Here is a 115,343-nt window from a genome sequence, read left to right on the forward strand (position 1 = left end):
GTGATCTCTTAACGGTGATTGTTGGCCAGAGTGGTAAGTTGGGCCTCGGGGGCGATGGTAACGGTGGCGGTGGCGGTGGCGGTGGCGGTTCAGCGATCGTGTTGACCCATAGCGGTGTCCAAACGCTGCTGGTGGCTGCTGGCGGTGGTGGCGGTGGCGGGCAAAGATACTATAGGCCGGGTGGTGGTGGCCAGGGCCTTGGTCCCAGTACCGGTGGAGTGGGGGCCCAAAATTATATTAACGCTGACGGTAATTTCAGTGGTGGCGGTGGCGGTGGCGGCCTGGATGGGCCAGGGGGCAATGGGATCAGCGGCTACTTTCCGGGAGGCACGGGCGGTGGAGCCGCCAGCTTAACGGCCCTAAGTGTCGGCGGGACATATAGAGACGGTATTTTTGATGGGGCTGGCGGTAGTGGTTTTGGGGGTGGTGGGGCCCTAGGCGGACGTGACAAATTCCCGGGGGAACCAGTCGGTGGTGGGGGCGGAGGTTACGGTGGTGGTGATGGCGGAAGTGGTAATGCTCTGATTTATACAGGAGCCACGGGCGGCTATTCGTATGTGAGTCCCGCTGGCAGTAACACCAGCGTAACGCCGGGTATCAGCGGAATCAGTCGGAACCGGGATGGTATAGCCACCATTGACTTTAGCCAAAACACAGCTACCGCAGCCATCACAACTACCAACCTGGTTGTCTGCGACGGCTCGTTCGTGAACATAGAGGGCACCGTTAACGCCAAAGGCAACTGGACGATCGTGCTCAGCAACGGTATAGTGGGCACAGGCAGCGGGTCAACCTTCTCGATCCCTGTCAGCTCGATAGAAATTGTCTCCAGTTACCCTTACTTGACCATTGAATCGCTGCTTGATGACCAGGGCTTTGCCCCGGTCAGTAATCTGATTGGTCAGGCTAGTATTACAGTCAATAAGGGCCCCAGGCCAAGTTTAACCAACAATGGCCCTATTACCTGCGCCCAGTCCAGTGTCACCCTCACGGCATCGGGAGCGACCTCCTACACCTTTACGATTGGGAGCCTACCTCTGGCTGGTGATCCGGCCAGCAACACTCGGGTCGTGACCAGTCCGGGCACCTATTTGGTAGTGGGCTCCCTGAACGGTTGCACGAACTCGGCCACCACGACAGTGACCAGTCTCGGGATCGTCGTTGTTAATCCGGCCACGGCGCTTTTTGTGGTGGGTCAGGCGGTGAGTCAAGCCTTCACGGCCTCGGGGGGCGTTTCCGGATCGCCGGACCGTCCCTACAGCTTTAGCGTGGCCAGCGGGAGTCTGCCGCCGGGCCTGAGTCTGTCGGCTGATGGCCAGTTGTCGGGAAGCCCCACCCAGACCGGTAGTTTTCCGGTCGTCATTCAGGCCACCGATGCCAATAGTTGCACAGGCTTTGGGACTTCCTATGTAATCAATGTGACTTCATTTAGCCTCTCCAGCCAGCCCCCAGCTAGCCTGTTAGTTTGTGCCGACAATCCCGTCAGTGTGAGCGTGGGCGTTTCGGGCACACCCACCGCCTACCAGTGGTACAAGGACAATACCCTGGTGTCGGGCCAGACCTCGGCTACCCTCTCGCTGGCGTCGGTGAGCACTGCCGATGCAGGTAGCTACGTGGTGGTAATCACGGGAGAAGGACAGAGTCTGACCAGTACCGCCGTTAATCTGACGGTTGGGCCCAGTGTACCCGCTCGTCTTTACGTCAACGCCAGCGCCACGGGGGCCAATACGGGTCTGGACTGGGCCAATGCCTTTACCGATCTGCAATCAGCCCTGAGTGTGGGCAACGCCTGCTCGAATAATCTCAAGGAAATTTGGGTGGCCGGGGGCGTTTACAAACCCACCCCCACGGGCAATCGCAATGTTTTCTTTCCACTGCTCTCCGGGGTGGCCCTCTACGGGGGGTTTGTGGGCAACGAAACGGCTCTCTCGCAGCGCCCTTCGGTCAACCCCAACCTCGGCGGTGCATCGAAGCCCAGCAGTAGCACCCTGAGTGGGGATATTGGCCAGCCGGGTAACGACCTGGACAACAGCCTGGTGGTCGTCGCTGGGGCCGATCTGGTTCCCACCACCGTGCTGGATGGCTTTGTCATCACTGGTGGCCGGGCCGAGGCTCCTAATGTGCCTATCGGGGGAGGGCTGACGAACGTGACCAATACGGGCAGCAGTAGCCCTACGCTGACCAACCTGTTTTTTATCAACAACTATGGGGCTAACATAGGCGGAGCCATCCTAAATTATGGGGCTGGCAGTGCGGCCAGTCCGACCATCAGTAACTGTCGCTTCGAGCAGAACACGGCGGGTGTTGGGGGAGCCATCGCCAACTATACGACTAGTGGCAACAGCGTTCCAGTGATCACCAACTGTTTCTTTGGGGGCAATAGCGCAACCCAATGGGGTGGAGCCATCGCTAACGTCTCGTTTGGAGGCACCCTCAGCCCAGCCATCACCAACTGCGCCTTTCAGAGCAATAGCGCGACCCAGGGTGGCGCCCTTTGGCAGGCCACGATACAAGCCGGTGTCCTCAATGCCCTCATCACCAACTGCTCGTTTGGGGGCAACCGGGCAGGAGAAGGTGGCGCCCTCTACAATTCGACCTCGTTCCCGGGGAGTCCGGCCGGGGGGAGCATCGGGCTCACGCTGGCCAACAGCGTGCTGTTTGACAATGGCGGAGCCAGCACCCTTTCTAACACGGGTGAGGTGACCCTGGCCACCCGTTACAATCTCTTTGATAGCGCCGTGACAGGCTACACCAGCGGAGAAGGTAACCGAGCCACGGCTACCTCGCCCTTTGCCAGTCCTACTAGCCTGCTTCTAGGATCGGGCTCGCCGGCCATCAACATGGGCGATAATGGGGTCTACCAGACTGCCGGGGGGCCACCTACCGATCTAGGGGGGGGCGTCCGGATTCAGCAGACGACCATCGATATGGGCGCCTACGAGACGGGGGACCAGACCCCTTGCCCACCTCTAGCCTTCACCGCCCCCCTGGCGTCAGGCTCGGCCGTCTGCGTGGGCGGTAGCGTGCAGGTAACAGGTACCCTCAGTGGTACGCCTACCACTTATCAGTGGTACAAAGACGGCGCTCCCCTGGCTACCCAGACCGGCGCTACGTTGAGTTTAACGGGTCTCCAAACCACTGATGCGGGTGCTTACGCGCTGGTGGTGACCGACGGCTGCAACCCCGCAGCGCCCACTAGCCTGACCTCGACGGCCTTCAGCCTGACGGTGAGTGCGGCTCCGGCAGCGACGATTCTGGTGCCCAGCGGGGGCGCCCTGAGCTGCGCCCAGCCGGTTCTGAGCCTGACGGCCATTGGTGGCGATACCTACCGCTGGGAGGACAACTCCACGTCGGCCGTTCGCAGCGTGAGTGTAGCGGGTACCTATTCGGTGACTGCTACGACCAGCCCCGGCTGCTCGGCCACGGCTACTACCACCATCACCAGCAGCACCGCCCTGATCACGGTGACTAATCCGGGCCAGACCACGGCCACCCTGGGTGCCCCCTTCAGTCAGCCCTTCACCGCTACGGGTGGCACGGGTGGGCCTTACAGTTTCAGTCTGGCCAGTGGCAGTTTGCCTCCGGGGCTAAGTTTATCTGCGGCTGGTGTTTTATCGGGCAGCGCGACCCAGGCGGGTAGCTTTACGGTCGTGGTTCAGGCGCAGGATTCCGGGGGCTGCGTGGGCGTTTCCACCTACATCCTGCTGGTGAGTGATACGTCGCCTACCCTGTCGCTGGCTAACGTCTCGGTCAGCCCGGCGTCGGTCTGCGTGGGTACTTGGGTAACCTTTACGGCCACGGTCGCCAATGTAACGGGCAGCTATGGCTATACCCTGACCAATGGTACTTCGACCAGTACAGGCACTAGCAGCAATCCTGCGTTTAGTCAGACGCTGGTGGCCAGTGGATCGGGGGTGCAAAGCTTCACCCTGACGGTGAGCAGTGCGGGTCAGTCGGCCACGGCAACCACGACGCTCACCGTCAATGCGCCCCCCAGCCCCACGCTCTCGGCCAGTAACGGCGGCCTACTCACCTGTACACAGACGAGTCTGACCCTAACGGCGGGCGGTGGCGCCACATATACGTTCGGGGGACCAGGTGTGGTCAATCAGACGGGTAACACCGCCATCGTTAACGCATCCGGCACGTATTCGGTTACGGTGACCAGCACCGAAACGGGCTGTTCTAGTACCACGACCACCACCGTCACTAGTACCACCGATGCCCCTGCGGTCAGCATTAGCGCCAGTGCCACCGCCCTGAGCTGCGCCAGTCCAACTGTCAGCCTGACGGCCCTGGGTACCGGCTCGGTGCGCTGGAGCACAGGCGAGACCAGCCCCAGCATCTCGGTCAGTGCGGCTGGCGCCTACTCAGTAACCCTAACTAGTGGGGGTAGCTGTACGGCCACCGCCAGCGTCACCATTGATAGCCAACCCAGCGAATCCCTCAGCTTTAGCCAGCAGCCAGCCTCGGCGTCGAGCGTGGCCCCAGGCACCACCGTCACTACCACCGTCTCAGTGAGTAGTAGCGGTCCACTGACCTACCAGTGGTATAAAGACAACCTCGCCACGCCGGTGAACGGACAGACTACGGCCACCCTATCCTTGACCAACGTGCAGCTGACCGATGTGGGCAGCTACTCGGTGGTAGTGACGGGGTCCTGCAATATCGGAACGCCGACCAGTCTGACCTCGACGGCCTTCGCCCTGTCGGTAACCGCGCCTAACACGGCGCCCACCCTGGCCAATGCCATCAGCAGTCAAACGGCTACGGTGGGTCAGAGCTACAGTATCAGCTTAGCCAACACCTTTACCGATCAAGAAACGCCTAACAGCCTGAGCCTGTCAGTGAGTGGTCTACCCACAGGACTAACGCTAGTCGGTACAACCCTTTCGGGCACCCCGTCCGTCAGCGGAGTAAACACAGTGATGCTGACGGCCACCGATCCGGGTAGCCTGACAGCTAGCACTAGCTTTGTACTGACGGTGAGTCCGGCCTCGGTGGTTAACACCGCCCCTACGGTAGTCAATGCAATCAGCAGTCAGACCGCGACGGTGGGACAACCCTTCGTGCTGAACCTGGCGAGCACCTTTGCCGATCAGGAGACGCCCAACAGCCTGAGCCTGTCAGTGAGTGGTCTGCCCGCGGGACTAAGCTTAGTGGGCACAACCCTCAGCGGCACGCCCTCTGTCAGTGGGATAAGCACAGTGATGCTAACAGCTACTGACCCAGGTAGCCTCTCGGTGAGCACCAGCTTTGTGCTCACGGTGAGCCCAGCCTCGGTGGTCAACACCGCCCCTACGGTAGTCAATGCCATCAGCAGTCAAACGGCGACGGTAGGCCAGAGCTATAGTATCAGCCTGGCCGGTAGCTTCACCGACCAGGAGACGCCCAACAGCCTGACGCTCTTAGCGAGTGGTCTACCTACGGGACTAACGCTAGTCGGTACAACCCTTTCGGGCACCCCGTCTGTCAGCGGGATAAGCACGGTGGTGCTGACGGCCACTGACCCAGGCAGCCTCTCGGTGAGCACGAGCTTTGTGCTCACTGTGAGTCCGGCTCCGCTGGTCAACACGGCCCCCACCCTGGTCAATGCCATCAGCAGCCAGACGGCCACGGTGGGTGTGGTCTACAGTCTGAACCTGGCAAACACCTTCACTGATCAAGAGACGCCTAACAGCCTGAGTCTGTCGGCCAGTGGTTTACCAGCGGGCCTAAGCTTAGTGGGCACAACCCTTTCGGGCACCCCGTCTGTCAGCGGAGTGAGCACATTGACGCTGACGGCCACTGATCCGGGCAGCCTCTCGGCCAGTACCAGCTTCGTGCTCACGGTGAGTCCGGCCTCGTCCGGGACCACCACCGCGCCCTTCGCCATCACCAGCGTGAGCACCATCAGCTGTACCCCGGTGGGCGACCGCATCAATGTCAGCTTTGCCCCCCAGTACACCGGTACCACCGGCCAGCCCATCAGCTTCTCGGTGGTCAATGAGCTGCTGCCCACCCCCGAACCGGGGCCTTACACGCTGAGTCTGTACACCGACAATCCCACCCTCACCCTGAGTGCTCAGCAGGCCGGCGTGACCACCAGCTACGTTTACAACTGGCTGGCGGCCTGTCAGACCTCCCAAGCCACCAACACGCCCCCTCGGGTGGTCACACTCCCGAGTCCGCAGACGGCGACCCTGGGCCAGGGCTTTGCCTATGTGGTGCCGGCTAACACCTTCACCGACAGCGAGACGCCTTTGAACGTAGTGCTTTCAGCGCAGGGTGTCCCCGCTGGACTTCGCTTTACGGGCACTACCCTCACAGGTACCCCCTCGACGACCGTCGGCTCGCCCTACTCAATCAGCCTGACGGCCACTGATCCGGGTGGGCTCTCGGTCACCACCCTCTTAGCTCTGGTGGTGCTGCCCGGCTCGAGCCCGGTGGAGCCAGGTAGTCCTTTTTCGATCACGGGCGTGACGACGCTCAGCTGTACCCCGGTGGGTGACCGCATCAACCTCAGCTTTGCCCCCCAGTACGCGGGACTCAACGGGCAGGCGATTGCCTTCGAGGTGATCAATGAGCAGCTGCCAACGAGCAGTCCCGCGCCTTACTCGTTGAGCTTGTATCGGGATAATCCGGTGCTGCAACTGCGGGCGACTCAGAGCGGTACTGCCAGTCCGGCTAGCTTTAGCTACAACTGGCTGGCGGCCTGTGCCAGTCTGGGCCAGGACAACACCCCACCGGTGGTCAACCGTGCGATCGCCAATCAGACGGCCACGGTGGGTCAGCCCTTCGAGCTGAACTTCATCAACACCTTTATCGACCAGGAGACGCCGGGAGGGCTAACCTACGCGGTGAGTGGCTTGCCGAGCGGCTTGCGGCTGGAGAACACCAGTATCCTGGGTGTACCCCAAAGTATGGGGGTATCGAGTATCACCCTGACGGCGACTGATCTAGGCGGGCTGAGCACGAGTGTGAGCTTCTTCTTGAGTGTGGAACCGGCTGAGGTGAGCGCTCTGGCGCTGGTGGTGCAGGCCACGCCGACGCAGGTGACGGTGGGGGGCAGCACGACCTTAACGGCGCAGGCCAGTGGAGGCACGGTTCCCTACAGCTTTAGTTTTACGGGGCCGGGCGCAGTACGCGTAGCGGGCAACGTAGCGGTGTTTTCGAACTTACCCCTGGGTGAACAGACCTTTACGGTAGTAGTCGGTGACGCGAGTGGGCCCAGTGCTCAGCAGCTAAGCGTGCCGGTGAGTGTGACGGTGGTGGCCCCCAGTTCGCAGACCCAGCCTGGCGGGGAGTCGTTTGCTCTGACGGGCGCGCAGACGGTAAGTTGCGAGGTGGTGCGGGCCGATCTTCGGAGAGTGACCTTCACGCCCCAGTATACGGGCCTCAGTGGCGAGCCGGTGAGCTTCTCGGTGGTTAATGAGCAACTGCCCACCACCGCACCGGGACCTTACACCTTGAACCTGTACACCGACAATCCCCTCATCACCCTCTCAGCCCAGCAAGGCAGTACCACCACTACGTATGTCTACAGCTGGTTGACGGCTTGTCCTGCGCAGCCGGGTGGGCGGCTGGGAACGGGGGCTGACTATGGGTCGGGCTTGCAGGTACGGGTGCTGGGTAACCCGATCGAAGGGCAAATGCTGGACGTGGAAATCAGAGGGGTAGCCGGTCAGCGGGTAAGGGTTGAGTTGGTGGATATGAAAGGATACCCGTTGCATAGTCGCCAGATCGAGCAGGCTGCGATTGTCGAGCCAGTGCGGCTGGGGGCGGATGCCCTACCAGCGGTGTTCCTGGTGCAGGTCAGTACGGCCACCCAACGGCAAACGGTGAAAGTCATCAAAGCGCACTAGCCGGTCAGAATATCAACCAAGCCTATACTTTCTAAACATCATAAAAAAACATGCAACAGCAACGGTATAACGTGTTTAACCAAATTCATAAAGGGCTGAGGGGCATGCTGTATGATACGGCGCTTCGCTTACAACAAACCGATTTTTCTCAGCCACAGGCCAGCCAGGCCCTTGAGCCATTACATCAGGTGCTCGTGTATTTCGATGACCACGCCGAACATGAGGATCGCTGTATTCTACCTCATATTCATAAACACAGCGCGCAACTCGTTGATGAGTTTGAAAAAGACCACGAGGTCGATCACCGCCTGACCCAGACCCTCTTTGGGCACATTCAGGAGTGGGAAACAGCCAACTCAGCCAGCCAGCGGGAAGCTATCGGCCAACAGATCTTGTTTGCCTTCAACGATTTTATTGCCTTTAATCTCTACCATATGAATAAGGAAGAGACCGTGCTGATCGATCTGCTTTGGCAGCATTATACCGACGCAGATATTCAGCAGATGCAACAGGCGATTCTTCAGTCAATTCCACCCCAGACGCTGATGGCCGAGAGTCGATGGATGATGCGCTCCATCAATGACAAGGAAGTGATTGGCTGGCTGTCGGGCGTAAAACAGGAAGCTCCGGCATTCGTATACGATACCTTTTTGCAAATGGCTCAGGAGGAGCTGCCGGCCGAGCGATTAGCAAACGTGCAGGCCGCTCTGGCGCTTGCTTAACACAAATCACCAGTTTATCATTTTCTTCTTATTAACTTATATTATGCAGTACAAACGGCTTATTTTGAGTTCATTACTGATGGGTAGCCTACTCTCCGGATGCCAGGATCACCGGGCTACCGCCCCGCCGGTTCAGCTCACGACGACCACGTTAGCGACCGGCTTAGTAGGACTCATTGGCGTCGAGACCGATGCCAGCGGACGCGTCTTCGTCACCGAACAGGGCACGGGCAAAAACGATGGCCGCCTATCCGAAATCACTCCGGATGGCAAGGTGCATCCCGTCATTACAGGCTTGTATTCCTTCCTTCGTCCGGATAATGAACTAGATGCGACCGATCATCTGCTGATCGTAAACGGGATTCTGTATTTTCTGAGTCCCCAGGGACTTTACTCGTTTAATCTGGCCACCTACAAAACCGGTAATGCGCCAATTCCTGCTTCGAGTCTGACGGCCGAACCTATTCAGCCATCCGTGATCGCCTATAATTTCACCGACGACACAGGCGAATCGCATCCCTACAACATGATCCTAGGTCCTGATGGTGTGCTTTATTTCACTGATGCAGCCGCCAATGCTATCCTTCGCCGGTCTAAACCCGGGCAGTTTGATGTGGTCACGGCCGTGCCGGGCATACCGAATCCCAATCCGGCCGGTCCTCCTCCAGGACCACCCGTTATTCAGTCGGTGCCCACTGGCATTACTTACGATGGCAAGCAGTTCGCTATCAGTACGTTGCTGGGTTTTCCGTTCCCGGCGGGTAAAGCCCTCATTTATCGGATGGACCTGTCGGGCAAGCTGACGGTATTTCAGCAGGCCTTCAACAGCCTGGTCGATATCGAGAACGATGGGAATGGCAACTACCTGGTTCTCGAGTTTGCTGCGTTTGGGCCCATGGGCTGGACACCTAATACGGGGCGGTTGCTACGGGCCAAAGGGACCGGCAGCGACGTCTTGCTCGACAAGCTGAACATGCCAACGGACCTGAAAATAGTAGATGCTCACACCGCCTACCTAACCAGCATGGGCAACGGAACGGTATCGAAAATTACGTTCTAGAGATTTCTCCAGTTGGGATTAGCCAGGGTAGCTAGTTAATCCCAACTGGTTTATGCGGGACTCACCCTTTACCTTAATTTCTTCAAGGCTATGACCCTTTATTTTTCCCTGGGGGCTTCTGATGGCTCCCCAGCCAGCCCATGTGTTTGCTGTGCGGAGCTTGAGATACAACTCGACGTACTAAACAGCTTTGTGGCCCTGGGCAACGTACTCGTATCGGCTTACTTAGTGGATGACGAGGGCAATCGCATCGACTTGCCCATAGAAGCGTTTGACGGTTCACCAATAGTTGGTCAGCTGCTAAATCTGACACAAGAGTATCAGCAACTACTCGGCGTTTGTCATGGCTCCAGATGAAATAGTAATCGGCTGAAAGTTAACTGTTATGTCAGTATGCTTTCCTGAGTTAGATTGACTAGCTACTTAGGACTACAGTCTTACTGCTATTGGTACCCGGTTATCTGGTTGCCAAATCGATTATCAACGTACCAGAATAATACGTAAAACAGCACGAGGCAGCCTGCAAAAACGCATACATACGTCAGCCCCCGATTCCGGATTATGAATACCTGCACGGCAACCAGAAGAATAAGCAGCATGCTAAGTACAGATCCGACAAAAGGGTTTTGTCGGGATATGAAATAAGATTGAGCAGCGACTAAGCCAAGACCCCAAAGCAATGCAAGAAAGGCGGGACGTAATACCGACATCGTAAAGGCTTGTTTACCAACGTACCTGGCCATCGCCAACCACGATCCATTTTTCCGTCACTAGTTTCTCCAGGGCAAAGGGGCCACGGGCGTGTAGCTTTTGCGTTGAAATGCCAATCTCGGCACCCAGCCCGAACACACCGCCATCCGTGAAACGAGTCGAAGCATTGGCGTACACCGCAGCTGCATCGACTTCGCGCAGGAATTGATCAATGAGCGACTGATTTTGTGAGACAATGGCTTCGGAGTGCCGGGACGAATACGTTTGGATATGCGACAAAGCTTCGTCTAGACCGTTTACGATTTTCACGGCGCATTTATAATCAACGAACTCACGGCCAAAGTCGGCAGGCTGGGCAGGCTGAAGGTTAGTGTACTCCGCGTTTTGAAAGATGCCATGCGCTGTTTCGTCGGCAAATACCTCAACGTTCCATTTCGCAAAATCAGCCGTTAGCATAGGCAGAAACTGAGCCGCAATTGTTTCATCAACGAGCACACAATCCAGCGAATTGCAGACGGATGGCCGTGATACTTTGGCATTCACAACAATAGCAGCAGCTTTCTCTAAATCAGCCGATGTTTCGACGTAGGTATGGCAGACGCCCGCCCCCGTTTCGATAGTCGGCACGAGTGAGTTCTTGCGAACAAACTGGATAAGCGACTCTGAACCGCGTGGAATAATGATGTCTACGTAACGGGTCGCCGTCAGTAATTCGTTTACTACGCTCCGATCGGGCGGTAATAGCGTAACGGCGGCTTTAGGGACATCAAATTCAATCAAGACCCCCTGAATGAGGCTTACCAGATAACGGTTCGAGAAATCGGCTTCTTTACCCCCTTTGAGCACGCAGGCGTTACCCGACCGCAAACAAAGCGACGCTACGTCTACCGTTACGTTCGGGCGGGCTTCGTAGATTACGCCAACCACACCCAAAGGCACTGCAATTTTTTTGAGTTGAAGCCCTTGCTCAATTGTCTTGTTAATGATGACTTCACCGGCTGGGTCGGGCAGAACGGCCACCTCACGAAGACTTTTAGCAAGATCGGCCACCCGGCTTTCCGTCAGTTTTAACCGATCATATTTAGGATCTTCGGCGGGCATTTGGTCGAGATCTTTCTGATTCTCGACCAGGATTTGAGCGCTGTTAGCTGCCAGCACATCGGCGAGCCGGTTCAGCAATTCAGTTTTAACAGAAGGACTAAGCCGCCGAACAGCCGTTGCCGCTTGTTGAGTTGCCTGGAGTAGAGGAGTAATGGGTGTCATGGTTGTGGGTTGGTTAGCTGGTTCTGAATATAGTTCAGAACCTCCGCTAACGTTATATCGTGGCTAGCTGTAACAAGTTCTGAGCCACTCCTGTAGTCATGTTTATGATGTGGAAATGACGCAAGTTTAGGGAAATGTGGTGCGTTATCCCAGCGTATGAGCCATGTGCTGTCTATGCGCTGCCATTGGAAAGCATATTTTCGTTTTGCAGGGCTCAAATAATCATTGGTAAATAAAACAGATTGATCAGTAAACGTAACCCGGAGTTTTACCTGAAACTTAGCAGGAGTATGTTCATAATGTAAGACTTCATATTGACTGACTAGCGGATCATTGGCTAATAGATCTAACACTTTGCTAACATCAAAATACCCGCTGCTCATTCTACAATTTCGATGGCCCCCTGTTTTATTTCCTCTATGGTTTTCAAAACATCTTCGAGCATGTCAACAGCAGCCCCCCAGTCAATACTATCGTCCCATTCTTCATAAACTTCTTTGTCAGCCGTTTCTATACGCTTTTCAAAATCAGCGTATGACATACCGTACTTGCGCTCAAACATGTTGATTGTGTCCTGGAAGCGATGCTTCTTTCCAAGATATTCAAACATCATCCACTGTTTTACCGACTGCTTGCTTACTTGTATCATACTGAATACATTAAAAAACAAAGTTGGCGAAAATTGACGGGTTACAAAAGTACAATATCGTTGGCATTGGCAACCTCAACGTTTTGCTGATTAAGTTGTTGAGACAAAGTTTGTGACGATATCCGGGACCGCGCAACCGCTACGGCCTGTTGGGTTTCGTCAACGATCTCGACCATCTCGCCTATTTCAAACTCGCCCAGAATGGCGCGAATACCCACCGCCAGCAGACTGCGCCGTTGCTGCAAAGCGCGCACCGCTCCCGAATCGACCTGGACTCGGCCAACAACCAGACTACCACTCGCCAACCAGCGGTTCCGGGCCGACAAAGACGTTTCGGATGGCGTAAAATTCGTTCCGGCTTCGCCCCGTAGTGCCCGGCCGAGGTTATCAGCCTCATTCAGTCCGAAAATAACGACCCGAATGCCCATGCGCGTCGCTAACTTGGCAAAAGTTAATTTAGAGGCCATTCCGCCAAGGCCTAACGACGATTTATCGGTGCGGACTACACCAAATACCCCTTCGTCAAAATCGGTCACCTGCCGAATGATTTGCCCATTAGCGTCAAGCAATCCTCCGACTGATGTGCATAGCATCAGGGCCTGAGCGCCAAACCCTACGGCGATCAGCGTAGCTAACTCGTCGTTATCCGAGAACTTCAATTCGCGGTTGCTGACAACATCATTTTCGTTGGCAATCGGGATGATGTTGTTATGCCAAAGCTCTTCATACGTCTGCTTCAGTTGCAGAAACTGATCGCGGTTAGCAAAATGATGCCGTTCGCACAGGCTTTGCGCAATTGATATTCCGTAAATCGCGAAGAATCTTGAGTATTGATTGAGCAGCAACAGATTACCGACGGCTGCAGCGGCTTTACGTTGCGTAATGTCGCCCCGATAATCCTGGATTAACGCTTTGCCCGCGCCCACTGCTCCTGACGATACCAAGACAATGCGGTAGTGGGGATGAAGAGCGGCTACCTGTCGGGCAATGTCCACCATGACAGGCTCGTTGGGTTCGCCGTTGGGCTTGGTAATAGAGGCTGTGCCGAATTTTAAAACAAGAACGGGCTTATTCATGCGGCAAAGATACAGCAACTCGTAAACCGTAGCACCGACTGTTGTGGTCAACGTTAACTAGTCGCCAGCGTGATTCTTGAAGAGATGTTCAAGAACCTGCTCGGTAAAACGAGCTTTTCTGCGAAGAGCAGATTTGAGCTGTTTGAGGTAGTCTGCTTTGGGAATCTCGATGGCACCATACCGGCGAACGTTGTCATTGATGAACTGCGTATCCAGTAAATCGAATTGTTGTTCGCGCAGAATCAGGATAAGGTAATGAAACGCAACTTTTGAGGCATTACTAACATGGTGAAACATGGATTCGCCGAAAAAAGCAGCTCCGAGTGCCACGCCATACAGGCCGCCCACTAAACGATCATCTATATACGTTTCGACGCTATGTGCCAGACCCAGGCGGTGTAACTCCGTGTAAGCTTGAATAATCTCTTCCGAAATCCAGACGCTGTCGTCTTGCGAACGGGGCATGGAGCAATAGCGCATGACCTGTTCAAAATCACAGTTAACTCGAATCTCAAACTCGTTGCGGTTCAGGGTTGGGCGCAGTGATTTTGAGGGTTTATACGTATCAATCGGAATAATAGCACGAGGGTCTGGCGCGTACCAATAGAGCGTACCGTCTGCATCGGCCATCGGAAAGATGCCGTTGATGTACCCGTATATCAGGTCGTCGGCGGTCAGCTTGTTCATGAAAACAGAGGATTTGCCCTACGACAAAGATAGAAAAATAGTTGACAGTTGGCAGACAATCAGCAGCAGTTTACAAGCAACTGGTAATAGTGCCTGTAAACTGCTGGTCAAAAATGATTTATTAATAGCCTGGGTTTTGCTGCAACTTTGAATTCGCCTGTGTCTCTTTAAGCAGAATCGGTAAGAAATAATTACGGTCAGCAAACCGCCGTTCCTGCACGGTAACATAATCATAACGGACACGGCCAGACGCATCTTTAGTAACTTTAACGCCCCGCACCGGCTGATTTTCGGTTTGGGGAGCAATTTTCCAACGGCGGACGTCATAATAGCGGTGTTCTTCGTAAGCAAGTTCGACCTGCCGCTCGCGTTGGATGCGTTCGCGCATTTGAGCCTGAGTAAAACCCGCTGGAATCGGTGGCATTAGGGCGCGGGCGCGCAGGCGGTTAATGGCTTCGTAGACATTGGCGTCCGGACCTACGGCTTCGTTTTGAGCTTCGGCATAGTTCAGTAACATCTCGCCCAGACGGAAGTAAATCCACGGCGCCTGGCTGCCCGTAGCACTGCTGAAATCACGGCTTTCGTTAATGAATTTACGCAGATAATAACCCGTCAGTGTTGTGTTGAATGACTCCGGGCCATCGGGGCCATCCTGCCCGTTTGGCGTGAATACCTCAATGGTACGTCCGCGGTAAGGGGCTCCGTTGTATAGTACCGTAGCGTAAAAACGTGGATCGCGATTTACGTAAGGATTCTGCGCATCGTAACCCGAGCTGGGGTCCGTTATCGGTTTACCACCCTCCATATCATAGGCGTCCACTAAGGCTTGCGTAGGAATATTGCCCGCCCAGCCGCCGTAACCATTCGGTCCGTTCCAGCGCTCCAGATTCAAAAAACCATCCCCTGTTTGGGCCTGAGCCCGGTCAAAAATGATTTCGGCGTTGCGGGGCGTCAGAAACAACTGCTGATAATCGGGGTAAAGCTGGTACAGTCCCAGGTCAATAACCGCTTTGGCGGCTGTAGCGGCTTGCTGCCAGCGCGCAACATCATTGGCTCCCGCATACAATGGGCTAGCGGCATACAGCAGCATACGAGCTTTTAGGGCTAAGGCAGCTCCTTTTGTGGCCCGTCCAACGTCGGCTCCTGAGTAGGATAAAGGAAGAAGTGCTGCTGCCTCATCCGCTTCTTTGACGATAAAAGCAATGCTTTCGGCGAGTGATGCGCGTGTTACCTGCGTGAAGTCTTGGTCGAGGGTAAATGACTGCGTAATAAGCGGCACCCCACCGTAATTGCGCACCAGATCGAAGTAACGAAAGGCCCGTAAAAACTTCATCTCACCCGTCAGTCGCCGACGCTGACTCGAATCCATGGGCACCTCGCCGATGCGCTCAAAAAACATGTTAGCGTCTTTGATGTAACGGTAGTTTTTGCTCCAGGGGTTCATGTTGGCGTTGGATTCCGTGGGGCTGCTACCCAAAATAGCAAGGTTCGCCGGCGTAATTTCTCCCCGGTTGATGCTCCACATGCCGTAGTCGTGGCTAAATATGGATTCGTCAGACGCCGACGCCCACATCAGTTCATCGCCGTTCCAGTTGAAGCCAAAGCCGAGGTCACGGTACTTCGACGTTACGTAAGATGTTACCAGATTAGCGTCTGTCCAGACCGCGTTCTCGCTGAGCCGGTCAATAGGCGTTTTGTCCAGCAGGTCGTGACTGCAACTGGCTGTGCCAAGTAAGGCAATAGTTAGAATTGTGTATATGAGGAGTTTCATAGATTGAAGAATGAAAGGGCGAAATCGGACCGCCGAAGGAGAGCGAATGAGTGATTTGGCCTTTCCGCAGTTTCACTCATTCGCTCTTTATCAGAACCGGGCGCTCAAGCCCACATTGTACAATTTTTGTTGCGGGTAGAACCAGCCAAGGGCCGAGCCGCCTTCGGGATCGACTGTTTTGAGTTTATCAATCGTGATTAAGTTGAAACCGCTGACATAGACGCGTAATGATTGAATCTTAATCTTGTCCAGCAGTGCCTTGGGAAGGTTGTAGCCTAGCTGCACATTCTTCAACCGAACGAAACTGGCATCTTTCAGCCAATAGGTGTTCTGATACGTGCCGTTAATGCTATTGAGCATTTCGCTGGCTACACGCGGAAACGTGCCATCGGGGTTATCAGGTCGCCACCGATTGGCCGCGTCCTGCGCGAAGAAATTACCCGTCGATCCTGATTCCAGCAACAGATACTGCGATACCCGAGCCTGCCCCTGAAACAGGACGTTTAAGTCAATGCCTTTCCAGCCTAGGTTGATCGGAACGCCGTACACAATTTCAGGAATGTTGCTGAACTTGGGACGAATGCGGTCATCAGCCGTAATTTGCCCATCACCATTCACATCTTCAAGCTTCAGATCGCCTGGTCCCGCTCCGAGCACATGCGGATACGCATCAACCTGTGCCTGATCGCGAAAAACGCCCAAACTCTGGTAAAGCAATCCGCTATACTGTGGGTCACTAATGGCCCGACCTTCTTGCCGCTGGTAGTCGGGAATGCCGGGGGCTTCGTCGAGGTATTGCACGCGGTTACGGGCAAAAGTGAAGTTTGTACCGACCGAAAGATTAATGGGGCCGTATGTATTGTTGTGCGTAATCTGAAAATCGAAACCCCGGTTCGTTAATCGACCGATATTTTCATTCGGTAGTACCAAACCGGTATAATCGGGTACCGACACATTCCGGCGAATCAGGATGTCGCTCCGCAGGGTAGAGAAATAATCGAACGTAATGTTAAGTTTACCACTAAACAGATTAGCGTCCAGCGCTAGGTTCGTCGTGCGGGCTACTTCCCAGGTTACATTGGGGTTGGGCTCGCCCGACGCACTCAGGCCCGGCTGCCGAACGGGAGTTTGCCCCAGAATATACCCTGGGTCAAAATTATAAGCGGCCAGGTACTGATACTGCGGTATGCGGTCGTTGCCGAGCAGCCCATACGACGCCCGAAACTTCAGACTATTTATGAAGCTAAGCGCTGATGCATTCTTAAACCAGGACTCCTCCGACATCCGCCAACCAACCAAAAAGGCCGGGAAAAAACCAAATCGACGGCCTCGTGCGAAGTTCTGCGACCCATCGTAGCGCGCCTGAAACTCGGCCAGGTAGCGATCATTGTAGTTGTACTGCAAACGGCCAAAGTAGTTCTGCCGCGCCGACTCGAAGGCTGAGCCGTTGGCCCGCGCACCGGCTTCACTCCCGGCGAATAACTGGTCGATCTGACTGCTGACGAACCCATTGCGGAACCCGTTGAGGTTGTCGCTTCGTAAGGTACTTTGTTCATACGCAATGAAACCTGCCAGGCGGTGCGGGCCGAAAGCGCGGTCGTAATTCAGCCGGGCATTCAGCGTGATTTGAGTAACGTTGACTTGTAGTTCGTTCAGCTCAGCCGTGGCGGGCCCATTACGTTGGGGGTTATACGTTTTGGTTGAGTCGTTGTAATTGTACGTCGTCCAGGGGAGCGACCACTGCTTTAAAAACTGAAACGATTTGTCGAGGGCTGCAAATCCGTCCACGAAGAACCCATTCAGAAACGGTAGGTTCTCACGCAGTCGAACCGTGGCGTTGAGATACGTCCGGCGGTCGCGTTGGTTACCCAGGGCGTCGGTAACTTGCAACACGGGGTTACGGCCCTGGTCGGTACCCGAGCCGGGTAAGCCGTTTGGATATGTTGCCACGAGGGTAGGGTAGGCCCGAAGCGCGTACCGAAAAATTCGGGCTGCGCTATCGAGCGGAAAGTCACGGTCTTCCTGCCGACCGTTCATGTCGACGCCAACCATCAGGTTCTTACCGATAGTGGCGTCAACGTTAGCGCGCAGGCTGTATTGGTTGTATTTGGCTGTACCATTACGGTAGTAACCGTCCTGAAATAGATTTCCAAACGACACCAGATACCGGACATCGTCGCTTCCTCCGCTGACGCCCAGCGTATGCCGATGCTGGGGCGAGCTGGGCTTCAATATCGTTTGAAGCCAGTTGGTGTTTGGATAGTTGATTGGATCGGAGCCATCGCGGAATTTTTGAATTTCAGCGTTGGAATAAACCGCGTTTAAGCCCTGTGTTGGGTCCTGATAATACCGAATTTCGTTCAGAATCTGTGCATATGTAGCGGCATCCGCCATTTTCGGAATGCGGGTTGGGGCCGAAAAGCCTTGATTGAAATCGTACGAAATCTGCGGCTTACCTTTCTTTCCCCGGCGTGTTGTTACTAAAATAACGCCGTTAGCCGCCTGTGAGCCATAAATAGAGGCTGAGGCATCCTTCAAAATGGAAACACTTTCTACCTCATTCGGATCAAGCCGGTCGAGGCCACCAAGCCGGTTGGCCACACCGTCGATAACGATAAGCGGGTTTGGATCGCCAAGCGTACTCCGGCCCCGAATGAAAAATTGAGAACCGTCGCGACCCGGTTCACCAGAGCGATTCAGGGCGATCAGGCCGGGGGTGCGCCCTACCAGCGAATTGGAGAGATTGGGCTGTGGACTCTGCACCAGATCGCGACCGGAGACTTCGGCTACCGAGCCCGTAAGGGTCGAGCGTTTCTGGGTACCGTAACCGACCACGACCACTTCGCTCAGCGCCTGAGCATCTTCTTTGAGTGTTATGGTGAGCGTTGTTTGTGAGCCAATGGCAACATCCTGCGAAACATAGCCAACAAAACTGACGGTTAACGTAGTGTTCGGGTTCGCAAGGGTGAAGGTGAAATTACCATCCGCATCGGTTGTTGTGCCTCGCTGTGAGCCCTTTTGAACGATTGTGACACCGGGTAGCGCTTCGCCGGTGGCAGTAATAACTTTACCTGTAATGCGGGTATCAGTTGGCGATTGGGCGAAGAGACCGGGACTGAGGCCAATGAAAAATAACAGAAAACGAAGGATTGGGTCAACGTGTTTCATTATGAATAATATGGGGTGATATTTGAGCAAACCCGTTAACCCAATGTCGAAGGTATTGTTGTAAAAATATTTGTAAGTGGTTCTAGAGAGTTTGTGTATTATACAAAATGGCTTGATTTGGGCGCAGTAACACTCGGCACGCCATTTGATGTAAACAAGAAAACAGCATGAACAAACAATGTGAACTGTAGCTGGTGCCAACCAAGATATAGTCACCAACAACTATATTGCTGTGCATGACCCACCCGTATGATTTTCCTGTTCATGAATCGTATCCTTTGCCTGAAACAGCAATCCTCTATTCTGTTTGTTCTGCTTTTGCTAAGTAGCGTAGCTACAGTTGCGCAGAACAACCACATTCGGCCCAACGTAACGCTAGGGTTGATTACGCCCGATGGTTTTACTAGTTCGTCTACTGATTCAACCGCCGAAGCCGTGGTGTTGTATGAGTCGGGAGAGGTGTCGTTTGAAGTGAATACTGACCAAAGCTGGGTAATCTTTACGCATCACGTTCGAACGCTTATCCGAAAAAAATCAGCGTATCACCGGGCCACCGTTCAACTGACCGTCCGGCGCGGGTACGGCACCTTACACGAGAAAATGAGCGATCTGGAGGGGTACACGTACAATCTTGTCAATGGTGTTCTATATACTGACCCTTTAGACTTGAAAAACGCTCGGTTTACGGAAAAGGCCGCTGACGATTATTGGATTGAAAAGTTTACCATGCCGAATGTACGTGAAGGCTCAGTTATTGATTATAAGTATACCGTTAAGACGCCCTTCATCGTCAATCGAACTCCGGAGCCCTGGTATTTTCAGCGGGATATTCCAGTCGACTGGAGTCAGTACCAAATCACCATTCCTAGTCTATATCCTCATAAAATAATCTTAAACGGATATCATGATTTAGATGTAAATGAAGTTAAACCCATCAAAATTAGTCTGGTCGCAGGCGAGCGTAAAAGCGAAGCTCAATTGTGCTTTTACGCCATAAAACATGTCCCAGCCTTCCGAAAAGAAGCCTATATCACAACCGAAGAAGATTATTTGTCGAGGTTGGATATCGAGCCACCTAACTACAAAGACTACAGAAAAGAGCAGGAAGAAAACTTCACCTGGGAAGCCATTGACAGACGGTTGAAAGGGAACGAGAACTTTGGATACCAGTTAGAGCCCAAAGATTGGCTACGCAAACTGGTTGAATCAAGAATCTTGACGGAATCGGATACGCTTAGCCGCATCAAAGCGGCCTGTGATTTTGTGGCAAAAACAATGACCTGGGACAGAAAATTGTCGATTTGGGCGGGTGATCTTAAGCAAGTGCTAGCCGATAAAAAAGGTGACTCCGGTGACATAAACATCTTACTGATTGCCGTATTGCGAGCAATGGGTATTCGGACCTACCCAGTCATTCTCAGTACAAGTACACACGGTCGTATCAGAGAAGAGTTGGCCCTTCTGCGACGATTCAACTACGTAGTGGCGATGGTCAGCGTGAATGGAAAGCCGTTGTTTCTGGATGCTACCGATGCATACCTCTCGCCCGGTATGCTGCCCATTCACTGCCTTAACGGAATAGGTCGACTGATCGATCCACCCCACAGTCGGTTTGTGCCACTACCCCCAACGGAACGGCTAATAGGAGCAACCATCAGCCGCCTGACACTCAATGAAGCCGGCGAGTTAAAAGGTACTCACACGCAATCATACGGAGGTTATGGAGCCTGGCTAAATCGCCGGCTCTTAAATATCGTAGGTGAGCCAAAATATCTGGAGACAATACGGGAAAATGAACCAGACTGGCAAATTGAAAAAGCGAGCTTTACGGGTATAAGTGGAACTGAGGGTACGTTTAACATCGATTATGCGCTGACTGTACTGGACGCCTGCACACAAGCCGGCGAACGAGTATACCTACGTCCGCTGATTACGGAGGCTTATACAGAGAACCCATTTCGAGAGCCTAAACGTCAGAACCCAGTACATTTTGGCGTTCCTATCGACGAAACATTCACGGCAACCTATACACTGCCTAGTGGTTTTTTGGTGGAGCAGGTTCCTAAACCAATAGCCATGAGTATGCCTCATAATGGTGGCCGATTCATCTATAAAGTATCGGTTGAGGATGGTCAGATACGGGTTGATAGCCGGGTTATATTACGAAAAGCGGTGTATGAGCCATCGGAGTACGGTGCTTTACGGGAGTTGTACACCCAAATCGTTGCCAAGCACACCGAACCTATCGTGTTGAAACGAGGAACAACCGCTACTAGATAAATGAAATTGTTTGCCTAAAGAGTAAACAGAGAAAGCATTTGTAGGAAGGCCTACCGTTTACATAATCTCTTTTGAAATATGTTATCAGGATAATATCTTGGCATGTTTCTGGAAAACATTTACCCACCACTCATGTTCTCTTCTCGTTATTTACCACGGCTATTGACGTTGATAGTCGTATGCGTTTACGTTAGCCTGAGCAGTATTTATGCTCAGAAAAAGGCTGAGCCGGTGCCCACTCCTGATATTAAGTTCGGTAAAGTCACCTCTGATCATTTTAACAACCAAACTACCGATTCAACCGCCGAAGCCGTTGTGCTCTACGATTTTGGACAGGTGCAGTTTAGTGATGGCAATAATGACTTCTGGATGGAGTTTACGCACCATGTCAGGATTCAGATTCGTAAGAAATCAGCCTACGATCGGGCAACCGTCGAATTAGGCGTCCGACGGGGTAAGGCAGGGCAAAACGAGTTCGTATCTAACTTTGAGGGATGCACTTATAATATCAATGGTGGGAGCGTAGCATTCGATAAGCTTGATAAGTCTGGACACTTTACCGAGCGTGTATCAGAGGATTATTCGCTTGAAAAATACACCTTGCCGAATGTCCGTGAAGGGTCAATTATTGAGTATCAATATACAGTCAGAACGCCATTCAACGTCAGTCATAACCCCAGAACGTGGTGGTTTCAACAAAATATACCGGTTAACTGGAGCGAATACCGCATTACGGTGCCTGATTACTTTTTTTACAAGATAATGCAGGGTGGATATCTACCGCTGACCATCAATCAGCATGAGCGGTCGAGTTATCCACTTCTCTCAGCTCACCCCGAGATCGGTTCAACTGCCTATCGATTTGCGGTAAAAGATGCGCCTGCCTTTCGCGACGAGTCGTACATCACCACCGATGATGACTACTTGTCGAAAATTGAGTTCGAGCTGGCCAGTTACCAAATGCCAGGGCGTGCTACTACCGATTTCTCGGTCACCTGGGAAGCATTAGACAGAACCTTGCTGATGAATGCCAGCTTCGGCGGACAGTATAAACGCGCCGGTTTTCTGCGCGAGACGGCTCAGTCCTTACTGAGTCGGCATAAGGATACCTTGGGCCGGGTTAAGGGTGCGTATGAGTTTGTGAAAAAGCACATAAAGTGGAGTAGTGAATCGGCATTGTGGTCGAACAACGTTAAGAAAGTATTCGACGACAAAAAAGGGGATGCCGCCGACATCAACCTCTTACTGATTGCCCTGCTGCGCGAGATGGATATTGAGGCTAATCCGGTCATTCTGAGCACCCGATCGCACGGACGAATCGTTGAAGCGTATGCCCTGCTACGGAAGTTCAACTACGTAGTTGCTCATGTATCATTGGGTGGCAAAGATGTTCTGCTGGATGCTACTGATCCTTATCTCCAGCTTGGTATGTTGCCCACACACTGCCTGAATGGTTCAGGGCGGCTTGTTCACGCCAATAAGGCTCGGTTTATATCGCTGGCTCCGAGAGAGCGTAATGTCGAAGCGCGTAACGCTACGTTTACGCTTGATGAAGAAGGGGAGGTAACGGGTACCCTTGTCCATTCGCATGGTGGCTATAGCGCCTGGAGCGCCCGTAAACAGTTTGCGACCGATGGGCACACAACGTATCTGGATGGTGTTCGTAAAAAGCGACCCAGTTGGCAGATCGAGCAGGCAAAATTTGAGGAAGTTGACTCTATAGGAACATTCAACGCTACGTACGCGCTTACAATTCCGGAAGCCTGTGGCCGGGCTGGCGACCGACTTTATCTGCGCCCTATGCTGAGCGAAGCGCATGGGAGTAATCCGTTTAAAGAGAAGGAGCGGCTGTATCCTGTCGATTTTGGCGTTTCAATCGACGAAAACTTTTTGGCTACGTACACGCTGCCTGCCGGGTTTACGGTTGAGGAATTGCCCAAACCTGTATCGATGATTCTGCCGAACAACACCGGACGGTTCAATTATCAGGTATCGGTTATTAATAGAAATCAACTACAGGTTGTCAGCCGGATACTGCTGCGCAAAACCCAGTATTTTGCCGAGGAGTATTCAGCTTTGCAGGAATTCTTCAGCCAGATCGTTGCTAAACATGCTGAACAAGTCGTACTAAAGCGCGGAACTGTTGCCGAGAAGAAATAACGACATCGGTATGAAGAAACTTTTAACAATCAGCTTGTTTCTGTGTCAACCGGTTTGGGCGCAGGTGGAATATCAGGCGGCTGCAATTCCGGCTGCTTTGAAAGAGAACGCACATGGCGTTGTTCGTCGGCACGAAACAACGTTTACCGTTAAGTCGGCAGGAGAAGCTACGCAACGCATTCGTAGTGTTGTAACGGTGTTGGATAAGCAGGGCGACGACCAGGCCACGAAGGTTGTCTACTACAATAAACTATCTAAAATCATCGACTTCGAAGGAGCGCTTTACGACGCCGATGGAAAGCTGATCAAGAAGCTCAAGAAGGCAGATATTGACGATTATAGCACCTACACTGACTATAACCTGTTTGATGATCAACGGTTCAAATCGGCCAAGTTTCCCAAGCAGCCGACGTATCCTTACACGGTTGAGTTTGTTGTTGAGACGGCCGAACGAAATTTGATGTTCTATCCTACCTGGATGCCTCAAGACGAGCAGCATCTGGCAGTTGAACAGGCTACGTTTGTGGCTAACATACCGTCTGAGTTAGCTATACGCTACAAGGAAATGAATATCCAAACGCCAGTGGCCGTAACATCGCTTTCTAACGGTGGAAAAAAATATACCTGGACGTTAGCAAACTGTCCGGCCGTTGAATTTGAGCCACTATCGCCCCCGGCTCAGGAACAGCTTCCTATTGTGTATACGGCTCCAACGGACTTTGAGGTACAGGAGTATACAGGGAAAATCAATACCTGGAGTGACATAGGGCGGTTTTACCATATGCTTAACGAGGGTCGCGATCAGATCCCGGACCATGTCCGTCAGCAAGTAATCAACCTGACGAAGGGCGAAACGACCACGGCCGGTAAGATTCGAAAGGTGTATCAATATTTGCAGAATGAGACTCGGTACGTGAGTATTCAGCTGGGTATTGGCGGCTGGCAAACTATTGAAGCGGAAAAAGTAGCCCTGAATAAATATGGTGATTGCAAGGCGCTGACAAACTACACTAAAGCACTGCTGAAAGCCGCTGGTATAACGGCCTACCCGGCCCTCGTGCGGGCGGGTAACGACCAGCCAGATATTCTGACTGATTTTCCGTGCTTTCAATTTAACCACGTTATTCTTTGCGTACCAGACGGTCGAGACACGACGTATCTGGAATGCACAAGTGGTCATGATCTGGCTGGCTACGTCGGCGATTTTACCGGTAACCGTCATGCGTTGCTTATTATGCCGAATGGGAGCCGATTAGTGAAAACACCCGCTTACCGCCCCATCGATAACCTTCAACAACGCCGTATAACCGTAAAATTAACCGATCAGGGAGACGCTACCGCCGATGTGCTGACTCGGTACACCGGGCTTCAGCAAGATGACCATGCCAACGTCTTTCACCGCTTAAACCAAGATGATCAACGAAGCTGGTTGCTCAAACATATTCGAATTCCAACCTTTGAACTCAACACATTTACCTTCAGCGAAGAAGCCGGGCAACTGCCCACCTTCGTAGAGACCTTGAAAATAGATGTACGTCGGTGGGCCACGGCGAGCGGCACTCGCCTGTTCTTACCCCTCAACTTAATGTCGGCTCTTTCGCCCGCTACGCCGTTGAGCCAGCCCCGGAGAGCGGCCGTGGAATTGAATGCAAATTATGATTTTGAGGATAGCGACACCATTACGTATCAATTGCCAAAAGGATACGCTCCTGAGTACGAGCTCACTCCATTAACAGTAGAGTCTAAATTTGGTCGATATACAGCCCAGGTAACGGTTGAAGGCGAGCGGGTTACCTACATTCGGCGCGTGACCATGCACCGCGGCCGTTTTCCAGCATCGGCTTATTCGGATTGGGTCGATTTCCGGAAAAAGGTTGCCAAGGCCGACCGGGCGCAGATGGTGTTTGTTAAAAGCAATTAAACCAAACCCTTTCGGGCCTGTCGAACGTTTATCAGACAAACGATTTGAATTCAACCATGAAGAAAGGACTTGTTTTGTTCGTATTAGCGGCCCTGCCGTTATTATTTAGCCAGTGCAGTGTTAACAAACAGATCGCGCAAGCTAAAGCGCTTGGTGACTGCCGGTACACGATTGCATCGGCCGATAGTGTATACTTAGCCGGTACCGACGTCCGGCAATTTCAGAAGCTGGAAGACCTCAACCCGGCCCGTTTTCCGCGGCTGGCAGCTGGTCTGCTAACCCGGAATGTACCGCTGGACGCTCGTATAAATCTCGAGATTACCAACCCTACCAACAAACTAGCCGGTATCAACCAGCTGGAATACCGGATTCTGCTGGCGGGGCAGGAGTTGTTCAACGGGTTTTTAAACCAGCGCATTGAAGTACAGCCCGGTGGCGGGCGCACCCGCGTTCCGGTCCGGCTGAATGCTAATGCGTATCAGTTACTGACTGATCCGAAAACCCGCGATGCGTTTGCGCAATTGATGCAGAACTTTTCGGGTTCCGCCAATAGTAAACCATCGAAGCTGACGATTAAGATCAAGCCAACATTGGCGCTGGGTAACAAAGCCATTAATTATCCCGGCTACATCACGATCGATCAGGACGTAACCAACAAAATTCTGCTGGGCAATTAGCCTTAGGCTTCTTTTATGGCCTTTGGGTCAGTAGCATTTAAACCGCTCCGGCTTTTTGACGTCGGGGCGGTTTTATTGTTTACAGCCTTTTCTATTACGTTTAACATCTTTGATCAAACAACCCGATGCGCCAACTATTGATAGTCTTGTTCGTTTCCGCTTCAGCAACCTACACGATAGCTCAGTCGAATCGTATTCAGCTTACGCACGACGAAGCTAAGAAACAGGTGAGTGTTACAGTGGACGGTAAGCCCTTTACCGCTTATATCTATCCCGGTCCAACGGTTTTAAAAAAGCCTGTGCTTTATCCGATCCGGTCGGCGGGTGGTAACTTCATCACCCGTGGCTGGCCCCTCGACCCGCGGCCCGACGAACGGATTGACCACCCGCACCACGTAGGGATGTGGTTCAATTATGGAGACGTGAATGGTCATGATTTCTGGAATAATTCCACCGAAGTTGGACCGGAGCACAAAGGACCGTTCGGCACCATTGTTCATACAGGCGTTAAGTCAATGAAAAGCGGTAAGGACGTGGCCGAATTGACTGTCACGGCGGACTGGCTTGACAAAGACAATAAAGTGATGATTCAGGAGACTACCACATATGAGTTCCGGGGTACGGCTACCGATCGCACTATTGACCGTATCACAACCCTGAAGGCTGTCGATAAAGACGTTCTGTTTAAGGATAACAAAGAAGGCATGATTGCGCTACGGATGGCTCGCCAACTTGAACAGCCTTCTACTAAACCAGAAGTGTTTACGGACGCACAAGGCGTAGCAACAAAGGTACCTGTACTCAATAATGCGGGCGTAACTGGACTGTATCATAGCAGTGAAGGCGTTGAGGGTGATGCTGTTTGGGGCACCCGGGCCCAGTGGATGAAGCTAACAGGGACGGTTGGTGGCGAAGCCGTATCCATTGTGTTAATGGATCACCCAAAGAACGTGGGTTACCCTACATACTGGCACGCCCGGGGCTATGGTCTGTTTGCCGCAAATCCGTTGGGAGCATCCGTGATGAGCAGCGGTAAAGCGCCAGCAATGAACTACACGCTCCCCGCAGGTAAGTCGGTTACGTTTCGTCATAAGCTGTTAATTCGTTCGGGTAACTTACCAGATTCAGCCCTGAACGAAATAACCAAGCAATAAGAAGGAGGGGTAGGAAACGGATTTTTTATTTGGCATACTATTTGTAACCTTGCCTGGCTGGTATAGGTGAAACGTACTAGTCTATTATGTCCTACCCCCAATTTCATTTTTTTGTCAGGAGTAGTTGTGCTGCAATCGTTACCTGCGTAATTGTTGTTGGGACGCTTCTGGCTCAACCTCGAATAGCAGCTCCTGTTAAGAAATCCCGTGTTCTGTCCAACGCCCGTCAGGCAGCAGTTCAGTCAGGATTACAAACAATTGAGAACAATCAGATTCGGGTCGGTATCAATACCAATTATGGTGGTGCCATCACCTATCTTGCTTTCAAAGACACGCGTAACGGAAACGTCCGCACCGAGAACATTGTAAACAACTATGACTTGGGCCGACAAGTACAGATTGGTATTTACAGTGGTCCGGAAGATTACTCAAGAAGGGGGGCCGAAGCCTGGGTAGGACTCGGTTGGAACCCAATTCAGGCCGGTGACGTATACGGAAACCCAGCAAAAGTGCTTACGGTCGAAAAACAGCAGAACCTGTTGTACGTAAAGTCGATCCCGACGCAGTTTGCTATAAATAATGAGCCGGGCGAAGTTACGATTGAGCACTGGATACGGCTGGAAAACAACGTAGTAAAGGTCCATGCCAAGATTGTGATGTTCCGTTCAGACAAAAGGCAGTTTACGGCTCGGCAGCAGGAATTTCCCTGTATTTACGCGAACGGCGAATATCATAACATTTGGTATTACAGGAGAGGGAAACCCTACTCCAACGACGATCTGGACCTGGCTCGACCCCCAATGGATTATGGTGAAGTACTGCCAACGGAGCCCTGGATGGCTTCGGTGAACGATAAAGGATATGGAGTAGGCTTGTACGTTCCTGGGGTATACGAATGGAAAAAAGGATATTTTGGGACTGAATATGCCGGAGATGAATTTAGTGCAGAATCGGCGTACATTGGCGCGACAAACTCGGTTCTGTTAGATCATAACATGACGTATGAATGGGACTATGAACTTGTTTTAGGACACATCACCGAAATCCGGTCTCATGTTTACTCAAAACCTCATCCGTTGACTGGTCCTAATTACCGGTTCGATACATCGCGTAAAGGCTGGTTCTACTATAATGCGCAGGATACCGGCTGGCCTATTAGCGGTAAGCTGCACGTTAAGCTAGATAATGCCAGAGAAAACCAAATTAAGTCACCATACGCGTTCTGGAAGGGACGCGACAACCCAAAACTGTATGTACGAGCGGCCTTTAACACCCAGAACAATCAGTTTAGACTAGGGTGGCGAAGAGCTGAAGACAAAACGCTTTATGGCACGGGGGATCGTCTCGTAAACTTTCCCATTATAAACGACGGGCAGTTTCATACATATGAAATAGATTTAAGCAGAAACGAAAACTGGTTAAACTACAACATCGGGCAGCTTGTATTCAGGCCTATTGAAGATGGACCACCCATTAACGGTTGGGCCGAGTTTGAATGGATTTCAACCCAGAAGGATGGCCCCGTTGCTGAAGCTGTTGACCCCGAAGATCCGATTGAAGTTGCTTGTGAACCGGGTTGCTCACCTGTAACTGCACAACGAATCCGGTACATACCTGGAAATCGTAAACAATAAAATCGTCTTACATCAACGTAATGGCTGAACCCCAAACCTGGGTGAACCGTCTAACCAATCAAAAAGCGGGACCAATATAAGTTGGTCCCGCTTTTTGATTGGTTACATTATTTGGTACTTAGCTTGATACCTGCACCTGTAGTGGCTGAAGGTATCTTTATCTACCTATAAATGGCCTTATGTCGTTAGTTTAAATGCACAAGAGCCGACCGGTATACCCGGCCGCCGAGGGAATCTATCCACGAACGAAACGTACCGTTTTCGTCGGTAGCTCGGTTCAGTTCGGTGTCAATTTGGCGAAGCAAAAAAAAGAGTTGGTGAACATGTAACCATTGCTGATGTAGCCGGTCAGCATGCTCGACCGTTTGTGCATTTTTGCGAGCTTCCTGCGTTAACTGACGCAAGCTCATCTTTAAATGGTACCGCAACATCATTAAGCGGCTGGCCATTGGCAGCTCGGTTGGATTACGCTCCATATACGCAATACCTTTAGCCAGCATGTTGTTACGCTGCTGTAGTTGATCGGACACAATCATCCAGGCGTGCTCTGCCCGAAGCGAATCATAAGTGATGGTTTTCATGACGATTAGTACGGTACGGTTTATGAACAAATATAACAAAACGACGAATCTTTAAAATGGCGTAATCCCAATATTGGAAAATTTTAATCTGCATAATGCATATATAACCAATTATTAGATAAGAATAGTGCAAAGAGGGTTTAATGGCTAACTGTTTAAATTCTTGTAATTATTGAACAGGAGAAGTATGTTGGATTGGCGTATCTTTCCCGTTGAAATTTATTGACCTATGATTCGGCTACAACGCTTTGGATTGGCACTTTTTCTGATTGGCTTTTCCTGCTGGCTTTTTACACTAACCTTGAGTCAATTTCAACTCAATGAAGCCAGTGTCGATAAAGTAGTGAAGGCTGAGCATCGTGATGCGGTTCGTGCACGAACCGCGTTCATGATTGGAAAAATATACCCCGATAATCTATCTTTTATTAAGGACTTCCGCGGAGCCGTTAATGCATATAATGACGAAATGAGGCTTAAAAAAGCGTGGGATAAAGTCATTAATGATAATTACGTACTAGAAATCACAAAAGAATCGTCTTTGGGCGTACTCAATGGTAAGCCAACTGGTGGTAATCAAAACGGGTTATGGTTTTGGCTAAGCATTGGACTAGCCTCCATTGGTGGGCTGATCTACGCACTCGCTGGACTAAAACGTTTGCCAGGAATCGATAACAACCGTTTATATCGCCACCCGGCTACCGACCGTGGTTGGATTGGCATTAGCCTTGGTATATTCCTGATCGGGTTCTACATCATCCTCTATTTTTATCCGGAATACCTTACAAACTGGATGTTACTGGTTGATCCGATCAGTCAGGCATTGGTTGGTCAATCGGCCAGTCAGTGGTTCATGTATGGGTTTCTGTATACGCTGGCTATTATGGTAATGGGCGTTCGGATGCTGATCAATTATCGACACAGTCGCTATCAGCAACTCCGGACGCTGTCGGTGATGTTTTTTCAAGTCAGTTTCGCCTTTCTGATTCCGAACATCATGCAACGGTTGAATCAGCCTTATCAGGACTTGAAAAATATATGGCCGTTAGACTATAACTTCTTCTTTGATTATGAGATTAAGGAGAAGATTCAAGCTGGCTCGTTCGGAATCTTCATGCTGGTTTGGGGTATCGTGCTGGCGTTGGTAGCCGTGCCGGTACTGACTTATTTCTTTGGTAAACGCTGGTATTGTTCCTGGGTGTGCGGCTGTGGCGGACTGGCCGAAACCTTAGGTGATCCGTACCGCCATTTGTCGGATAAAAGCTTAAAAGCCTGGAAAGTTGAACGTGTTGTTGTGCATAGCGTTTTGGTATTTGCGGTTGTCATGACTGTTCTTGTGCTGTATACGTATTTTACGGGCCAAAGTACGGTACTCGGCTTTCTCGATAGCTACAGTGTTCGGTCAACCTATGGCTTTGCTATCGGTTCCATCTTTGCGGGGGTCGTCGGAACCGGATTCTATCCCCTGTTGGGTAATCGGGTTTGGTGCCGGTTTGGCTGTCCGTTGGCGGCTTATTTGGGGTTAGTTCAACGGTTTCGGTCAAGATTCCGAATTACTACGAATGGTGGGCAATGTATTTCATGCGGTAATTGCTCGGCTTATTGCGAAATGGGTATTGACGTACGTGCCTATGCACAGCGTGGGCAAGACATTGTGCGGTCGTCGTGCGTGGGTTGCGGTATCTGCTCCGCTGTGTGTCCTCGCGGGGTGCTAAATTTGGAAGTTGGTCCGGTGTCGAGCCGCAGAATCTAAGCTATCTTGGACACTCTTCGGTAGGTAGTGTATTGTAGGCAGTTTAACCGAAACCCTTTATCTTCGTGGGAAACCGTCGGCAACTAATTTAAAGTTGTCTACTTAATTATGGACCCTACCTACCGCGCCCTAATCGTCTGCACGAATCATACGGATTATCCAACCAAGCCCCACAAAACTGGCTTGTGGCTGAGTGAGGCCACTCATTTCTACGATGAGCTAGCCGATCGGAATCTTCCTTACGACATCGCCAGTCCGAACGGAGGAGCGGTTCCAATTGATGAAAAGAGCCTTGACCGCCGTGATACAGTAAATGAAAAATGGTATAACGATCCAACGTTCCGTTCCAAACTTGAGCATTCGCTTCGGATCGACGAGGTAAATCCGGCTAGTTATCAGATTATTTACCTTACAGGAGGCCACGGTACCATGTGGGATTTTCCTGATAATTTAGCCCTACAGAACATTACCCGGCACATCTACGAAAACGGTGGCATGATTGCGGCCGTTTGTCACGGGGTTAGTGGACTACTCAACGTTAAATTATCTGATGGATCTCCATTGATTGACAACCGGCAAATAACGGGTTTCTCGAATATGGAAGAGAAGCTCGTCCGTCTTGATGAAGAAGTGCCTTTTTTGCTTGAAGATGCGCTAAAGCAGAAGAATGCGCTCTACAGCAAAAGCTTTATTCCGTTTCTGCCTTACATTGAAGTGGACGAGCGGATGGTAACTGGCCAAAATCCACTGTCTGCCCGTAAAGTAGGCCGTAAAGTGATGGAGGAAATGTACGAGAAGTAAAGAACTTTTATAGAAAACGCGAGGGGCCGTGTTATTTTCCACAGGATAGTAACACGGCCCCTTTCACTTAATGTATAAGTTTATACAACTGCGTGGGGGAACAGATCACGCAAAAATTTAAGCTCCTGGTCTTTATCGGAGACAATTGGATTGGTAACTCCCCAGTTAATATTCAAATCTGGATCGTCCCAACGGATGCCCGACTCAGCCGCCTTATTATAAACGTTCGTGCATTTATAGCTAAAAATACTGTCTTCTAGCGCAACAAAGCCGTGGCCAAATCCCTCCGGAATGTAAGCCATATTAGCCAGTTTAGCATCTAGTAGAAATGTTTCGTATTGGCCGAACGTAGGAGAATTGGGGCGTAGGTCGACGGCTATGTCTAAGACTTGCCCACTGACAACGCGTACTAGTTTGCCTTGGGCAAATGGTTCGTTTTGCATGTGCAAGCCGCGCAATACACCTTTCACCGAAAACGATTGATTATCCTGCACAAACTCTATCGGTAAGCCTAATGATGCGAAAAGGGGTTTGTTGTATGACTCGAAGAAGTAGCCACGCTCGTCTTCAAACACACGTGGAATTAGCTCAATCAGGCCCTCAATGGCCGTTTGCCGAATTTGCATAGGGAGGTTTGTTACGTAAATACGATTTGTCTCACTTACAAATTTATGAAACCGGAATCGTAGTTCGTACTTTTGAGCCCAACCAATTTAGCGTTTGGTTAATGGCAGGCAATGACTTACTCAGAATTAAGCGAATTAATCGTTCGGAAGCAATCCTATTTATGCGTTGGTTTGGACACCGATCTCCAAAAGTTACCCCATCATTTATTGACCGAGCCCGATCCGGTTTTTACCTTCAACAAAGCCATTATTGACGCTACCGCAGATCTTGCCGTAGCCTATAAGCCCAACATTGCTTTCTATGAAGCGCAAGGCCCTCGTGGTTGGGAAAGCCTTCAGAAAACGTTGGATTATATTCCCGTTGACTGCTTTACCATCGCCGACGCCAAACGGGGGGATATCGGTAACACATCCGGACTTTACGCGCGGACCTTCTTCAACCCTACCGCTGCCGGATTGAACTTTGACTCTGTTACCGTTGCTCCGTACATGGGGGCTGATTCGGTAACCCCATTTCTGGAATACGCTGGTAAATGGGTAATTCTATTGGCGTTGACATCAAATTCGGGTAGTGCCGATTTTCAGCGGCAGGCAGTAGGCGAGCAAGAACTGTATCAGGTAGTTATTGAAACGGCAAAACGCTGGGCTGGCCCTGACCGGCTTATGTTTGTCGTGGGAGCAACCCAGGCCGACGAGTTAAGCCGAATTAGAGAAATAGCGCCCGACCACTTTTTGCTTGTGCCTGGGGTGGGGGCGCAGGGCGGGAGTTTGGCCGATGTATCGCGCCATGGGCTAACAGCTCATGGAGGGTTGTTGGTGAACGCTTCACGAAGTATCCTATACGCATCCAATGGTCTGGATTTTGCTGAGCAGGCCCGGGCAGAAGCCAAAGCATTACAAACAGAGATGGCTAAGTATTTAAACTCATAACGATTTCAGTTTTACCGTTTTTGCTTTACATTGTGAGTTTATTCTCCTGATTCGTCAGCTGAGAGAAACTACCTACCGTAAATCAGAACCGATAAACTTGTAATTCCCACCGTGCCTGAAGCCTTCTTGTACTTCCTTTGGCAGTATCAGTATTATGATAAAGTCAATTTAACCACAACCGACGGCGAAGCCGTTCTGGTCTTACATCCCGGCTTTCGAAACCACGACTCCGGCCCTGATTTTACAAATGCTCGGCTATTAATAAATGATGTCGAATGGGTGGGCACGGTCGAAATGCACACAAAGACATCGGACTGGTTAGCGCATCGCCACCAACATGATCGTGCTTACGACAATGTTATTCTGCACGTAGTATGGCAGGATGATCGCACGACAAACGGTCGTAGAGTCGACCGTTCTAACGGAACACCCTTACCTACTCTTGAGCTGTGTCCGCTTACTGCCCCAGCGCTTATTGACCGCTATCAGGCATTGAGTGATTCCGCCGACGCCATTCCTTGTGCGGGCCAGTTTCGTTCCGTACAGCCGTTGCGGTTGACGTCAATGCTCGACAAAGCCATGTTACAGCGGTTAGAGCGAAAAGCAACGGCTGTTCGTCAATTATTCGAGCAAACCGGGGGCGATTGGGAGGAAACAACGTATCGGCTGTTGGCTATGAACATGGGCTTTAAAATCAACGCTGAACCAATGGCGCAGCTCAGCCGGACGGTGCCGTTGAAGGCTATTCTTAAACACCGTGATAACCTCTTGCAAGTAGAAGCTATGCTGTTCGGTACAGCAGGGTTGTTGGATACCGACGAATCAGATGAGTACATAGCAACGCTGCAGCGCGAATACCGTTTTCTGGCCGCTAAATATACTCTCTCGGACAAACAAGTGGCAGCTCATGCCTGGAAGTGGGGGAGGTTACGACCGGCTAATTTCCCAACGTTGCGGTTGGCCCAGTTTGCCTGTTTGGTTAGCTACCACGCCAGCCTATTCTCGCTTTTTGCCGGAGCTACCGATGCCGAACGGCTGCTTGAATCCTTACAAGTTACTCCTTCAGATTACTGGCATTCGCATTATCGCTTCGGTAAACAGTCCGAAAAAACAGTTCCGGCATTGGGACAGAATGCGGCTGAGAACATAATTATCAATACCGTAGCGCCTTTGTTGGCTGCTTACGCCCACCATCGCGGACAACCGGCTTATATTGATCGTGCCATCGCCTTGTTAGAGGATCTTCCGGCCGAAAAAAATCGTATAACTGAGGGATGGGACGCTCTTGGTTTAGGTATTCGTACAGCCTTCGATTCGCAGGCGAGTATTGAACTCTACAACGAATTCTGTTCGGTTAAGAAGTGCCTAAGCTGTCAAATCGGCGCTGGACTGCTGAAAAGCAATTAGGAAATTGCGAAGACTGGGGCAGTAAGTAAAATGAAACGTAGTCAGTAAAAAGGTGCAGTAGTATCACCACTGCACCTTTTTACTGACTACGTTTATCGGGCACTGGATTAACTCACTACAACGTCTTGTTTCGTAGAGTCCCAGGTGACGCGTTTACCTGTTTGATAAGCCATGGTAGCCATAATGTTGGCCACTGAGTGGTTAAAGCCAACCCGAGCTGGCGCATTTGGTTCCTTGCGGCTACGGACGCATTCCATCCAGTTCAGCATGTGTAACGAAGTCATTGGATCGGCGCCCGTGTTGGCTCCTGTTTCCTGTTTTGGTCCGCTAGCTAACGACATATCTGGTAGCAGGTTGGCCTGCATACCCATTTCCTTAGCTGCGTTGGCTTGTAAGCCACCCTCAGACGTAATTTTATTGGTGTCGAGGTTAATCATACCACCATTTGAGTAATAATATTCTTTAGTACCACCGGCTTCGTTATGCATCCGGGACGAATACAAAACCTGAAAACCTTTAGCCTTATCGTTATCTGGGCCGTAATCGAAGACGGCAGTGAAGGTATCCGGATTAACCCGGCCGTCTTTCCAAACATATATACCGCCATTTGCTACTACACTACGTGGATGATCGAGGCCGCTGAACCAGTGCACCGTATCAATCTGGTGAGACATCCACTGGCCAGGAATGCCTGATGAGAAGGGATAAAACAAACGGAACTCGAGATACTTACGTGGGTCCCAGTCAACCTTAGGACGATTCAGCAGGTAGCGGTTCCAGTCAGTATCTTCTTTCTTAATTTCAGCCACTAATTTGGGCCGGCGCCAACGGCCAGGCTGGTTAACATTCCAGGTCATTTCAACCATAGAAATGTCGCCGAACTTACCCGAGCGGATGAATTCATTCGCTGCGTGGTAGTTGGGTGCCGAACGACGTTGCGAACCGACCTGCACAATCTTCTTTGATTTTTCAACGGCCTTGACCGCCTTCCGGGCATCGTCAAGCGATTCGGCGAAGGGCTTTTCTACGTAAACATCACGACCTGACTCAACCGCATCTACGCAGTGCAGCGCGTGCTGAAAATCGGCGGTGCTGATGATAACGGCATCAACATCTTTACGCTCTAGGAGTTCGTCGTTGTTACGGGCTTTAAAAAAAGAAGAGTCGTTCCAGCTTTTACCTTTCAGGAACGCTTCGGCTTCATCGCGACGGCGGCTCCATATATCCGACACACCCACAAAGGCGAAGTTCTGATCTTTCATGTGGCCGGCAAACGCGGGAGCCAATGACTGCCGGAAGCGGTCCGAGAAGCCAATAATGCCGACCCGAACCCGCTCGTTCGAGCCGATGATGCGGGCGTAACTGCTCGCGGAGAAGCTCATGCCGAGACCGGCAAGTGCAGATTTTTTTATAAACTCACGACGGTTTTCCATGATTTTGATGCTGTTATCTAATAAGTAGTAAACATAGCAATAAGGACGTAGACAGGAGAGTCTAACGTATTTATAGCGTTTTAATCTTAATATTTCGGTACGATACGCGGTCGCCATGATCCTGAAGTAAGATATGCCCTTTGGCTGCTTCGCCAAAGCGGCCATTAGCGTTGTATTCAGGAGCCTTGTATTTACTCATGGCAACGGCCTCGCGGAAGGCTTCGCTGCCCCGTTCGTACTCAACAACTTTCTTCCCATTGAGCCAGTGCTCAACGTGCTTTCCTTTTGATACCACACGGCCCGTGTTCCACTCACCGATTGGATTGGCTTTTTTGCCGCTTGCAGGAATAAGATCATACAGTGAGCCAACCGTCCGGTTGCCGTTACGTCCGAGTTTTGCATCCGGGTGTTTATCATCATCCAATACCTGAAATTCAAGCCCAAACGCCGAACCTTTAGGCTTTGGGTAATTCTCAACCACAAAGTATTTAACTCCGCTATTGGCGCCTTCGGTTAACTTAAATTCGAACATCAGGTCGAAATCGCTGTATTCATCGTTGGTAACGATGTCGCCAAAACTTTCTGACTCTGAACCGTTCGATTTCTGAATGGTGAGCGTACCATCTTCTACGTTCCAGCCCTTCTCCGGAAACTTATCCTTGTAAGCACCCCGCCATCCACTCGTGCTTTTACCGTCGAAGAGGAGTTTCCAGCCGTCTTTCTTTTCTTTGTCAGTAAGCGTATTTGGCGTTTGCGGCTTTTCAGCCGCCAGCAGTGTAGTTAGTAGTAGCCCGGTAAGCAGTAATTGTTTCATGCTTGCTTTATAAAGAATAATTAAGCGTTTTGGTAATATAATCTTTGCTGATCTGGGCGCACTGAGCGGCCGTTTTGTCTTTTTCGGGGACACCGTCTAATTCAACAATGCCCCAGCCATCAAACTTAATGTCGTTTAAGGCTTTGAATACTGCCGGGACGTCTACGTTCCCTCGGCCCAGCTCTACAAATTTGTAGGCTTTCGGATTATCGGGCTTGTCGGGTAGGGGAGACATCGTGTCTTTCAAATGCAGAGCGTAAAGAATATCTTTATACTGTTTTACAGCCTTCTCGGGTTGCCCTCCGCCTTGTCGGTAGTGAGCAATGTCCAGCAGGAGTTTGCAGTATTTTGGATTCATGGCTTGCACAATCACATCCACTTCTTCGGGTGTTTCGCCGAGCTGGTTCATGTGGTTATGGTAAGCTGCCTGAACACCCAGGTCGGCGGTTTGCTTGCCGATCTCGTTCATGACGGTGGCCAAGCGTTTTAGCTCTTCGGTGGTTGGTTGCCGGTCTTTGGGCCGCGCCGAGTTGGTCAGTTGAATCGACGAACCGCCGAGGGCTTTTACAAAACTGGCATGGGCTACGTGCATGTCAATTGTGCTTTGTTCTTTGGCCGGGTCAATCTCAACATTGCCGCTGGAAAACATGGCCAGCGTTAGCTTATGCTGGTCGAGTAAGGCTTTCAACTCAGAGGGTTTTGCTTTGTAAGGGCCAAACGTATTGGCCCGAAGCTGGATACCCCGGTAGCCCAAGGCAGCAATATCGGCAATGGCCTGGGCATCGTTTCCGCCCCAGGTGATCGCCGAGTAAGCGATCTGCATACTGGCTTTTTTTGTCGAATTCACTAGGGCTGATTGAGCGAAGAGCTTATGAGCCCCAGCTACGGCCACCACCGATAAACCGGCTGTAGTAAGAAACTGTCGTCGGCTAACAGAATTTTGCATAGTGAATTCAGGATAGGTCAGCAAAGTCGACTATTGCGACTATGGTAACTGACGGTGAAAGAGAAGCGTTTAGGCGCTAAAAGCTGATGTATAAAAGCTTACCTGGTCCATTTCTACTTATAACCTGCTGTAAAAAAGGCGTAAGCGGGATGGCACCCTCTTACGCCTTTTTGATCATTATAATCAGTCGATTATTAATATCCCGGATTCTGAGGGAAACCTGAGCCTCCATCGGCCCCTTTTTCGGTGCGGTCGATCTGTGTTTGTGGAATCGGCCGAAGGTTATTGGTTTCTTTTACATTTGCAGCGGCATCTGGGTTATATAGCTTAACCCGTTCTACTAGATTCCCCCAACGTTTTAGGTCAAACCACCGTACTTGTTCGCCAGCCAGTTCGCGCGCCCGCTCTTCATAGATCATATTCATATCCATCTGGGCGGCTGTAATTTCCATGGCCGCTGCTTTTCCTGGAAAAGCAGCTCGGCGACGTACTACGTTTATTGCATCAGTAGCTTCCTGTATTTTGCCTTGTTTGAACTGAGCTTCAGCCAGAATCAGATACGTTTCTGCCAGGCGAAACGCCAGATAGTCGCGGCTACCCTGTTCATAGGTTAGATCAGGACGTAATGGGTCAAGGAATTTTTGTAAGGTTGGAAACAGCGCAGCATTGTAAAGACTAGGCGTCAGAACCTGATAAGGTTTAGCGGCTCGCTGCGCCAGTGTCCATTCAACTCCGGGAATGTAGATAGCTGTATCACCCGCTTTCAGCGTTATTTTAGGTTTGCTGTTGTCGAAAGAGGTATTCAGATTTGTGCCGGGATTGTTACTATACCACGTGTCCTTGAAGGTTTTCTTATAACGCGAGTCGTTTACCCGGTCTTTAAAAACGGTTTCGAGCAGATAGGTCGTTGGGCGGAGCCGCTTGAAGGGGCGGTCATTGGCAACGTCGCGCTTCATACCGGGTTGCACGTCGTACTGCATCCCGAAATATAAATGCAGTTTGTTACCGTCGCCATTGTTTGTATTCGCTGAGTTGATGTTGGTCAACGGGTCGGACGTATACTGAACAGCAAAGATGACCTCGTCGTTGATTTCACCGGCACCCTGGGCAAATACGCTTGCAAAATCGGGTAAAAGCTTGAAGCCATAATTATTAATTACGCTTTGAGCCAGAGTAGCCGCTTTCGCGTAGTCGTCGGCCGCTTTTGCCGACGATGTAGCTTTAGTCAGATACACACGAGCCAGTAAATGTTCGGCAGCGCCCTTGGTAGCCCGCCCGTAGTCATTTGAGCGAATCTTAGGGTCTAAGTCCGGAATAGCTGCTTCTAGGTCTGCAACGATAGCCTTATACATGTCAGTCTCCGTGGCCCGGGTAATTTTTTTCGTAGGCCCAAGCGTTTCGGTCAGCCGCAGGTCAATCCCCCCAAACTGCTGAGTTAGAATGAAGTAATAATGTGCCCGCAGAAACTTCACTTCAGCTACCCGCAGTTTTTTGGTCGCATCGCTGACGCCCGCCGTCGATGGGGCGCGTTCGATAACAGCGTTGCAAGTGTTGATACCCCGGTACAGCTCTTCCCAAACTTGCTGGATGATGTCGTAAGAGCTGTTTAGCTGACTATCGTAGAAGTGAAATCCTTTGTAGCTGCCGTCGGCTCCAGCCTGGTAAATGTCGGTGCCGTATTCAGTCATTGTCAGGCCCCGTTCGCTGGCGTAGAAGTTCCGCAACGATGAGTAAGCAGCTCGGGTCGCATCTTCAAAACCTTTGGGCGTATTAATGTAGTCATTCCCAATGCTGGAGATGACCTGCTCATCCAGGATATCTTTACAAGACTGGCCACTAAGCAGTAAAGCTGTCAGCGCCACTACCCGGAAGCTATTAGTTATGAATTTCTTTTTCATTGAAAAATGAGTCGTTAGTTTTTAAGGTATCCGTTACCAATTAAAATTTAACATTCAGGCCAAAGGTGGTGATACGAGTAGCTGGCACAATGCCATTATCGACCGTTCCATTCGACGATTCAGGGTCAACTCCGTTGTATTTCGAGCGGTAAGTCGAGAAAATAAACGGCTGTTGGATGCTGGTAAACAGTCGTAGTGACTGCAGGCGGAGTTTTGAGGTAATGCTGGCCGGGAATGTGTATCCGAAGTTGATGTTCCGTACTTTCACAAACGAGCCATCGAAGTAAATGAGCGCTGTATTATACAGTGGGAACTCTTGATTGGCGTTGGGGCGCGGGAATTCGTTGGTCGGGTTATTGGGTGTCCAGTAATCGACCTTGATTTGCTGGTAGCGGCCGGCCAGGGCGTTGTTGTTCTGATGGAAACCGCTCAGAATGGTCTGACCGATGCGGGCATAGATAAAAAAGTTCAGGTCGAACCCTTTGTAACTAAAGCGGTTAGTGATCCCGGCGCTAAAATTTGGAATGTCAGATCCTAAGAATGTCCGATCGTTGGTAACCGAAAATTTTCCATCGCCATCGATATCGGCTAACTTAACCTGGCCCGGTATGAAATTACCAAAAGCTTTTGCCGCGTCGGCTTCCGAGGTTTGCCAGATACCAATCTTTTTAAAATCGTAGTAGGCCGTAAGCGGCTTGCCAATAAACCATCTGTTGCCTATGTCGTCAACTGCCCCGTTGTAGAGCGATATGATGGCTTCACTGTTCTTCGTAAACTGTAAGTCAGTGGTCCACTTAAATCCGCCTTTGGTGTTCACGTTCACTGTCGATACCGTAATTTCGACGCCCCGGTTGCGCGTCTCGCCGATGTTACGCGTCACGGCGTTGAAGCCAGTGGAAGTGGGTAACTGATCTGATAAAAGTAAGTCTGTGGTATTCGTTTGGTACACTTCGAGCGAACCCGATACCCGCCCGCGCCATAAGCTGAAGTCTACGCCAACATTGGAAGAAGTTGAGGTTTCCCATCGCAGGTCTGCGTTACCAATGGTGTTGGGACGATAGCCGAAGGCGGGGTTGTTTCCCCAGGCATAAACCGTACGTCCTAATAACCCCTGTGTCTGATAAGGAGCTACCCCCTGGTTGCCAACCGAGCCCCGGCTAACCCGTAACTTCAGCAGATCGATCCAGGAAACATTTTTCAGGAAGTCTTCATTACTGATGTTCCAACCAAGGGCGATACCCGGAAAGTTACCATATTTAGTGTTTTCACCAAATCGGCTTGATCCATCCCGACGCAACGTAGCCGTCACTAAGTATTTATCTTTATAGTCGTAGTTAATCCGGCCCATGTACGAATTGATTGTCCATTGAATCAGATTACTCCCCACGCCTAACACTGAACTTGCATTCCCCTCATTGTAGAACGACTGCGACTCGGCTGGAACACCCTGGACCTGAATGTTATTGTACTCGAAGTTGTCGCGCTGAATCGACTGGAGTGCCGTAATGCCTAAGTTATGATTGCCGAACGTCTTGTTATACGTCAGGATGTTTTCGAGTGTATAGTTAAATCCAAACTGGCTGTTAGAAGCCGCCTGTGGGTCGCCCCCTTTGCGAGCGTTGGTTTGCGCACCAATGAACCGCCCGTCGCGCCGGAGGGAAAAGTCGGGGCCGAAATTGACTCGGTACTTGAGGCCATCCATGATGTTTGCTTCGGCGTAAACACTGTTAAAAATTCGGTACTTTTTCCGCTCGTCGACCTGGGCACCCGGTACAATCTCAGCCAGCGGGTTGGTAAGCAGCGCGTCGTTAGTAGGAAAGAAGATCAGATTGCCGTTGTCGTCATAAGGCCGCCCCAGCGGGTTTTGCTGAAGCGTAGAGCTATAGGGATTCAGGTTCGCTCCGTTCTGCAAACTGTACATGAAGTACGACGAGAGGCCTACCCGGAAGATTTTGTTAATTTGGTGGTCAACGTTCGCCCGTAGCGAATAACGGGTGTAATCTAAGCCTGGCAAAATACCTTTATCCTTGAAATAGCCGGCAGAAATATAAAACTGCGTTTTTTCATTACCGCCCTGAATGCCCAGTGAGTGGTTCTGTTGAAAACCCTGCCGTAAGATTAGGGACTGATAGTCGGAGCTTCGTCCAGCAGCAATCCCGGCGGCAACGTTGGGGTCGCCCCCTAAGACCGGAATTTTGGCATCGGCAACAGGATCGGATACACCCGTCGGCACCAATTTTCCGGTCGCGTCTGTGTACTGTCCCGTTGTTCGATAAGCCTCCCGCACAAACTCGGTAAACTCGGCTCCGTTGAACAAGTGAATTTTGTCCAGCGCGTCGGTAACCCCCACGTAATTGTCGTAGCTGATCGTGGTTTTGTTATTTGTATTTCCCCGTTTGGTCGTAATCAGCACGACCCCGTTGGCGCCCCGTGCGCCGTAAATGGCTGTGGCGGTGGCGTCCTTCAGAATCTCCATCGAGGCTACGTCGTTCGGGTTAAAGTCTTCATAACCAGCCGACACAAAATCCATTGTCGATCCTAAAATAGATGGACGACTTGACAGCAGTTCATTACGGTCGCCCGTGAGGGGAATTCCATCGACTACATACAGCGGATTGTTCCCGGCGTTGAACGACCGGCGGCCCCGCACCCGAATGGTGGGGACAGCACCAGGGCGGCTACCCGACTGCGCCACATCGACACCTGCCACCCGGCCCTGGATGGCTTGGCCCAGGTTCGTGATGGGCATTTCGGTGATCTGTTTGGAGGTAACCGACGAGATAGCCCCGGTGGTCTGACTCTTTTTTTGCGTACCGTAGCCCACGACGACAACCTCGTTAAGCGCCCGAGTGTCGGCAATGATTTTCACATCAATCGTTGAGCGGTTGCTCACTGCAACTTCTTGAGAAACAAAACCTACGGATGAGAATACCAACACAGCCTGGTCATTAGGAATGCTGATCCGGTAATTACCACTGGCATCGGTTGTCGTGCCCCGGGTAGTTCCTTTGACGGCGACGTTAACACCGGGGAGCGGGTTGTTGTCGTCACTAGAAATTACTTTTCCGGTGACCGTACGCTCTTGGGCTGGGTTGTCCGTCTTAGGCGGATCAATTGAAGGCGTACTAAAGGCCGGTTGGCCAATCAAGGCGAGCGCCGTTAAGCCAAGAATAGGAAGCCACGATCGCCGTGGCGGTTGCGTAATTGTTGTAAGCATCACATGTATAGGTTTAGAAAAAACAGGTATATGAAAACTAAGGTAATGGCTGTACGTTGCCTGCTTCTACCTCGACGGAGTCGCCGGGATTAAGCCGGATAGGATTCTGTTTGTTGAGCAGTAAGTTAACCTGGCCCGTTTTGAGGGCTACATGCGTGCATTCGTGGCGCTGACGCACCCGAAACGTGGTGCCAACTGCTTCAACCGTCAGGTTGTTGGTATGCACCCGAAACATACGGGCCGAAGACGTGTCATTCCGGTGGGTAACGGCAAAGTCGGCTTCACCTTGTAGCCATATAGCTCGCGGAGTTTCATCTGTCCACCGACTGGCATAACGCACCTTACTGCTAGCGTATAACGTAACCGTTGAGTTGTCGGGGAGTCGAATTAAACGGGTTTGGTTAGTGCCTGTACTAACGGTCCGTATAGATTGATCAGGGCCATATTGCATCCATAAGGCCCAGCCCAGCAGTAACACCACACTCAAGACAGCAGCCAGGGTTCGTATAAAATACCACCATCCTACCACAGTTCGAACATCCGGTTGAAGCGGACGAACATCTTCCATGGTTTGGAGTGATTCGCGGATGCGCCACCACACTGACGAAATCTCATCGTTAGACAAGGCAGGAAGCGCTGGCCGACCACCCTCTCGAACGATTTCACGGGCTACCTCAATCGTATCCTGGCAATTCGGGTTCTGAGCAAGCCAATTCTGCCAATACGCCACAACCTCTTCGTCGTTGGGGTGTTGTACCCAACGGACAAAGAGGTCGTCGAGGGCGAACTCCTCGGCTGTATAAGTAGAATAGGGTTTATAGGACACAGTTTAAGGCGACTATGTCCCTAAAAGAGTAGGGTTTAAGCACTTCTACTTATGTCACTTAAGGTTAAAATGGAGGGGAATTCAGCATGAGTATAATTCGACAATACCCTTCTTTTTAAGAATTTTTGATGTATTATATTGTAAATAATTTTATAAATGTTGTGACTAAAGACAGTAAAAAGTTAAGATGAACCTGTCAACAACTTGCTCAAATGTCAGAGTTTATTTCTGAAAATAGCGGCTATAGGTAATCTACGGTAGCTGATGGTGGGCAATAAAAGCAATCGTTACTTACTCGCTTCTTTTCGAGCTTCTTTTGCTTTTACGGTATTATCTACAAACTGTTTCCCAGCCCGCGAGCCTGCTTTCTTTTTTGCGTTCGTTGCTTTTTTCTCGGCTGGCGAAAGTTTATCCCAGGCCTCTTTAGGTAAGTAGCGTGTTGTACCCCCTTCGCGGTCGGCCGGTTTACCATCCGAAGTTTGCCATTCTTCGTCTGTCCAGCTAGACAAGTGCTGCTGCGACTCAGTACGCTCGTTGCTAAGGTAGCCTCCTCCGGCTTTTTCGTATTCGTGCGTTAGCAGCTGAGCCTTACGGGCACTCCATTGGCCGGGCTTGCCGCCTTTATCGCCGGCCTTTATTTCTTCCTTGAGCTTTTCGCGCAGATCAGGCTTGTCGTAATTGCCTTTGGGGTTTGCCCCATCCTTCGATTTAGTGGCCATAGCGTTTTTTTAGTTAGTGATAGCCCTTCATAAACCAGGTGTTTAGCCAAAAGTTACCTGATTTATGAAGGGCTGCCCTGGCCAGAATAAGATGAATTCCTGATTGTTCCAAAGAAGCTGGTAATAACCATTACTGCCATAAGACGTTATGTCTTCATCAACGGTATGAAAATTATGAGTTTTTTTTGTCTGTGGCGTTTACTGATACTCTGTACCATTTGGGTCAGCACTGAGGTATCGGTATGTGCACAAGCAAAGGCGTCTGTAGAAAAACCAACCCGAATAACTGTTACGCCCGAAGAACCGGTTCGTTCTCCTGACTCCGTACGCGTTGCCCAACCTACTTCGCTGACATTCACGGCTTCTACCGACCAGCGTTTTTTCTTTTTCAAGGATACACGTAACGAAGAGAATCGGCGCATACCCATTAGTGTATACGGAATAAGAGCTGGCTTTTTGTTTCCCGCTCGGCATGAGCGTAAGGCACTTCAAGGAGGGCGGTTAGCCAGTTTTAAGGCGGGTGCGGGCTTTTATTTCGTCAATCAGCATCTTGATCGACCGGGGCTACTGCCCAATACGTCGGCATCTGTTACCCGGCATTTGCGCATTGTGACGCTTTATTACGAACGTTATTTGTTACGTAAAAAATCATTTGAAATTAGCTTGCCCCTTGAGTTGGGGTACGGTCACTCGCGCTACGAGCGGAATGATGATCCGTCCAACGAACATGAAGTGGCTCGGGGCGTGTTTATTCCAGCGGGCGTGGGTGTAGCAGCTGCCTATCAGTTTCCCAATCTACGGTGGTTGCGGCCATTTCATTGGTTTGGGTTCAACGTCTTAACGGGTTACCGCTTCATTCTCAAGCGGGATGTACCCAGAAGTCAAATCAATTACACGGGCTTCTATATATCGGTGGGACCGTCTTTTTTCCTGGAAAACCTAACGGCGGATATCAAAACCTGGCGTCACCGACGCCAGAGAAAATAACTGTTTCGCTGCAACACGGCGGGTGAGGTGCCTTACAAAGGGGGTGCATATGAATACCGCATGTGGAGCAGCGGATAGGGTTTTCCCAGGCTATCTAAAGCGGATCGCCCCGTAATAGTAAAGCCAAATTTCTGATAGAAGCCAAGCGCTTGCTCATTCTGCTCGTTTACATCCAACTCGGTAGCGCCCAACGTCTCAACGGCATAGGTAAGCAATTGACGCCCAACACTTCTTCCACGCCAGAGCGGGTCAATAAATAGCATCTCAATTTTGCTATCATGGACTCCCAAAAAACCTACAATAGTATTGGTAGAATCGCGCATGCAGAACAGGTTTACTGCATGAAACGCCTGATCGAGAATTAAAGGCTTAAACACCTGAATGTCGCTTTCTGTAATGAAATAGTGCGTTGCTCTGACAGAGGCTTCCCAAATACGTAACAAATTCGGGTGGTCCTCAGGATAAACAGGAAAAATGCCTTCTTGTATTGATGGGTTCATTGTAGACAAACCAGATAGATGAACGCTCAAAATAGCATTGGAGAAGTAAAACGGCAAATCCTTGTAAACATGCCACAATAACTGCCGCGTCAGGCGCTTCTCAAAGGTTTTAAATGACTTATATCAACTGATTTTAGCCAACAATACGGTACCGTATTACTGGCTAAAATATAAATTGTTTTTATTGGTAATAAACTGTAGAACAGTGACTTAGTTATACGGAATTGATTGGTGGAATTGCACTTTATGTACTCAAATGATGTTTTTTAGATAACCAACCAATCAACGTTATGTACTGTGTAAAGTGTGGTAATCTGATTCCCGAAGCCCGATTGAAAGCGTTGCCAACGGCTAAGACGTGTGTTCACTGCTCGTCGGCGCAGCGGGTGGCCGGTTTTCCGCTTATTACGGGCAAAACGGAGTATTCTGCCCTTCAAATTGTTTCGCAGCAAGATGCGGCCCGGTTGCAGAAGATGCAGGCTCGCCGTGGCACAGGTGCGTCGCTCTCGATGACGCGCGAGAAGCGAAACTAACCCAATATATACCTCGACCTTGGCACAGCCGTCCTCATTGAGGACGGCTTTTTAATGGTAGGCCTGGGCTACATTTAGCCTGAGCAGCCTGGTAAACTTTGCTTTACAATCACGTATTTTGGCTCGGTAAAGCATCATCATACTTTTCATCAACGTAAGGTGAGTAGCTTTGCCTCCGTTCACTACTGAACTTATGCGTCATATCGTCATTCTTGGCAACGGCATTGCAGGCATTACGGCAGCTCGGGAGATTCGTAAACGTACCAATGATCGCATTACGGTTATTTCGGCCGAAACCGACCATTTTTATTCCCGTACAGCACTTATGTACGTGTACATGGGCCACCTTGAGTTCCAGCATACTAAACCGTATGAGGATTGGTTCTGGCCGAAAAACCGGATTGATTTAGTGCGTCAATACGTTAAGGAAGTAGACTTCTTGGCCAAGACGGTGCGTTGGGAAGGCGGAGCCATTACGTATGATAGTCTTGTTCTGGCTGTGGGTTCGCAGCCTAATTTTGCGGGTTGGCCAGGGCAACATCTGCGGGGTGTCCAGGGACTATATGGGAAACCTGACCTCGACCAAATGGAGGCTGATACGAAAGACATTCGGCAAGCCGTGGTTATTGGAGGTGGGCTAATTGGCATTGAGTTGTGCGAAATGTTGTTATCCCGGGGTATTCACGTTACGTTTCTGGTGCGCGAAAAAAGCTTCTGGAGTAGCGTATTACCGGCTCAAGAATCAGCGCTGGTGACGCGCCACATTCGTGAACACCAGGTAGACGTACGAGTCGAAACTGAACTAGTGGAGGTTTGCGATGATGGTACCGGGCGGGTTAAGTCAATTAAAAGCAGAACTGGAAAGTCTGAACGTTTAGAAGAAATTCCGGCGCAATTTGTTGGCGTTGCAGTGGGGGTGAGTCCAGCAATTGGTTTTATAAGGAACACCAGTCTGGAGACCGATCGTGGTATTCTGGTAAATGAGTATCTGGAAACAAATCTGCCCGACGTATACGCTATCGGCGACTGTGTGCAGCATCGGATACCTCCCAAAGGCCGAAAGTCTGTGGAGCAGATTTGGTACTCTGGTCGTATTATGGGCGAAACTGTGGCCCAAACTATTGCCGGCCAACGAACACCGTATCGACCCGGTGTTTTCTTTAACTCTGCAAAATTTTTTGATATTGAATATCAAACCTACGGTGATGTAGCCAATTTCTTACCCGACGACGGTCCAGAACGAACGTTTTATTGGGAGCACAGCTCTGGTAAGATCGCTTTAAGGATCAACTACCGCACCGATTCGGGGGCAGTGACCGGTATGAATGCCTTGGGCATGAGGCAGCGGCAGGAGGTATGGGCCCAATGGATTACTGAGGCTACCCCCATTCGTTCTGTGCTGGAACGGTTACCTTTAGCCAACTTTGACCCCGAGTTTTTTCGGCAATACGAGAAAGAGATTGTTGCTCAATATAATGCCGAGCATCCTGACCAGCCGGTGGTCGGCATGAAAGCGAAAAAAGGGCTGTTTAGCTTGTTTGACCGTTAGCTCTAGATCGGTCAGTTTATTGCTAAAGTGCATCTCCGAAAGCTGATTAAACAAGCGGCTTCGGATGATCGAAAGGAAACTCCTCTTGAATTTCCCACCGTTGTCCGGTATGTATCAACAGCGTTATTGCGGTAGCCGTAAACAGACGTTCATACGTTTTTTCGGAAAAGTAGGCCCAGGCTTGTGGGAATACGGCTTTCTTCAAATCTTTGAAAGCAACAGTCATGTGCGGGTGGAAAGGGCGCGGGTCGGAAGGGATGGCAAATTGTTCAGCGCAAAACGTGCTTAACCGCTGCTGGCAGTCGGTTAACGATTGTTCAGCCAACACGTTTACAAAAATTACGCGGGTGCCGAATCGATCGAAGTTGCTTAGTGCTACTTCGATTAATTGTTGTGTACTGGCAAAGGCTTGTAAAGCTGAGAAATCCGTTTGATTGCTCCGAAACGGAGGTAGTAGCGTAATATGCGGTGGCGACCTGAGCGCATGCCCCGACCCGAATTTTTCTAAAGCTTCCTGCTTGAAGGTTGTCACCTCATCCTGAATTATGGAGTGAGGTAACAGTGCCATGAAATACAATTTTTCGTTGCCAGACTTCATCGTCGGATTGAATCTTCTCAGGTAATAAGAGCTGGAAAGATGTCCGATTGTTTAGCTAAATTCTATGAAGTATTGGCAAAGCTGTTCCATAAGTATGATATCAAAACTAACTGTTATACAACCCGTTATGGGCCAGCTAGTAGCTAATTAGTAGCTTCTATGTTGGCGAATTCTATAATGTAATACCGCAATTATGTACTTATTGTTATAATAGTTTATAATCATTCAATATATTTATTATATAAGTAAATAATTTATCATTTAGTTAATCTATAGGAGTTACAAGTTTACTATTTTTAAACAAAATAAACACTTTTGATTCGTATGAGTGTTTATAGCCAGTTTAAAAAAAGAATCGCACTTGTAGCTACCTAAAATGAAAAAACTACTTAAAAGCTCTTCGGTGCTAATTCGTCATGGCATACTTGGCTTGTTGTTCACAAACGGGGCATTACTATCTTACGGGCAAACCACTTATTACGTAGCTAACTCGGGTAATGATGCTAATACCGGAACTTCGGCGGGTGTGCCATTCCAGACGTTAGCAAAAGTGAACAGCCTGGCTCTACAACCGGGTGACCGTGTGTTATTTCAACGAGGTGATACCTTTCGGGGCAGCCTACAAATTCGTCAATCGGGTTCGGTGAACCAACCAATTAGTATCGATGCCTATGGCTCAGGAAACAAACCTGTGCTGAGTGGAGCCGTCATTATCAGCAACTGGACTAACATCGGCAATAATGTGTGGCAGGCAGACTGTCCGGCTTGTGGCAGTCAGGTAACGGGTGTATACCGGAACAACTCTAGCTTGCCGTTAGGACGTTATCCAAATCTTAACGCATCGAACAAAGGCTACCTAACCGTGCAATCGCACGCTGGTAATGCACAGATCACGAGCCAGCAATCACTGCCGATGAATTTTACGGGTGGCGAGGCTGTCATTCGACCCGTGCAGTGGATCATCAATCGAGCTACCATTACGCAACAGCAGGGTAACTCGTTGTCAATCAATTACAATTCTGGTTACCAGCCTACCGATAATTGGGGATTCTTTATTCAAAAGCACCCCGCTACGCTTGACCAAACCGGCGAATGGTATTACGACGCTGCCACTAAAACCATCCGGCTCTACGACGACCAAAGCAACCCCAATACGCAGCAGATAACGGCAACGGCGTTTGCCGAAGCCGTCAAATTGTTGGGGGTAAATTTTGTCACCCTTCGGAATCTGCAACTTACGCAAACCCTGAATACGGGTTTGCTGGCGGACAATAGCGCCAACTTAACCGTCTCTGATGCTGAGATTACAAATGCGGGCGAAGATGGGATGACTATCGCCGGCTCGGGGACTAATGTGCTTGTTGAGAACTGCCGGATTGAGGACGTAAACAATAATGGCTTCACAATTGGTCAGTACCAAAATTTTACGTTTCGGGGGAATACCATCCAGCGGATTGGCCTGCTGCCCGGACGGGGTAAAAACGACGATGGGACGTACATTGCCTTTCAATCGTTCAGCACCGCCAATGCGCTTATTGAAAATAACGTAGTTGAGAATGTTGGTTATAATGGAATCAATTTTTCAACTAACTCTACGGTGGAGCGCAATCGAATTGCTAATTATTGCCTCACTAAAAGCGATGGAGGAGGCCTGTATATATGGAATGGCAACAAGCAGGCCATGAATGGTATTCGTATCCTATCCAACGTAGTATATAACGGCATTGGAGCGCCCGAAGGAACGCCGGGCGGGGCCTACTCGGGAGCCAACGGTATCTATCTGGACGATTGCACAACTAACATTGAGGTGGCGAACAACGCGGTGTTTAACTGCCGGGGCCTGGGTATCTATCTACACGGTTCTTCTAACGTGTCCGTCACTAAGAACACGGTGTATAACAACGGCGAAGGCCAACTGGCTATCACCGACATTCCTGGCGCGTGTTCACCGCGGAATAATGTGGTGCAGAGCAACATTTTTGTGAGTCGATTATCGAACCAGTTTAACGTCAAGTATGAGTCGAATCAGGACGACCTAAGCAGCTTTGGCCAGTTTGCCGACAATGTATATGCCCGCCCGCTCGAAGATGTGTATAAAATCAGGGCTGTATATAAGAGCGGGGACAAACTAGTGGGAGCCGATCTCTCACTGGCACAATGGCAAAGTAAGTATGGAAAAGACATGAACTCGAAAAATAGTCCGGTCACTTCTAAAAATAACTCAGCCAACCCCGATGATTACATCAAATTCCTTTACAATGAAACCGGAAATGCCAATCAGGTTTCGTTGGATGGTACGTATCGGGATGCGCGAAATAATGTTTACAGTGGTCAGATCGAAGTTCCAGCGTTTTCGGCTCTGGTATTATTGAAGCCAACAGCCGATGCACCGGCTGCTCCGCTACGTGAACCAGAAAACCCAACTAACGTAGTGGCCGGATTGAATTACAGTTATTACGAAGGCAGTTGGAATGCACTACCTAACTTCAACGCTATGACGCCCATGAAGACGGGAACTGTTGCCAATGCCGACGTATCAATACGTAATCGGGATAGTCAGTACAGTATCAACTACACCGGATTCATAAACGTACCTGCCGATGGTCAGTATACTTTTTACACGAGTTCTGATGATGGCAGTAAGCTTTATATTGGCACAACTGAGGTTGTCAACAATGATGGACTGCATGGTGAGCAGGAGCGTTCGGGCACGATAGGTTTGAAAGCTGGTAAACATGCGTTGACAATCGGCTTTCTGCAAGGGGGGGGAGGACAGGTATTGATCCTCAGATACAGTGGCCCTGGTTTTGATAAGCAGGACATCCCCAGTAGTGCCTTTTATCGAATCGCGAGCGAGCAACCGCCGGCCGGTACCGGTACGGGCACGGGGTTGCGAGCCGAATATTACAACAACATATCCTTAGGTGGAACTCCCGTGCTAACCCGAACCGATGCAACCGTAAACTTCGATTGGGGCACGGGCTCACCGGCGTCGGGTGTTATTAACACCGATAATTTCTCGGTTCGGTGGACGGGACAGGTTCAGGCACCAGTAACGGGCAATTATGTATTCAGCACCACTACCGACGATGGGGTACGGCTTTGGGTAAACGGTGTTCAAGTTATTAATGACTGGAATGGCCATGCTCCTACAACGAACAATAGCGTATCGATTGCACTGACGGCTAACCAGAAATACACGATCCAACTGGAATATTTCGAAGGTAGTATAGGCGCAGTGGCCAAACTACTGTGGTCTTACTCAGGCCAGGCTCAACAAATTGTGCCTCAGGGGCGGCTATTTCCGGCCGTAACACCCGAACGCGCAGCAGTAAGTAACAACGTTACCTATTTATCCGACTTATCGTGGGTTAGTATGAACAACGGATACGGACCTGCCGAAAAAGACCGAAGTAACGGCGAATCGGGAAGCAGTGATGGTCGTTCTATAATTCTGAACGGGGTGGCTTATGCTAAAGGTTTGGGCGTACACGCAGCATCCGATATAACCTATAATCTGGATGGTAGGTACACGACCTTTGTTACAGACATAGGCATTGATGACGAAATCGGCAGCGGGTGCGGCTCGGTCGAATTTCAAGTGTACGTTGACAACGTGCTCGTCTACAACAGTGGTCGTATGGACCCAACTACCGCGACTAAGTCGGTTAGCCTGGATGTATCGGGCAAACGAACGCTTCGATTAGTAGTTACAGACGGAGGTGACAACAGCATGTGCGATCATGCCGACTGGGCCGGGGCTCGACTAATAGGGTCTGGTAGTGGACGGGTAGCCGCTGCAGAAGAACTGAGCCCAGAATCTACTCTGCAGGTCTATCCAATACCGGCTCGCGATGAGCTTAAAATACGGTATCATACTCATGTTGCCAGTAATGTTATGGTGCAATTAGTGAATGGTGCTGCTCAATCCGTCATTTGGCTGTCGCAGCCCGCAATGCAGGGCGAAAACCTAATCAAACTGCCAGTGAGTAATCTACAACGGGGTGTTTATGTACTGAACTTAATCCAGGGAAATCGACGAACGACTCGAAAAATAATTCTTGCTGAATAAGCGCTCCAACAGGAGAAACCTAAGCTTAGGTAAGCAAAACCTTCTGGCGTAGTCATAAGCCACCCAAACGGCGAACGACTAACCAGAAGGTTTTATTGGTAGAGGCTTGGATCAGTTGACAATACAGTAAACTTGCTGTACTAATGCTATACTGGTATTTTTTTACGCAGTTACTGACTCTTCCCAACGTAGACTTACGGCTTGTTCGATATCGGGGTGGATGCTGATAGCCACGGGGCACGTATGAACGATCTCTTCCAAACGAGCGCGAGTCTTGTCGTCAGGCATGGGAGTGGCTCGTAGCGTCAAATTAATTTCGATACGAGCGATACGCCGGGGTGGTTGGCTCGTCATAACTTTGGTAACATCCAGGGCGCTACCTTTTAGCTCAATACCGTCTCGTCGGGCAAAGATGGCCATAGTTGTAATGATGCAGCTACCCAAAGCGTTTGCCACCAGATCAGTTGGCGAAAAAGCTTCGCCCCGGCCTTGATTGTCCGTAGGGGCGTCGGTATTAATATGGGTGCCCGATTGCACGTGAATACAGTCTGTGCGTAAATCACCCAGGTAATCAATGTGAATTGTAGCCATGAAAAAAGTAGTTAGGTTCGTAAGTAGTAAGTAAGCTGAGCGTCATTATCAGCTGGCTACCTAACTTACAAACTGTCTCTTCAAACATATAAATAATGAATTGGTTACGCTAATAGTGATACGTGATTTTGTGAAGATTAGTAAAAAAGACTAGCTTTATTTCAGAATTTTACGAATATGCGAACGATATACGTGTTAGTCGGGCTGGTGTTAAGCGGCTTGCTTATGGCTGGGCAAAGTGTTCAGGCACAAAATACTGAGAGTGAAGACGATAATTACCAAACTATAACCACGTTTGGTATTACAACCAATACAAACTCCGGCATCATTGGAGGCTTTTCCTTTCGCCAGTCAAAAATGCTGTCGGGCTCGTTGTTTGGCTTGCCGCAGTACCGGTACCTGAGCGTTGAACTGGTCAATGTAAAACACCCCAAGGAGATTCAATCGTCGCTTAACTCGGTTGGCTCCCGTTTCATTGAGGGTAAAGAAAATTACTTATTTGTGCTACGGCCTCAGTATGGTCGGGAGGTAAAACTGTTTCAACGCAGTGCCGACGAAGGAATCGCCGTAAGTGGCATTCTGGCTGCCGGGCCATCCATCGGTATTATAAAGCCGTATTACCTGGAAGTGACGTATGCCAATTCAACCCGTTCTGTTCCGGCTTCGGAGGTGAACGGATTGACGACATCTTCTGGCGAATCTGTTACAGGAGCAGGTGGTTTCTTTCAGGGCTTAGGTCAGTCAAAGCTGACCGTGGGATTAAACGTAAAGGCAGCTCTTAGCTTTGAATTGAGCGCTTTCCGAAATAATACAACCGGTGTTGAAATTGGCTTCTTGGCAGAGGCTTTCCCCAATAAAGTGCTAATCATTCCTAACACCGATCCCACAAGAAGTCGCGAAGATGGCAATCGGAATTTCTTTACATCAGCTTACCTTACGCTATTCTTCGGCAGCAAAAAATAATTACACTCAACAGTAATCAGCCAACAGCGAACAGAGTAGTCTATCACGACACTGTTCGCTGTTGGCTGATTACTGTTGGCTGACTCTGAACTTTACATCCCAAAAACGAATTTTGTTGGAAAGGATTGAGGAGCCATGATCGAACTACCTGTAATACCCTCCGAACAACAACGTAAGAAACGTCCCGATTGGCTGCGTGTTAAATTGCCTATCGGCCCCGAGTATGCCAAAGTTCGTAAGTTAGTAGACGAGCACAAGCTCCATACAATTTGCGAGAGTGGCAATTGCCCTAACATGGGAGAGTGCTGGGGCGCTGGCACGGCCACATTTATGATTTTGGGAAATGTTTGTACCCGAAGCTGTACATTCTGCGCTGTTGCAACCGGCCGCCCTAACGAATACGATACCGACGAGCCTCGTCGCGTAGCCGAGGCCATTGTGCTGATGAAGGTTAAGCATGCTGTCATTACGTCGGTCAATCGCGATGAACTGAAAGACCGGGGAGCTGAGATCTGGTATCAGACAGTGCGACTCATTAAAGAAGCGTCGCCCACAACGACTATCGAAACGCTCATTCCCGATACGAAAGGAAACTGGGAGGCACTCGAACGGATGATTTCAGCTGGCCAGGAAGTAGTATCTCACAATATGGAAACTGTTGAGCGGCTTTATCGCCGTGTACGGCCTCAGGCAAAATATGATCGTAGCTTAGAGCAGATTCGGCGTACAAAGCAATACGGTCAGCGGACTAAATCAGGTATTATGCTTGGTCTAGGCGAAACCCATGACGAGGTGTTCAAAGCAATGGATGATTTAGCGGAAAATGGACTAGATGTTCTAACATTAGGGCAGTACCTCCAGCCAACCAAAATGCACCATGAAGTGATTGAGTGGATTCATCCCGATACGTTTGCTATGTATAAAGAAGAAGGACTTAATCGCGGACTTAAATACGTTGAATCGGGGCCGTTGGTTCGGTCAAGTTACCATGCTGAAAAGCACGTTAACGTTTAAGATTGCAACTGAATTGCAAACATTTAAGCCTCACGATTATTTTAGTATGAAAGTCTGGACAGCCGCCCAGACTTTTTGTTTGCTGAATGAAAAAATATGACTTCATCATTGCAGGGGGGGGCATGGCCGGTTTAAGCCTGGCTTACTACTTCACTCAATCTTCGTTACGTGACCGTTCGATTCTGATTCTGGACCGCGAGCAAAAGAATCGTAACGACCGGACGTGGTGCTTCTGGGAACGGGAAGCGGCACAGGCTGGTTCGGGTTCACCTGCTCCTAATCCATTTGAGGCTATCCTGTTTCGAAAATGGAACACTGTCAGCTTTCATGGTACTACCCACGCCGGACCGCTCGACATGGGAGAGTATCGCTATAAGATGTTGCGGGGTATTGACTTTTACGAGTTTGTGCAGAATGAGTTGGTAAAATGGCCTAACATTGAACAGAAGCAAGTCACGATCAACCGAATTAAAGACACCCCACAAGGTGGCTTTGTGATTGCTGATGATGAGCCGTATATAGCTGATTATGTATTTGACAGTACGTTTGCTTTAAAGCTCGACCAACCTGAAAATCATAATCTGTTACAGCATTTTAAGGGCTGGGTTATCAAAGCCGAAAAGCAATGTTTTGACCCCACCCGCCCCGAAATTATGGACTTTAGGGTTGATCAGCAGGGAGATTGTCGGTTTGTGTATGTCATGCCATTTGACGCACAAACAGCTTTAGTCGAATACACAATATTCAATGATAAGCTCTTAGCTGACGATGAATACGACACTAGTCTGCGTCAGTATATTGGCCGGTTTTTTGATACTGGCACGTACCAGATTTGTGAAACTGAAATGGGGGTAATCCCAATGAGCGACGAAACCACGCACGAATATCCGTCGGAGCACATTGTCCGGATCGGCACGGCAGGTGGCTACACTAAACCCTCAACGGGCTACACGTTTCAGCGAACACAACGGTATTTGCGGTCAATTGTAGAAAATCTGACCGAAACGGGTAAACCCAATCGCCATCTGCCCTGGTTCTTAGGTCGGTTTAAACTGTATGACAGTGTGTTACTGAACGTTCTAGAAAAACACCGACACCCCGCCGATGATGTTTTTACGCGTATGTTTTCAAGGAACCGTCCAGCTACGGCATTTCGATTTTTAGACGAGGATACGCGTTTCATTGACGAATTGCGCTTATTTACCACTATGCCCTGGTGGGCGTTTACCTCCGCGTTTTTTGACGTGCTGCGAAGAAAAATAGTTGGATAGCCGTCTGTCTTAAGCTAAGGGTTAACGGTTACACTAACCTGCAACCGCAAGCTAAGACCCCACTACCTCTTCGAAAACACGGTTCCACGCATTAATGAAGCGGGCTAGGCTAAAGCGTTCTTCCGCTAATTTACGAGCATTGTTACCCATACGCCGGGCTTCGTCAGGGTTATCAAGTAAAAACTGCATGTTTTGGCGTAACTTCTCCGGATCGTTGGATATGAATCCATGAACGCCGTTTTCAATCACAGTTGGTACCTCAGTAGTAGCCAGGGCAACAACTGGCATGCCAATGGTCAGGGCTTCGATAACAGCGAGCGGTAAACTACTGTAGCGCATCAGGCTGTACAGAAACCGGTACTCAGCCACGCGTTGATGAAGCTTGGTGTAATGAATCTCGCCAATGCCGCCAATCTCGGCCGATCCCATTCCGACCGTTGTAAGTGGTAAACCTTTGTCACGAAGCGAGTTGTAAAGGTCGAAGCCCGCCATGCGTCCACGGCGTTTCATTTCATTCACCACAAAAATACCCTCGGCGCGGCTGCCGTCGTAGCGCAGGTTTGGATCAATGGCCACGCTATGCTCCACAACGGTGGTAGGGGTAGTTCCGTTATCCCACATCAGGCGGTTGTAATGCGTTACATGAACAAGGAGCAGATTTGGATCGTCGGCGGCCCAATGTCGCGAATCCGTCGGATGAGGCTCCGGACTGTTGTGTTGTAAGTAGATCTTAGGCAGGTTTCGCTGCTCGGCGGATAAAATGTCGAACTGATCCTGTTGATAGTTCTGAGGAGTTTGAAAAATAATCAGATCCAGCTTTAAATTCTTCACATCGCTGGCGGGTACTTCGCGAACGTAGTCGGGCATTGATGAACCGACTCCTCGGCCTATATACCCCTCTGGATTGTCTTCTTTTTTAGGTAAATACCAGTTGTGCTGGGTTTGTGTAATGGCAGTTAAGTAGGCTCCGTGAATGTGCCAGATAAGGATGTTAAGTTTACGCATACAAGTCTTACGAACGCAGCTAAAGCATTGTTAGAGTAATTTAGCCTACGGGCATAAGCGTGTTTGAGAAAGAAAAAATAAGAGCTTTGTCTGACTATTACTGTTTAATTGCTTTTCTCGATGACTTCCAAATTTGCCTCCAATCAATAAACGCGTAGCTTTGCAGTTTCAAACCAAGTCATACGGAGCAGCAATGCCTTATCTCTTCACTTCCGAATCCGTCTCTGAAGGACACCCTGACAAAGTCGCAGATCAAATCTCCGACGCTCTGATTGATAACTTTCTGGCGTTTGACCCATCTAGTAAGGTAGCTTGCGAAACGCTGGTTACAACCGGCCAGGTTGTACTGGCTGGTGAAATCAAGACTGACACGTATCTGGACGTTCAGAAGATCACCCGCGAAGTAATCCGTAAGATTGGATATACTAAGAGCGAGTACATGTTCGAAGCAAACTCGTGTGGCATTTTCTCGGCGCTGCATGATCAGTCAGCGGATATCAACCAGGGAGTTGATCGGGAGGTCGCCAACGACGACTTTGAAACCCGTGCAAATGCCCAGGGCGCTGGTGACCAGGGCATGATGTTCGGTTACGCTACGAACGAAACCGACAACTACATGCCGTTGCCACTGGATTTAGCGCACGCCATTCTGCGCGAGATGTCTAACATCCGGAACAACGAAAGCCAGCTAATGCCGTATCTCCGGCCCGATGCTAAGTCGCAGGTCACCATCGAGTACTCGGACGATCATCAGCCCATTCGCATTGACACCATCGTTGTATCCACTCAGCATGATGACTTTGCTGATGACGAAACGATGCTGAAGAAAATCAAGGAAGACATCATCAACATCGTTATCCCGCGTGTGAAAGCCGCGCAGAAAGCGGAGTTACACGGTCTGTTCACGGACAACATCACGTATTACATCAATCCAACCGGTAAGTTCGTCATCGGCGGCCCGCATGGTGACACCGGTCTGACCGGTCGTAAGATCATTGTGGATACCTACGGCGGAAAAGGAGCCCACGGTGGTGGTGCTTTCTCGGGTAAAGATCCCTCGAAGGTTGACCGTTCGGCAGCTTATGCTACACGCCACATTGCCAAAAACATGGTAGCTGCTGGTCTTTGTGACCAAGTACTTGTGCAGGTGTCGTATGCCATCGGGGTTGCCCAGCCTTGTGGTTTATACGTAAATACGTATGGTACTGCGAAAGTTGACATAAACGATGGTGAAATCGCCCGCAAGATTGAGAGCATCTTCGACATGCGTCCTTACGCTATTGAGCAACGGCTAAAACTGCGTAACCCGATCTACTCGGAAACAGCAGCCTATGGACACATGGGACGTAAGAACGAAGTCGTAAAGAAAACATTCGGTTCCAACGGTCACTCGAAAGAAGTAGAGGTTGAGTTATTCACCTGGGAGAAACTTGATTTCGTTGATAAGATTAAAGAAGCCTTTGGTTTATAAGCTGTAAAGCCGCCCACAGTCTCAATATGCTTAGGTGGCTTTCCAGCCGCTTTACAAAAGCAAAAGCCACTCCATTTGGAGTGGCTTTTGCTTTTGTAACTTACGTTTTATAACTCATCGGGTTCGAAAACCTCGTCTTCTTTCATTCGGGATTTGGCTTCAACGATAGCCGGGCTAGAGAAATCGTTTCGCTTCTGTTTGCAGCGAACGAGTTTGTCTTTAAGAACATCAAGGACACGATCCGTTGCGCTCTCGAAACTTTTGTCGTGCTCTTTGACGAATAGCTCTTTACCTGGAATGTTGAGCCTGACCTCTACGATCTTCTCTTTCACTTTGTTGGTATCGGCTCCGTCTAGCCGGAGAAACACCTCTCCGCTGACGATGCGGTCGTGGAAGGTGTCTAACTTGTTCAGTTTAGCCTGGATGAAATCTAACAGGCTCTGATCGGCCGTGAAATGAACGGCGTTAATTTGTAGTCTCATTGTGTCGCTTTTTAAGTGAATTGAAACAGAACATCAATGGACTGTCTAAGTTTGGCTATTTGAATCACAAAGTCAAGGCGTACTACGAAAGATACAAGTGTGTTTCACGCCTAACTATGGCATTAAGGACTAGTCGATTGAAATATTGATGTTTATAAGCGAGCGTGAAACAGTTGTAAAAGAAAGTTCTTGAGAAAGTGTAATTTCACTTTATTAAATAAAGCATTATAGGCCGTTTAGGACGTAACGTTATTAAGGGTTGAGGAGTTATCCGTTGGTTAGGCACTGGCCGGCAATCGAACTCACGTACTACCATAGCCAGCAAAATCTGCATCTCCATCAAGGCGAATTGATTGCCAATGCATAGCCGTGGTCCACCCCCAAAAGGTAGATAAGCATACGGATGGCGGTCTTTTTCCCGGCCCGGTGCAAAGCGATCCGGGTCAAATCGTTCCGGATCGGGCCACGTAGTCGGATCGCGGTGTAGTAGATACGGACACACCAAAGCCGTATCACCCGCCGGAATGGTGTAAGGGCCTATATGATCCTCCTGGTGCGCCAAACGGCTCATGATCCAGGCGGGTGGATAAAGTCGCAACGACTCCTGTACAACCTGCATGGTGTAAGGTAAGGCACGAAACACATCGGCCGATGGGGTAGGGGCATCCCCCACAACCGACGTCACTTCGGCACGTAGTCGAGTTAATACATCCGGGTGGTTAGCCAGCAAATGAAGTGTCCAGGCCATAGATACAGCGGTTGTCTCGTGACCTGCGGCAAACAGCGTTACGCACTCATCACGCAATTGCTGGTCCGACATGCGCTCGCCCGTTTCTTCATCCTCGGCATTCAGAAACATATCGAGCAGGTCATCGTGCTGACTGGTGCTGTTCTGCCGTCGTTGGTTGATAACGCCGTAAATAAATGAATCGACTAAGGCGCTGGCCCGGCGAAAACGCTGGTGAGCGGGCGTAGGCCATTTCATCGGAAATCGTATTGGTGATAACATGCGTTGATTCGCATAGTATTGCAATGTATCTAAAGCCGAGGACAACCCATCGAGTTTTCCCACCACGTCAGAGCCAAACAACGTCTTGCAGACAATACGCATGGTTACGTCCATGAAGGCCTGTGATACGTTAACTGGCTGCTGATTGTGCTGCTTTACTTCATCGACCCAGTCGGCTGTTTCCTGCACCATGGTTTGGGCTAATACAGCCAGTTTTTGCCGATGAAACGCCGGTTGTGCCAATCTACGTTGCCGTCTCCAGAAATCGCCGTCGCTGGTGAGCAGGCCGTTTCCCAGAAAAATCTTGAGTACGTTAAATGCTGGCGACCGACCATAGTTGCGGTGGTTCTCCTGCATGATATGCTTTGAATCGTCGGGACGTAGCACCAGGTACTGATGCCGACCGCCAATCCGCAGGTGAACAACGCGGTCATAGCGTTGTTGCAGCGTTCGCAAAATGGCCAGTGGATCGCGAAGAAAGGCCAGCGTATTACCCAGCAGCGGCATGCCCGGATGAATGGGGACGGAGCTAGTAGGTGAAGAGATCGTTTCCATAAAAAAGGTCGTTCTGGACGAGACCGGAACGACCTTAAAGTTAAGCGGCAAACGTGTTGGAAGCTCACGGCTTCACCAAAGTTTTACGAGTTGATAACCTCGCCACCGTTGATGTGCATAACCTGTCCTGTTACGTACGAAGCATCTTCTGAAGCCAGAAAAACATACGCTGGTGCCACTTCGGCCGGTTGGCCAGGACGTTCCATGGGTGTATCCTTGCCAAACTTCGCTATTTTTTCCAGATCAAATGACGAAACGATGAGCGGTGTCCAGATCGGGCCGGGCGCCACAGCATTAACCCGAATGTTTCGGTCAACCAGGTGCTGCGATAACGAGCGGGTAAAGGCCGTAATGGCTCCCTTCGTAGACGAGTAGTCCAGCAGCGTTTCGCTACCCCGATAGGAGGTAACTGACGTTGTATTGATGATGCAATCGTACTCGGCCATGTGAGGTAAAGCCGCCTTTGTCAGCCGGAACATGGCCAGGATGTTTGTCTCAAAGGTTGCCTGCATGTCCTCATCTTTAATGTCGGTGAGCTCTTTCTGCGGAAACTGAACGGCGGCATTGTTCACCAGAATGTTGATGCGGTTAAAGTGACTGATAACCCTACCAACCGCATCCCGAATAAAAGACAGGTTACGCAGATCGCCGGGTATGAGCAGACTGCGACGTCCTTCGGCTTCAATCAGTTGTTTTGTCTTTTGGGCGTCTTCCTCCTCGCGGGGATGATAAACAATGGCAACGTCGGCCCCTTCGCGGGCGAAATGCACGGCCACCGCGCGTCCAATACCGCTATCACCGCCGGTAATGAGGGCCACTTTATCAACTAGTTTATCCGAACCCTCGTAATCGTCGCGGATGTAAATTGGTTGAGGGTTCATCTGTGCTTCAATGCCCGGTTGAGCGTCCTGTTGCTGTGCCGGGATGTCTATTTCCATTTGGTCGTTCATAACGTTTCGTTAATTTGAGTGTTAGGAGCTAGGCTTAACTTATCCGTTGATGACAGTTCCACCATTTGGGTGAATGACTTGCCCGGTTACGTACGAAGCGTCTTTTGAGGCTAAATAGACATAAGCGGGTGCTACCTCACTCGGCTGACCGGGGCGTTTCATCGGTACGTCTTTCCCGAACATGGCCACTTCTTTCGCTGAAACAGAAGCCGGGTTCAATGGCGTCCAGATTGGGCCGGGCGCTACGCCGTTCACCCTGATCTTTTTCTTGGCCAGATTGTCGGACAAAGCGCGGGTAAACGCCATGATGGCTCCTTTGGTCGACGAGTATTCGGGCAAGTCGGCGCGGCCCTGGTAAGCCGTGACGGACGTCGTGTTAATGATGCTATCACCTTCGTGCAGGTGCTTGAGGGCGGCTTTGGTCACTCGAAACATAGAATAGATATTGGTTTCGAAGGTGTTAAGCAAGTCATCGTCCTGCATCTCCTCAAATTTCTTGTGTTGTAGCTGAAGAGCCGCGTTGTTTACCAAGACGTTTAACTTGCCAAAACGGCGGACGGTATCTTCAACGGCTTGCTCGCAAAATGCCAGGTTTCGCAGATCGCCAGGCAGAAGCAGAATCTGGCGGCCTTCAGCCTCGACCAGTTCTTTGGTCTTTTGAGCGTCTACCTCCTCACGCTCGGTATACACGATGGCGACATCGGCACCCTCGCGGGCAAAATGTACGGCCACTGCCTGACCAATGCCGCTATCACCACCGGTGATGAGTGCCACCTTGTCTTTGAGTTTATTGGTACCGCGGTAGGTGTATCGAATTACCTTTGGTTGTGGGGTCATTTCAGCCTGAATACCCGGCTGAACGTCTTGGTGTTGAGGAGGAATTTGGGTTTCCATAACGTTGCTTCTAAATCGGTTTTTCAAACAATAAGCCAAAAGCAACAGGGGTTGTTTTGAGAAATCTATTAAAATGGTGGGTTTTGTGCTTAGGATATAATTTGTAATATCGTAACTGGAAAATAGCGACTGACATGAATATCAATGGGGATGCAAAAGCTGTTCGCACCTACGACGCTATTGTGATCGGTTCGGGGATAAGCGGTGGTTGGGCGGCAAAAGAGCTTTGCGAAAAGGGACTGAAAACACTCGTGCTAGAACGGGGACGTGACGTTCGGCATATTGTCGATTATCCCACGGCTACGCTGAACCCATGGGATTTTTCACACCGAAACCGTATGCCGGAAGCATTCGACCAGCAAAATCCCATAGCTACCAAATGCTACGCCCTGGATGAAGGCACCCAGCAGTTTTTTGTAAAGGACGCCGAGCACCCCTACGTTCAGGAAAAGCCGTTCGACTGGATTCGGGGCTACCAGGTAGGTGGAAAATCGTTGATATGGGCGCGCCAGACGCAACGCTGGAGCCGCTTTGACTTTGAAGCAAACGCCCGCGACGGAGCCGCTGTCGACTGGCCCATTCGGTATCCGGACATTGCTCCCTGGTACAGCCATGTCGAAAAATTTGTGGGGATTAGTGGCAACAAAGACGGACTGGAGACCCTGCCCGACGGCGAATTTTTGAAGCCCTGGGAGTTGAACTGCGTTGAGAAACACATTCAAAAACGGGTGGCTGAGAGTTACAAAGATCGACACGTAATCATTGGTCGTTGTGCGCACCTGACCGAACCAAAGCAAATTCACTACGACCAGGGACGGGCGCAGTGCCAGGCACGACACCTGTGCTACCGGGGTTGTCCTTACGGTGGTTACTTCAGCAGTAACTCATCGACAATTCCGTGGGCAGCCAAGACAGGCAAACTTACGTTACGTCCTGACTCGGTTGTCCACTCAATTATTTACGACGATGCTAAGGGGAAGGCTACGGGTGTGCGGGTAATTGATACGCATACGAAGCAAATGACGGAGTATTACGCCCGCATCATCTTCGTGAATGCGGCTTGCCTGAACACAAACCTCATCTTACTTAACTCTACATCAAAACGTTTCCCAAAAGGCTTAGGGAACGATAATGGACTACTCGGTCGTTACGTAGCGTTTCATAATTATCGGGGTAATATCGTTGCTGATTATGAAGGGTTTGAGGATGGTTATTATTACGGTCGTCGCCCCACAACGGCGTTTATGCCTAATTTTCGTAACGTCGATAAACAGGAAACGAGCGGTCCGGCGTCCCGGTTTCAGCGCGGCTACATGGTTGCCTTTAGTGCGGCTCGTGCCAACTGGCAACGGGGGAGCAGCCAGGACGGCTTCGGGGCAAACTTTAAAGATAAACTGAGCGATGCCGGAGCGTGGCACGTTTTCATGATGATGCAGGCCGAAACGGTGCCGCGTTACGAAAACCATGTCCGGCTCAGCACTGAGCAGAAAGATCCCTGGGGCATTCCTCAACTGGTAACGTCTATTGGGTACACTGACAACGACACCAAAGTGATGAACGATTTTCTGGAGCAAGGTGCCGAAATGCTTCAGAAGTCTGGCTGCAAGAACATTAAGCCTTACGATGATCACCGGAATCCGGGGCTTGATATCCACGAAATGGGGGGCGTCCGGATGGGTCGCGACCCGAAAACGTCATTGCTCAACGCACACAGTCAGCTTCATGCTGTTAAGAATGTATTCGTTACGGATGGGGCCGCCATGACATCAACCGGGACTCAGAACCCATCCATTACGTTCATGGCTTTAACCGCCCGGGCAGCTAACTATGCGGTAAGCGAGATGAAGAAGGGACATTTATAAGTTAACAAACACAGCGGAGTGGAGGCTTACACAGCGACAACAGAGCAACAATATCTTTGTGTTCTCTGTGTAGTCCTCCACTCCGCTGCGTTTATGTTTTATGGAACTGTTAAATATAAAACAAGCACTTTTCTTTCAATGCAAAGTCTACGTTCAGCAGCGTATTGCTACTGCTAAGCAAGCAATGGAAGCCGCTCAGGAGTCGGCTAATTCGGAATCTAAAAGCAGTGCAGGTGATAAATACGAAACGGGCCGGGCAATGGCTCAGCTCGAGCGTGACCGACATGCTCAATTGCTGGCCGAAGCCATTAAGTTGGAACAGGAGTTGATTCGGTTAAATACCGATAAGCACTACGACACTGTTCAGCCAGGTAGCCTAGTCATTACAAACCGAGGGACGTTTTTTATCAGTATCAGTGCGGGCAAGCTCGTTGTTGAGGGTGCTGACTACTTCGCTATTTCACCAGCCTCGCCAATTGGAGCCGTTCTGGCAGGTAAGAAACTTGGCGAGAGTGCTATTTTTAATAAAATCTCTTATCAAGTTTTGAACGTATTGTAGAACTATCTAAGATAGCCGCTTAGATATAGAACACCTTCATACGTATGGAGTTTTTGTCCTTCGATCCTTGCGCGATATTGAAGCCGTATGTCGAACGATATATCGTTGTAGATGCAAAATTCGCCGAGGGACAGCAGCATAAACACTTCATTGCTCCCAGCAGCACGAGTCAGTTGGCTATCAACTGTGCTACTGCTAACACAAAACCCGACGAGGTAGGTGCACTTGACCGACACTACGTAACGGCACTGGTAGGACCGTTTACCCGCCGACACACCTATATCTTACATGGCCACATTTATTCGGTAGTTGCTTACTTTACCCCTATAGGGTTACATGCATTGTTGAATATCGATCTAACTGACTTAGCCGATCAGACGGTCGATTTTGCCTCCATCTTGCCTGACGACGCCCTTCATTTAAGCAAATGTGTGCTGGGGGCTATCGACAACCACGCTAAAGTGCAGGTGCTGGAAGCATATTTATTACGCCGATTGGCTAGTGCAAAACCCTTGAATCAAGGAGTGCAACGAGCCGTCGAATTGATTCGTCAACAGGGCGGACAAATAGCTATCGCTGAGCTTTTACAGCAGCTAACGCTACAGCAGCGGACCTTTGAGCGGCATTTTCGGCAGACAACCGGTATGTCGCCCAAGCAGTTTATGCGTATTACCCGTTTTCTGGCGGTACGCAATGCCATTGCCGATGGCACATACCAGAACTGGCATGATGTGTTACACCAAGGGGGATATTACGATCAGGCTCATTTCATTCGTGAGTTTTCTCTTTTTACGGGCCAAACGCCGTCGGCGTATTTCGCCGGAAGCATTGGTTTCGACAACTTTTTGCTGAAAGTATAAGAGGTTATAAGTAAGGCTGAATGCTACAACTATGAGCTGACTAGCTTCGAAGCTTATTGTCTGTAAGCTTCAAAGCTAGTCAGCTAGTCAGTTCAATAAACCCGCTCACCACCGATCCAGGTTTGTTTCACTTTGGTTTGACGGAGTTGAGGATTAGGCACCGTCATAATATCTTGGTCAAGTACTACGAAGTCAGCTTGTTTACCCGGAGAAATACTACCCCGAAGCTGATCTTCGAAGTTCGCGTAAGCGGCCCATCGGGTCATGGCCAGTAGAGCCGACTTACGGTCGACGGCGTTTTCCATTTGGTAGCCCTTAGCCGGAAAGTTCTTGGCGTCCTGACGCACGACGGCGGCATGGAAGCCAAATAGCGGATTAACGGCTTCTACTGGAAAGTCGCTGCCAAAAGCAATCATACCGTTTTGCTTCATCAGATCCTTAAAAGCATACGCACCCTTTACCCGAATTGCACCAAGCCGGTCTCCGGCCCAGTACATGTCCGACGTAGCGTGCGTCGGCTGAACCGATGGGATGATTGAATAACGGCCAAATTTCCAGAAATCTTCGGGCGAAACAACTTGCGCATGCTCAATACGCCACCGCCGGTTATTCGCTTTCTGTAAGAGTTTACCATACAGGTCCAGCATCAAATGGTTCGCCGAATCACCGATACAGTGCGTGTTCGCCTGAAAGTTAGAAGCGTACAGAAGCTTAGTTACGCGCTCCAGCTCAGCCGGGCTAAGCAAGAGAAATCCCCCCGTTTCTCGGCGATCGCTATAGGGCTTCCGTAAACAAGCTCCTCTTGACCCCAGTGCCCCGTCTGCATATAGCTTAAATGACCGAACGGTTAAGCGGTCTGTCTGGAAAGGACCACGTTTCAGGAAGTAGTTTAAATTCGGTTCGCCGAGGCTAACCATGGCGTAGTCTCGAATCTTTAGCCTGCCTGCCTTGTGCAAACTATCAATCAGGTTAATTTCGTCGGGACTAATTCCCGCATCGGAGACAGTTGTTAAACCCAGCTTAACACATGCAGCTTGAGCTGCCAGAAGCATCCGGGCTTTATCGGCATTATCGGGTCGAGGCAAAATACGCTTGACCAATTGCATGGCATTATCCACCAGAACCCCCGTGGGCTGGCCGTTTGCCAAAACCACTTCGCCCCCGGTTAGCTTAGAACCAGCTGTAATCTGCGCCAATCGCAGGGCTTTGGAATTAACCAGCAGGGCGTGTCCATCTACCCGCATGAGGGCAACGGGCACATTTGGGAAGGCGGCATCCAGCTTTTCTTTGGTCGGAAATGCTTTTTCGGCCCAGTCGTTTTGGTCCCAGCCTCGACCTGTAATCCATAATACGTCCGGGTGCTTCTGATGAAATGCCTTCAGTCGGTCGATGACTTCATCATACGATTCGGCACCGACCAGATCGGCCTGGTCGAGCACTTGCCCTAGTCCCAGAAAGTGAGCGTGTGGATCGTAGAAGCCGGGGTAAATGGGTTGCCCATCCAGATCGGCCGTGCTGTCGGCATCGTATTGATCTAACAACGCTTTGGCAGAACCAACGGCTACAAACTTGCCTTCTTTTATAGCGAAAGCTTCCGCGGTCGAGAAACTGGAATCAGCGGTGTAAATACGAGCATTGGTGATAAGCAGGTCAGCTTTTTTCTTGGACGAACAGCCCGTGAGTACTGGCAAGAAAGCAGATAATAGTAGAAAAAAACGGTTCATAGTTGACGATCATGAAAGTCTGCAAGATAAGCTAAAGTTGATAAGCTAACCGGTCAATCGCAGATTCTCTTAATTTTGCTTTAATTGTCGCTGTTAACATCAATTCAATGAAGCTCAGCAGTTGGATTCTTTTTGCTTGCTTATCTCTTCCGGCGTTTGCTCAACAACCCCAAAATGCCATTCAACGCGCTCAGCAACGAACCTTTACAGTTGCTACCATTCCTCAGCCCGGCGAGCTGCTCACTCTTCAACAGGCTATTGGCCAGTCTGTTGAGAAGAACTATCAAGTTCAGATCAATCGGCAGCAGGAACAAATTGCCCGTAATAATTATACGAAAGGCAATGCAGGGTACTTACCATCCCTGACGGGTAACCTTGGCTCAAACGGTGGGCTTCAAAACTTTCGGCAAACGTATCTGGACGGACTCAGCCCTCCGCGGGAAGCCCGTGGCGTTTTTAACCGGACCACTAATTTAGGGTTCAATATAAATTACACAGTTTTTAATGGCTATGCCCGAAGTGCACTGTATACACAACTCCGGCAGTTACTGCAAGTGAGCAGCGTAACGACCCGGGCTAACGTAGAAGCGACCATTGCCAGCGTTGCGACCAGTTATTATGACGTTGTTCGGCAGCTTCAACGATTGATTGCCTTCAGCCAGGCCCTCGATATTTCGCGTGAACGACTCGAACTAGCCCGGGCTAACTATGAAGTTGGTACGCGCTCTAAAGTGGATTTCCTAAGCGCCCAGGTGGATTACAACACCGATAGCGCGGCTTTGCTGTCGCAGGAGCAAGCCTTACGGAATGCAAAGGTTTTACTGAACACACTATTGATTCGTGACCCGCAGGCGGAATTTGCCGTTCGAGATACAATCATTGTTCGGCCAGACCTTCAGTTGGCCCCGTTGCAACAATCGCTGATGACGAACAACCCCTTATTGGCCACGGCCGTGTTAAATCGTACGTTGGCGGATATTAACCTGCGACTGGCTAACGCTCAGCAACTGCCTGTAGTGACTGCCCAAACGGGGTATAACTATCAGTTGGTTGATAACCAAGGGGGATTTGGTATTCGTACGGGCCGGACTGGCGCTTTGACATATAACCTGCAAGCTACGATTCCTATCTTCAACGGCTTCAATTTAAAACGCCAAATTCAGAATGCCCGCGTTAGTACATTGATCGCCCAGAATCAGGAGAGCGACCAGCGGTTGCAACTTCAATCGGCGCTAACCCAAACGTATCAGGTCTATCGTAATAGCTTAGCGCTGCTGAATCTGGAAATTCAGAATAATCAGCTGGCTAATCAGAACGTCGACATTGCTTATGACCGCTACCGAATCGGTAACTCAACGTTTGTCGAGTTTCGCGATGTACAACGCAATGCTATTAATGCTCAGACCCGTTTGATTGAGGCTGAATACAATGCAAAAGCTGCCGAAATAGAGTTGCTACGCCTAAGCAGTACCATTACTCAGGAGTTAGGGCAGTAAGCTTGTATGGCAAGCTGAACAGTCTGTTAGTTAGACGGTTAATAGATAGCCTAATTAATTCAACAACTGGTCAACCGCTATGCCATACAATAAAAAAGAATACCCTAATTCGTTGAAAAACTTCATGGCACCTGTTCGTAACAAGGCTATTGAGATTGCCAATGCACTGCTTGCCGAAGGAAACGACGATCAGAAATCCATCGCTATTGCGACTGCCAAAGCGGAGGAATGGGCCCTGAAGCGAGGAATTAAGATACGTAAGGACAACGCACCCGAAAACAAAAAATAAGAAAAGGTAAGCCTGGTAGTTGTCTGCTCAGGGTTACCTTTTTTGTTTAATTACTCCATTCTCTTTACTAACCAGATATGCAGGAACCCGTTCAGCCCTTTGATTGGGAGCGAATGTTTATTGACCAATTCCCGTGGCTATACCTGGGCGAAGTGGCGTTTCGGACGCTGGTCATGTTTTCGGTGCTCCTACTCGCCCTGAAAATCTCTGGTAAGCGCCAGATTAAGCAATTGTCAGTATTTGAATTGGTGCTTGTTATAGGGTTAGGCTCAGCCGCCGGCGATCCTATGTTCTACCACGACGTACCGCTACTCTCAGCCGTGGTGGTATTCATAGTCATGATGGGGTGCTACAAACTCATTACGCGAATATCAGACCGCAACCGGACGGTTCGCGAATTTCTGGAGGGTAGACCCGTTTATGTAATCGAGAACGGCTGTATCCTGGTCAAGAATTTCAAACAGGAGGATATCACGCAGGATGAACTGTTTACTGCCCTGCGTTTAGCCGGTATTAAACAGCTAGGAGAAGTGCAGACCGCTATTCTTGAACCAACCGGAGAGGTTAGCGTCTTTCCTTATCCGAAAACGGATATCAAAGCTGGATTACCTGTTTTGCCCAAAGCCTTGCAGGAGTTTTCCGAAGAAATTGAACATTCCGGTACCTATGCCTGTACAAATTGCGGGCACATCGAAACATTGGGGGTAAACGACCAGCCTACCTGCTCAAACTGTACACATCAGCACTGGGTCAAGGCGATGCATTAAGCCACTGCTTTTTTAGCACTCGGGCTTTTTACTACTTTCTTAACCTGGTCTTTCAAAAACTTAAGCAACAACTTCTCGACGCCGTCCAAACCATGTGGGCTGGTTTGCCGAAAGCGGTTTTTGTGCTCGATGTACGGGTTCAGATCCCGGCATTCGTAGGCTTCCAGGATCTGTGGGTGCACGTAATGTTTTCGGCAAACTGTACGGGTGTTGCCTAATTGATGCGACACTTCATCGAGCACCGTATTCACGTTTTTCTTCAGCTCTTTTTCTGTTTCGCAAGGCTCCAGCTCAACCAACAGCCGCAGGGCGTTCACGGTGCCAGCCCAGGTACGGAAGTCTTTGGCTGAGAAGTCGCTGCCCATCGTTTCGTGCAGGTATTCGTTAACCATGCCCGAGTCGATGGAATGACGATCACCTTTTTCGTCTAAATATTGGAACAACTCCTTACCTGGAATGTCACGACAAGCCTTTACTAAGGCCGACAGGCGCCGGTCATGCAGCGTAATGTCGTGGTAGATGCCTTTTTTGCCTTTGAAGCTAAATCGAACGTCGTGGCCTTCCAGCTTGACATGTCGATCCTTAAGCGTCGTTAAGCCATAAGAGCCGTATTCTTTTTCATAGGCGGCATTACCTACCCGAATCAGTGTTTGCTCCATGACGCTCAAGGCAATGGCAATCACTTTTTCCCGCGACAGTATACGTTGTTTCAAATCTTTGTCTAAGCGGGCTCGCAACAGGGGTAAAGCCTCGCCAAAAGCTACCATCCGAAAAAACTTTGTTTCGCTCCGGATGGCATTCCAGTTGGTGTGATAGCGGTACTGCTTGCGATTTTTGGTATCAATGCCGGTTGCCTGTAAATGGCCATTCGCCTTGGGGCTAATCCAAACGTTCTCCCAGGCTGGAGGCAGCGCCATGCTGCGAATGCGCGCTAAGGTTTCTTCATCATCTATCTGCTGGCCTTCTGGACCAAGATAGATAAAGTGATCACCGTTGCGCCGACGGCTGATGCCGGGCATCGTGTCGTTCATGTACACGAGCCGGGCTGCTCTGGCTGTTTTTACCGGATTATGGGCCAGCTCTAATAAATCCACAGGCATTGAATTGCAATTTTCGAGTTATGCGATACGATTTCTGGGTTACAGGTTATTCGTACGTCGTTACTCGAACACCGGAATTGGATTTATGTTTATCGCCGTTCAGCCGCTTTACCGAAAAACCACAACGCTAGCGTGTTTGCGTAATGGAAAAAATCTGTGGGGTGAATAAAACCATCAAAAGCATCGGCTTTAGTGGCTAATCCCATCATCATGGCTGCCAACACGACCCATAAGCCGCGTTTGTTACGTTCGAGTAGCGAAAACACGGCCAGCAGCATCAATATAAGAATACCTAGTGATGGCACAACGGGCGTAAACACCCGAACCTCGGGCAGTAACAGACTTATGAACAGAAGTAGCCCAAAAAGTATAGTCGTTACGAAGGTTATGAGGGAAAGAGTCCGCTGATTAAGCAGGGCATACACTGCTGTAACGACAGACACAACCCCCAGCGAGTCAGATAATACAATCATGGAGCGGTGTAGCGGTTCGAGCGATTGATTGCCCGCATATACCATAACGCCAATCAGCGCAGCCAATGAGGTCGTCAGTACAAAGAACCCCCAAAGCAGCCGGTTAAATAGAGAAATCTGACCAAAGAAGTGCCAGAATATCCCGATGCCTGCTCCGGCCAAAATAGAACCGGAGAGAATGTGCGAAAAAATCATCTCGTAATTTACGAAGTTTCGGCTACTTTTGCCCAACTTTTTTACAGACGTAAAGCCATTGATGGCAAGCAAAAAGCCCTCCTGAGTAACGCTGAGGTGCTGATGTTTTTTATCATTGACACTACGTTTTATTAACTGCATCGCCAACGATTTACAAACCGTCATGAGTGTTTTAGTCAACAAAGACTCCAAAGTTATCGTCCAGGGCTTCACTGGCTCGGAGGGCAGTTTTCACGCCCAGCAGATGATCGAATACGGCACTAACGTCGTCGGGGGCGTAACGCCCGGCAAAGGTGGGCAAACTCACCTCGACCGTCCCGTTTTCAATACTGTTCAGCAGGCTGTTGACCAGGCGGGGGCCAATGTGTCCATCATTTTCGTACCTCCCGCGTTTGCTGCCGATGCCATCATGGAAGCGGCCGAAGCAGGAATTGGGGTCATTATCTGTATCACCGAAGGTATTCCGACGGAAGATATGGTAGCCGTGAAAAATTACCTGTCCGACAAAGAAGTACGGTTAATTGGGCCTAACTGCCCCGGCGTTATGACGGCCGAGGAGTGTAAAGTTGGTATCATGCCAGGCTTCATTTTCAAGAAAGGCACAATTGGTATTGTTTCTAAGTCAGGTACGTTGACTTATGAGGCCGTCGACCAACTTACCAAAGCAGGGTTAGGTCAGTCGACCGCAATCGGTATTGGGGGCGACCCAATTATTGGAACAACAACCAAGCAGGCTGTAGAACTGCTCATGAACGACCCCGAAACCGAAGCCATTGTCATGATCGGTGAAATTGGTGGAGGTATGGAGGCCGAAGCTGCCCGCTGGATTAAAGCCGACGGTAATCGTAAGCCAGTAGTCGGTTTCATTGCTGGTCAGACCGCGCCAAAAGGTCGCCGGATGGGCCATGCCGGTGCCATTGTTGGTGGAGCTGATGATACAGCAGCTGCTAAAATGGCCATTATGCGTGAATGTGGTATTCACGTTGTTGAATCACCTGCCCTCATCGGCGACACTATGCTGAAGGCGTTAGGGAAAAATTAATGAGTGAACGAGTGAGAGAGCAAACGAGAGAAAGGGTAGCGTTTTTGTATTGGGTAGCCGTCCTGACTATTGCGGTTTTTCTCTCCTTTTCTCTTTCACTCGTTGCCCAACCGCGTGGCAGTGGTGGTATTGGGCCCGAAGGCCGCTACTATCCTGTACACAATTTTCGTGACGACTTCCTGGTGTATGATGAAGGCGCTAAGGCGTACGTTCCTTACATCCTCGAACAACATGCCGACCAGACGGCACTGAGTGCTTACGTAGATCTGGAAAGCAATCGGCATTATAGCTTACTGATTTCTACACAGCAGGATGGATATCTCTTCATTAATGCGGCTCTAAAACGTAAACTTCGGGCAAATCAATGGCAGGTATTGAGCATTGATAGTCTTTTTCGAGTTTATCGTCAACCCGAGATTTTTATTACGCTGTACGGCGTTCCTGGCTTAAGCGACAAACAATTATTTATCGGTTACCCAAAATCATCTACGCAGAAACCCGTTGTTTTGCGTGATGATAATTTAAGTGTTCGGCCCCGCCCACAAGCTAACTACGACAATTTTTTAAGTTTAGGGCTGCTGTTTCTGTTGGCAACGCATGCCTTTTTGTTCACCTTCTATCATCGGGCTTTTCTCCGCTTTTATAGTTTCCGTGATCTGGTGTCGCTGAGAGCTCAGGAAGAATCATTTCTAATCAACCGGCCACTAAGTAGCACTAACGTCTTGTTTACGCTCAATCTGAGCTTTATTGTTGCTTACCTAATCATGTTTGTGCAAAGCCGTAACCTCGACGTATTTGCATCCCGGACACTGTTAGTAGGTGAGCAGCGATTCGGTTGGTTAGCGGGCGAGTACTTCTTACTGAGCGGATTAACCTTCTTGAGCCTCATAGGAAAGTATGTGATGCTGGAAGTGTTTGGTGGACTGTATAAGTTACAGAGCATTATCAATGTCCATTTTTTCAAAATAATACAGTCCTCTCTTCTGTTTTTTACCTTGCTGACACTGGTGTTAGCGGTTGTATCTTACAATGTATCAGAACTGGTCTGGTCAGAGAGTCTCCTGTTTCTGCCGCTAATCGGATTCTATATGGCCCGATTAACATTACTTTACTTAGTCATACGCAGTATGGAGCCTATCAAGAATCTTTATTTATTTTCTTACCTTTGTATTGTTGAATTGATTCCACTCATCATTGGTTTGCGGTTTGCACTGTGATGAATGAGTTTTCAGTAAAAGGTGAGCGGTGAACAGGTAGCAGTAGCGTCAAATAAGGTTCTGCTACTGAGCACTGACTATCGAAACGAGTAGAGATTCAATGAACGAGACCAGCATGCAATCCACCCAAGACCGGGCCACGCCAGGCCGGCTCACGAAAGTAACCCGGCTGTTAGTAACCCAATCCCGCCCCGCCGACGAAAAATCTCCTTATTTTGATTTAGTTAGCAAATACAATCTTCATATTGATTTTCGCCCCTTTATCCAGATACAGGGTGAGTCGTATAAGGATTTCCGTCGTCAGAAGATCAATATCCTGGCGCACACGGCTATTATTTTTACAAGCCGTAATGCCATTGATCATTTTTTCCGGATTTGTCAGGAAGGTCGAATTGAAGTGCCAGCCGACATGAAATACTTCTGCATCTCTGAGCAGACGGCTAACTATCTTCAAAAGTACATTGTCATTCGGAAGCGTAAGATCTTTAATGGCACGAAAACAGCTACCGAACTCTTCGACTTAATCAAGAAGCACAAGAACGAAAAGTTTTTGTTTCCATGCTCGAACATTCGTCGGAACGATATACCCGAATTCATGGATACCAGTGGCCTGCATTTTACCGAAGCGGTGATGTATGACACAGTACCCACGGATTTGTCGGATCTGGACATTCATAGCTACGATATTATTGCGTTCTTCAGCCCATCAGGAGTGAGTTCGCTCTTACATAATTTTCCTGATTTTAAGCAAAACGGTACTCGGCTTGCCGCTTTTGGGCCCACTACTGCCAAAGCTATTACTGAGGCTGGTTTAACCCTTGATATTGAGGCTCCATTACCTAATGCTCCCTCTATGACAGGTGCTTTGGATCTGTACATCAAAAAGGCCAACAATCAGTAAAAGTAGACGTTATACAAAGGCTGGATGCCGGTAACTGGGTACACACGCTCACTTCCGGCATTCAGCCTTTATTTTGGTCCAATAATTTGACCTGACAGGCGTTTAGTTGTAAAATATGATTGTATAAATGAGCGCTGATGACGTTAATTTGGCGTTGGTAGTTTTGAATTTCGCTTTGGTTGTATGATTCGCACATTCTACGTTTATGCTTTTATGCTATTGGCCGGGTCTGTACAGACTGTCTGGGCTCAAACGCTCGATCCGCAGCTGAGTATGTACATGTACAACCCCGTCTACTATAATCCGGCAGCTGTCGGGTCTGAGGGGGTTTCACGGGTGCAGATAACGCAGCGGGTACAATATGCGGGTTATCAAACAACCGTTGGCGATGAAGGGGGAACCCAGAGCACCCAGCTTATATCGTTTAATATGCCACTTGCCAAAATTAAAAGCGGTATCGGCATATATGCATTCAATGACAAAGCGGCTGCTAATTTCCAACAGGCCGTTCAGGTGGCATATGCATACCGAATGCCGTTGAAGGATGGTACGCTGTCGTTAGGTATACAGGCTGGTTTTTTAAGTAAAGGACTGGATTATGATTTGTTTCGGCCTAACGTTCCAGATGACCCATCTATTCCAACTGGGCGTGTTAGTCAGGCCAGACTTGATGTCGGTGCAGGCGTTTATTACAATACAACTGATTATTGGCTGGGCGTTAGCGTGAAGCACATCAACCAAACTACCTACACGCTGATTACCGAACGCTCGACCGACCCCCTCAATCCGAATGTTTACTTGACGGCCGGTTACCGATTAGGGCTAGGTTATAATATTGATGTACAGCCTTCTATTTTGGTTCAATACGCTACTAAAACTGGCATCGAAAACTCAACGGCTACATTTAACGTAGTTGGTACGTACGATAACCGGATTTGGGGTGGTGTTGGTTACCGATTCGGCGACGCAATCATGGCAACGGCGGGTATAAACCTGATGCGAAATAATGCGTTACGAGTTGGGTATTCATTAGATGTCACGGCTGTGGGTGCTCAAGTGAAGAGCGCGACTTCTCATGAGATTTTATTGGCTTATGCGTTGCCGGTTCCGGATGCCCGTAAGAAGCCAATTATCAGGACGCCCCGGTTTAGGTACTAAAAAAATAGAAAATTGTATCCTTTCAGGATGCCAGCAAGAGGTACCAACATTTTGGCAATATTCTTGTTAGGCTGTTTGCATTTAGTGATCTATTTTTGGGAATTGGCCTTTCCAATACAGAAAGGCATTAATTAAAGCTTAAAAAGTTTGGCGATCAGACCGAAATATAAAATAAGTCTGAACCCCAAGTTTTACATACAATATCCAAACAGATTTTCGTTTTTAGTCTGGTCTCGCACAAGAAGAAGGTAAAATAGCCTACAATGATGAAGTATAACTGGTTTACAATCAATGCAACCCGGGTGGTGATGGTCGCAGCAGTGATACTGCTTATGCAAGGTTGCGGATTTGTGAAGTCTAAATTCGGTGGCAAAGGCGGTAAAGGGGGTGACGTTGGTGTTACGAATGGTGAAATCACGGCAACCAGTCGTAAAGGATACAAGCAAACGACGCCTTATGGAATGGTGTTGGTGCCATCTGGGTCATTTATTATGGGTCAGGCTGATGAAGACGTAGCCGCTACCCAGATCAACATGAACCGGCAGGTAACTATTAGCTCGTTCTACATGGACGATGCTGAAATCTCAAACCATGAGTATCGTCAATATGTGAATGCCTTGCTGGCTGACTCGGTGTCGACGCTGGGTGAAGAGGAAATTATGTCTAAGTACTATCCTGATACAACAGTATGGAAAAATGACTTTACCTATCACAATGGCGACCCAATGCTGGAGTACTACTTCGCACACCCAGCTTTCGATACGTATCCGGTAGTGGGTGTAAGCTGGAAAGCCGCCCAGCATTTCAGCCAGTGGCGTACAAACACGTACAATGACTACCGTACAAAAGAAGGTCAGTTTAATTCGCCCCGCTTCCGGCTTCCTTCTGAAGCGGAATGGGAGTGGGCCGCTCGTGGTGGTAAGAATGGCGCGAAGTATCCTTGGGGTAACCCATACGTAGCGAACGGGAAAGGATGCTATCTGGCTAACTTCAAACCACAGCGTGGTAACTTCGACGCCGATGGTTATCCCTACACAGCTCCAGCAACAGCGTATAGCCCTAACGATTATGGCCTATATAACATGGCTGGTAATGCCGCTGAGTGGTGCCGCGATGCTTATGCTGATAACTCAAACGCCATTGTTTGGGACATGAACCCCGACAACCAAAACGCTGATGAGCCACGCAAAGTCGTTCGGGGTGGTTCCTGGAAAGACATTGCATACTACCTCGAAACGGGTACGCGTTATTATGAGTACGAAGACCAGAAGCGTTCGTACATTGGGTTCCGTTGCGTGATGGATAACCTGGAAGGCCGCACTGCATCGGCTCGCGGTGGCCGGGTTGGTGGAAGCAGTAAAAGTAAGAGCAGCAAAAAGTCGTCAGCTAAATCGAAAGTATAACCCTAGCTGAATGAAGTCTTAGAACACGGGTTCATTATTCAAACTTGTAATTAACCACACAAAGTCAGTTCCTATAATTAACAAACGCTAATCATGGCATCAGGAAAGTCAGTAAATTTCTTTTGGGATCGTTTAGTACCAACCATTTATAGTGCCGGTGCCGCCGTCGTCGTATTGGGGGCTATGGCTAAAATTCAGCACATTAATTCATTAAGCTGGTTACTCACCGTTGGCCTGGTTGTAGAAGCGGTAATTTTCGCGCTCTACGCTATGCAAAGCTTCCTGTTTCCAGCGACTTCCGGAGAAGGTTACGCCTGGGAGCGCGTGTACCCTGAACTGGCCGACGATTATAAAGGCGAAGCCCGTAAGCCTGTTGCCCAGGCCAACGGCTTAACCGCTAACATGGACCAAATGCTGGCTCAGGCGAAAGTAACGCCAGACGTATTTGAAAAGTTGGGTACCGGTTTCCGTAGTCTCAATGACACTGTATCGAGACTGAGCGACCTTACGGACGCTACGGTGGCTACCAATGATTACGCTCGCAATGTGAAGACAGCGTCAAATTCGCTCTCTGAAATGAACAAGTCGTACAACACGGCTATCACAGCAGTTAGCTCAATGGCCGATGCGACGAACGACACGAAAGAACTCCGTGATCAAACTCAGAAAGTAACCAAGAACATGGGTGCTCTCAACGCCGTATACGAACTGGAGTTACAGGACACAAACAAGCATTTAAAGGCAATGAATGCTTTCTACGGCAGCTTGAGTTCAGCCATGGAGAACATGGCCGACGCTAGCCGTGACACCCAGCAGTTCAAGAATGAGTTAGCTAAGCTCACCGGTAACCTGGCGTCGTTGAACAACGTCTATGGTAGCATGCTAACAGCCATGCGCGGCAATTAATTAAAGTTATAAAGTTTAATAGTTATAGGGTTGTAAAGTCGGCTTAAGCCTTACTGTACAACTTTGTAACGTTACAACTTTACAACCTCATAACCCCACAACTTACCATATATAAATGGCAGGCGTAAAAGAGACACCCCGTCAGAAAATGATTGGGATGATGTATCTGGTTTTGACCGCGTTGTTGGCTTTGCAAGTCACCTCGGCGATTCTGGAGAAATTTGTATTACTGAATAATAGTTTGGAGCAGTCTACTGTATCGTCTAATCGGGTTAACCAGGCCACGTTCGACAATATCCGGGCTACTGTTGAGAAGTCGGGGAACCGAGCTGCTGACTTAGCTATTGTTAAACAGGCCGATGAAGTCCGGCAGGCAACAGCCGGTGTTATTGGTCAGATTGACGCGCTCAAAGAACGGATTATCAACGAAGCTGGCGGTGGTACCGACGAAGCTGGTAACATCAAAAATTTAAGCGAAGAAGAAAAGGTTGCTCAGATCATGGTAGGCGGTAATCACAATGGTGAAGCTTACAAACTGAAAAAGCAGCTTGACGATTACTTGCAGAACTTAGGAAAGTATAGTCCCGCTAAGTACGTATCATTGGCATTAGACGGTAAAGACGATCCCATTTCAAGCCGATCTCCGGACCAGCGATTGAAGGATTTTGGCGAATTAAACTTTGCTCAAACGCCAGTTCCTGCTGCATTAGCAGTATTGACCCAGCGGCAAACGGACGTTCGCCGGATTGAAGGTGAAGTCTTAAACGTACTAGCCAGCAAAGTAGGAGCGCAGGACGTTAAGTTCGATAAAATTCTGGCCATGTTGAGCATGGAATCTAAGGTTGTCGTTGCTGGTACGAAGTTCAAAGGCCAAATGTTCTTGGCCGCATCTTCATCAGGTATTCAACCTCGTATGAGCTTGAGCGGTGCCCCTGTTAGAATGCAGGATGGACAGGGTATTGTTGAATTTACAGCGCAGGGCGGTGCTTATGATAAGAATGGCTTAGCTCGTCGCGTTTTGACTGGTTCCATTTCTTATCAAACCGGAGCCGGACTAAAAACAGTACCACTACAGGCTGAGTACTTTGTTGCTAAGCCATCCTATCAGATTGAAACGGGTACGTTGCCTCCTCTTTACTTAGGCTGCGCTAACAAACTTAGCATTCAAAGCCCTCAATTAGGTGCTTTATGGAACCCTTCTATTACAGGTGATGGAGCTGCTGTTATACCATCAGGTGAAAAAGGAAAAGTAACGGTTGTTCCTAGTGCAGCCCAAGTGTCGCTTAACATTAGCAATGGGGGGAGCTTACTTGGAAGAGAAAGCTTCCGCGTAAACCGTGTGCCCCGCCCAACGTTAGAGTATCTGGTAGGTGGTCAGCGCACGAATGACCCAAGAGGAGTTCCTGTTACTGCTGCCCGTAGTGTTCAGGCTCGTGCAGTATCAGACCCGAGTTTTGCAACTTTCTCACCTGATGACGCTAATTTCCGCGTAACTGGAATGACAGTTAGCTTAGTGCGAGGAGCTCGACGTGTTGGAAGTGTAAATTTAGGCGCAGGTGGCGGTTCAATTAGTTCCTTAGCTGCTGAAGCGCAGTCAGGTGACCGGCTTGTCATTCAGGTTGACGGAGTTCAGCGCCGGAATTTTAAGGGAGATGTCAGTGACGTTCCCATGGGAAATCCAATCTATCAGGTTTCACTTTACTAATGTACTAAAGGGCTTCATTAGCCGTTAACATACTGAATTGACAACAGACAGTGGGCATGATAAAAACAGGAAAAATTCGGTTTGCTGGTGTGTTTGCGACAACTGCACTAGCTCTGATTAGTGGGGGAGCCTTTGCCCAGGAGAAAGCAAGCACCGGCACTAATCCAAATTCGGTTCGCGGGATTAATGAGAACGATATTATGATGAAGAAGACCCTTTGGCGTCGCATTGACCTAAGGGAGAAACAGAATCAATCGATGTTCTCTAAAAATAACGAAATCTCGAAATACCTGGTTGAGGCTGTTAAAGCTGGTTTGCTAGATGCTTATACGAGCGATTCGCTAACAACGAAAATAACGGCTGAAAAGATGCACGAAAAGCTATTAATCCCTAATACGGCTGGTGGCTTGTCGGAAGAAGAGAAAGCAGCTGGTTTTACTGAAGATGGAAAGAACGGTAAAACTGAGGATGGGTGGGGTGGGCCTCCAAAGGATACCAAGAAAACCGCTGACGATGGTTGGGGAGCTCCTAAAAAGCCAGCCGCTCAACCTGCCGATGATGGTTGGGGAGCGCCTGCAAAGAAGAAGTCGGTAGCTAAAAACACGAAAGGTAAGAAAGGCGCTAAGACTGTACAACCAGTAGAGGAGCCTAAGAAAGATACAGTAGCCGTTGCTCAGGCACCTGCGTTCTCGGGTGACGAGTATTTTCCAAAAGAACTTAATCTGCTGGAGATAAAAGAGGACTGGATTTTTGACCGTAAACGTTCACGTCTGTATTACGATATACAATCAGTCGGCATTGTTTTGCCTGCAGACAAGAACCCTGCCGGTTACGAGGTTCCAGTTGCTTATTTCAAGTGGAAAGATTTGGATAAACTCTTCCGGAGTGATCCTAAGAAGTTTATCTGGTATAACCCGCAAAATCAGGCACAGCACAAAAACCTGGCTGACGCGTTCGATTTACGGTTGTTCTACGGACGCATCTGGAAAGTCGCTAACCCAGAAGATAAAGATTTAGTCGGTATGTACGGTGATCGTGAAGGTCTGCTGAAGTCATACCAGACTGAGTACGAACTGATGGAGGCTGAACACGGCTTGTGGGAATACTAATAAGGAATTATGCAAACAAAAAAGGCGATCTCTCGATCGCCTTTTTTGTTTGTGCCTAGCTCTGCACTATTGTTCAATAGTCTCAAAATACTGTTTAAGCTTACTGGCACGGTCTTTACCGACTACTTCAGCTACTTCATCGAAGGACGCTTCTCGTATTTTAGTGACACCTTTGAAGTGCTTTAATAATTTAGCCGCCGTCTTTTTGCCGATACCCTCTACATTTTCTAGCTCGCTGATAAGACTGTTACGACTACGTTTATCACGGTGATACGTAATCGCGAACCGGTGCGCTTCATCACGAATACGTTGTATAAGTTTCAACGATTCTGACTTCTTATCAATGTATAAAGGAAGATTGTCTTCAGGGAAATAGATTTCCTCCAGGCGTTTGGCAATACCAATGATGGGAACTTTACCGTACAGATCTAACGCTTTCAGTGCATCACAGGCAGCACTCAATTGGCCTTTACCACCGTCTATGACGATCAAATCTGGTAAGCCTGTCGCTTCTTCGAGCACGCGACTATACCGACGGGTTACCACTTCGTACATACTCGCAAAATCGTTTGGACCGACTACAGTTTTTATGGAGAAATGGCGGTATTCTTTGTTAGCAGGCTTTCCTCCAATAAAACAAACCATGGCCGAAACGGGGTTAGTGCCCTGGATGTTCGAGTTGTCGAAGCACTCGATGCGGTTAGGTAACGTTTTCAGTTGCAAGTCCTGTTTTAGTCGAATCAGAACGCGGTCTTTTTTGCTGGCATTAGCCGTTGCTTCGGCCGCTGCCCGCTCCTGTCGTTCCCGCCGGAAGTACAGCACGTTTTTAAGCGACATGTCCAGCAGCTTCTTCTTGTCGCCAATTTGCGGAACGGTGACCTCTGCTTTCATGTCGACATCCAAAGGAATATTGGAAATGATTTCCTTAGCCTGACTACCGTATTGCTCACGAAACTCGATGATCATCATAGCCAGCAGGTCAGGGTCTGTCTCATCCAGTTTTTTCTTAACTTCCACGGTGTGCGTCTGAACGATGGTTCCATTGACAACCTTCATAAAATTGATGTAGGCGCATGACTCATCAGAAGCAATGGTGAACACATCAGCATCCGCAATCTTTGGGTTAACGACTGTGGATTTGCTTTGAAAGCGCTGCAACAGGTCCATTTTTTCTTTGTACTGCTGTGCTTGTTCGAAAGCTAAATCGTTGGCGGCTTCGACCATCCGGTTTTTAAAGTATTCCTGCGCTGGCTTCAGATTGCCCTTTAAAATATGGTGAACCTGCTCTATATCCTTGTCGTAATCAGCTTCAGCTTGTTTGCCCTCACAAGGACCTTTACAATTGCCGATGTGATACTCAAGACAAACTTTGTATTTGCCTGCTTCAACATTCTCAGGTGCTAAATTGTAGTTACACGTCCGAATAGTAAACAGCTGACTAAACATGTCAAGCACTGTGTACATTGGCTTTAAGTTCGCAAACGGGCCATAGAAAGTACCGAGTTTGCGATCAATACGCCGGGTAGTAACCACACGGGGGAAGTGTTCATTCGTGACGCAAACGAAAGGATACGTTTTATCGTCGCGCAACAGAATATTGAACTTAGGCTGATAGCGCTTTATAAGTTGGTTTTCCAGCAACAGCGCGTCGAACTCGGTGTTAACTATGGTGAATTCAATCTTGCGTATCTGACTGACCAGGCGTAACGTTTTACGGTCGTGTTGCTTTGAATTGGTGAAATAGCTACTAACCCTATTTTTCAGGTCTTTCGCTTTGCCAACGTAAATCACCTCGCCCGTCGCATCAAAATACCGATAAACGCCCGGCTCATGAGGGACTTTCGTTAGCTCTTTTTTATAATCGAATTCGGGCATAGTCGTAAGAAAAAAGGAACACCACCGTCCCGGTAATGTTCCAATTCAGTTAACAATTGACACTTGCTAAAGGTTGCTCGCTAGTTTATTGCAAAATTTCTTCTTCATCCTCTGGCACCACCTTCGGCGGAATGTACCGCTGCGAAGAGTCTATGTGATAACCGCCACAATCAATTTTGAAATTGTTTGGTTTGCGAAAGGGCTCCGGACGATATTGCGTAAGGGTCGGGTCTTTGTACACCTTCTGCATGTACATCGCCCAGGCGGGCATGGCCAATCGACCGCCCTGACCAAGCTCAATGGTTCTAAAGTGAATAGGCCGGTCGTCGCCACCAACCCATAGCCCCGAAACCAGGTGTTGCGTCATGCCCATGAACCACGCATCTGAATAATTAGACGTCGTTCCGGTTTTTGCCGCAATCTCGTTACCACCTTCCAGCAACTTGTACTGAGTCCGTAACCGCTGGGCAGTACCGTTGGGCTCCTCAACGGCTCCGCGCATCAGATGCAGCATTTCGTAGGCCCGATTGGAGCTAATGACTTGGTTAGCGTCGGGGGTAAAGCGCTTTAACTCATTCCCGTTTTTGTCAGTGATACGAATGATCATCATAGGACGAACGCGGGTACCACCGTTGGCAAAGGCACAATAGGCAGCTACCATTTCATACACCGATACGTCACCCGTTCCCAGGCACAGCGTAGGGTTCTGGGGTAGATCTTTGCTCTCAATGCCCATTTTGTGCGCGTAATCAATCACAGCTGCGGCCCGCGTTTTCTTGATTAACTGAGCGCTTACGGTATTGATCGATTGGCCCAACGCTTCGCGCAGGGACAAACTGCGACCACTGTAACGGCCAGTGGAGTTTTTAGGCATCCAGGCCGGACCGCCATTGTTATCTTCACCGTGGGCAAATACCGTTGGACGGTCGACGAGGTGGCTACAGGGCGTTACAAATCCCTGATCCATGGCTGTTAAATACACAAACGGTTTGAAGGTCGAACCCGGCTGGCGTCGGCTTTGGCGGACGTGGTCGAACTTCATGTGTTTAAAACTAATACCACCCACCCAGGCTTTAACGTAACCAGACCGAGGGTCCATAGACATAAAGCCAGTGTTTAGTAAGCGCTTATAATACTTTATTGAGTCCAGCGGGCTCATTGTGGTGTCTTTCTCATTACGTCGACCACCGTAGACAAATACTTTCATCTTCGTTGGCTTGCGCATTTCGCGCCAGATCGCTTTATCATCGTTACCATAAACGGCTTTCAGCTGTTTGTAACGGGTGGTTCGCTGAGCAACACTTTCAATAAAGCCCGGAATCTCGACGTACTTTTTCGTGCGATCATCCTTCTTCACCCACGGATTGCGACCACGCCAGTGTTCGTAAAACTTCTTCTGCTGATCCCGCATATTGGTCATAACCGCTTCTTCGGCATAGGCCTGCATCCGGGAGTCAATAGTGGTATAAATTTTCAGGCCGCTGGTATAAAGGTCAAGCTCGGCACCGGGATTCTCCTCGTTATACTGCCTGATCCACCGTTTGATGTCATCGCGAATGACTGAACGGAAATAAGCGGCCATCCCGGTGTTCTGATTTTCAACACTAAAGTCGAGTTTTAACGGCTTGTTCTTAAAGGTGAAGTATTGTTCATCGTTCAAGAACTTGTACTTCTTCATCTGCCCCAGCACTACGTTCCGGCGTTCTTTAGCTCGTTCTTCAAACAGACGAGGATTGTACAAGGTGGGATTTTTAAGCATCCCTACCAGCAAGGCGGCTTCTTCAACGTTCAGATTCCAGGGCTCTTTACCAAAATACGTTTTGGCCGCTGTCTTTATACCATACGTATTGTTTCCAAACGAAACGGTATTGAGGTACATCATCATGACCTCTTGCTTGGTGTAATTACGTTCGAGACGTACTGCCAGAATCCATTCTTTGGTTTTGGCAATCACTAAGTTGATCAGTGGAATGTGCCCTAGTACACCGCGCAATTCTTCTTGCCGGGTATCAAACAGGTTTTTAGCAGTCTGCTGGGTTAATGTACTGCCACCTCCCGAACTCGACGCATCACGGAAGGTGACAAGTCCGCTTACGGCTCGAAACAATGAGCGAGGATCAATGCCTGAGTGCTTCACAAAACGAGCATCCTCAGTCGCTAATAAAGCTGAGACTACATTCGGTGAAACCTGCGAAATCTCAATGGGGGTCCGATTTTCAACGTAGTATTTACCCAGTAGCTGGTTATCGGCGGTGTATACTTCAGACGCTTCTTCGCTCTTGGGGTTCTCAAGGGCTTTCAGGCTGGGCATACCACCAAAGAGCCAAAAGAAATTATAACTGACAGCAACTACATACAACACAAGTAAAACTATGCCGAGTAGCGAATACCACCAGAGTTTTCGGATTACGTTCCGGTAACGACCGGGAGCAAATTCAAACATTATGGGTGACTATAAATTGGTCGTTTATCTTCCTATACTACAGTTGTGAGTATTTTCTCGCAACGCTACAGGGCGAAACTTATTTTCGTTTGGCCGTAGGCTGATCAGCCGCAGCCTGCATTTCTTTGGCACGAGGTAACAGTTGACTGGCCGGGTAGTCGCGCACAAACTCGTTCAGCGCTTGACGGTAAGCTTCTACGCCTTGCACCTTACCAACTAAAATGACACGTAACAAGGCTAATTTATCTTCCAGCTGGCTTCCAGCAAATGTACTTAAGGCACTTTCCGCCCGAGCTAATGCCTCCGTCATGTTGTTCGCTTTATAAAGCTCATAAACGGCTGTATACGCTTTTTGTAACTGTGCTTCTGAATCGGTTGTTTGAGCCGCTGCTCGGCCAGTAAGGCGGGCATACGACGTATTTGGGTATTCGGCCAGGAGTTTATCTTTCCAATTTGAGGTTTTTCCTAATTGCTCGTTGGACAGATGGAGCAGATAATACACTTCGGGTTTTTGAAGCGTGTTGGGATAACGCGTCAGCAACTGCTCAAACGTTGGAATAGCGTCGGCAGGTTGATTAAGTTCAAACTTGTACAGCTTACCAAGTTTATACAACGCATTCTCTATACGTTGATTGGCCTTGAGCTGAGCATCGGGCGAGAAAGGTATTTGGGCCATCAGCGCATCCTTTTGCGACCGTCGGCCAGAAGCAGGCCCAGCACTGGCATTGGTAGCATCTGGCTGCTGCAGTGGCGCGTTGGGGTTAACACTGTTTGCGAGGGATTCGCCGTTGAGAGGGTTGTTCACACCCGCCACGGCCTCCGACGATTCTTTGTTACTCCGTCGCCAGTTATCTTCAACCGGTCGGTTTCCCCAACGAACTGAAAACTCCTGCCGGCCCTGGCTTAGGGCAATAGGATTATACAACACCCAACGCTGATCGGGTTGTAGATCTGAGTTGGTAGCGCCCGCCACCGTACTAATGTTGCCGCTCGATGCCCGCTCTACAATCTGCTGCGCTAAAGCCGCCTGCGCTTTATCTGCTTCTTCGCGTTGTTTAAGTACATTGTCGAGGGCTTTATCCAGCGCAGCCGGACTCAGCTGGGCCAGGTGTAACAAGCTATCGTCAGTACGAATAGTAGTCTTATACTGAACAAACTCGTCAAGTGTCTTTTTACGGGCTAAAAGAGCAGCGTATTCGGGCGACTGCTGGGGCAGGAGGGCCAGCGCACTGTCATAATAGACCTTCGCCTTGGCATAATCGGCTTTCTTGTCGAAGTAGAGCCGACCTATTTCCAGGTAGGTGTAAGGGACCTGAGATGTGTTGGACCCAGCCGCCTGAATCGATTGGCTGTAAAAGTTAATGGCTTTATCGACCCGACCGCTACGAGCTTCCAGCAAACCCATCGTAAAGTAAACTTTATCTTTCAGATCAGCATTCTTTCGATCGTTTAGCATTCGGTCGAACGTCTCGGTCGACTGAGCTACGCGCTTTTCGTCGCCGGTAAGGCCGTTGCTCTGGATGGCGAAAAGGTTGGCATAAAATGATTGATCGTACGTAGGCCGGGACGCTAGGACCTGCCGGTAGTGATCAACGGCTTTAGCCGGTTGGGCAAGTAAGTCATACAACTGTCCGGCAATTAAATGAAGCCGGGCCGTCGTTTCCCCTTTCTTCAAGAAGGGGAACGTTGCGTCTAAGATTCCCACTGCGGTAGCATACTCGCCTTTACGCTCGTGCAAATAAGCCTTTGTCAAATAAAAGTCGCGGGTATTGCCTTTGTTTAATGGCTGGGTGCGCAGATACTCGGCCACGTTTAAGGCATTCGTGTAATCACTGGCTTCAACATATGCCCGCATCAGGCCGACCAAAGCCGTATGCTTATCGTTCTCATTGGTGCCTTTGGTATTGACATACTTGAATACCTCGATGGCGTTTGGCAGATCCTGCTTGAGTAAGCGAGCCCGACCAATGAGATTATATGCGTTATCGAGCCATTTACTGTTCTGATGGCGTTCGGGAATAAGGGAAGCTTTCTTGATCGCGTCGTCCAGTTGAGGCTTAACGGTCTGAATAAGCATTGAATCGACCGGCAACAGAATCGGTAGTAATTGGTTATAGTTTTCCTGCCTGCTTTTAAACAGAATTAGTTCGGCCTCCTCAATCTGATCGCGGGCAATCACATAAGCATTAAAGTGGGCCGTAAGATTGTGATAACCTTTGCTAATTGGCTTTGTGCTGTATTGCGAACATGAAACCAGCCCAACGGCCAATGAAACAAAGACCGTCAGTAGTAAATAGGGGCTGTTACGAAAATAGCGGAACATGCGAAGATAACACGTGGTCACTCGTACTAAAACGACCTAAGCTGGTTTAGCGGTATGGAACGTTAGGCCAAATTAACGAATTTTGCCTTTTATATTGTACTAAACTCCCTAATTCTATGGAAAACGATCCCGACCAGCCCACCGAGAACCGCCCTGAGAAGCCGGTTGGGAATGATCCATTAAAAAAGGCTACTGAGCAAACAACTTCATTTGCTCAATACAGTGGTATTGCCTTTCAAATGCTTGGTACCATTGGATTGGGCGTATGGGTAGGCTTAAAGCTAGACGAATGGCAAGGTAACCGGCGGCCGATCTGGACAATCGTTCTTTCCCTCACGGCTATTGGTGCTTCATTGTATTTGTTTATTCGTCAACTCACGAAAAAATAATTTCTGGTTTTCAATAGCTGACGCGGCAGCAATACTCGTACGTCCGCTCACTATGAACAGAATACCGTAAATAGAAAACCGCTTTCATGCTTCGTACTTTCCTCGTTACACTTGTCTTGGCTATTGCATTTTTCATAGCCGAACAATATTCTGTTGCTCCCTGGCTGCATCCTTTCTGGAAGATTATACTAGTTTTCTTTTTGAGCGTTTCGTTTCTAACCCACCGGTTGGTAGCGTCTGGTTTACAAGGTAATCAGGAGCGCTTCATCCCTTTGTATCTGGCAGCGACGGTGGCCCGTCTCGTACTGGCATTAGCCTTCGTTGGCTTTTTTCTGTTCCAGCGCATTGAACAGCGCCGGACCTTTGTTTTGGACTTTCTTGTACTATATATATTTTATACAGGCTTTGAGATTTGGGCGCTTACTCGTAACTTGCGACGCGATTCGTAAAAGCGATCTTTCTCATCATATGATGCGTTCGGTTATTAATAAATTTTTGCTGGCTACAGCTCTTATTCTGAGCTCCTTAGTAAGTACATATGCCCAGGAGCACGGCCACGAAGGCGAAGCACCTACCAAAAAAGAAGGGTTTAATGTGGGCGAAATGATCATGCACCACATTAAAGATGAACACGGCTGGGAGCTAGCTCACGGCGTTACCATTCCGCTGCCTGTAATTCTGTATTCTAGTGATCGTGGACTAGAGGTTTTCTCCTCATCGCGGCTAGCTCACGAACAAGTTTATAACGGCTACAAGCAGGAGCATGGCAAAATCCATCGCGTAGATGAGTCGGGTAACGTTGTTGAAGAAGCTAAGTTCTACGATTTTTCGATTACCAAGAACGTAGCGTCTTTATTGCTGAGCGCCGTAATTTTATTGTTGATTTTTCCGGCGGTTAGTCGTGGATATGCCAAGAACAAAGGCAAAGCGCCGAAGGGGATTCAGTCGTTTCTCGAGCCGATCATTTTGTTCGTACGGGATGAAATCGCGAAGCCAAGCATTGGTCCTAAGTACGAGCGGTTCTTACCGTACTTGTTAACGCTGTTCTTCTTTATCCTAGTCAACAACTTATTAGGCTTGCTACCGGGTGCGGCCAACCTGACGGGTAACATTGCCGTAACGCTGGTGCTGGCAGTCATTACGTTCCTGATTGTAACTTTCAGTGGTAACAAGCATTACTGGATGCACATCGTTAAACCAACGGGTGTTCCCTGGTTTGTGTTACCCATTATGATTCCGGTTGAGATTGTGGGCGTATTCATGAAGCCGATCTCGCTGATGGTCCGGTTATTCGCCAACATTACGGCGGGTCACATTATTATCCTGAGCTTATTGGGCTTGATCTTTATGGCGAATGCACTGGGTGGAACCACCACAAGCGTAGCCATTAGTCCAGTCGTGCTCTTCTTTACCTTGTTCCTCAACTTAATCGAACTTCTGGTCGCTTTTCTTCAGGCGTTTATTTTCACCCTGTTGACAGCTATGTATATCGGAAGCGCGGTTGAAGAACACCACGACGCTGATCATGGTATCGGCTACGAAACGACCTCTGAGCTGGGGTAGTCTTAATTAGCAATCTTTTGTTTCACTAATAAATCTGTTTGAAGTTATGTTCGCAATGTTGTTTGCTCTGCTGTTGGAGGCTACTGGTAGTGTTGCTGTCATGGGTGCCGCTGTTGGCGCTGGCCTGGCTGCTATCGGTGCTGGTCTGGGTATTGGTCGGATTGGTGGTAGCGCTATGGAAGGTATCGCTCGTCAGCCAGAAGCGGCTGGTCGTATCCAAACTGCCATGCTGATCATCGCGGCTCTTATTGAGGCCGTGGCTCTGTTCGCAGCGGTTATTTGTCTGCTGGTTGCTACGGCGTAATCCTTAAGCCAGCAGATTAAGATTAAACTAGAGTAGGCTGGTTACATTAGGTACTGGCACCACTACTCGCCTAGTTTTCGGAAAACGTCCACTTGATTAGGAATTGCCGACAGGTGGACGTTTCCAAACAAAAGATTGACAAGACTACTAATACACTGATTTATCCATAATTCACACTCATGGACTTACTTACTCCCGATCTTGGTTTGTTATTTTGGCAGGTAGTAGTGTTTCTCGGCCTGTTTTTGATTCTGCGCACCTTTGCCTGGAAACCCATTACCGAAAGTCTGAACGAGCGCGAAAACAACATTCAGAGTGCCCTTGACCTGGCCGAAAAGACGCGTCTGGAAATGACCGCTCTGAAGGCTGATAACGAGAAATTACTGGCACAAGCTCGTTCAGAGCGCGAAGCTATTCTGCGCGGTGCAAAAGAAACTGCCGATAAAATGGTGGCTGATTCCCGCGAGAAAGCAGCTGCCGAAGGACAGCGGATGCTGGAGCAGGCCCGTGAAGCGATGCAAAACGAGCGCCAGGCGCTAGTGACTCAAATGAAAAAGGAAGTGGTGACACTTTCGCTTGACATTGCCGAGAAGGTTCTTCGTAAAGAACTCAGTGATAAGCCTTCGCAGGAGAAGCTGGTAAACGACCTCGTATCTAACTCACGCTTAAACTAACCAATTATGGCAATTGCTACTGTAGCAGCCCGTTATGCTAAGTCGCTTTTGGATTTGGCGCAGGAGAAAGGGCTGACGGAGACGATGTATCGCGATATGCAGTTCTTCAAGCATACAGTCGCCCAAAGTCGGCCGCTGATGCTGATGCTGAAGAACCCTATTGTTCGGGCCGAAAAGAAAAGTGCCGTACTGAAAGCAGCCTTTGCGACCCGTGTTGATCCGGTAACGATGTCCTTCTTCGAGATCATTGCTAGAAAGAACCGCGAAGGTATTATGGATGCTATTGCTGATGAGTTCATTAAGCAATATGACCGCCTGAAAGGAGTTGAGCGGGCAACCATTATTACAACTGTTCCTTTGTCAGATGCCTTGCGGGAGAAGTTTCGGGCGATGGTGACCAAAACAACAGGTGGTAAACTGGTTGAGCTGGACGAAAAAATAGACTCTAAGCTCATCGGTGGCTACGTTCTACGAGTAGGCGATCAGCAGATTGACGGTTCTATTCGCAATCGCCTGAATGAGATCCGGTTACAGTTCCTGAACTAGTATTGCTCAATACATACATTGAAAAAGCGGCTTTCTAACTTAGAAAGCCGCTTTTTCGTTACCACCATTTTTCATAGCCTTCAGCTGGTTTCCAGGTTGACTTTGGCTCGAAGTGATGCCACAAAAGGGCGCCAATAGTGCGAAGTAGTTGGAACCCTTCATTACTTCGGACCCAACTTTCATCCTTTTGATTCTTGGTCATTACGCAGTATACGTACTCGCCATGCGGAGCGTGGACAAGCACTACTTCTGAACGAGCCTGATTAACGGCACCATTTTTACAGGCTGTTTTTACTTCGGGCGGTAGTTGAGACAGCCCATCGTTATCCCAATACTGACGGCCTAGGTTACGATACATTTCTTCACTGGCATCAGGGCTAACGGCGTTACCCTGGCGGATGTAGGTAAGCAATTGGGCCATTTCGCGGGGTGTAGTCTGCCCCCAGCCGTACTGCTTGCGATTGGCTTCACGACCAGGCGTTCGGGAATTAACCCGAGTCTGGTGGAATCCATTTACCTCAAGCCATTGATTAATGGAAGCGCCCCCTCCAGCAAGCGCCTGGCACCACAGACTGCCCGTATTATCACTAACGGTTTCCATTAGCATCACGACCTCGCTGAGTGGAAGCTTGGTCCCGTCTTTCAACGAGCCGACGATACCGTCATCATAATGCAACGAGTCTTTGTATATCAACTCCTGGTCGTATTTAAGCTCACCTTTATGAATCTTGTCGAACAAACCACACTGAATAGGTACTTTGATGGTGCTAGCCGTTGGGAATAATGTATCGGCGTTTATTTCGACAGTTTTGCCAGTACGCAGATTCTGTACATAAATGCCGACATCACCACGGAATCCAGTAATGGCTGCCTGTAACTGGCGTTCAAGCGACGCGTCAGGGCGAGAGGCTTTGGTTTTAACAGATTGACCAGCAGTTAACAGACAGTAGGTAGCAAACAGGAAACAGAGAAAAGAGAAACGCATCAGGATTAAAGGGGTTTAACCAGTTTAACGTGGGTACGCTTGAAGGATTCCCGTTCGTAAAAGCGGATAGTATCAGTTCGTTTTTGATTGCTGGTAACTTCGAGGTTTATTAATCCTTCGGCCGTGGCAACTGTATGTAAGGCACTTACGAGTTTCTGGCCAATTTGCTGGTTTCGGTATTCTGGTTTAACAAACAACTCTTGTATCTCGCCAACTTTACCGCAATGGTGGAGTAAGTATTGAACGTGGCAACTGACGAAACCAACCACTGAATCTTTGAGCTCAGCGACGAGGTAATGAACGGCAGGATTTGTCAGGTTGTGCCGAAAAACCGCGCGAAAAGCCGTTGGGTTCAACGAGACTTCTTCTAGCTCACATAAAAATGAGTAGATGACCGAGGCATCTTTCCAGGCAGCAGCCCGGATTTGTAGCGCATTTACAGTAGTAGATTGGATGGTCACAATGATTTATACGATTAGGTTGAGGACTGGAATAAACGTTCAAGTTCGCAATTTTCTCGCTTTACCTTCTAGTTGTCGGTGTAAAATCGTAGGCTAGTCATTATAAGTGCACTGTTTGCGTATAAAGGCGCTCCGGCCTGGACAGCTAAGGGCGAAATGCTTTCAGGCTAGATCTTAGACATGATAAATGCAACAGCCCCAGCCATGGTTATTGTGCCGTTTATATAACGATGGACTTATGAAGCCCGATCAGTCTCAAATGGGCCAGCTGTATGAATGAGGCTCGGCAGCGGCTGATTTTATTCTGAGTCAACAATTAAGGCGTTAGCGTACAACAGTCCTTAATAAACTGTTTTTATTGACAGATGTAGCGCCGTTAAAAACATATAAAATTATTATCAGCATTACACATTGAAATAGTTAAAAAATATGTTCTATAGATGCAGTTGGTTCATGTGTTATGTTACCTTTGTGAATAAGTACTTAACCGTAATTTATCTTTTATTCATGAGCGCTATTTCTGGTACTGCGCAACATTCTGTTGCCAGTAGTACCGCTCTCACCCCGCCAGCTACTCCCTTGCTGACTATTGACCCTTATACAAGTGTCTGGTCGTTTGGTAGTCAGCTCAACGGCGATGCTACTCGCCACTGGACAGGACAGCCCCAACAGCTTAATGGTTTGATTCGTGTAGATGGGCAAACGTTCCGTTTCATGGGGCATCCATCGTTTGCGGGAGAAACCATTGTTCCGTCCGCACAAAAGCAGGCTTACCAAGCTCGCTACGTAACTGATACTCCCGCTTCGGACGATTGGACAAAATCCGATTTCGACGATAGTCAATGGATTGCTGGCGAAGGTGGGTTTGGAACGCGTGACAGTGATCACACTAAGTGGAAAACGGCTGACCTATACGTTCGACGAACGGTTACCCTTGATCAAGTACCTGAAGGGCTTCTGCTGGTCGATGCTATTCAGAACGATAACTACGAGCTGTTCATTAACGGCCAGCGCGTTGCTCAGGCAGGCGGAGTGACGCCTAACTACCGGCTTACGCCGACGCATCGGAAAGCGTCAGAAGTGCTGCAAAAGGGAAAAAATGTCATTGCCTTTCACAGTCATAATTTCAATGGACCCGGTTTCGTCGATCTGGGATTGGTTGAAGAACGCCAGCTTAATTACAAGCCAGCGACGCAAACCGGCCACCGTATGACGGCCACACAGTCTGAATTTACGTTCGCAGCGGCCGGTGTTGAATTGACTGTTACGTTTATGGCTCCGTTACTGATGGATAACCTGGAAGTGCTGTCGCGTCCGGTGCAGTATGTAAGTTATCGTGTTCGGGCAACCGATGGTAAAACCCACGACGTGCAGTTATACACCGATGCATCGGCTGAACTAGCGGTAAACTCACCCGACCAGCTTGTTACCTGGCGCCGGGGCCGGGCTGGCCGTAGCGACGGACCGAAACTCGACTACATGCGGGTCGGAACAGTCGAACAAAAAGTATTAGGCCAAAAAGGTGACGATGTTCGCATTGACTGGGGACATCTCTATGTAGCATCGGCGGTTGAAGCGGGCACAAGTCGACGAATTGGTTCGCTGGCCAGCGCACTCAATCAGTTTGAGCGTGAAGGGCGCGTAACGGACTTGCATGAGCGCATGCCCCGCGTTGTAAATGATAGTTTGCCTGTGCTGGCTACCAGCATGGCCCTTGGTAAGGTAGATGGCAAAGCTGTAGAACGACACTTGCTCATTGGCTACGACGACGTTAAGTCGATTGAGTATTTTGGCCAGCCACTCAATGCCTGGTGGCGTCGGTATGGTAATAAGTCCATTGAGCAGGCCTTGCAAGATGCCGAAGCAGATTATAGTACCCTGAAAACGCAGTGCGACGCTTTTGACAAGCAACTGTATGCAGATGCCCTCAAAGCGGGTGGAGAAACGTATGCCAACCTGTGTGTTTTGGGGTATCGGCAGGCCATTGCCGCTCACAAGCTGGTGGCCGGTCCGAAAGGGGAAGCGTTCTTTTTCTCGAAAGAGAACTTCTCGAATGGCTCTATCGGCACAGTAGACGTTACGTATCCATCGGCTCCGCTCTTTTTGCTTTACAATCCTACCTTACTGAAGGGAATGATGGAGCCCATATTCCAGTATTCGGAAAGTGGTAGATGGACGAAGCCGTTTGCTGCTCACGATGTGGGAACGTACCCCTTGGCCAATGGGCAGACCTACGGTGAAGATATGCCCGTTGAAGAGTGCGGGAACATGCTGATTTTAACGGCGGCCATTGCGGCAGTAGAAGGAAATCCGAACTATGCTCGTCAGCACTGGGCAACGCTAACAACCTGGACAGATTACCTTCTAAAAGAAGGATTTGATCCTGCCAATCAGCTCTGTACTGATGATTTTGCCGGGCATATCGCCCGCAATGCCAACTTATCGGTCAAAGCCATTATGGGCATTGCCAGCTATGGGTATCTGGCTGGGCGAATGGGTGATAAAGCGCGGGAAAAGGAATATACTGACATCGCGCGTGATTTAGCTCGAAAATGGATGAAGCTGGCTAGTGACGGTGATCATTATTCGCTGACGTTTGAGAGTCCAGGTACCTGGAGCCAAAAGTACAATCTGGTTTGGGACAAGCTATTAGGATTAAAGATTTTCCCTCAGGAAGTAGCTCAGAAAGAAATAGCATATTATCTGACCAAGCAGCAACCGTTTGGCTTACCGCTGGATAGTCGAAAGACATACACAAAGTCGGACTGGATTGTCTGGACGGCGACCCTGGCTGATCGACCAGCGGATTTTGACGCTTTGATCAAGCCTATACTTCGCTTCGCCAACGAAAGTCCTGATCGGGTACCGCTCAACGATTGGCACGAAACAACGGATGGCAAAAAAGTAGGCTTTCAGGCCCGGTCAGTCGTTGGGGGATATTTTATCAAGATGCTTGAGAATAAAATGCATCAGTAAGCTTCTCTATTTTTCAAGATAAACGGCGTGCATAGGCTTGCACGCCGTTTTTTATGTTCTAAGGCTGAGGCAGTTTGCTGCTTATGCTTATTAGTTACCCCTGAAAGACCAGTAATTAAAAATCCTGTAGCTTGTCGGACTCAAATACGTGTTTGCCCTTTAGGTTACGTTGGGTTGTTTCGAGCATAGCGTTGGCTACTTTGGCGGCTTCGACACCCTTGTACTTAGCGGGGATAAGCGGATTAAATAACCGCATGGCACCCTCTGCCAACCGCTCTCCAAAGCGATTTTCGCCCCGGTTACCGAGTAGCAGAGAGGGACGAAAAATGAGTAATGTCGGATAGTTCAATGCTGCTAAATCGCGTTCTACTTCCCCTTTTACCCGATTGTAAAAAAAGGAAGACTTTGTGTCGGCCCCCATGGCCGTAACGATAGCAAACTGCTGAGCTCCGTTTGCTAAGCTTAAACGGGCAACGTCCATTGGATATTGATAATCTACTTTCCGAAACGCTTCTTTAGATCCGGCTTTTTTCATTGTCGTACCCAAACAGCAAAAAACGTCATCGGCTTGCGTCAGTAAACCATTAGGATGATCAAAGTCAAACTGGACTTCCTGCAAGCGGGGGTGCTGCCAACTCAATGACTTTCGTACCAACACTTTCACTTTTTCATAAATAGGAGAGTCTACTAAGCGATGGGTAAGTAAATCGCCAATCAGACCTGTTGCGCCGATAACCAGCGCCGTTTTATACGTGGGTACTGTCATGTCAAAGAGGGTATTTTCGCTAAATTAGTCGCTCCATCAACAACCGAAGACACTCAACCTCGAAATCTATTCTATGCGTTCTGCCTTTTCTCCTATTTACGTCCTAGTCTTAATCTTCGGTACCGGTTTATTAACCGCTTTTTCGGTCAACGACGACTTCAGCAAACGAATAGTCGATCTGTTCAGAACTTACAATCAACAGCGTCCTATCGAGAAAGTTTATGTTCATACTGATCGTGACGCTTACCTCATTGGCGAAACAATCTGGATGAAGGGATATGTTATAAACGGAACCACTCACGAAGCCGATACAATTAGCCGGGTCATTTATGTCGATCTGATAGACCCCAGTGCCAAACGCGTTAAATTACGGCTGCAACTGCGAGCAACCGAAGGTTATGCACCCGGGCAGCTTGCCTTGCCCGATTCGCTGCCGTCGGGTACGTATCAGCTTAGGGCTTACACGAGTTATATGCGTAACTACTCCGATGCCTATTTCTTTACCAAGACAATAACTATCCTACGACCAGACGGAGCCGTTGCTAAACCAGCGGGTAGTGGACCCGCAATGCCCAACGCCGGTCGGCCAGATGTTCAATTTTTACCCGAGGGTGGCCAGTTAATAGAAGGTTTAGATGGTCGGATAGCGTTCAAAGCGGTCGATGCATCTGGGCAAGGCGTGGCCGTACAAGGATTTGTTCTCGATACGAAAAAAGATACAGTAATAGGATTCACCAGTACGCATCTGGGTATGGGCTATTTTCCGCTAAAGCCGGAGGCTGGTCAGGCATACACGGCTTTTATTCGGGTTGGGAACGGGACGCTTACGCCGTATCCTTTGCCAACAGCACAGCCAAAGGGGGCCGTCATGCAGGTAGATAACCTGACCAATAAAGAATACATCCGCGTTTATCTGCGTCATAATAAGATCAGCTCTGACTCTGGTGCTACTATGACGCTTGTCGCTCAGACACGGGGTCAAATTGTACAGATAGCCAAGGTTCCGTTAGCAAAGAAAATGGGGACAGTATCGTTACCCCGGAAAGAATTTCCTGAAGGTGTTACGCAACTCACCTTGTTTGATGAGACTAATAAGCCAGTATCGGAGCGATTGGTTTTTGTCAATAAGGACGAACAAATCAATATCGCACTAACACCTGCAAAGAAAACGTACAAAAACCGGGAACGGGTCGATCTGGCGATCACCACCACCGATAACACCGGTAAACCTGTTCCGGCCAATCTATCGCTGGCAGCCTTAGACAGCCAACTCGCTCCGGAAGCCGATTCTAACGAAGCTACCCTTGTATCGCATCTGCTGTTATCGTCTGATTTAACCGGAACTATTGAGCAGCCTGCTTACTACTTTAATCCAGCAAACAAGGACCGATGGCAGAAGCTCGATTTATTATTGATGACCCAAGGTTGGCGACGTTTTGCCTGGGCTGATGTGTTGGCCCAAACTCCTCCGGTCTTCAAATACCCAGTTGAACGAGGGCTTTCATTGACCGGGCGGGTGGTACGTCCGAATCAGAAAGGCATCGGTGGTAAAGTGAGGTTGACATTTGTGCTGGCCAGACGCGACAGTACGCGCGATTTTCTGACTGGTGAAACCGACGAAGAAGGTAACTATGCGGCTTACGATCTTGATTTTTCAGATACGACAACGGTCCTGATTCAGGGCGTGAAAGGTAAGGCTAACCGCGATCTGGCCATAACCCTCGATCAACTATTAACGCCACCCGTTACGGTTATACGGGTGCCTTACAACCCCCTTGAGTTCCGAAGCGACGAATTAGCTGACTTCATTAAACGTACGAACGAGTACCTGGAAATAGAACGTCAGATTCGACGCAACGGTGAAGTACTATTACAGTCCGTAACGGTAAAGGCCAGGCGGACACCCGAACGTGACTCACGCACGATTTATGGCACGCCCGATGCTAGTGTAAAATTCGATCAGGCCAGTACGGCCGGCCGCTTATCCGTTCTGGATGTCATTCAGGGACGTATAGCTGGTGTACAGGTAACGGGGTCTGGTTTTAACGCCCGCGTGAATATTAGAGGAGCGGCTAATTTTGGTGGACCTATAGATCCGTTATTCGTGCTCGACGGAATGCCGGTCAGTTTAGAGACTATCAATAGCATCTCGGTGCAGGATGTCGATCGGGTAGACGTACTGAAAGGCGCATCGGCCGCCATCTACGGTTCCCAGGCAGCGGGGGGCGTCATCTCAATTCTGACCAAGCGAGGTTCGCCCGATTATGATCTATCGAAAGAAGCCGTACCGGGTTCTCTGCTGGTTAAACTGCCGGGCTATGCACCCGTGCGCGAATTCTACGCTCCCCGCTATGACGTCAAAAAGCCTGAGCACGTTCGACCCGATTATCGCACTACGCTCTTATGGGCACCCATGATTCAAACCAACGCCGAGGGTAAAGCAACCGTCTCGTTTTACACAACTGATGCGAAAACTAACCTACGTATTGAAGCGGAAGGGCTGACCGTCAGCGGTATGCCAGGGGTAGGGCGTGAGACAATACGGGTAGAGTAGAAAAAAGCTAGGCCTGGTCGTTTGTAAATCAGGGTTGAGGCTATAAAAAATCAGCGATGGAGCTATTATTTGACCCGGTATATACTCAGGCTCGACGCAAAAGCGTTGCGTCGAGCCTGAGTCAAATAGCATAGAGTTGTCGCGATCCAATCAATCTTTTATGAGCTTGTCTTACGGATTAGTATAAATGCACCATTGATAGACTCAATTTTTTCAAGAGTAGTCGTCATTTAGCATAATTTTTTCTACCGCTTAATATATTTATAAAAAAAATTAAATTTTGAAAATTGGTCTTTCACTTACTCACATGTAAAGGTGAACATTATCCAGAATACATGTTCAATAGATTACTAAGTATAACTACCCTACTTCTACTTATTATCACTATATTTTAAGTATACCTATTAGTGAAACAATATATAATATTTGGGAGATTATATTTAATTAATATATGATGGCTCGCTATACATGAAACTAACCTATAGTATTGTGTATACTTGACATGGTGTTGTTGACTACTATATTTGTTGCGTACTAAGCATATGACGGCGAGATGTCATTGACCTGAAGCCCAACATGCTGAGTGCTATTCTATCCACATAATAAATATGAGAATCTATTCTTCGTTTTCTGTTCCCAGACTGTCGGTAAGAATTAGTCTTACAGGTAATTCGGTCTCTCTCATCGACAAAACACCATGTGCTGGAAGTCACATTGAGTGTTCACTGTCTCTTTACACACTTCATAATTTCTAGGACAGTAAACCTACAATTCGTGGGAAACTGTTTTTGGATAATGTAGCGGTTGCTACCTGATTGCCTGTATCTGGCAGGTATTTCAATGCGTATCTGGTATTTTATCTATTTAATCTGCCTATCAAGTTCTAAACGTAGGAGGTTATCCATGTAATTACTTACATGAAAACAAGATTCTATTTAAATGTAATATCTATCTCACCAGGTTACGCTGCTTTAATGGCTAACTATCAAATGCTTGGACGAGTAATTGTGCTTCTTCTGTTTTGGTTAGCTCCGCACAGGATGGCAATGGCGCAAATGAACATCAGTGTACTGAGTCAGAACGGGGCGAACAACGAAACAACAAGTAACCAGAGCGGACTAGCTAACAAGGCAGATGTAATTCAGCGAGGTAACCAGAATAAAGTGCAGATAAGCCAACAGAATCGTGAGCATGAGATAATCATCTACCAGGAGGGAAACGGTAATTACACAGCAAGTCGGCAAAAAGGGAGTGCTGATGGCGGAAGCATAACGAATGTCAATCAACAGGGTGAAGGCAATCGCACTGAGGCAGACCAGGATGGCTTCCATAACAAAGTGATGATTGATCAATACGGTAACGGGAATCAGGCCCTGAATAGCCAGGTCGGAACCAACAATCGCATTGAACTACAACAGGAAGGGAGCAGCAACATGGCAAACGTATTACAGACCGGAGAAGGGAATGTATTATCAGGGGTGAATGGTGATCCTACGGCCCGGCAAATTGGCTCTGGTAATATACTCAATGTAATACAGATGGGTGGCTAGGCAGCTCATATCTTTCAAAGTGGAATAAATAACAGTATTAACATCAATCAAACGCGTCCATGAAAAAGACATTTTTGGCCGGTATGGCGATGCTATCAGCGTCGGCGGCTTTTGCTCAGAACTCCGTAACCATCAGTCAGTCGGGCGATCCATCGGGCAACCGGGCCGTCGTGTCGCAGTCGGGTTCGGGCAACTCAATCGTCATTAACCAAAGCTCCTCAACTATAGACGAAACCAGAAAAACTGAAACCCGAAAAAGCCGCTCTAACGAAGGCAACCAGGTTAGCTTACGGGTGGACCCCAACACCCAAACGACGATCAACCAGCACAACAGTGGCCCTAACTCGGTCGAACTGTGGCAGGATGGTAACTCCTCAACGACGATCAACCAATCGTCGGGCACGAACGAAAATACGGTGGTGACTCACCCACACCAAAGTCAACCCACCCGCAAGGCACGCGCTACGAAACGGCGTAAACGGCCGTAAGCTTACTCAGTTAATTCGCACCATTTTTTCTATTTATAAACTAACAAACTCTATTCACAATGAAAAAAGTAATCCTTACCGGCGCAGCATTGCTCGCCATTGCCTCAGCTTATGCTCAGAATAACCTGTCAACAGTCAACTAAAATGTAGGCAGTAACCAGGCGAATGTTAATCAAACCTGGGTGGCCGCTGGTGATCCAGCGGGAAATAATCCCAGCCAAAACAGTAAAAATACGTCGACTATTAATCAGACCGGCGACGGTTCAGGAGGTAATACTGCGAATGTCACGCAAGTAGGAACCAGCAACGCTACAGCCAATCAAATTGGCCACAATAACACTGCAGATATAGATCAGCAAAACAACGGTGGCCGAAGTGGCATTGGATTTGAGAATGATGCCATAATTAATCAGGGTGTTGGTGGGGCGGCTCAGGATAACTATGCGAGAATACTACAGAAGGGTCATACAAATGATGGTACTGTAAATCAGACTGGCTCCAGCCATGAAGCCTATATCGACCAGCAGTCAGCTTTAAGGGACGGACAGGCTACGATTACTCAGTCTGGCCAAAATCACCTGGCTAGTATTGTCCAAAATGGATCGACTGTTGGGGAAAGTTCACCTGGTGCAATGGATAACGGTAACTACGGTCCCAATACCGCAACTATCACGCAAAGTGGAACGGACCAGATTGGGTATGTAACTCAGCTTACGGACGGGAATACAGCAACTGTAGAGCAGAGCGGATTATCAAACGAAGCCTATGTTAATCAGGGAACCGCAGGTGAAACACCTGGGACGGCTGGTGACCATAAGGCGTTGGTTCAACAGTTTGGTACAGATGATTATGTGTCGATCAACCAAACTGGCCGAGCTAATGAGGTCAAGACGTACCAAACTGAGTATGACAACCGGATTGTTGTTACGCAAAGCAACGGATTGAACAAAGCCGCTATGTCGCAGCAGGACGGTAACTCGAACCGGGCTAATATTACGCAGTCAGGTAATAATAACACCGTACAAGGCCTAAGCGACGAATATGCTCGTCAATCCGGTAACGGTAACCAATTTACGAGCAATCAAACCGGTGGATTTGGCGTGATACAACTCGGCCAGACGGGTACCAATAACATTGCCAACGTAACCCAAGCAGGCGGTGGTACCCTTGTTCCTTAACCAGCGTAGCATTGTAGATTAGTTTGTTTCTAGCTCACAACCGGTTGTAAATGACCGGTTGTGAGTTTTGTTCACTTGCTTGATGAAGGTAACCGTTCGCTACGCTTTTCATCCCAATTTAGCTCATGATACGCTGTATTTTTTGGCTGCTTGCTTTCTTCTGCCCAGTGCTGAGTTGGGCTCAGGGCCAAACTCCATCAGAAGCGCTCTGGAAACCGGGTGTGCAACTGTCCGACGAGACGCAGGCAATTCTGTCGCAGTTGACGGCTGGGCAGGCCGGAACGGGTGAACTTGGCGATATCAACATCAGCCAGACGGGCACGAACAACGGCGTTCGTCTAACGGGGTCGGGCGCTGGTAACCGGCTGAATTTTAGCCAAGACGGCAATAACAACCAGCTTAGTCTGGAATTGAACGGCAACCAGAACACGTTTACATTGGGGCAACTTGGCAATAACAATACGCTGGACCTTCGCAACGTACAGACCAATGGTGAGCAGCTCGACATTTTACAACGTGGTAATGGCAACCGGCTCAGCAGTGATGGCTATCCGTTTGCTACCGGCGTACCCATTAAAGTAGAACAGTCAGGCGGCATGCAAGTACAAATAACGAATGTCCGATGAAAATGGCAGGGCTTAAACTACTTGCTGTTTGGCTAGGTATGGTTATAGGGAGCTCTTGTTTTGGGCAGGACCCGGACGTAGAAGGTATGGCTGACCTGAATGCCGTATTGCAGGAAGAAACTCTGACCGAAGAGGGAGCTGAGAGCCTGCTCCTGGATAATACCCGCAGCAAGATCGGCCGCGATTTCTACGAAACCTTTTACAAAGCTTACGTGAATGCACCAGTGTCGGCTTCCGCTGATACGAGCCAGTTGGGGCAGAAGCCAATCGACTTTGAACTGGATGTATTTCTGGTCACGATTGAAGAGCTACCCTCTACGTCGGGCATTGGCAATGTTGTGTCCGTATCGGTTAATGACCTGCTGCTGTGGCAGCAGTTTGTGCAGGCTCGCCAGGACATAGTTGAGGAGTATGCGCTAAACGCCGTTGAAACAATCCGTCAGTACATTATCAATTACAAAGAAACTCAGCAGCAACTGAGTAGTGATGACCAGAAAGGGTCAGGTATTTTTTAATAGAGTGCCCTTCTTACGCTATAAAGTTTAACCCATTCACACTGTATGAAACAAGTTCTACACTGGAGCTGCTGGCTCCTGCTGGGTCTATCTATGTCCTATGGTCAGCAACTCGTTTACCGTCCCGTCAACCCTTCTTTTGGCGGTAATACCTTCAACTATGCCTGGATGCTCAGTTCAGCACAAGCCCAGGACAAGCTCAAAGATCCCACTGTTCAGCGCGCTCAGACGTCAACGAATAGCAGTCAGTCAACCCTGAATAATTTTGCCGAAAGTTTGCAGCGGCAACTGTTGAGCCGAATTACTAGTAACCTCATCAACCAGCAATTCGGCGAAGAGGAAATTAAAGAAGGAACGTATAAGTTCGGCGATTTCCAGGTCGATATCACCAACGGCACCGACGGAATCCTGATCCGCATTACAGACGGCAAGGGGGGCGAAACGACGGTAACGGTTCCTTACTTCTGATCAGACGGGTTCTATCCACTTCTTTTTTATTTCCTATCATGAAAACCTTACTAGGGAGAGTTACGCCCTGGCTGCTTGTGCTGACTTCAGGGCTAACAGGCTGTAGCTCGTATTTTCATCAGCCAACCCGCCCACAGGCCGCACGCCTGGGCGAAGAAACAACGGTTACTACTGATTTGCGGCAATTGCCACCGGCCAGGGAAAAAGTGGTTGCCGCCGTGTACAAATTCCGGGACCAGACAGGCCAGTATAAACAGACAGAAACGGGCGCAGGCTTCTCAACGGCTATTTCGCAGGGGACGACCAACATCTTACTAAAAGCACTGGAGGAAAGTGGATGGTTTGTGCCAATCGAGCGCGAAAACGTTGGGAACCTGCTCAATGAACGGAAGATTGTCCGATCCAGCGTAGCGCAGTATAAAGACGGCGAGAATCTCCCTCCCTTGTTATTTGCGGGTATCATTCTGGAAGGGGGCGTGGTGTCATACGATGCTAATATCATTACGGGCGGTGCCGGGTTACGTTATTTCGCCATGGGTGGTTCAACTCAGTACCGGCAGGATAGGGTGACGGTGTATCTCAGAGCTGTGGCGACCAAGTCCGGCAAAATCCTTAAGACAATCTATACCTCTAAAACAATTCTGTCGCAGTCAGTTGATGCAGGCGTTTTTCGTTACGTCCGCTTTAAGCGGCTGCTCGAAGCAGAAACGGGGTTTACCACCAATGAACCGGCGCAGATGGCCGTAACAGAAGCCATTGAAAAGGCGGTTCACTCGCTGGTACTGGAAGGAGTTCGCGACGGACTTTGGGCCGTTAGTGACAAGGCCGCCCCGCAGATGAAAACGTTGCTCGACGCGTTCGACAAGGAGAAGACCGTTATGAGCGAAACCGATGTATATGGCGTCCGAAAGAACCCAGTCAGCGCGCCCTTCTGGTGTCTTCAGCCCTACGGGTCCGTCTGGCGCTACTCAGGGGATTATGGCCGACATACGCTGCAAATCGGTTACGGAGCTTCTTTTGATTTCCACTTCACCCCAAAAGTAGCCCTCCAGCTAAACGCAGGCGTGGGGACATTGGCCAGTCGGGGAGCGTTCAAAACGGACGTGGGTACGCTGGATGCCAACGTATTGTTTCGGATGCTGCCCTTCCAACGGACAACCCCATTTTTTTATGCTGGCGTCGGGATGATCTCGCAACGAGGCAGCACGGCGTTTGAATTGCGCGGTAACCGCTATTATAAAATTAACACGGGTGCAGGGCTTCAATATACACCGGGTAAAGTGTTTAGCCTCCGAACGACGCTGGAATATGCGCAGCCGCTAACCGATGAGCTGGATGGTCTGACGGCTGGTCGTTTTAATGACTATTACCTGCGGGCTTCCTTAGGGGTAGTATTGAATCTCGGGCGTTTTGCACCCCCGAATCTTAAGACTGCTAAAAAGCCCTGATATGAAATACGTACCTATACTACTCATCCTACTCGTCAGCTCCATCTTTCTGTGGGGGTGCGAAGAAGACACCTTTATCGAGCCAACCCAGATAGGCTCTGTTCGTGGGCAGGTGCTACTCAACACCGATCGACAACCGGTTCGTAAAGCGCTGGTTCGACTAAGTCCATCCGGGCGTATTACCGAAACCGATTCAACGGGTAACTTTCGGTTCGACAGTGTACTGGCTGGTAAATACACCATTCAGGTCACGAAAGAAGGCTTCCGGGCAGAGGTTGCGACCGTAGAAGCCGACCAGTCGCTGATTGCGGTGGTGACAGTTTTGCTGGTGAATGACCGGGCGCAGAACCGGCCACCAACGCCTGCGTCTCAACCGAGCCCGGCATCAGGGGCCACACAGGTGTCAGTTCGCACAACGTTCCGCTGGAAAGCCACCGATCCCGGCCGCGATACGCTCACGTATGACGTACTTCTGTTTCGCGAGGGCAGCACTACGCCGACAAGGTCGTTTACGGGATTACGTCAGGATTCACTGGTCGTTGAAAACCTTGCTTATAACGCTACCTATTATTGGCAGGTCATTGTCAAGGATGGAGTCAACACCGTCAATAGCGATGTCTGGTCGTTTCGGACGCAACCTTTCCCCGATTTCGCCTACGTTTTTGCCCGACGTATCGAAGGCCGTTATCAGATTTTTACGGCTACTACGGACCAGGACGCCCTTCAGCTAACCAGCTCTGGCAGTAACTGGCGGCCGATTGTTAGCCCAAACCGGCAGGAAATTGCGTTTATTTCAAATGCCGAAACGGACCTGCATCTGTACGTAATGAACCGGGATGGTAGTAACGTTCGCCGGGTAACGACTGTGCCTATTGCCGGCTTATCGGCAACCGATCTGTCGTTCTGCTGGTCGCCGGATGGAACGCAGCTGTTGTATCCAGGCAATGACAAACTATACGCCATACGGACCGACGGCACGGGGTTGCGTGTGGTGGGACAAGCATCGGCTGGCCAGATGTTTTCGGGTTGCGACTGGACCGGCGTCGGTAATCGAATCGTGGCCCGGCTAACAAACGGTACTCAGTACGATAACAAATTCGTGTTGCTCTCTCCCGATGGAGGTACGCTCAATGCCGTTTTGAGCCGGCCGGATGGTCGATTAAGCAATCCGGTTTTCTCAATCGATGGCCGTCAGCTCCTGTTCTCTTATGATATAAGCAACTTTCAGAACGAACAGGGGCGCCAGCTCGATGCCCGAATTTTTTTACTGACTATTTCCACCAGCGAACTAGTCGAACTATCAACTTTGAGGGTTAACAATCAAAATATTAACGTTAAGCCTGCCGGTACAAACGACATTGAGCCCCGGTTTGCGCCCAACGGCTCTAGGGTCATATTCACGAATACCGACAATACCGGCACTGGCCAGCGGAATATGATAATCCTCGATGTCTCGGGAGGAAACCGTGCACAGGTCATTACGTCGGCAGAGATGCCGTACTGGCGATAAAGTAGGCTAATCACGCCGGACGGCTAATCCGGCGCGATTAGACTTTATAGCTAATAGTGCAGTATCTGGCACCGCCCCTCTTGTAGCGATGGCGGTGTCAGAACTTTTCGTGTCTTGCACGAGCCGTCAAACGTTTGTAACGTTGCTATGTATTCCTACGATTGATGGCTATGAACGCTAAACTCATACTTCCAGCTTTGTTGCTAACGGCTTTCGATGCGGTTACTCAAATACCCAATTACCCCATAATAGGCCAAATTGTTAGAATTGATCCGCGCTTCGATAAGCTGATTCCCAAAGAGGCTAAAATAGAAGTGTTGGCCAGTGGCTTCGCCTGGACGGAGGGGCCGGTTTGGGTGAAGAACGGGGGCGATGGTCAAGGGAGCTTTCTGCTGTTTTCGGATGTGCCCCAGAATATAATCTTCAAATGGACCGAGAAAGCGGGTGTTACGCCATTTCTGAAACCGTCGGGGTACACAGGTTTGGGGCCTTACAGCGACGAACCTGGTTCAAATGGGCTGACCGTTGACCGGCAGGGGCGGCTCATTGCCTGCGAGCACGGTGATCGGCGGGTAACGGCCATGCCGCTCAATGGGAGTGGTGGAAAGCAAACCCTCGCGGATAACGTTAACGGGAAACGATTCAACAGCCCTAATGACGTAGTGGCGCATTCCAACGGAAGCTATTATTTCACCGACCCGCCCTACGGGATGCCTAAGAAGGAAAACGATTCAAGTCGCGAAACAGAAGGCTTTGGCGTTTATCGAATTTCGCCTGATCGTAAAGTGTCTGTTATCACTTACGAATTAACCCGCCCTAACGGTATAGCCCTGTCGCCCGACGAAAAAACGCTGTACGTAGCGCAGTCCGACCCCAACCGGCCGGTTATTATGGCGTACCCGTTGCAGGCGGACGGTTCGGCGGGTAAAGGGCGTGTCGTGTTTGGGGCTGATGGTCTAAAAAAGCAGGGTCTTCAAGGTGGTTTTGACGGCATGAAGGTTGATCGAGAGGGTAATCTTTGGGCAACTGGTCCAGGCGGAGTGCTTGTGCTTTCACCAGACGGTGAATTCTTAGGCCATCTTAAAATCGGGGGGGCTACAGCTAACTGCGCCTGGGGAGACGACGGTTCCACACTTTACATTACGGCCGACATGTACCTTTGCCGGATCAGAACAACCGCCAAAGGTTGGTAAAAAAGATGGATAGAATATGAACCTTAAACGATGATGAAAATACCCCTTTGAATCTGCAACCTATCCTTAACAATTCATCGTTATTAGCCTAACTTTGTAGAGAAGACGTAGCTTGTCTTATAAGGGGATAGTTAGCATGTTAGAGAATCGTAAGTGGGTCATTATCGGCATATTCTGTTTGGTTGGACTAACGTATTTGGCCCGGTTATTTTATTTGCAGGTTATTGATGATACCTATTCACTGGGTGCTTCCAAGAACTCCATCAAGCGGGTGGTGGAAATACCGTACCGGGGACAGATCTATGATCGGAATAACAAACTGATCGTTTACAACACACCGGTGTATGATCTTTACGTAACACCTAAAAAAGTCAGGATTCCGGATACAGCGGCTTTTTGTCGGATGATGGAAATTACGCTATCTGACTTCGATAGCATCATGGGGATAGCCAAAAACTACTCCCCAGTGAAGCCATCGCTGTTCTTGCGGCAATTATCGAAAGAAGACTTTGCCCGAATTCAGGACGCACTCGTAGACTATCGGGGGTTTGAGCCAGTTATCAGCTCCATGCGGACGTACCCGGCCCATACTATGGCCAACGCCTTAGGCTACGTCAGCGAAATCAGCAAGAAAAAATTAGAAGAACAAGATATTCCGTATTACCGGCAGGGCGATTATGTAGGCCACAACGGATTAGAAGAGCAGTATGAAGAGCAACTCCGGGGTAAACGGGGGGTTAAGTTCATGATGCAAAATGTCCGGGGGGTTAACAAAGGTTCCTGGAAGAACGGCGCTTATGATACGGCCGCCGTTGCCGGGCAAAACCTCATCACCGGAATAGATGTGGAGGTGCAGCGCTACGCGGACAGCCTCATGATGAACAAGGTTGGCGCCGTGGTAGCAGTGGAGCCATCGACCGGCGAAATTCTGGTGTCGGTATCAGCACCGACTTACGATCCTAATATGCTATCGAGCCGATTTTTCTCCAAGAATTATCGAGCGCTGATCAAGAATCCCTATAAACCGCTCATTAACCGGCCCATTATGGCTAGTTACCGACCTGGGTCAACCTTCAAGCTGATTCAGGCGCTGATTGCCCAACAGCAGGGGTCATTGTTTCCGAATACGGTGTACGGCCATGGCGGCTCGCCCATGCGGTGCCACTGCCACGGGGGGAATAACCTACGTGGGGCGGTGCAGTATTCCTGCAACCCGTATTTTTATAATGTATTCCGAAAATTCATCTATCATAACGGAAACTCAAATACGTTTCGGGCGTCGGCTGTGGGCCTGCAGCAGTGGCATGACATGGTCGAAAAGTTCGGCATTGGTCAGAAGCTTGGTATCGATCTGCCCAGCGAATTGAAAGGTAACCTACCGACAGTGAGTTACTATGACAAAGTGTATCATGGTGAGCTCCGCTGGAAGTTTTCGAACGTTTATTCACTCAGCATTGGTGAGGGCGAGTTGCTTATCAGCCCCCTTAAACTCGTCAACTTAGCCGCTACCATTGCCAACCGAGGCTGGTACATTACTCCTCATTATATCAAAGGGTTTAACAAGCCATGTGTTGGCGTACCTGCCGAGTATCTGGAGCGGCACGAGACAGGTATAGACTATAAATACTACTTACCCGTTATTGATGGGATGCGGGGCGCCGTAGCAAATGGTACCGTAACGGCCTTAGCGAATATTCCCGGTATCGATTTGTGTGGCAAAACGGGTACGTCGCAGAACGCCAAGTTTGGTCACAAGTTCGACCACTCTATTTTCATTGGATTCGCTCCCATGAACGACCCAAAGATTGCGGTGGCTGTTTTTGTTGAAAACGCCGGATGGGGTGGGGTTGCAGCGGCATCGGTAGCCGCTTTGGTAGCCGAACGTTACTTGAAGCGGAAGACGGAAGCTAAAAAGTTGGAAGAAAAAGTGCTGGCTTCGAACTACATGCCACCCATTAGTTCATTAACGAAGCCCAAGCCGACACCAACGCCGAAGAAAGACACGGCTCAAAAGCCGGTAGCGCCTAAATCGCAATCTCCTAAGCCAGAGGCACCTAAGCCGTATATGACATCGACCAAACCCAAGTCGGCGACTACAACGACTGGCGTAAGCGGAAACTAATAGATTCACGAATGACGAGTCATGAGTTACGATTTGTCTACCTGCATCAGCGACCCATCGTAACTCATGACTCGTACATCGTAACCCGTAATTTATAATTCATTGTGTCACGCAATAACGATCCATTTTCTCAAAACATTGACTGGCTTACGCTCGTGCTGTATTTCGGCTGCGTAACGATGGGCTGGCTTAATGTATATGCTGCCGTTTATAGCCCAGAAGATCATACCAGTTTGTTTGACCTGACAACCAATGCCGGTAAACAGATGATGTGGATTGGTACTACCGTAGTATTAGTCATTTGTATTCTGGTTGTCAATCATAAGTTTTTTGACTCGTTTGCTTACCTGTTCTATGCATTCATGATTTTAATGCTCCTGCTCGTGCTAGTAGCAGGTAGTAACGTCAACGGCTCCCGCTCATGGTTCAAATTCGGGTCATTTTCTATTCAGCCCGCCGAGTTTGCTAAGGTGGCGACGGCCCTGGCCCTGGCTAAGTATCTGGATAATCCGGGAATCAATTTGTCTAAGCAGAAAGACCTAATGTATATCGGCGGCCTGATTGTGCTGCCTTGTATTCTGATCTTAGCCTCCAACGAAACAGGCTCAACGCTGGTGTTCGCGTCGTTCGTCATTATGCTATATCGGGAAGGCTTACCGGGCTGGATTCCGGCGGTTGGACTCACCATTGCTACGCTATTTGTACTGGCGCTGATCTTTCCAAAGCTTTATATTTTTGCGGGTATTGTCGTATTGCTATTGATTATTGTTTTGTTGATGCCGCGCTACAATCGGACAACGAGCAATCTGATATCAATGGGGTTGGTAGGAATAGCGATGATGGTTGTGGTAACTGGGGTTGATTTTTTTGTCAACAGTGTGCTTCAGAAACACCAGCGCAACCGGATTAAGGTACTGGTCGATCCTACTATTGATCCGCTTGGCGTGGGTTGGAACGTAACGCAGGCCAAAATTGCGATTGGTTCCGGGCGTCTGGAAGGAAAAGGCTTTCTGGAAGGTACACAAACCAAGTTTGACTTTGTGCCCGAACAAAGCACCGACTTTATTTTCTGTACCATTGGCGAAGAACACGGCTTTATTGGCAGCATGGTCGTGATCGCACTGTTTATCGGGTTGTTATCACGTATCGTCATTCTGGCCGAAAAGCAGCGCAGTAAGTTTGCCCGGGTGTATGGTTACTGCGTGGCGGGGATCATCTTCTTTCACGTTATGGTCAATATCGGCATGACCATTGGCCTGATGCCCGTTATTGGTATACCGCTGCCTTTTTTTAGTTATGGTGGTTCGTCGCTCTGGTCGTTTTCCATCCTGCTGTTTATTTTCCTTAAATTAGACTCGCGCCGAACGGCGTTAATGCGGAGATAGAAAGCACATAGCCTACCTGTTGCGCGGGCTATCACTTAAGATTGCTTATCTATGAAAGGTGCTGTGTTCTCTTTTCTGTTAAGTTTTCTTGGCGTCTTCAGCAACGCACAGACCACGGCTACACTTCATGGCCAAATAGCCGGATATCTGAACAGCACGGTTTACTTGTATTCGGTGAGCGGGTTGAGGCAGCCTCCCCAGCTTGTCGATTCAGCTAAACTGACCACTGAATTCTTCACGTTCAAACGAGTGTTGAAAGAGCCGTCGGGCTATTATTTGTCCATGAATGAGGTAGCCGGACAGCTTTATTTTATCTGGGACAAAGACATTGTTGTGCTGCTCAATTCGAATGAATTAGACAAGTCAACGGTAGAAGGGTCTCCGACTACCGAAGCGTGGCGAAGTTTTGTGGAAAACGTTCAGGCTCCCTATGATCAGCAGGTAAAAGTTAATCGAGAACTCTTCTTTAAGGCACAAGATCAAAAAGACACGGCTCGCGTTACGCAGCTGTATCAGGAAGCCTACGCACTTTTTATGAATCATCAGAAGGCCATAACTGAATACATTCAGAGCTATCATGATTCCTGGGCCGGCCTGTATGTGCTAGCTTCTTGTTATAAAGACATGGGGAGAAAAAGTGCCCAGAGCCTGTTTGCCGAGCTCTCTTCGTCGTTGCAGCAAAGTGAGCTCGGCAAACAGATAAGCGCCACAATCACCGATCCGGATTATATGATGCGGCCTTAGGTATCTGATGATAGACGTCCTGAAATTTATTCGATAGAGTTGAGCTAGCGCCTACTGCTGTTCCTATAGCCGTTACTTTATTCAACTAAAAATCATCCGGGTTATTTAACGCGTAAGTCCACTTGCGCCTGGTCATCCTCTCCATTGGTAAAGCCATTACCAGGAGTAGAGTCAATGTCGGCTGGCGTCGCCTGATAAACTTGGGCCTGATTAACCCAGTAGCCTGAGGAGAGTACCCGAGCCTGAAACGTGACTTTAGCCGTGGCACCAGGCGTGATGCTTCCAACAGTATAACTCAGTCTAGTACCGTTTGCCGACCAGCCAGCCCCTTCTACAAACGCCAGTCCATCCGGTAGTTGATTTGTGATCAAAACCCCATTAGCCGCTACTCGTCCGGCATTAGTGATGGCTAATGAGCACGTAATGATTTCGTTGATTTTAGGTGTCCGGTTGGTCAAACTAACGGTTAAGTTTAAGTCAACTTTCGAGGAATCAAGAACAAACCGAGATGAAGCAACGGGTGGTAAGGGGCGTTGCTCCGGATTCGGTGACGAAAATAGGGTTTCTCCCGGCTCAAACGTACGAAAGTCAACCACCCCTGTGTCATCTTCCCCATCGGCAGTACCTGAATTAGGTGTACTATCAAGATCGGGTAGGCTTGCCGTTATCTGAGCCGCAAGTTTATACTTACCAGCTGCTAACGGCCTAGCCGAAAATATAAAGGTAGTGTCAGTCTGAGTCCCTAAGTTCTGCACCAGGCCCATTAACACGTTATCGGCATTCGTTAAGCCGCTACCAATTACTTCCAGATTATCGGGTAATCGGCACGTCCATCGAGCTTGGGTCTTGTCCGAGAGGCTTGCCTGGTAAGTATTCCTGATACGTAGCGACAATGACACGGTTTCGCCGATGTGCACTATACGCTTGCTGCTTTGTAAAGAAAGGTCTAAATCGATGGATGGAGATGGAGAATTGCTAGCGTAAAAATACATACGCTCAACATCTATAATACGAGACAGATTGTAGCCATTGCCCCAGAACCTGAACTGTAACGTTTTAGGCCGTTGCCAGTTCGCCGAAGAGTCGAACACTGGCACTGTTACCGGGTTGTAAGGACCGTATTTAATGGTAGCAGTGCCGTTAATCATACTAATCTCAAGCGGTTGCGATTGGCTAAAGATTGGCCCTAACTCACGAAAATACTCTCCCTGAGCAATGACTTGCGAGTTAGCATAAACGGCAGACGGAGCGTTTGGCCTATTTAAAAAAACTTGAGGATAAACACGAGTAATTACTTTGCCATCAGTATCAAGTACTTCAATAACACTGCCTCCATTGCGGTTTTGTCCTTCGTCGATATTGAAGAAATTTCCATCCTGATTAACTACTCCCGTGAATTTCCAACTGCTAAGTGAGTTTGTGGACGAGCCGAGATCGCGGGTTACTTTATAAGTGCCCACCTCTTGCCGAAAATACATATACAAATCGGGTGAACGAAATGGCTGATATGTCTTGATATTCGTTTTAGCTGTCCAGTACTTCCATTCGCGGTCCGTATTGTCTTCTTCTGTTGGAGTCCGGCGCCATCCATAGAGGCCATCGGTAAGTACACTATTGGTCTGAAGCCCTTCCAGAAGATCAACGCCAGAAGAAGCATCAGCAGCCGAATTCGGATAAAGGTATTGGCTGTCGATAACTTGCTTTGGTAGGTTGCTACTTGCCCAGCTCAGGGACAACTGCTTACCGCCCTGGTACTCTAACCGGATAGCGTAGCGTTGATTCGCCTGAAGTACGAGTGAGCCATTGTATTCCGACAAGTTGGTATTGTTCCATTTGTCAATCAACAATTTGCCATCAACCCATAGCCGAACACCCTGGTCTGTATTGGTATAGAACGTATACGTCTGCGAGAAGGTAGGCTGGATAAAGCCCGTCCACTTAACCGAAAAGTTGTTGGTGTTAAACAAACTCGTTCCTGAAGGTAAATTTCCTTCGGAAAAATTAACGGTTTTGTCAATACGGACTGCCTTTACGTTCAAGTTGTTCAGGTCACGGCCGTCGACGTATTGACCGAGTAAGCCATGGGTCGAAGAAGCTTTAAAAATGACGTCTATAACTTGTTCCTGAATCGTGTTAAGCCCATCAATCCGCCAACGGTGTATACCCGACCAACCTGATTCTTCTGCATGGTACAGGTAAACGTTGCCATTAGGCGCTTTAAGTACTGTACCCGAAAGTACGTTGCCTGCCATACCCGGTACAGGACCCTTGTCTGCTGCTTCGGCTACTGCTTCAGGCCCTGTCTTACCAAAAATACCAACC

At 49.2% G+C, this 115,343-nt stretch carries 91 protein-coding genes (1 of these 91 running past the window's edge); 56 read left to right on the top strand and 35 right to left on the bottom strand.

What is annotated here, in order from left to right; translation table 11 throughout:
• Nucleotides 1-14 precede the first annotated feature (14 nt).
• The 4 genes from ACFSUS_RS24810 (at nt 15) to ACFSUS_RS24825 (ending at nt 9,983) form a co-directional block, all read left to right on the top strand.
• Nucleotides 15-7,844, top strand: coding sequence for a putative Ig domain-containing protein (locus ACFSUS_RS24810; RefSeq protein ID WP_381526957.1), 7,830 nt, complete (start codon nt 15-17; stop codon nt 7,842-7,844).
• A 50-nt stretch (nt 7,845-7,894) separates the two neighbouring features.
• Nucleotides 7,895-8,566, top strand: a complete 672-nt coding sequence (locus ACFSUS_RS24815) for a hemerythrin domain-containing protein (RefSeq protein ID WP_381526958.1) — start codon at nt 7,895-7,897, stop codon at nt 8,564-8,566.
• A gap of 43 nt (nt 8,567-8,609) precedes the next feature.
• Nucleotides 8,610-9,626 (top strand): ScyD/ScyE family protein, encoded by a 1,017-nt coding sequence (locus tag ACFSUS_RS24820; protein WP_381526959.1) that lies wholly within the window; start codon nt 8,610-8,612, stop codon nt 9,624-9,626.
• 90 nt (nt 9,627-9,716) lie between these two features.
• Nucleotides 9,717-9,983 carry a hypothetical protein gene (locus ACFSUS_RS24825; RefSeq protein WP_381526961.1) on the top strand — a complete coding sequence of 89 codons (267 nt, stop codon included), beginning with the start codon at nt 9,717-9,719 and terminating at the stop codon, nt 9,981-9,983.
• Between the two features lie 86 nt (nt 9,984-10,069).
• On the opposite strand, the gene ACFSUS_RS24830 is transcribed toward ACFSUS_RS24825, so the two are convergent.
• The 8 genes from ACFSUS_RS24830 to ACFSUS_RS24865 all read right to left on the bottom strand — a co-directional run bounded on the left by ACFSUS_RS24830 (nt 10,070) and on the right by ACFSUS_RS24865 (nt 18,951).
• A complete protein-coding gene (locus ACFSUS_RS24830) occupies nt 10,070-10,225 on the bottom strand; it encodes a hypothetical protein (RefSeq protein WP_381526963.1) in 156 nt (51 codons plus the stop codon).
• Nucleotides 10,226-10,349: 124 nt separating this feature from the next.
• Nucleotides 10,350-11,600 (bottom strand): glutamate-5-semialdehyde dehydrogenase, encoded by a 1,251-nt coding sequence (locus tag ACFSUS_RS24835; RefSeq protein WP_381526965.1) that lies wholly within the window; start codon nt 11,598-11,600, stop codon nt 10,350-10,352.
• Entirely contained in the window at nt 11,597-11,983 is a 387-nt protein-coding gene (locus tag ACFSUS_RS24840; RefSeq protein ID WP_381526966.1) for a toxin-antitoxin system TumE family protein, read from the bottom strand. Before ACFSUS_RS24840 ends, ACFSUS_RS24835 begins: the two co-directional genes overlap by 4 nt.
• Complete coding sequence (locus ACFSUS_RS24845; RefSeq protein WP_381526968.1) at nt 11,980-12,249, bottom strand: hypothetical protein; 270 nt, start codon at nt 12,247-12,249, stop codon at nt 11,980-11,982. The genes ACFSUS_RS24840 and ACFSUS_RS24845 overlap by 4 nt, the downstream gene beginning before the upstream one ends.
• A 41-nt stretch (nt 12,250-12,290) precedes the next feature.
• Complete coding sequence (gene proB, locus ACFSUS_RS24850) at nt 12,291-13,325, bottom strand: glutamate 5-kinase (RefSeq protein ID WP_381526970.1); 1,035 nt, start codon at nt 13,323-13,325, stop codon at nt 12,291-12,293.
• Between the two features lie 57 nt (nt 13,326-13,382).
• Nucleotides 13,383-14,012 (bottom strand): leucyl/phenylalanyl-tRNA--protein transferase, encoded by a 630-nt coding sequence (gene aat / locus ACFSUS_RS24855; protein WP_381526973.1) that lies wholly within the window; start codon nt 14,010-14,012, stop codon nt 13,383-13,385.
• Nucleotides 14,013-14,133: 121 nt separating this feature from the next.
• Nucleotides 14,134-15,783, bottom strand: coding sequence for a RagB/SusD family nutrient uptake outer membrane protein (locus tag ACFSUS_RS24860; protein WP_381526975.1), 1,650 nt, complete (start codon nt 15,781-15,783; stop codon nt 14,134-14,136).
• 90 nt (nt 15,784-15,873) lie between these two features.
• Nucleotides 15,874-18,951, bottom strand: coding sequence for a SusC/RagA family TonB-linked outer membrane protein (locus tag ACFSUS_RS24865; protein WP_381526977.1), 3,078 nt, complete (start codon nt 18,949-18,951; stop codon nt 15,874-15,876).
• Nucleotides 18,952-19,215: 264 nt separating this feature from the next.
• Between ACFSUS_RS24865 and ACFSUS_RS24870 the strand changes: the two genes are divergently transcribed.
• From ACFSUS_RS24870 to ACFSUS_RS24895, 6 genes are all read left to right on the top strand, one after another.
• Nucleotides 19,216-21,231 (top strand): transglutaminase domain-containing protein, encoded by a 2,016-nt coding sequence (locus ACFSUS_RS24870; protein ID WP_381526979.1) that lies wholly within the window; start codon nt 19,216-19,218, stop codon nt 21,229-21,231.
• Nucleotides 21,232-21,363: 132 nt separating this feature from the next.
• Entirely contained in the window at nt 21,364-23,391 is a 2,028-nt protein-coding gene (locus tag ACFSUS_RS24875) for a transglutaminase domain-containing protein (RefSeq protein WP_381526981.1), read from the top strand.
• A gap of 10 nt (nt 23,392-23,401) precedes the next feature.
• Nucleotides 23,402-25,312 carry a DUF3857 domain-containing protein gene (locus tag ACFSUS_RS24880; protein ID WP_381526983.1) on the top strand — a complete coding sequence of 637 codons (1,911 nt, stop codon included), beginning with the start codon at nt 23,402-23,404 and terminating at the stop codon, nt 25,310-25,312.
• A gap of 56 nt (nt 25,313-25,368) precedes the next feature.
• Nucleotides 25,369-25,989: a hypothetical protein gene (locus ACFSUS_RS24885; protein ID WP_381526985.1), complete on the top strand. Its 621-nt coding sequence runs from the start codon at nt 25,369-25,371 to the stop codon at nt 25,987-25,989.
• A gap of 125 nt (nt 25,990-26,114) precedes the next feature.
• Nucleotides 26,115-27,143, top strand: coding sequence for a DUF6807 domain-containing protein (locus tag ACFSUS_RS24890; RefSeq protein ID WP_381526987.1), 1,029 nt, complete (start codon nt 26,115-26,117; stop codon nt 27,141-27,143).
• 86 nt (nt 27,144-27,229) lie between these two features.
• Nucleotides 27,230-28,777, top strand: coding sequence for a hypothetical protein (locus tag ACFSUS_RS24895; protein ID WP_381526989.1), 1,548 nt, complete (start codon nt 27,230-27,232; stop codon nt 28,775-28,777).
• A gap of 185 nt (nt 28,778-28,962) precedes the next feature.
• Here the strand turns inward: ACFSUS_RS24895 and ACFSUS_RS24900 are convergent, their stop codons facing one another.
• Complete coding sequence (locus ACFSUS_RS24900) at nt 28,963-29,358, bottom strand: hypothetical protein (protein WP_381526991.1); 396 nt, start codon at nt 29,356-29,358, stop codon at nt 28,963-28,965.
• Between the two features lie 229 nt (nt 29,359-29,587).
• Between ACFSUS_RS24900 and ACFSUS_RS24905 the strand changes: the two genes are divergently transcribed.
• Nucleotides 29,588-31,108, top strand: coding sequence for a 4Fe-4S binding protein (locus ACFSUS_RS24905; RefSeq protein WP_381526993.1), 1,521 nt, complete (start codon nt 29,588-29,590; stop codon nt 31,106-31,108).
• A gap of 108 nt (nt 31,109-31,216) precedes the next feature.
• Entirely contained in the window at nt 31,217-31,909 is a 693-nt protein-coding gene (locus ACFSUS_RS24910) for a type 1 glutamine amidotransferase domain-containing protein (protein ID WP_381526995.1), read from the top strand.
• 80 nt (nt 31,910-31,989) lie between these two features.
• On the opposite strand, the gene rfbC is transcribed toward ACFSUS_RS24910, so the two are convergent.
• Complete coding sequence (rfbC, locus tag ACFSUS_RS24915) at nt 31,990-32,535, bottom strand: dTDP-4-dehydrorhamnose 3,5-epimerase (RefSeq protein ID WP_381526998.1); 546 nt, start codon at nt 32,533-32,535, stop codon at nt 31,990-31,992.
• A 111-nt stretch (nt 32,536-32,646) separates the two neighbouring features.
• Here rfbC and pyrF point away from each other — a divergent pair, with 111 nt between their 5' ends.
• A complete protein-coding gene (gene pyrF / locus ACFSUS_RS24920; RefSeq protein ID WP_381527000.1) occupies nt 32,647-33,465 on the top strand; it encodes an orotidine-5'-phosphate decarboxylase in 819 nt (272 codons plus the stop codon).
• A 111-nt stretch (nt 33,466-33,576) separates the two neighbouring features.
• Complete coding sequence (locus tag ACFSUS_RS24925) at nt 33,577-34,872, top strand: DUF2851 family protein (RefSeq protein ID WP_381527002.1); 1,296 nt, start codon at nt 33,577-33,579, stop codon at nt 34,870-34,872.
• Between the two features lie 107 nt (nt 34,873-34,979).
• Here ACFSUS_RS24925 and ACFSUS_RS24930 read toward each other — a convergent pair whose 3' ends face one another.
• From ACFSUS_RS24930 to ACFSUS_RS24960, 7 genes are all read right to left on the bottom strand, one after another.
• A complete protein-coding gene (locus ACFSUS_RS24930) occupies nt 34,980-36,305 on the bottom strand; it encodes a Gfo/Idh/MocA family protein (RefSeq protein ID WP_381527004.1) in 1,326 nt (441 codons plus the stop codon).
• 70 nt (nt 36,306-36,375) lie between these two features.
• On the bottom strand, nt 36,376-37,119 hold the full coding sequence (locus ACFSUS_RS24935; protein WP_381527006.1) for a 3-keto-disaccharide hydrolase: 744 nt from the start codon (nt 37,117-37,119) through the stop codon (nt 36,376-36,378).
• Between the two features lie 7 nt (nt 37,120-37,126).
• On the bottom strand, nt 37,127-38,065 hold the full coding sequence (locus ACFSUS_RS24940) for a sugar phosphate isomerase/epimerase family protein (protein WP_381527008.1): 939 nt from the start codon (nt 38,063-38,065) through the stop codon (nt 37,127-37,129).
• Between the two features lie 194 nt (nt 38,066-38,259).
• Entirely contained in the window at nt 38,260-39,963 is a 1,704-nt protein-coding gene (locus ACFSUS_RS24945; RefSeq protein WP_381527010.1) for a RagB/SusD family nutrient uptake outer membrane protein, read from the bottom strand.
• 40 nt (nt 39,964-40,003) lie between these two features.
• On the bottom strand, nt 40,004-43,180 hold the full coding sequence (locus ACFSUS_RS24950; protein ID WP_381527013.1) for a SusC/RagA family TonB-linked outer membrane protein: 3,177 nt from the start codon (nt 43,178-43,180) through the stop codon (nt 40,004-40,006).
• 37 nt (nt 43,181-43,217) lie between these two features.
• Nucleotides 43,218-44,006: a FecR family protein gene (locus tag ACFSUS_RS24955; protein WP_381527015.1), complete on the bottom strand. Its 789-nt coding sequence runs from the start codon at nt 44,004-44,006 to the stop codon at nt 43,218-43,220.
• A gap of 287 nt (nt 44,007-44,293) precedes the next feature.
• Nucleotides 44,294-44,725 (bottom strand): hypothetical protein, encoded by a 432-nt coding sequence (locus ACFSUS_RS24960; RefSeq protein WP_381527017.1) that lies wholly within the window; start codon nt 44,723-44,725, stop codon nt 44,294-44,296.
• Between the two features lie 174 nt (nt 44,726-44,899).
• Here ACFSUS_RS24960 and ACFSUS_RS24965 point away from each other — a divergent pair, with 174 nt between their 5' ends.
• Entirely contained in the window at nt 44,900-45,712 is an 813-nt protein-coding gene (locus ACFSUS_RS24965) for a hypothetical protein (RefSeq protein ID WP_381527019.1), read from the top strand.
• 32 nt (nt 45,713-45,744) lie between these two features.
• Here the strand turns inward: ACFSUS_RS24965 and ACFSUS_RS24970 are convergent, their stop codons facing one another.
• Nucleotides 45,745-46,212 (bottom strand): GNAT family N-acetyltransferase, encoded by a 468-nt coding sequence (locus ACFSUS_RS24970; protein ID WP_381527022.1) that lies wholly within the window; start codon nt 46,210-46,212, stop codon nt 45,745-45,747.
• 290 nt (nt 46,213-46,502) lie between these two features.
• Here ACFSUS_RS24970 and ACFSUS_RS24975 point away from each other — a divergent pair, with 290 nt between their 5' ends.
• Together ACFSUS_RS24975 and ACFSUS_RS24980 are read left to right on the top strand one after the other, a co-directional pair.
• Nucleotides 46,503-46,745, top strand: a complete 243-nt coding sequence (locus ACFSUS_RS24975) for a TraR/DksA family transcriptional regulator (protein WP_381527025.1) — start codon at nt 46,503-46,505, stop codon at nt 46,743-46,745.
• Nucleotides 46,746-46,938: 193 nt separating this feature from the next.
• Nucleotides 46,939-48,294: an NAD(P)/FAD-dependent oxidoreductase gene (locus ACFSUS_RS24980; protein WP_381527027.1), complete on the top strand. Its 1,356-nt coding sequence runs from the start codon at nt 46,939-46,941 to the stop codon at nt 48,292-48,294.
• Between the two features lie 46 nt (nt 48,295-48,340).
• On the opposite strand, the gene ACFSUS_RS24985 is transcribed toward ACFSUS_RS24980, so the two are convergent.
• The gene (locus ACFSUS_RS24985) at nt 48,341-48,862 is read right to left on the bottom strand and encodes a 2'-5' RNA ligase family protein (protein ID WP_381527029.1); all 522 of its coding nucleotides are present in this window, start codon (nt 48,860-48,862) and stop codon (nt 48,341-48,343) included.
• 406 nt (nt 48,863-49,268) lie between these two features.
• Between ACFSUS_RS24985 and ACFSUS_RS24990 the strand changes: the two genes are divergently transcribed.
• Entirely contained in the window at nt 49,269-52,964 is a 3,696-nt protein-coding gene (locus tag ACFSUS_RS24990; protein WP_381527031.1) for an NPCBM/NEW2 domain-containing protein, read from the top strand.
• Between the two features lie 162 nt (nt 52,965-53,126).
• Here the strand turns inward: ACFSUS_RS24990 and ACFSUS_RS24995 are convergent, their stop codons facing one another.
• Entirely contained in the window at nt 53,127-53,555 is a 429-nt protein-coding gene (locus tag ACFSUS_RS24995) for an OsmC family protein (RefSeq protein WP_381527033.1), read from the bottom strand.
• A 177-nt stretch (nt 53,556-53,732) separates the two neighbouring features.
• On the opposite strand from ACFSUS_RS24995, the gene ACFSUS_RS25000 reads away from it, so the two are divergent.
• The 3 genes from ACFSUS_RS25000 (at nt 53,733) to ACFSUS_RS25010 (ending at nt 56,803) form a co-directional block, all read left to right on the top strand.
• Nucleotides 53,733-54,518: a hypothetical protein gene (locus ACFSUS_RS25000; RefSeq protein ID WP_381527035.1), complete on the top strand. Its 786-nt coding sequence runs from the start codon at nt 53,733-53,735 to the stop codon at nt 54,516-54,518.
• Nucleotides 54,519-54,653: 135 nt separating this feature from the next.
• Nucleotides 54,654-55,532, top strand: coding sequence for a lipoyl synthase (gene lipA / locus ACFSUS_RS25005; protein WP_381527037.1), 879 nt, complete (start codon nt 54,654-54,656; stop codon nt 55,530-55,532).
• A gap of 86 nt (nt 55,533-55,618) precedes the next feature.
• A complete protein-coding gene (locus ACFSUS_RS25010) occupies nt 55,619-56,803 on the top strand; it encodes a lycopene cyclase family protein (RefSeq protein ID WP_381527040.1) in 1,185 nt (394 codons plus the stop codon).
• A gap of 51 nt (nt 56,804-56,854) precedes the next feature.
• Here the strand turns inward: ACFSUS_RS25010 and ACFSUS_RS25015 are convergent, their stop codons facing one another.
• Complete coding sequence (locus ACFSUS_RS25015; protein WP_381527042.1) at nt 56,855-57,808, bottom strand: glycosyltransferase; 954 nt, start codon at nt 57,806-57,808, stop codon at nt 56,855-56,857.
• A 193-nt stretch (nt 57,809-58,001) separates the two neighbouring features.
• Between ACFSUS_RS25015 and metK the strand changes: the two genes are divergently transcribed.
• Entirely contained in the window at nt 58,002-59,279 is a 1,278-nt protein-coding gene (gene metK / locus ACFSUS_RS25020) for a methionine adenosyltransferase (RefSeq protein WP_381527145.1), read from the top strand.
• A 107-nt stretch (nt 59,280-59,386) separates the two neighbouring features.
• On the opposite strand, the gene hpf is transcribed toward metK, so the two are convergent.
• The 4 genes from hpf to ACFSUS_RS25040 form a co-directional block, all read right to left on the bottom strand.
• On the bottom strand, nt 59,387-59,761 hold the full coding sequence (gene hpf / locus ACFSUS_RS25025) for a ribosome hibernation-promoting factor, HPF/YfiA family (RefSeq protein ID WP_381527044.1): 375 nt from the start codon (nt 59,759-59,761) through the stop codon (nt 59,387-59,389).
• Nucleotides 59,762-59,966: 205 nt separating this feature from the next.
• Nucleotides 59,967-61,325, bottom strand: a complete 1,359-nt coding sequence (locus ACFSUS_RS25030) for a cytochrome P450 (protein WP_381527046.1) — start codon at nt 61,323-61,325, stop codon at nt 59,967-59,969.
• A gap of 83 nt (nt 61,326-61,408) precedes the next feature.
• Entirely contained in the window at nt 61,409-62,275 is an 867-nt protein-coding gene (locus ACFSUS_RS25035) for an SDR family oxidoreductase (protein ID WP_381527048.1), read from the bottom strand.
• Between the two features lie 39 nt (nt 62,276-62,314).
• Complete coding sequence (locus ACFSUS_RS25040; protein WP_381527050.1) at nt 62,315-63,169, bottom strand: SDR family oxidoreductase; 855 nt, start codon at nt 63,167-63,169, stop codon at nt 62,315-62,317.
• 134 nt (nt 63,170-63,303) lie between these two features.
• Between ACFSUS_RS25040 and ACFSUS_RS25045 the strand changes: the two genes are divergently transcribed.
• The 3 genes from ACFSUS_RS25045 to ACFSUS_RS25055 all read left to right on the top strand — a co-directional run bounded on the left by ACFSUS_RS25045 (nt 63,304) and on the right by ACFSUS_RS25055 (nt 66,450).
• Nucleotides 63,304-65,031 (top strand): GMC oxidoreductase, encoded by a 1,728-nt coding sequence (locus ACFSUS_RS25045; protein WP_381527053.1) that lies wholly within the window; start codon nt 63,304-63,306, stop codon nt 65,029-65,031.
• 100 nt (nt 65,032-65,131) lie between these two features.
• Complete coding sequence (locus ACFSUS_RS25050; RefSeq protein WP_381527055.1) at nt 65,132-65,590, top strand: 3-oxoacyl-ACP synthase; 459 nt, start codon at nt 65,132-65,134, stop codon at nt 65,588-65,590.
• Between the two features lie 44 nt (nt 65,591-65,634).
• The gene (locus tag ACFSUS_RS25055) at nt 65,635-66,450 is read left to right on the top strand and encodes a helix-turn-helix domain-containing protein (protein WP_381527057.1); all 816 of its coding nucleotides are present in this window, start codon (nt 65,635-65,637) and stop codon (nt 66,448-66,450) included.
• 92 nt (nt 66,451-66,542) lie between these two features.
• Here the strand turns inward: ACFSUS_RS25055 and ACFSUS_RS25060 are convergent, their stop codons facing one another.
• Nucleotides 66,543-68,174 carry an amidohydrolase gene (locus ACFSUS_RS25060; protein ID WP_381527059.1) on the bottom strand — a complete coding sequence of 544 codons (1,632 nt, stop codon included), beginning with the start codon at nt 68,172-68,174 and terminating at the stop codon, nt 66,543-66,545.
• Between the two features lie 107 nt (nt 68,175-68,281).
• Between ACFSUS_RS25060 and ACFSUS_RS25065 the strand changes: the two genes are divergently transcribed.
• The 3 genes from ACFSUS_RS25065 (at nt 68,282) to ACFSUS_RS25075 (ending at nt 70,726) form a co-directional block, all read left to right on the top strand.
• On the top strand, nt 68,282-69,670 hold the full coding sequence (locus tag ACFSUS_RS25065; protein ID WP_381527061.1) for a TolC family protein: 1,389 nt from the start codon (nt 68,282-68,284) through the stop codon (nt 69,668-69,670).
• 79 nt (nt 69,671-69,749) lie between these two features.
• The gene (locus ACFSUS_RS25070) at nt 69,750-69,959 is read left to right on the top strand and encodes a DUF2188 domain-containing protein (protein WP_381527063.1); all 210 of its coding nucleotides are present in this window, start codon (nt 69,750-69,752) and stop codon (nt 69,957-69,959) included.
• 77 nt (nt 69,960-70,036) lie between these two features.
• A complete protein-coding gene (locus ACFSUS_RS25075) occupies nt 70,037-70,726 on the top strand; it encodes a DUF421 domain-containing protein (protein ID WP_381527065.1) in 690 nt (229 codons plus the stop codon).
• On the opposite strand, the gene ACFSUS_RS25080 is transcribed toward ACFSUS_RS25075, so the two are convergent.
• Both ACFSUS_RS25080 and ACFSUS_RS25085 read right to left on the bottom strand, forming a co-directional pair.
• Complete coding sequence (locus tag ACFSUS_RS25080; protein ID WP_381527067.1) at nt 70,723-71,826, bottom strand: DNA topoisomerase IB; 1,104 nt, start codon at nt 71,824-71,826, stop codon at nt 70,723-70,725. The two genes, ACFSUS_RS25075 and ACFSUS_RS25080, sit on opposite strands and share 4 nt — an antisense overlap.
• An 89-nt stretch (nt 71,827-71,915) precedes the next feature.
• Complete coding sequence (locus ACFSUS_RS25085; protein ID WP_381527069.1) at nt 71,916-72,659, bottom strand: hypothetical protein; 744 nt, start codon at nt 72,657-72,659, stop codon at nt 71,916-71,918.
• Between ACFSUS_RS25085 and sucD the strand changes: the two genes are divergently transcribed.
• From sucD to ACFSUS_RS25125, 8 genes are all read left to right on the top strand, one after another.
• The gene (gene sucD, locus ACFSUS_RS25090) at nt 72,658-73,536 is read left to right on the top strand and encodes a succinate--CoA ligase subunit alpha (protein WP_381527071.1); all 879 of its coding nucleotides are present in this window, start codon (nt 72,658-72,660) and stop codon (nt 73,534-73,536) included. The genes ACFSUS_RS25085 and sucD overlap by 2 nt on opposite strands.
• A complete protein-coding gene (locus ACFSUS_RS25095; protein ID WP_381527073.1) occupies nt 73,536-74,753 on the top strand; it encodes a DUF4271 domain-containing protein in 1,218 nt (405 codons plus the stop codon). The genes sucD and ACFSUS_RS25095 overlap by 1 nt, the downstream gene beginning before the upstream one ends.
• A gap of 100 nt (nt 74,754-74,853) precedes the next feature.
• Nucleotides 74,854-75,654, top strand: coding sequence for a uroporphyrinogen-III synthase (locus ACFSUS_RS25100; RefSeq protein WP_381527075.1), 801 nt, complete (start codon nt 74,854-74,856; stop codon nt 75,652-75,654).
• Nucleotides 75,655-75,837: 183 nt separating this feature from the next.
• Nucleotides 75,838-76,812, top strand: coding sequence for a PorP/SprF family type IX secretion system membrane protein (locus ACFSUS_RS25105; RefSeq protein WP_381527078.1), 975 nt, complete (start codon nt 75,838-75,840; stop codon nt 76,810-76,812).
• Between the two features lie 263 nt (nt 76,813-77,075).
• Nucleotides 77,076-78,215: a T9SS ring complex lipoprotein PorK/GldK gene (porK, locus tag ACFSUS_RS25110; RefSeq protein ID WP_381527081.1), complete on the top strand. Its 1,140-nt coding sequence runs from the start codon at nt 77,076-77,078 to the stop codon at nt 78,213-78,215.
• A gap of 93 nt (nt 78,216-78,308) precedes the next feature.
• Complete coding sequence (porL, locus tag ACFSUS_RS25115) at nt 78,309-79,121, top strand: type IX secretion system motor protein PorL/GldL (RefSeq protein WP_381527083.1); 813 nt, start codon at nt 78,309-78,311, stop codon at nt 79,119-79,121.
• A 115-nt stretch (nt 79,122-79,236) separates the two neighbouring features.
• Entirely contained in the window at nt 79,237-80,826 is a 1,590-nt protein-coding gene (gene porM / locus ACFSUS_RS25120; RefSeq protein WP_381527085.1) for a type IX secretion system motor protein PorM/GldM, read from the top strand.
• Nucleotides 80,827-80,882: 56 nt separating this feature from the next.
• On the top strand, nt 80,883-81,935 hold the full coding sequence (locus tag ACFSUS_RS25125) for a gliding motility protein GldN (RefSeq protein WP_381527087.1): 1,053 nt from the start codon (nt 80,883-80,885) through the stop codon (nt 81,933-81,935).
• Nucleotides 81,936-82,001: 66 nt separating this feature from the next.
• On the opposite strand, the gene uvrC is transcribed toward ACFSUS_RS25125, so the two are convergent.
• From uvrC to porW, 3 genes are all read right to left on the bottom strand, one after another.
• Complete coding sequence (gene uvrC, locus ACFSUS_RS25130) at nt 82,002-83,810, bottom strand: excinuclease ABC subunit UvrC (protein WP_381527089.1); 1,809 nt, start codon at nt 83,808-83,810, stop codon at nt 82,002-82,004.
• An 85-nt stretch (nt 83,811-83,895) separates the two neighbouring features.
• Nucleotides 83,896-86,253: a penicillin-binding protein 1A gene (locus ACFSUS_RS25135; RefSeq protein ID WP_381527091.1), complete on the bottom strand. Its 2,358-nt coding sequence runs from the start codon at nt 86,251-86,253 to the stop codon at nt 83,896-83,898.
• Between the two features lie 79 nt (nt 86,254-86,332).
• Nucleotides 86,333-88,576 (bottom strand): type IX secretion system periplasmic lipoprotein PorW/SprE, encoded by a 2,244-nt coding sequence (gene porW, locus ACFSUS_RS25140; protein WP_381527093.1) that lies wholly within the window; start codon nt 88,574-88,576, stop codon nt 86,333-86,335.
• Nucleotides 88,577-88,692: 116 nt separating this feature from the next.
• On the opposite strand from porW, the gene ACFSUS_RS25145 reads away from it, so the two are divergent.
• The 6 genes from ACFSUS_RS25145 (at nt 88,693) to atpH (ending at nt 92,052) form a co-directional block, all read left to right on the top strand.
• Nucleotides 88,693-88,965, top strand: coding sequence for an AtpZ/AtpI family protein (locus tag ACFSUS_RS25145; RefSeq protein WP_381527095.1), 273 nt, complete (start codon nt 88,693-88,695; stop codon nt 88,963-88,965).
• A gap of 86 nt (nt 88,966-89,051) precedes the next feature.
• The gene (locus tag ACFSUS_RS25150) at nt 89,052-89,414 is read left to right on the top strand and encodes a hypothetical protein (protein WP_381527097.1); all 363 of its coding nucleotides are present in this window, start codon (nt 89,052-89,054) and stop codon (nt 89,412-89,414) included.
• 19 nt (nt 89,415-89,433) lie between these two features.
• On the top strand, nt 89,434-90,528 hold the full coding sequence (atpB, locus tag ACFSUS_RS25155) for a F0F1 ATP synthase subunit A (protein ID WP_381527099.1): 1,095 nt from the start codon (nt 89,434-89,436) through the stop codon (nt 90,526-90,528).
• 46 nt (nt 90,529-90,574) lie between these two features.
• Complete coding sequence (atpE, locus tag ACFSUS_RS25160) at nt 90,575-90,832, top strand: ATP synthase F0 subunit C (RefSeq protein WP_083732707.1); 258 nt, start codon at nt 90,575-90,577, stop codon at nt 90,830-90,832.
• Between the two features lie 179 nt (nt 90,833-91,011).
• On the top strand, nt 91,012-91,506 hold the full coding sequence (locus ACFSUS_RS25165) for a F0F1 ATP synthase subunit B (RefSeq protein ID WP_381527103.1): 495 nt from the start codon (nt 91,012-91,014) through the stop codon (nt 91,504-91,506).
• A 6-nt stretch (nt 91,507-91,512) separates the two neighbouring features.
• Nucleotides 91,513-92,052, top strand: a complete 540-nt coding sequence (atpH, locus tag ACFSUS_RS25170) for an ATP synthase F1 subunit delta (protein ID WP_381527105.1) — start codon at nt 91,513-91,515, stop codon at nt 92,050-92,052.
• A gap of 58 nt (nt 92,053-92,110) precedes the next feature.
• Here atpH and ACFSUS_RS25175 read toward each other — a convergent pair whose 3' ends face one another.
• Nucleotides 92,111-93,037: a serine hydrolase gene (locus ACFSUS_RS25175; RefSeq protein ID WP_381527108.1), complete on the bottom strand. Its 927-nt coding sequence runs from the start codon at nt 93,035-93,037 to the stop codon at nt 92,111-92,113.
• A 5-nt stretch (nt 93,038-93,042) separates the two neighbouring features.
• A complete protein-coding gene (locus ACFSUS_RS25180; protein WP_381527110.1) occupies nt 93,043-93,498 on the bottom strand; it encodes a GNAT family N-acetyltransferase in 456 nt (151 codons plus the stop codon).
• A 507-nt stretch (nt 93,499-94,005) separates the two neighbouring features.
• Here ACFSUS_RS25180 and ACFSUS_RS25185 point away from each other — a divergent pair.
• The gene (locus ACFSUS_RS25185; RefSeq protein ID WP_381527112.1) at nt 94,006-96,474 is read left to right on the top strand and encodes a glutaminase family protein; all 2,469 of its coding nucleotides are present in this window, start codon (nt 94,006-94,008) and stop codon (nt 96,472-96,474) included.
• A 115-nt stretch (nt 96,475-96,589) separates the two neighbouring features.
• Here the strand turns inward: ACFSUS_RS25185 and ACFSUS_RS25190 are convergent, their stop codons facing one another.
• On the bottom strand, nt 96,590-97,240 hold the full coding sequence (locus ACFSUS_RS25190) for an oxidoreductase (protein WP_381527113.1): 651 nt from the start codon (nt 97,238-97,240) through the stop codon (nt 96,590-96,592).
• Nucleotides 97,241-97,313: 73 nt separating this feature from the next.
• Between ACFSUS_RS25190 and ACFSUS_RS25195 the strand changes: the two genes are divergently transcribed.
• The 13 genes from ACFSUS_RS25195 (at nt 97,314) to ACFSUS_RS25255 (ending at nt 113,021) form a co-directional block, all read left to right on the top strand.
• Nucleotides 97,314-99,794, top strand: coding sequence for a TonB-dependent receptor plug domain-containing protein (locus ACFSUS_RS25195; RefSeq protein WP_381527116.1), 2,481 nt, complete (start codon nt 97,314-97,316; stop codon nt 99,792-99,794).
• A 974-nt stretch (nt 99,795-100,768) separates the two neighbouring features.
• Nucleotides 100,769-101,344: a hypothetical protein gene (locus ACFSUS_RS25200; RefSeq protein WP_381527118.1), complete on the top strand. Its 576-nt coding sequence runs from the start codon at nt 100,769-100,771 to the stop codon at nt 101,342-101,344.
• Between the two features lie 59 nt (nt 101,345-101,403).
• Nucleotides 101,404-101,832, top strand: a complete 429-nt coding sequence (locus tag ACFSUS_RS25205; protein WP_381527120.1) for a curlin repeat-containing protein — start codon at nt 101,404-101,406, stop codon at nt 101,830-101,832.
• 182 nt (nt 101,833-102,014) lie between these two features.
• The gene (locus tag ACFSUS_RS25210) at nt 102,015-103,010 is read left to right on the top strand and encodes a hypothetical protein (protein WP_381527122.1); all 996 of its coding nucleotides are present in this window, start codon (nt 102,015-102,017) and stop codon (nt 103,008-103,010) included.
• A gap of 125 nt (nt 103,011-103,135) precedes the next feature.
• Nucleotides 103,136-103,636: a hypothetical protein gene (locus ACFSUS_RS25215; RefSeq protein ID WP_381527124.1), complete on the top strand. Its 501-nt coding sequence runs from the start codon at nt 103,136-103,138 to the stop codon at nt 103,634-103,636.
• Nucleotides 103,637-103,638: 2 nt separating this feature from the next.
• Complete coding sequence (locus ACFSUS_RS25220; protein ID WP_381527126.1) at nt 103,639-104,151, top strand: CsgE family curli-type amyloid fiber assembly protein; 513 nt, start codon at nt 103,639-103,641, stop codon at nt 104,149-104,151.
• A 45-nt stretch (nt 104,152-104,196) separates the two neighbouring features.
• Nucleotides 104,197-104,619 carry a curli production assembly/transport component CsgF gene (locus ACFSUS_RS25225; protein WP_381527128.1) on the top strand — a complete coding sequence of 141 codons (423 nt, stop codon included), beginning with the start codon at nt 104,197-104,199 and terminating at the stop codon, nt 104,617-104,619.
• 38 nt (nt 104,620-104,657) lie between these two features.
• Nucleotides 104,658-106,067 carry a CsgG/HfaB family protein gene (locus ACFSUS_RS25230; protein WP_381527130.1) on the top strand — a complete coding sequence of 470 codons (1,410 nt, stop codon included), beginning with the start codon at nt 104,658-104,660 and terminating at the stop codon, nt 106,065-106,067.
• 1 nt (nt 106,068) lies between these two features.
• On the top strand, nt 106,069-107,577 hold the full coding sequence (locus tag ACFSUS_RS25235) for a carboxypeptidase regulatory-like domain-containing protein (RefSeq protein ID WP_381527132.1): 1,509 nt from the start codon (nt 106,069-106,071) through the stop codon (nt 107,575-107,577).
• A gap of 170 nt (nt 107,578-107,747) precedes the next feature.
• Nucleotides 107,748-108,770, top strand: a complete 1,023-nt coding sequence (locus ACFSUS_RS25240) for an SMP-30/gluconolactonase/LRE family protein (RefSeq protein WP_381527134.1) — start codon at nt 107,748-107,750, stop codon at nt 108,768-108,770.
• 136 nt (nt 108,771-108,906) lie between these two features.
• Nucleotides 108,907-110,892 carry a penicillin-binding transpeptidase domain-containing protein gene (locus tag ACFSUS_RS25245; RefSeq protein WP_381527136.1) on the top strand — a complete coding sequence of 662 codons (1,986 nt, stop codon included), beginning with the start codon at nt 108,907-108,909 and terminating at the stop codon, nt 110,890-110,892.
• A 104-nt stretch (nt 110,893-110,996) separates the two neighbouring features.
• Nucleotides 110,997-112,277, top strand: coding sequence for a rod shape-determining protein RodA (gene rodA, locus ACFSUS_RS25250; protein ID WP_381527138.1), 1,281 nt, complete (start codon nt 110,997-110,999; stop codon nt 112,275-112,277).
• Between the two features lie 51 nt (nt 112,278-112,328).
• The gene (locus ACFSUS_RS25255; RefSeq protein WP_381527140.1) at nt 112,329-113,021 is read left to right on the top strand and encodes a DUF4369 domain-containing protein; all 693 of its coding nucleotides are present in this window, start codon (nt 112,329-112,331) and stop codon (nt 113,019-113,021) included.
• 101 nt (nt 113,022-113,122) lie between these two features.
• Here the strand turns inward: ACFSUS_RS25255 and ACFSUS_RS25260 are convergent.
• Nucleotides 113,123-115,343 carry part of the coding region annotated (locus ACFSUS_RS25260) for a PA14 domain-containing protein (RefSeq protein WP_381527143.1) on the bottom strand (this coding region is incomplete at its 5' end). Its footprint extends 909 nt past the window's final position, so 2,221 of the 3,130 annotated nt are shown.

It is taken from the genome of Spirosoma soli (assembly GCF_042684525.1).
Classification (GTDB): Bacteria; Bacteroidota; Bacteroidia; order Cytophagales; family Spirosomataceae; genus Spirosoma; species Spirosoma soli.

What these genes read in the sequence shown, in the direction of transcription:
- ACFSUS_RS24830 (WP_381526963.1), bottom strand. Translation starts at nt 10,225, where the DNA reads ATGCTGCTTATTCTTCTGGTTGCCGTGCAGGTATTCATAATCCGGAAT.
- ACFSUS_RS25235 (WP_381527132.1), top strand. Translation starts at nt 106,069, where the DNA reads ATGAAATACGTACCTATACTACTCATCCTACTCGTCAGCTCCATCTTT.
- ACFSUS_RS25175 (WP_381527108.1), bottom strand. Translation starts at nt 93,037, where the DNA reads ATGCGTTTCTCTTTTCTCTGTTTCCTGTTTGCTACCTACTGTCTGTTA.
- ACFSUS_RS25050 (WP_381527055.1), top strand. Translation starts at nt 65,132, where the DNA reads ATGGAACTGTTAAATATAAAACAAGCACTTTTCTTTCAATGCAAAGTC.
- porL (WP_381527083.1), top strand. Translation starts at nt 78,309, where the DNA reads ATGGCATCAGGAAAGTCAGTAAATTTCTTTTGGGATCGTTTAGTACCA.
- ACFSUS_RS25060 (WP_381527059.1), bottom strand. Translation starts at nt 68,174, where the DNA reads ATGAACCGTTTTTTTCTACTATTATCTGCTTTCTTGCCAGTACTCACG.
- hpf (WP_381527044.1), bottom strand. Translation starts at nt 59,761, where the DNA reads ATGAGACTACAAATTAACGCCGTTCATTTCACGGCCGATCAGAGCCTG.
- pyrF (WP_381527000.1), top strand. Translation starts at nt 32,647, where the DNA reads ATGACTTACTCAGAATTAAGCGAATTAATCGTTCGGAAGCAATCCTAT.
- ACFSUS_RS24965 (WP_381527019.1), top strand. Translation starts at nt 44,900, where the DNA reads ATGAGTTTTTTTTGTCTGTGGCGTTTACTGATACTCTGTACCATTTGG.
- ACFSUS_RS24845 (WP_381526968.1), bottom strand. Translation starts at nt 12,249, where the DNA reads ATGATACAAGTAAGCAAGCAGTCGGTAAAACAGTGGATGATGTTTGAA.
- ACFSUS_RS24940 (WP_381527008.1), bottom strand. Translation starts at nt 38,065, where the DNA reads ATGCAAAATTCTGTTAGCCGACGACAGTTTCTTACTACAGCCGGTTTA.
- ACFSUS_RS25150 (WP_381527097.1), top strand. Translation starts at nt 89,052, where the DNA reads ATGCTTCGTACTTTCCTCGTTACACTTGTCTTGGCTATTGCATTTTTC.
- uvrC (WP_381527089.1), bottom strand. Translation starts at nt 83,810, where the DNA reads ATGCCCGAATTCGATTATAAAAAAGAGCTAACGAAAGTCCCTCATGAG.
- ACFSUS_RS24815 (WP_381526958.1), top strand. Translation starts at nt 7,895, where the DNA reads ATGCAACAGCAACGGTATAACGTGTTTAACCAAATTCATAAAGGGCTG.
- ACFSUS_RS24960 (WP_381527017.1), bottom strand. Translation starts at nt 44,725, where the DNA reads ATGGCCACTAAATCGAAGGATGGGGCAAACCCCAAAGGCAATTACGAC.
- porW (WP_381527093.1), bottom strand. Translation starts at nt 88,576, where the DNA reads ATGTTCCGCTATTTTCGTAACAGCCCCTATTTACTACTGACGGTCTTT.
- ACFSUS_RS25065 (WP_381527061.1), top strand. Translation starts at nt 68,282, where the DNA reads ATGAAGCTCAGCAGTTGGATTCTTTTTGCTTGCTTATCTCTTCCGGCG.
- ACFSUS_RS25145 (WP_381527095.1), top strand. Translation starts at nt 88,693, where the DNA reads ATGGAAAACGATCCCGACCAGCCCACCGAGAACCGCCCTGAGAAGCCG.
- ACFSUS_RS25085 (WP_381527069.1), bottom strand. Translation starts at nt 72,659, where the DNA reads ATGACGGTTTGTAAATCGTTGGCGATGCAGTTAATAAAACGTAGTGTC.
- ACFSUS_RS24890 (WP_381526987.1), top strand. Translation starts at nt 26,115, where the DNA reads ATGCGCCAACTATTGATAGTCTTGTTCGTTTCCGCTTCAGCAACCTAC.
- ACFSUS_RS25200 (WP_381527118.1), top strand. Translation starts at nt 100,769, where the DNA reads ATGGCTAACTATCAAATGCTTGGACGAGTAATTGTGCTTCTTCTGTTT.
- atpB (WP_381527099.1), top strand. Translation starts at nt 89,434, where the DNA reads ATGATGCGTTCGGTTATTAATAAATTTTTGCTGGCTACAGCTCTTATT.
- ACFSUS_RS25100 (WP_381527075.1), top strand. Translation starts at nt 74,854, where the DNA reads ATGAACGAGACCAGCATGCAATCCACCCAAGACCGGGCCACGCCAGGC.
- ACFSUS_RS25125 (WP_381527087.1), top strand. Translation starts at nt 80,883, where the DNA reads ATGATAAAAACAGGAAAAATTCGGTTTGCTGGTGTGTTTGCGACAACT.
- ACFSUS_RS25215 (WP_381527124.1), top strand. Translation starts at nt 103,136, where the DNA reads ATGATACGCTGTATTTTTTGGCTGCTTGCTTTCTTCTGCCCAGTGCTG.
- ACFSUS_RS25080 (WP_381527067.1), bottom strand. Translation starts at nt 71,826, where the DNA reads ATGCCTGTGGATTTATTAGAGCTGGCCCATAATCCGGTAAAAACAGCC.
- ACFSUS_RS24985 (WP_381527029.1), bottom strand. Translation starts at nt 48,862, where the DNA reads ATGGCACTGTTACCTCACTCCATAATTCAGGATGAGGTGACAACCTTC.
- ACFSUS_RS25225 (WP_381527128.1), top strand. Translation starts at nt 104,197, where the DNA reads ATGAAACAAGTTCTACACTGGAGCTGCTGGCTCCTGCTGGGTCTATCT.
- atpH (WP_381527105.1), top strand. Translation starts at nt 91,513, where the DNA reads ATGGCAATTGCTACTGTAGCAGCCCGTTATGCTAAGTCGCTTTTGGAT.
- porM (WP_381527085.1), top strand. Translation starts at nt 79,237, where the DNA reads ATGGCAGGCGTAAAAGAGACACCCCGTCAGAAAATGATTGGGATGATG.
- ACFSUS_RS25030 (WP_381527046.1), bottom strand. Translation starts at nt 61,325, where the DNA reads ATGGAAACGATCTCTTCACCTACTAGCTCCGTCCCCATTCATCCGGGC.
- ACFSUS_RS25010 (WP_381527040.1), top strand. Translation starts at nt 55,619, where the DNA reads ATGAAAAAATATGACTTCATCATTGCAGGGGGGGGCATGGCCGGTTTA.
- ACFSUS_RS25190 (WP_381527113.1), bottom strand. Translation starts at nt 97,240, where the DNA reads ATGACAGTACCCACGTATAAAACGGCGCTGGTTATCGGCGCAACAGGT.
- ACFSUS_RS25000 (WP_381527035.1), top strand. Translation starts at nt 53,733, where the DNA reads ATGCGAACGATATACGTGTTAGTCGGGCTGGTGTTAAGCGGCTTGCTT.
- ACFSUS_RS24950 (WP_381527013.1), bottom strand. Translation starts at nt 43,180, where the DNA reads ATGCTTACAACAATTACGCAACCGCCACGGCGATCGTGGCTTCCTATT.
- metK (WP_381527145.1), top strand. Translation starts at nt 58,002, where the DNA reads ATGCCTTATCTCTTCACTTCCGAATCCGTCTCTGAAGGACACCCTGAC.
- ACFSUS_RS24825 (WP_381526961.1), top strand. Translation starts at nt 9,717, where the DNA reads ATGACCCTTTATTTTTCCCTGGGGGCTTCTGATGGCTCCCCAGCCAGC.
- sucD (WP_381527071.1), top strand. Translation starts at nt 72,658, where the DNA reads ATGAGTGTTTTAGTCAACAAAGACTCCAAAGTTATCGTCCAGGGCTTC.
- ACFSUS_RS24930 (WP_381527004.1), bottom strand. Translation starts at nt 36,305, where the DNA reads ATGGAAAACCGTCGTGAGTTTATAAAAAAATCTGCACTTGCCGGTCTC.
- ACFSUS_RS25205 (WP_381527120.1), top strand. Translation starts at nt 101,404, where the DNA reads ATGAAAAAGACATTTTTGGCCGGTATGGCGATGCTATCAGCGTCGGCG.
- ACFSUS_RS25045 (WP_381527053.1), top strand. Translation starts at nt 63,304, where the DNA reads ATGAATATCAATGGGGATGCAAAAGCTGTTCGCACCTACGACGCTATT.
- ACFSUS_RS24865 (WP_381526977.1), bottom strand. Translation starts at nt 18,951, where the DNA reads ATGAAACACGTTGACCCAATCCTTCGTTTTCTGTTATTTTTCATTGGC.
- ACFSUS_RS24885 (WP_381526985.1), top strand. Translation starts at nt 25,369, where the DNA reads ATGAAGAAAGGACTTGTTTTGTTCGTATTAGCGGCCCTGCCGTTATTA.
- ACFSUS_RS24980 (WP_381527027.1), top strand. Translation starts at nt 46,939, where the DNA reads ATGCGTCATATCGTCATTCTTGGCAACGGCATTGCAGGCATTACGGCA.
- ACFSUS_RS24905 (WP_381526993.1), top strand. Translation starts at nt 29,588, where the DNA reads ATGATTCGGCTACAACGCTTTGGATTGGCACTTTTTCTGATTGGCTTT.
- ACFSUS_RS24995 (WP_381527033.1), bottom strand. Translation starts at nt 53,555, where the DNA reads ATGGCTACAATTCACATTGATTACCTGGGTGATTTACGCACAGACTGT.
- ACFSUS_RS24880 (WP_381526983.1), top strand. Translation starts at nt 23,402, where the DNA reads ATGAAGAAACTTTTAACAATCAGCTTGTTTCTGTGTCAACCGGTTTGG.
- ACFSUS_RS24875 (WP_381526981.1), top strand. Translation starts at nt 21,364, where the DNA reads ATGTTCTCTTCTCGTTATTTACCACGGCTATTGACGTTGATAGTCGTA.
- ACFSUS_RS24860 (WP_381526975.1), bottom strand. Translation starts at nt 15,783, where the DNA reads ATGAAACTCCTCATATACACAATTCTAACTATTGCCTTACTTGGCACA.
- ACFSUS_RS25035 (WP_381527048.1), bottom strand. Translation starts at nt 62,275, where the DNA reads ATGAACGACCAAATGGAAATAGACATCCCGGCACAGCAACAGGACGCT.
- ACFSUS_RS25070 (WP_381527063.1), top strand. Translation starts at nt 69,750, where the DNA reads ATGCCATACAATAAAAAAGAATACCCTAATTCGTTGAAAAACTTCATG.
- ACFSUS_RS25015 (WP_381527042.1), bottom strand. Translation starts at nt 57,808, where the DNA reads ATGCGTAAACTTAACATCCTTATCTGGCACATTCACGGAGCCTACTTA.
- aat (WP_381526973.1), bottom strand. Translation starts at nt 14,012, where the DNA reads ATGAACAAGCTGACCGCCGACGACCTGATATACGGGTACATCAACGGC.
- ACFSUS_RS25095 (WP_381527073.1), top strand. Translation starts at nt 73,536, where the DNA reads ATGAGTGAACGAGTGAGAGAGCAAACGAGAGAAAGGGTAGCGTTTTTG.
- ACFSUS_RS24975 (WP_381527025.1), top strand. Translation starts at nt 46,503, where the DNA reads ATGTACTGTGTAAAGTGTGGTAATCTGATTCCCGAAGCCCGATTGAAA.
- ACFSUS_RS25185 (WP_381527112.1), top strand. Translation starts at nt 94,006, where the DNA reads ATGAGCGCTATTTCTGGTACTGCGCAACATTCTGTTGCCAGTAGTACC.
- ACFSUS_RS24870 (WP_381526979.1), top strand. Translation starts at nt 19,216, where the DNA reads ATGAATCGTATCCTTTGCCTGAAACAGCAATCCTCTATTCTGTTTGTT.
- ACFSUS_RS24895 (WP_381526989.1), top strand. Translation starts at nt 27,230, where the DNA reads ATGTCCTACCCCCAATTTCATTTTTTTGTCAGGAGTAGTTGTGCTGCA.
- ACFSUS_RS25055 (WP_381527057.1), top strand. Translation starts at nt 65,635, where the DNA reads ATGGAGTTTTTGTCCTTCGATCCTTGCGCGATATTGAAGCCGTATGTC.
- ACFSUS_RS24990 (WP_381527031.1), top strand. Translation starts at nt 49,269, where the DNA reads ATGAAAAAACTACTTAAAAGCTCTTCGGTGCTAATTCGTCATGGCATA.
- rfbC (WP_381526998.1), bottom strand. Translation starts at nt 32,535, where the DNA reads ATGCAAATTCGGCAAACGGCCATTGAGGGCCTGATTGAGCTAATTCCA.
- ACFSUS_RS25255 (WP_381527140.1), top strand. Translation starts at nt 112,329, where the DNA reads ATGAAAGGTGCTGTGTTCTCTTTTCTGTTAAGTTTTCTTGGCGTCTTC.
- porK (WP_381527081.1), top strand. Translation starts at nt 77,076, where the DNA reads ATGATGAAGTATAACTGGTTTACAATCAATGCAACCCGGGTGGTGATG.
- ACFSUS_RS25165 (WP_381527103.1), top strand. Translation starts at nt 91,012, where the DNA reads ATGGACTTACTTACTCCCGATCTTGGTTTGTTATTTTGGCAGGTAGTA.
- ACFSUS_RS25105 (WP_381527078.1), top strand. Translation starts at nt 75,838, where the DNA reads ATGATTCGCACATTCTACGTTTATGCTTTTATGCTATTGGCCGGGTCT.
- ACFSUS_RS24835 (WP_381526965.1), bottom strand. Translation starts at nt 11,600, where the DNA reads ATGACACCCATTACTCCTCTACTCCAGGCAACTCAACAAGCGGCAACG.
- ACFSUS_RS25230 (WP_381527130.1), top strand. Translation starts at nt 104,658, where the DNA reads ATGAAAACCTTACTAGGGAGAGTTACGCCCTGGCTGCTTGTGCTGACT.
- ACFSUS_RS25220 (WP_381527126.1), top strand. Translation starts at nt 103,639, where the DNA reads ATGGCAGGGCTTAAACTACTTGCTGTTTGGCTAGGTATGGTTATAGGG.
- lipA (WP_381527037.1), top strand. Translation starts at nt 54,654, where the DNA reads ATGATCGAACTACCTGTAATACCCTCCGAACAACAACGTAAGAAACGT.
- ACFSUS_RS24820 (WP_381526959.1), top strand. Translation starts at nt 8,610, where the DNA reads ATGCAGTACAAACGGCTTATTTTGAGTTCATTACTGATGGGTAGCCTA.
- ACFSUS_RS24935 (WP_381527006.1), bottom strand. Translation starts at nt 37,119, where the DNA reads ATGAAACAATTACTGCTTACCGGGCTACTACTAACTACACTGCTGGCG.
- atpE (WP_083732707.1), top strand. Translation starts at nt 90,575, where the DNA reads ATGTTCGCAATGTTGTTTGCTCTGCTGTTGGAGGCTACTGGTAGTGTT.
- ACFSUS_RS25245 (WP_381527136.1), top strand. Translation starts at nt 108,907, where the DNA reads ATGTTAGAGAATCGTAAGTGGGTCATTATCGGCATATTCTGTTTGGTT.
- ACFSUS_RS24840 (WP_381526966.1), bottom strand. Translation starts at nt 11,983, where the DNA reads ATGAGCAGCGGGTATTTTGATGTTAGCAAAGTGTTAGATCTATTAGCC.
- ACFSUS_RS25075 (WP_381527065.1), top strand. Translation starts at nt 70,037, where the DNA reads ATGCAGGAACCCGTTCAGCCCTTTGATTGGGAGCGAATGTTTATTGAC.
- ACFSUS_RS25195 (WP_381527116.1), top strand. Translation starts at nt 97,314, where the DNA reads ATGCGTTCTGCCTTTTCTCCTATTTACGTCCTAGTCTTAATCTTCGGT.
- proB (WP_381526970.1), bottom strand. Translation starts at nt 13,325, where the DNA reads ATGAATAAGCCCGTTCTTGTTTTAAAATTCGGCACAGCCTCTATTACC.
- ACFSUS_RS25135 (WP_381527091.1), bottom strand. Translation starts at nt 86,253, where the DNA reads ATGTTTGAATTTGCTCCCGGTCGTTACCGGAACGTAATCCGAAAACTC.
- ACFSUS_RS24900 (WP_381526991.1), bottom strand. Translation starts at nt 29,358, where the DNA reads ATGAAAACCATCACTTATGATTCGCTTCGGGCAGAGCACGCCTGGATG.
- ACFSUS_RS25240 (WP_381527134.1), top strand. Translation starts at nt 107,748, where the DNA reads ATGAACGCTAAACTCATACTTCCAGCTTTGTTGCTAACGGCTTTCGAT.
- ACFSUS_RS24970 (WP_381527022.1), bottom strand. Translation starts at nt 46,212, where the DNA reads ATGAACCCATCAATACAAGAAGGCATTTTTCCTGTTTATCCTGAGGAC.
- ACFSUS_RS24910 (WP_381526995.1), top strand. Translation starts at nt 31,217, where the DNA reads ATGGACCCTACCTACCGCGCCCTAATCGTCTGCACGAATCATACGGAT.
- ACFSUS_RS25040 (WP_381527050.1), bottom strand. Translation starts at nt 63,169, where the DNA reads ATGGAAACCCAAATTCCTCCTCAACACCAAGACGTTCAGCCGGGTATT.
- ACFSUS_RS24945 (WP_381527010.1), bottom strand. Translation starts at nt 39,963, where the DNA reads ATGAAAAAGAAATTCATAACTAATAGCTTCCGGGTAGTGGCGCTGACA.